The organism is Macrococcus bovicus (assembly GCF_030376725.1).
GTDB classification, from domain to species: Bacteria; Bacillota; Bacilli; order Staphylococcales; family Staphylococcaceae; genus Macrococcus; species Macrococcus bovicus.
The window spans coordinates 806,200-921,542 of sequence record NZ_CP128470.1; the positions used below are offsets into that span (position 1 = coordinate 806,200).

The window sequence follows — 115,343 nt, forward strand, 5'->3', positions numbered from 1 at the left end:
GTCATCAGGAGTGCCATGCAGTTCTGTGAGCGGGTTGACCAGACCTATGCACCTGTTCTTACCCCTTTTCTTGATCCACGTGAACAGTATATCTATTCAGTCGTTGCGAAGCAGGCAGGTGTCAATATCTCATGCTTCGGGGGCGATGAGCAGAGTGAACGTCAGCGTGCTCTATTAGCACCTGATTATTTTGAGGCCGCTGAAGAAGACTTCGAATGCCAGCTGATTGAAGTTCATTATCCGGATAAATTTGTCACATTATCCCATCGCAACCTGCTAGGGTCGATCATGCAGACCGGCATCAAGCGTGAGCAGCTCGGAGATATCAGAGTAAGCGCGCGGATTCAGTTCGTCGTCACGAATCAGATGGCGCTTTACCTGCAAAGAGAGCTGACAAAAATCAAAGGTGCTGCGGTCAAGTTAGAGCCCGTGCCTTTTACTGACATGATACAGTCAGAGGCGCATTATCAGACACAGTCGACGACGATTGCGAGTCTGAGGCTTGATGCGGTCATTCAGCAGCTGACGCGTAAATCTCGCGCAGTAGCTCAGAAGATGATAGAGGCAGAACATGTCAAAGTCAATCACAGTGTGATCACAAAGACGAGCTTTACGGTCGAAGAAAGTGATTTAATTTCAATTAAAGGCTATGGCCGTGCTAAAATAGCTTCGATAGGTGATCGTACTAAAAAAGATAAAATCAGAGTGACGTTTGAGACGTTGTTCAATTAGAGGTGAAAAAAAGTGGAATACATGCCAAGAGATATCGAGATGAAACAGTTTAATATCGTTCACAAAGGACTGAATGAGAATGAAGTCAGAGATTATTTACGTGAACTCAGTGATGAACTTGAGAAACTGCGCGAGGAAAAAGCAATGCTGCAGCGTATCATAGATGATAAAGATGAGAACATCAGCCGTTTCCGCGCTGTCGAGAATACGATAGGCGAGGCGCTGGTCGTGGCTCAGCGTGCAGGCGATGAGATCAAGGCTTCAGCAGGCATGCAGGCAGATGTCATCATCAAGGACGCCCAGAATCATGCTGATATGCTGGTCAACGATGCGATGCAGAAGGCACGGGAGATTGCATTCCAGACTGAGGATATGAAGCGGCAGTCAAAGATATTCCGCGCCCGTTTCCAGATGCTTGTGCAGGCTCAGCTTGATTTACTGCAGAACGAGGACTGGGATTATCTGCTCAACTACGATTTAGAGACTAAACCTATTGAACAAACACCTGATAATAAGGTAGAATAAGATTAATATTGATGAAGACGGTGCTCGTGTCCTCATATCTTCCAGCGAACTGACGATGGTGCAAGGTCAGTATATGAGACGAGTACGGATCACTTTGTCCTTAATTAAATATGTTAATGAGTGAACTCCAGGAGTTAAGCAGGGTGGTACCGCGGATTGATCCGTCCCTGCACTTCTGGTGTTTTTTATTACTAAAATGGAGATGATATGATGGATTATAAAGAGACATTACTGATGCCTAAGACCGACTTTCCGATGCGCGGCGGCTTACCGAACAAAGAACCACAGATTCAGGAAAAATGGAATGAACAGGATTTATATCATAAAATCCTGGAGAAGAATGCCGGCAAACCGACTTATATTCTGCATGACGGGCCTCCTTATGCGAACGGCCAGATTCATATGGGTCATGCGCTGAATAAAGTGATCAAAGACTTTATCACGCGCTATAAGGCAATGACAGGCTTCAACGCGCCGTATGTCCCGGGCTGGGATACACACGGTCTGCCGATTGAACAGGCACTCACTAAAAAAGGTGTGAACCGTAAAGAAATGTCTGTCGCAGAATTCCGTGAACTGTGTAAACAGTTTGCGCTGGAGCAGGTCGAGCTGCAAAAAGCAGACTTTAAGAGACTGGGTGTCAACGGGGACTGGGATAAGCCTTACATCACGCTGCAGGAGAAATTCGAAGCGGAACAGATTCGTCTTTTCGGTGATATGGTTAAAAAGGGCTATATCTACAAAGGGAAAAAACCCGTCTACTGGTCTCCTTCAAGTGAATCTTCTCTAGCAGAAGCAGAAATTGAATATCAGGATAAAGTATCGCCTTCTATCTATGTTGCTTTTGACACGAAGGATGGTCAAGGTAAAGTCGATGCGGGCGTTAAGTTCGTCATCTGGACAACAACACCGTGGACAATCCCGTCTAACGTTGCCATCGCTGTGAATCCAGCACTGAATTATGTGCAGGTCAAAGTAGATGAATCCTCTTATATCGTTGCTCAGGCGCTGCTTGACTCCGTATGTGAAAAAGTAGGCTGGGACAAAGATGCCGTTGTCATCGAGAAGGAATTCAAAGGGACAGATCTTGAATACATTACGACGCAGCATCCGTTCATCGACCGTGAGTCACTCGTCATTCTCGGCGACCATGTCACAACTGATGCCGGTACAGGATGTGTTCATACCGCACCAGGTCACGGGGAAGATGACTTTATTGTGGCACAGAAATATGACCTGCCTGTGATTTCTCCACTCGACGATAAAGGGGTCTTCACAGCAGAAGCAGGTGAATATGAAGGCATCTACTATGATAAGGCCAATAAACTGATCACTGAGAAGCTGACAGAAGTGGGTGCGCTCTTAAAACTTGAGTTCTTCACTCACTCCTATCCTCATGACTGGCGTACGAAGAAACCGGTTATTTTCCGTGCGACACCGCAGTGGTTTGCGTCTATCAATAAAGTGCGTCAGGATATCCTGGACGCCATCGAAGAGACAGAATTCAAAGTCGACTGGGGTAAAACCCGCATCTATAACATGATCCGTGACCGGGGTGACTGGGTGATCTCCCGTCAGCGTGCATGGGGCGTTCCGCTCCCTGTCTTCTATGCGGAGAATGGCGATATCATCATGGACGAGGCTGTCATTGAACACGTCGCGACACTGGTTGAAGAGCACGGTTCGAACGTCTGGTATGAACGAGAAGCAAAAGACTTGTTACCGGAAGGTTTCACTCATGCCGGCAGCCCGAATGGCGAGTTCACGAAAGAGACAGATATCATGGATGTCTGGTTTGACTCAGGTTCTTCACACCGCGGTGTATTAGAAGCGCGCGAAGAACTATCATTCCCGGCAGACCTCTACTTTGAAGGCTCTGACCAGTACCGCGGCTGGTTCAACTCTTCTATTACAACAGCGGTGGCGACACGCGGTCAGTCACCTTACAAGAAATTGCTGTCTCATGGTTTCGTCATGGATGGTCAAGGCCGTAAGATGAGTAAGTCTCTCGGCAACACGATCCTGCCTGAGAAAGTTGTTAAACAGATGGGTGCAGATATCATCCGCCTGTGGGTGATGTCAGTGGATTACCTGGCAGATGTACGTATTTCAGATGATATTCTGAAGCAGGTTTCTGAAGTTTATCGTAAAATCCGTAACACGTTCCGTTTCTTACTCGGTAACGTCAACGATTTCGATCCTAAAAATGCGGTTGCTTATGAAGATTTAGCTGAAGTTGACCGCTATATGCTGAACCGTCTGTATGATTTTGTCGGTCATGCACACAAGCATTACGAAAATAACGATTATCTCTTCATCTATCAGGAATTGCAGAACTTCATCAATGTTGAACTCAGCAATTTCTACCTGGACTACGGTAAGGACATTCTTTATATCGAAGCAGAGGATGCACCTATCCGCCGCAGCATGCAGACCGTCCTCTATGAAATCTTAGTCTCACTGACAAAAGTGCTGGCACCGGTTATCCCGCACACGGCTGAAGAGATCTGGGGACATACACCGCACGTTACTGAAGAAAGTGTTCATTTGACGGATATGCCGGAGACGCATGAAGTTGACAGTCAATTAGTCGAGAAATGGGAACGCTTCCTGACGATCCGTGATGATGTCCTGAAAGCGCTGGAAGAAGCACGTACAGAGAAAACAATCGGTAAGTCACTGGAAGCAAAAGTGACGGTCTACGTTGAAAATGCTGAAGACAGAGCTATTTTAGAGTCAATGGACAATCTTCATCAGCTGTTTATTACCTCACAAGCGGTCCTGACAGACAAGAAAGCCGGAACCGATTATGTATCAGCAAATGTCCTGGTAGAGAAGGCGGAAGGCGAAAAATGCGAACGCTGCTGGAACTACTCAACTGAACTGAACGATGAGCATCTCTGCCCACGCTGTGCAGCGGTGGTCGCTGAATAAGAGAAACGCCGCATCCTCGGGATGCGGCGTTTTTAATTGCTGTTCAGGCTGTATTAAGAGAGAAGCTGGTAGATGAAGAAGAGACAAACCAATATAAAACCTGCAGACATCAAGTAGCTTATCTTCCTCATAGCAACAGCCATGAAGAGACAACCGGTCAGTCCTATTAATTTAGAAGGAGTAGCAGGGAAACCGCTGAACAGCGCAATCAGCATAAGTTCAAATGACAGAGCGTGCATGATCACATCGAATAAGGAAACACGGTAAGTTCTATACATTATTGTCCTCCGACTCTTTTGTAATTATTTTACACTAAAAGACTTTTATTGTAAAATAAAATTATTACTTTAAATATATTATGTAAACTTTATAATTATAAGACGGTTTCATCAATCTATGGTAGAATAATTGAGATTGGAGTGAAAACATGAATAGAAAATATAATCTGCATCTGATGCTGCCGCTTGCTCTTTTTCTTATGGCAGCTGATCAGCTGACAAAATGGATTATTGTCAAGACGATGAATATTGGTGACTCCGTATCTGTCATCGGTGATATCTTAGAGATTACTTCCCATCGTAATTACGGTGCAGCGTGGGGCATGCTGCAGAATCAGATGGTCTTCTTCTACATCATCACGCTTGTCGTGCTGATGGCCATCATTTATTTCTACAGAACTGAGGCACCGTTCAAGCCCGTGATGCAGCTGGGGCTGACGCTTATTTTCGCGGGTGCTGTCGGCAACTTCATCGACCGCTTATTCAGAGGGAATGTCGTCGACTTTATTGATACGAAGATCATCAACTACGATTTCCCGATATTCAATGTCGCAGATGCCTGTCTGACTTTGGGCGTCATCGTACTGATTTATGAGATTTTAATGAATGATAGTAAGGAGAAAAAGCATGCAAACATTTAATTTTGAAGTACAGGAAGAAGAGGTCGGTCAGCGTATTGACAAATATCTGACAGACTCAAACAGTGACTGGTCACGTAATCAGATTCAGGACTGGATCAAGAATGGTTTAGTCGTCGTCAATAATAAGCCCGTCAAGGCGAACTATAAACTGCGGATGGACGATGAAATTGTGGTGACCGAAAAACCAGTTGAAGAAGTCGATCTTGTCGCTGAAGACCTTGGAATTGAGATCTACTATGAAGACAAAGATGTCGCGATTGTCTATAAGCCGAAAGGAATGGTGGTTCATCCGGCACCGGGTCATCCGAACGGCACGCTGGTCAATGGTCTGATGTATGCCATCAAGGACTTGTCCGGCATCAACGGCGAAATCCGTCCGGGCATCGTCCACCGTATCGACAAAGATACATCCGGATTACTGATGATTGCGAAGAATGATATTGCCCATCGCGGTTTAGTCGAGCAGCTGGTTGATAAAACAGTGACCCGTAAATATACAGCGCTCGTTCATGGCGTGATTCCTCATGAGTTCGGTACGATTGATGCGCCGATCGGCAGAAATCCGCGTGACCGCCAGGAGATGTCCGTGCAAGATGATGGTAAGCCAGCAGTGACCCATTTCAATGTACTGGAGACATTTGATAAATACTCATTGGTTGAATGTCAGCTTGAAACAGGCCGTACCCATCAGATCCGTGTGCATATGAAGCATATCGGCTATCCACTCGTCGGTGACCCGAAATATGGTCCGAAGAAGACATTGGATATAGGAGGCCAGGCGCTGCATGCTGGCGTCATCGGCTTCAATCATCCTGTAACGGATGAATACATTGAGCGTTCTGCAGAACTACCGGAGTATTTCGTCGAACTGATCCGTAAACTGCGCAAATAACAAACCGTTTTTGATGACGTCGCCTTTAAAGGGTAAAACTTGCATTTGACATCAATCTGCATTATGGTAAGATGAATATAACTTAATCACGTTGCTTTTAACTGAGTCCAGAGAGGCTCATAAGGCGTTGAGCAGGATAACCTCACGTCTATTTGACGTGAGGTTTTTTAGGAGGGTTATGATGAAACAGCGGATTGTACTTGACGACAAGGCGATTGACCGGACTCTGACGCGTATAGCGCATGAGATCCTGGAGAATAACAAGGGCACACAGAATCTGGTGCTGCTCGGTATCCGTACACGCGGCGTCTTCCTCGCTGAACGTATTCAGGCGAAGATTGAACGGATTGAAGGGATCACTGTGCCTACAGGTGTGCTTGATGTCACTAAATACCGGGACGATGTGACGGACCGGGTAGATACAGATGTCCAGGCCTTTGAGATTGATGCGGATCTGAATGGCAAACATGTGGTCATTGTGGATGATGTCCTTTATACAGGCCGCACAGTGCGTGCTTCCCTGGACGCCATCCTGGACCACGTGCGTCCGAACCGCATCAGTCTGGCGACGCTGGTCGACAGGGGACACCGTGAGCTGCCGATTCGTGCGGACTTCATCGGCAAGAACATTCCGACGGCGCTCAGTGAAGAAATCATCGTCATGCTTGATGAAGTGGACGAAAAAACACAAGTCTATATTAAATAACTCTTTTAAATCGGTACGAGAGACCGGCAAAGGGTGATTAAGTGAAAACTTAAGCCTCTTTGCGTACGCAAAGAGGCTTTTTTTAAAAGGAGAATATACATGCAGATGAATGAAGAGATTTACGACAGAACAGTGGAACCGATTTATGATGTTCATGAAAAACCGAAAAAAAGTGAATGGCTGCTGCTCAGTTCACAGCACTTATTCGCGATGTTCGGTGCGACAGTCCTCGTCCCTTATTTGACGGGCCTGCCTGTCTCAGCTGCCTTGATTGCATCAGGTCTCGGCACGCTGCTGTACATCTTGATCACGAAAGGCCAGATACCTGCTTACCTCGGCTCAAGTTTTGCTTTTATCACGCCGATCATTGTCGGCTTAAAGACGCATGAGCTCGGAGAAATGCTTGTCGCCCTCTTTATGTCAGGGCTGATGTATGTCATTATCGGCTTCCTGATTAAACTGAGCGGCACTGACTGGCTGCTGAAACTGCTGCCGCCGGTCGTCGTAGGTCCGGTCATTATGGTCATCGGACTTGGCCTGGCACCGGTTGCAGTCAATATGGCGATGTACACAGATAGTGGTGCAGCGACCGGCTACAACGGCAAGTATCTCATTATTGCAGGCGTCACTTTACTGACAGTGATTGCGTTCAATATATTTGCAAAAGGTTTCTTCTCCATCATTCCGATTCTGATGGGCATCATCACAGGTTATATGACAGCCGTGGTGCTCGGGGTGGTAGATTTTTCTGGCATTGCTAAAGCACACTGGCTGCAGCTGCCTGATATTTATATGCCTTACCGCGATTACACACCGACATTTGACTGGGTACTCATCATGGTCATGATACCGATTGTCTTTGTCACAGTGAGTGAGCACATTGGTCATCAAGTGGTCATCAATAAGATTGTCGGCCGCAACTTCTTCAGAAATCCCGGACTGCACCGCAGTTTGATGGGAGACGGCATCTCAACTATGGTCGCTGCATTGATCGGCGGTCCACCGAGCACGACGTACGGTGAGAATATCGGCGTGCTGGCCATCACCAGAATCTACAGTATCTGGGTCATCGGCGGGGCAGCTGTCCTTGCTCTTATTCTGGGCTTCGTCGGCAAGTTCACTGCGCTGGTCTCCAGCATTCCCACACCTGTCATGGGCGGTGTATCCATCCTGCTCTTCGGTATCATTGCAGCAAGCGGCTTACGGATGCTCGTTGAGTCAAAAGTCGATTTCGGTGATAAACGCAATCTGATCATCGCATCTGTTATTTTAGTACTCGGTATCGGTAAAGCACACATTGATTTCACGGTACAGAACATTCATCTGAACATTGAAGGTATGGCGCTTGCCGCGCTGGCAGGCATCCTGCTGAACCTGATCTTACCTGAAGCAAAAGTACACGAATAGGAGCGGATATAATGGATAACTTCTTATCAATCGCACATCTCTCTAATGAAGAAATCATGTCAATCATCACTCAGGCACAGCGTATCAAAGCAGGTGAAGTCGAACGTTTCGCGGGCTATGCCGCTAATCTTTTCTTTGAGAACTCGACCCGAACTAAATGTTCATTTGAGATGGCTGAGCGTAAACTCGGGCTGGATGTCATTCCGTTTGAGACGTCAACTTCATCTGTCACAAAAGGTGAAACACTTTATGATACAGCAAAGACACTGGAAAGTATCGGCGTCGATGTCCTGGTTATTCGCCATCCTGAGAACGAGTACTATAAAGAACTCGTCAATCTCGGTATACCAGTCGTCAATGGTGGGGATGGCAGCGGTCAGCATCCGAGTCAGTGTCTGCTGGACTTGATGACTATCTACGAAGAGTACGGTACTTTTGAAGGACTGAACGTACTGATCTGCGGTGATATCCTGAACTCACGTGTCGCACGCAGCAATCAGGAGGCACTGACAAGACTCGGTGCGAAAGTACGCTTTGCTGCTCCGGACTACTGGCAGGACAAAACGATTGATGCAGAGTACGTCAAGATTGATGACGTGATAGAAGAACTGGATGTCTGTATGCTCCTTCGTGTCCAGCACGAACGGCATAACGGCGGCAAGACGTTTGAGGAAGCCCATTATCACCATGAGTTCGGTCTGACTGGTGAGCGTTACAACAGAATGAAGGATACGGCAATTGTCATGCATCCGGCACCTGTCAACCGCGGAGTGGAGATTGAATCACAGTTAGTGGAAGCAAGTAAATCACGGATCTTCAGACAGATGGAAAATGGCGTCTATACAAGAATGAGTATTTTAAGTCATATTCTGAAAAAGGGAGAGAAATAGAATGAGTACATTACTGCGAGGCGGACAGATTTTAGAGAACGGCCAGCTTGTTGAAAGGGACATCAGAATAGAGGACGGTAAAATTTCAGAAATCGGCGAACACTTAAATGTTTATAATAGTGAAATCATTGACTTAAACGGCCAGTTTGTGTCAGCAGGATTCATCGATGTACACGTCCATTTACGTGAGCCCGGCGGTGAGCACAAGGAGACGATCGAGACAGGCACAAAAGCAGCAGCCCGCGGAGGATTCACGACGGTCTGCCCGATGCCGAATACACGTCCGGTTCCTGATACAGTGGAAAACCTAGACCGACTGAATAAAACGATTCAGGACAATGCAGTGGTGCGCGTGCTGCCCTATGCCTCTATCACAGAGCGTCAGCTGGGCGAGAAGCTGGTGGACTTTAAGGCACTGAAAGAGCACGGCGCATTTGCATTCACTGATGACGGCGTCGGTGTCCAGACTGCTTCTGTGATGTACGAGGCCATGCAGCAGGCAGCGAAGCTCGACATGGCGATTGTGGCCCACTGCGAGGATAACTCACTGATTTACGGCGGCGCTATGCATGAAGGTACAGTATCAGAGAAGCTCGGGATTCCTGGAATCCCTTCTATATGTGAGGCTGTCCAGATTGCGCGTGACGTTCTGCTCGCTGAAGCAGCAGGCTGCCACTATCATGTCTGTCATGTTTCAAGTAGAGAGAGCATCAGAGCGATTCGCGATGCAAAGAAAGCAGGCATCAACGTAACAGCTGAAGTCACACCGCATCATCTGCTGCTGAACGAGAATGCCATCACTGAAGATGATGCGATCCTCAAGATGAATCCACCGCTGCGTTCTAAAGAGGATCAGGAAGCATTGATTGAAGCACTATTAGACGGCACAATCGATTTCATCGCGACAGACCATGCACCACACGCGGCAGAAGAAAAAAATCAGCCGATGGTCAAAGCACCGTTCGGCATTGTCGGCAGCGAGACAGCTTTCCCGTTACTTTACACAAGATTTGTTAAAGACGGTGACTGGACGCTTGCACAGCTCGTTGAATATTTGACAACAAAACCGGCAGATGTCTTTAAACTGCCCTATGGTAGGCTCGCAGTTGGAGAACCGGCAGATATTGCTGTTATTAATTTAGATGAAGAGTATGAGATTAAAGCAGAAGACTTCTTATCAAAGAGTTCAAACACACCCTTTATCGGAGAAAAAGTCTTCGGTAATGTGACTTTGACACTGGCAGAAGGGAAAATCGCTTATCAGGAGGGGCAACATGCGTAAACAAAGATTTTTAGTACTGGAAGACGGCACGATTTTTAAAGGCTATCGTTTCGGCAGTGAGAAGGAGACAGAAGGGGAAATCGTTTTTAATACAGCGATGACAGGTTATCAGGAAACACTGTCTGATCCTTCCTATACAGGACAGATCATCACTTTCACCTATCCGTTAATCGGTAATTACGGTATCAACCGTGATGACTATGAGACGTTGAATCCTTCATTAAAAGGGATGGTCGTGCGTGAGGCGTGTGAACTGCCAAGCAACTTCCGTAATATGGCTTCACTTGATGAGACACTGAAAAATTATGATATTCCGGGGATTGATGGTGTTGATACACGTAAACTGACACGCATTATCCGCCAGCACGGTGTACTTAAAGCAGCATTTGTTAATGAGGAAGCGGATGTAGAAGCGACTATTGAAAGATTAAAAACAGCTGAATTTCCGACGGATGAAGTTGCGCAAGTTTCTACAAAGACCGCCTATGTCTCAACAGGTAACGACTTACGCGTTGTGCTGATTGACTTCGGCAAAAAAGAGAATATTGTCCGTGAGCTGAATTTACGCGGCTGTGATGTCACAGTCATGCCCTGGAATACAACAGCAGAAGAGATCCTGCGTTTACGTCCGGACGGCGTGATGCTGTCTAACGGACCAGGTAATCCGGAAGTCGTGCAGGAGGGCATCCAGATGATCAATAGCATTCTCGGTAAAATACCATTCTTCGGCATCTGCCTCGGTCATCAGCTCTTTGCCCTTGCATGCGGTGCCTCTACATTCAAGATGAAATTCGGTCACCGCGGTGCGAATCATCCGGTCAAGAACCTGGCGACCGGTAAAATTGAGATCACATCTCAGAACCATGGCTACTCAGTAGACCCTGAAACAGTGAAGGATACAGATCTAGTAATCACACACGTTGCACTGAACGACGGCACTGTCGAAGGTCTGCGCCATAAAGAACTGCCGGCATTCTCAGTGCAATATCACCCTGAAGCAAGTCCAGGGCCACACGATCCAAACTACTTATTCGATGATTTTATTCAGATGATGAACGAAAATAAAGGGAGTGTCATGAATGGCTAAACGTAATGATATTAAGACTATACTCGTAATCGGTTCAGGTCCGATTATTATCGGGCAGGCAGCAGAATTCGACTATGCAGGGACTCAAGCCTGTCTTGCGCTACGCGAAGAAGGCTATCGCGTGATCCTCGTCAACTCTAACCCGGCGACCATCATGACGGATACCGAGATAGCGGACAAAGTCTATATCGAGCCGTTGACCCTTGATTTTGTGGCGCGCATCATCCGTAAAGAGCAGCCGGACGCATTGCTGCCGACACTCGGTGGTCAGACTGGACTGAATATGGCGGTCCAGCTGCACGAGGCAGGTATCCTGGAAGAGAATAACGTGACGTTGCTCGGCACGAAACTGTCATCCATCGAACAGGCAGAAGACCGCGACCTATTCCGCAGCCTGATGAATGAACTCGGCGAACCGGTACCTGAAAGTGATATCGTCAACGATGTGCAAGGAGCCGTTGATTTTGCGAATGACATCGGCTATCCGGTGATTGTACGCCCTGCATTCACGATGGGGGGAACTGGCGGCGGTATCTGTCATGATGAACAGGAACTGATTGAAATCGTGACGAACGGTCTGAAATACTCACCGGTGACTCAGTGTCTGATTGAAAAATCTATCGCAGGGTTCAAGGAGATAGAATATGAGGTCATGCGTGACTCCAATGACAACGCAATCGTCGTCTGTAACATGGAGAACATCGATCCGGTCGGCATTCATACAGGGGACTCAATCGTTGTGGCACCGTCTCAGACATTATCAGACAGAGAATACCACATGCTGCGTGACGTTTCGCTGAAAATCATCCGTGCACTTGAGATTGAAGGCGGCTGTAACGTTCAGTTAGCGCTTGACCCGCATTCCTATAATTATTACATCATTGAGGTCAATCCACGGGTATCACGTTCTTCTGCGCTTGCTTCTAAGGCGACAGGCTATCCGATTGCTAAACTTGCTGCGAAGATTGCAGTCGGTCTGTCACTTGATGAGATGTTAAACCCTGTTACAGGGACAAGCTATGCAGCATTTGAACCGGCACTCGACTATGTCGTCTCTAAAATTCCGCGGTTCCCGTTCGATAAGTTTGAGAAAGGTGAGCGGGTCCTCGGCACACAGATGAAAGCGACAGGCGAAGTGATGGCAATCGGGCGCACATACGAAGAATCATTACTGAAAGCGATTCGCTCACTTGAATACGGAGTGCATCACCTCGGTCTACCTAATGGTGAAGAGTTTGAGCTGGATTTCATCGAGCAACGTATTCTGGAGCAGGATGATGAACGTCTGTTCTTCATTGGTGAAGCACTGCGTCGTGGCGTGACACCTGAACATATTCATGAGTTGACTAAAATCGATCTCTTCTTCCTGAATAAAATGCAGCACATCATCGATATTGAACATGATTTAAAGGAACATCCGGGAGATATTGATCACCTGATCTGGGCCAAAAAATATGGTTTCAGTGACCGCGTGATTGCTCACCGCTGGAATATGTCAGAACGGGAAGTCTATGACTTAAGACAACAGCATCAGATTCTACCGGTCTATAAGATGGTCGATACTTGTGCCTCTGAGTTTGAGTCAAACACACCTTACTTCTACGGCACTTATGAAACAGAAAACGAATCAGTCGTGTCTGATAAGAAGAAAGTCATTGTGCTCGGGTCCGGTCCGATCCGTATCGGTCAAGGGGTTGAGTTTGACTATGCTACGGTCCACGCGGTATGGGCGATTCGTGAGGCCGGTTACGAGGCCATCATCATCAATAACAACCCTGAAACCGTATCAACAGACTTCTCCATCTCGGATAAACTGTACTTCGAACCGCTGACGGAAGAAGAAGTGATGAACATCATCAATCTTGAGCAGCCGGAAGGGGTTGTCGTCCAGTTCGGCGGCCAGACCGCTATCAACCTGGCGGATAAGATTGAAAAGTACGGCGTTAAGATATTAGGGACTTCCCTGGAAAACCTGGACAGAGCGGAAGACCGCAAGGAATTTGAAGCGCTGATGCAGGAGATCGGGATCCCGCAGCCGCTCGGTAAAACAGCCACTTCAGTGGAGGAGGCTGTAGCCAACGCTAACTATATCGGTTATCCCGTACTGGTTCGCCCTTCATACGTTCTGGGTGGCCGCGCCATGGAAATCGTCTACGATGAGCAGGAACTGACCAGCTATATGACGCAGGCAGTGAAAGCAAGTCCTGAACATCCGGTGCTGATTGACCGTTATCTGACCGGGAAGGAAATCGAGGTTGATGCCATCTGTGACGGTGAAACGGTCGTCATTCCAGGTATTATGGAACATATTGAACGGGCGGGTGTTCACTCAGGGGACTCAATCGCTGTTTATCCGCCGCAGAGCTTATCACAGGAACATATTGCTACACTGGCAGACTACACAGAACGTCTGGCGCGCGGCTTAGAAATCATCGGTCTGCTCAATATCCAGTTCGTTATTGCGGACGACAAAGTCTATGTCCTGGAAGTGAACCCGCGTTCAAGCCGGACCGTACCTTTCTTAAGTAAGATCACAGAAGTTCCGATGGCGAACCTGGCAATGAAGGCCGTGTTAGGTGAGAAACTGACTGACAAAGGCTACTCAAATGGTCTCGTCCCTTTCAAAGAAGGGGTCTTCGTTAAAGCGCCGGTCTTCAGCTTCAGCAAACTTAAGAACGTCGATATTACGCTGGGTCCGGAGATGAAATCTACCGGGGAAGTCATGGGTAAAGATGTCACATTAGAGAAAGCCCTTTATAAAGGCCTGGTTGCCAGCGGACTGCAGGTCAAGGATCATGGTACAGCACTGGTGACAGTCGCAGATAAAGATAAGGCAGAAGTGACTGAACTTGTTAAACGTCTGCATAATGTCGGTTACCGCATCATGGCGACAAAAGGCACAGCGCAAGCTTTAACAGAAGCGGGTATTCCGGTTGTTGAAGTCAGCAAGATCGGTGATGAGCTGAACTTGCTGGATGTCATCAAGGATGGTCGTGTACAGCTCGTCATCAATACGATGACAAAAGGGAAGCAGTTTGAGCGGGATGGTTTCCAGATCAGACGTGAATCAGTGGATAACGGTGTTCCATGTCTGACATCTTTGGATACAGCACGTGCCTTAATCGATGTCATTGAAAGCATGACATTTAATATGAATCAGATGTAGGAGGATATCATGCAGGAAAAAATGACGGTTGTCAGTCACAATCTGATTGCACGAAATATTTATGAACTGGTGATGCAAGGTGAGATCACGCGTAACATGCAGACACCTGGACAGTTTGTTCACATCAGAGTCGGAGATTCTTCTGAGTTTATGCTCAGAAGACCGATCTCTATCTGTGAGGTGGACCGCGAGAAGGCAACACTGACCTGTCTTTACCGTGCAGATGGTAAAGGGACAAAAGCTCTGGCTAAAGCTAAAGCAGGTGACGCAATCGATATTCTAGCACCTCTCGGCAACGGTTTCCCGGTGGCAGCAGCGAAAGAGACAGCGCTATTGATCGGTGGAGGAATTGGTGTGCCACCTCTGTATGAACTCTCCAAACAGCTGAATAGCAGAGGCATCAGAACGATTCATGTGCTGGGCTTCAATTCTCAGGAAGATATCTTCTATGCGGACAAGTTTGAAGCACTCGGCGAGACACATATCGCGACAGCGGACGGCAGTTACGGCACACAGGGCTTTGTAACAGATGTGATACGCAATCTGCCGCAAACATATGATACGTTCTACACTTGTGGTCCCATCGTCATGATCAAGGCGATTCAGGCGGCACTGCCGGATACTGAAGGTTACGTATCACTTGAAGAACGGATGGGCTGCGGCATCGGGGCATGTTATGCCTGTGTCTGCAAGGCCGACAATGAACATGGCTACGTCAAGATCTGTACCGATGGACCGGTCTTTAAGAAAGGAGAACTGGAACTATGAGACTGAACGTAAAACTGCCTGGCCTCGACTTAAAGAATCCGGTGATGCCGGCATCCGGCTGTTTCGCCTTCGGTCAGGAATATGCCCGGTTCATGGATTTAAATAACTTAGGGGCTATCATGATCAAAGCGGCGACCAAAGAGCAGCGCTTCGGTAATCCGACACCGCGTGTAGCTGAGACATCGAGCGGTATGATCAATGCGATCGGCCTGCAGAATCCGGGGGTCCATCATATTATGGACCACGAACTCAAGTGGCTTGAACAATTCACGACACCGATCATCGCAAATGTAGCAGGTTCTACTGAGGAAGATTATGTCTATGTCGCAGAACATATCTCAAAGGCCCCGAATGTTCATGCGCTTGAACTGAACATCTCGTGTCCGAATGTCAAGGAAGGCGGCATTCAGTTCGGTACTGACCCCGTGACAGCTGCACGTCTGACACATCGAGTAAAAGAAGTGTCGAGCGTTCCGGTATACGTCAAACTATCACCGAATGTCACAAACATCGTCCAGATGGCTCAGGCTGTAGCGCCTCACTGCGACGGCTTGACGATGATCAATACGCTCGTAGGTCTGCAGCTGAACAGCAGAACAGGCGCACCGATTATCGCCAATACGATCGGCGGCTTAAGTGGTCCGGCTATTAAGCCGGTCGCTATGCGCATGGTCTACGAAGTCCGTCAGCATCTGGATATTCCTATCATCGCAATGGGCGGCGTGACTTCAGCGCAGGACGTGATTGACTATATTTCTGTCGGGGCAGATGCGGTGGCTGTCGGGACCGCGAACTTCCAGAATCCGACGGTCTGTCAGGAGATCATTGATGAACTGCCGAGCCTGCTGGACACACTTGGCGTCCAGCATATACATGAGCTTAAAGGACGAACACTCAATATTCTGGGGGTAAAAAAATGAACACGGATCCCATTATCGCATTAGACTTTAAAGATATGACAGAAGTACTGACTTTCCTGAAGCCCTTTGATGAACGGCTTTTTGTCAAGATTGGTATGGAACTCTATCTGCAGAACGGGCCCGCAATTGTCAAGGAAGTCCGTGACCTCGGGCATGATATCTTCCTCGACCTGAAGCTGCATGATATCCCGAACACGGTGGGCCAGGCGATGAGAGGCCTTGCCGGACTGGATATCCAGATGATCAACGTGCATGCGGCAGGTGGCAGTAAGATGATGAGAGCGGCACTGGACGGCCTGCAGCAAGGCGGCAGTCAGGCACAGCTTATCGCCGTCACTCAGCTGACAAGTACGTCAGAAGAGATGATGAATCAGGAGCAGGGTATTCCGGGAAGCATTAACGACAGTATTGTAAACTATGCACGCGTGACGCGCGATGCCGGACTTGCGGGAGTCGTCTGCTCAGCAAATGAAAGTGCTTTAATACGTGATGCGTTAGGTGAAGCGTTCCTGAAAGTGACGCCGGGTATTCGGACGCTGGAAGATGCACAAGGTGATCAAGTCAGAATCGCAACGCCTGAATTTGCCCGTCAGAATGGGTCGACCCATATTGTGGTCGGTCGCTCAATCACACAGGCGAGTGATCCGGTTGCGAAATATCATTCTATTAAGAAAGCGTGGGAACAAGGATGTTAAAGGAAGAGATTGCAAAACGTTTACTTGAAATTGAAGCAGTGTCACTGAGTCCGGACGAACCGTTCACATGGGCATCCGGTATCAAGAGTCCTATCTACTGTGACAACCGTCTGACGATGTCTTATCCGGAAGTGCGTGATGAAGTAGCTGAAGGACTCGTCACACTCATTAAAGAACATTTCTCTGATGTAGAAGTCATCGCAGGCACCGCTACTGCCGGGATTCCTCATGCGGCATTCGTGGCACAGAAAATGGCGCTGCCGATGAGCTATGTCCGTTCATCAAGCAAGAAGCATGGTAAAGGGAATCAGATTGAAGGACTTGTCAAACCGGGTCAGAAGGTGGTTGTCATCGAAGATCTGATTTCAACAGGGGGTTCTGCAATTGATGCAGCAGATGCACTTAAAGAACACGGCGCGGAAGTACTGGGTATTGTCGCGATTTTCAGCTATCAGCTTAACAAGGGGCAGGAGCGCCTGGCAGCAGCGGGTTATCCCTACTATACATTGAGCGATTTTGATTCACTGATCAAAGTTGCCGCTGATTTAAAAAGAATAAAAGAAGAGGATATCGCGACGTTAGTGGATTTCCGTGATAATCTTTAACCCTGAAACGACTCGTTTGTTGTATACTACAATAAACGAGTCGTTTTTTGGAGGTGACATATGAGCAAAAAATGGGATCACATCAATTCCTTTATTAAGGACACCACGCCCGCGAAAAGGGTAAGACAGTTTAATCAGCTGCCGGACAAGAAATCCAGCCTGAAGGCATTAGTGATCAGACCTGCAGCAGAGTTTGAGTATAAAATAGAGTCATTTCAGAGTTTTCTTAAATATACGTTGTCCAGACCCCAGATTGTCGCAGATGATCAGACGAGCGGCAGATATTTCCTCTGGGCCCTGCTGAATCTCCTGCTCTATATTGTCATCCTCTTTTTCGTCGGTGCGGTCGGTGAGCAGTTTGACTGGCAGGAAGGACTGCAGTATGCCTTATCCGGACTTGTCTTTACACTTGTACTCATTATTTTCACATTCTTCACTCAGCTGATTTCAATCAACGCCAATATTACCATCTATAAGGTTTTTGTAGATATATTGAGCTATTACACATTGGTCTGTGTCTTCGGTTTCATCCAGCTCGGCTTTAAGCTGTTGTCATTGCCTTATAATCACGCGTTAGAAATCCTGACATTTCTAGTGGTGCTCAGTATTCCGACGCGACTCTTCATCTCCTATCATCACGACCATAAATTTGAAGTGGATATCTTTAAGATGAACTTGTTACTACTCGTACTCATCGTCCTGTATATGATGTTCACACGCCATATCAGCTGGCTCAATTTCTTCAGCGGCATTTAAAAAGCACTTGACCCGATGGTCAAGTGCTTCTTTGCTCAGCTGAAAAACAGCTGGTTTATTTTTTCTGCAATGGTATCAATGTCATCAGTAATGAGCGAGACATATAGTTTGATTTTGGGCTCAGTACCTGAAGGTCTTAAAGCAATCCAGCCGTCCTCAAAGAAGAACTTAAGGACATCGGCCTGAGGAAGGTCAATAGTATGCACACCGTCCGCATCCACGCGCTCCTGCTTGAGATAATCTTCTGTTGCGATGACTTTTAGTCCGGCTATCTCGCTCGGGGCATTGTCCCGTGCTTCTGTCATGATGTTCTGGATCTTTTCTTTGCCGCTCTGTCCCTCAAGAGTATGGGCGAAGAGCTTCTCCTGATAGTGACCATAGTCACGGTAGAGGTCGTTCATCTGATCGACTAAGGTTCTGCCTTCATTTTTCAGTTCGCTGGCCAGCTTGATGATTAACGGCACAATCTGGACTGCGTCCTTGTCACGCACGAACGGACTGGCCATATAACCGTAACTTTCCTCGTATCCGAAGATGTAGTGGTAGCTGTTCTGCGCTTCAAATTCCGCGATTTTTTCTGCGATGAACTTGAAACCGGTCAGGACATCAAACATTCTGACGCCGTTGCGCTCTGCGATGACTTTTCCGAGCTCACTGGTCACAATCGATTTAACGGCAGCCCGGTCCGCCATCCCTTCTGTCTGGCCGATGCGGTAGTCAAGAAGCAGACTGCCGAGCTGATTGCCGTTGAAGTAATGGTAGTCGCCGTTATGCAGCGCTACGACCCCCATACGGTCAGCATCTGGATCCGTTGCAATCAGCAGATCGGCCTTTGTTGCTCTGCCGAGTTCGACTGCCATATCGAATGCATCATGGTCTTCAGGATTCGCCGATTTTACACTGGTGAAATCAGCGTCAGGCTGACATTGCGCTTCAACCAGCTCATAGTTCTTAAAACCGACCGCATCAAGAATTTCAGGTACAATCGGTACACTTGTGCCATGCAGGCTTGAGAAGATCACTTTCAGGTCGGACTTCGGCATGTCACCGATTAACTGGATGACCTCCTGTTTGTAATCCGTGACGACTGCCTCGGGAACAGACACAATCAGGCCCGCTTCTTGCAGCTCTTCTTTACTTTTCACTGCGATATTCAGTTCATCTGCTATCTGGCTGATATAATGGCTGACTTTCTGCGAACCTTCAAGCGCAAGCTGACCGCCGTCTGGTCCGTAAATCTTGATACCGTTATATTCCGGCGGGTTATGACTTGCTGTGATCATCACACCTGCATCTGTCTGAAGATGGCGGACAGAATAAGAGAGTTCCGGTGTTGTATGATAACGGTCATAGATATAAGCTTTAATCCCATTTGAAGCGAGTACGATAGCTATCTCATCACAAAATTCCGGTGAGAGGTGACGTGTATCGTAAGCGATAACGACAGTAGGGGCCTGGGAGATTTCGTTGAGATACTGACTGAGTCCGAGTGCCACTTTCTGCACAGTGAAACGGTTCAGACGATTAGGCCCGAGACCCAGTTTCCCTCTGATCCCAGCTGTACCAAATGCAAGTGCACCTTCAAACCCTTCAGCCTGCTGTTCAGAAGAGAGTACGTTGAACTGAGAGTCAGAGATTAAACTTTGTGATAATTTTTCTTCCCATTGCTGTCTTGTTGGCATAATGAACGCTCCTTAGTCTAATGTTTTTCTAAGTACCAGACATTCAAAAGGCTTTAACGCGATCGATCCGGCGACTTCACCTGTTGAATGTGCATTACTGAGTTCTATATTAAATACCCCTAGTCTCGGCAGTTCAATCGTATGATTGAGGGCAGTAGGATTGAAGAAAAGAATAAACTCATCATCCTTGTCAAAGAGAAGAATGCCGAGCACAGGGTCTGGTGCCTTGACTTCGATAATACGTGTCTGAATCGATAAGGCATCCTGAAGATGAAAGACTTCATAGGTTTTCTTCAGATGAATGGCTTTTCTGATGATGTCGATATCTTCATTGTATTTCATGCGGCGGTTCCAATCAATGCGATTGATGAAATCGCTTAAATTATAGGTGTTGCCATGCCCGTACTTCGTTCTGTAAAATTCCTGACCGGCATGGATAAATGGAATCCCCTGGCTGAGAATGGTGAAAATAGTGGTCATCTGATGGAGTTTCAGCACATTGTCGGCATGCTGTCTTGATGGATAGCTTAGGCGGTCAAACAATGTATGATTATCATGTACCTCTGTATAGTTGATGGTCTGACCGACCGGCAGCCCGTAGTCCCCTTGAAAGAGTTTAAAAACCCGTTCCCTGAAACGTCCGCCACCATTGATATAACCGGTGTCAGCGATATCAAAGTTATTCCCCTTTAATGTGTCCCTGAAGTAATCGTTGAAAAAATGAATGCGCGGCACGAGGTAGGCCTGGTCATGTGTGGTCTTCTGATCATCAGGGAGGGCGGTATTGAGATGCCAGCCTTCTCCGAGAATGAGCATATTCGGATTGATGGCCGTCAGCTGGTCCTCAACTTGCTGCATCGTCTTGACATCAATCACGCCCATAAGATCAAAGCGGAAACCATCCACCTGAAAATTTTCCGCATAATAGACCAATGTGTCGAGAATAAACTGGCGGGCCATCTGTCGTTCGCTCGCGAAGTCATTGCCGACTCCCGTCCCGTTACTGAGCGTTAAGTCAGGATAATAGCGGAAATAATAGCCCGGAACAAGACGTTCAAAAGAAGAAGAAGGCTGATGGAAGACATGATTAAAGACAACATCCAGGATGACGCCCATCTGCGCTGCGTGATAATGCTGAACAAGAGACTTCAGTTCAATTATTCTTCTGACCGGATCTGCAGGATCAACAGAAAAGCTGCCATCAGGTGTCTGAAAATACATCGGATCATAGCCCCAGTTATAGCTCGTCGTAAAATGGACGTCATCCACTTTGGCGAAATCATTGATAGGCAGCAGTTCGATATGGGTGATGCCGAGTGATTTCACATAATCAAAGCCGGTCGTATAGCCGTGTTTCGTCGTGGCTCCGGACAGCGTCATGGCCTCAAATTTCCCCTTTAGATCGTCAGGGATGCCGCTGTTCGGATGCATCGAGAAGTCGCGCACATGCACTTCGTAGATAATACTATCTGCAGGAGGCAGAATAGGTCTTGCATGAAGAGAGAATCCAGGCGGTGCGGCGTTCGGATCTACGACGACGCCGGCAGTGGAATTGACCGTCAGCCCTTTGGCGTATGGATCGACGACTTCATGATATTCGTGATTCACTTCAACGCCGTAGAAATAAACGGCACCGAGGTAATCGCCTGTCAGTGTCAGGGACCAGATGCCACCCTCATAGTTCATCGCATAGGGTTCATGGTTGACGAATAGTGTCATCTTGCTGGCGACAGGGGACCAGACCTTGAAGGTCGTATGTTGACTTGTGTAAAGGGCGCCGTAATCATCCGGGCGTGCATAAAGCTGGTCAAATTCAGCCGTTCGGACGACTTGACCTGAGACAACCGGCAGGCGGACGTCTAAAAACTCGAGCCACCATGTGCGGTTGAGTGCAATAGGACTTGCTGCCGTGAATAAATAGTGCTCAGCGGTGACGGTTTTGATTTCCAGGGGTAACAGCTCGACATCACTTCTCAGATAGGCGGGTCCTTCGACAGGGTCCGCGTATTTTAAAGAGATCGTCGTCAAAGTGTCGATATAACCACGCATAAATTTAACAACCTCCTGCTAGGAATAGTTTCATTATAAGGATTTCAGCTGTTTTTTTCTCCTGATATGCTGTCAAAAAGACGATATTGTCTTAATTTTTGTAACATTCATAATTAATTAAAGAATTTCGCATTTATTTTGCTGTTAAAAGAGGGTATGGACTATAATGGAAGTAAAGTGACAGAGGGGAAATGATAAAGTTGCAACCTATTTCAGACTTAGATCAATATCTTTTTCATCAAGGGACGCACTATGAATCCTATCAGTTCCTGGGTGCCCATTATGACCAGGCAAGCGCAATGACCACCTTTACAGTCTGGGCGCCTCACGCACGCCAGGTCAGCTTAGGGCTTGATGCGAACAGCTGGACCGGCGCTGACTACCCGCTCACCCGGGTGACGGAGGCAGGATTGTGGCGCGCGGCGTTCAAGGTAGCCCCGGGGACCACATATAAGTATGTCATTGATACGGATAAAGGCCGGCTGCTAAAAGCGGATCCTTATGCAAGATATGCGCAAAGAAGACCCCGTACCGCTTCCATCGTCGAAGCCCCTTCTACTTATCAGTGGCAGGATGCCGAGTGGATAGCAAGACGTGAGAGCAGTGATCATTTTAAATCACCTATTAATATATATGAGGTGCATTTAGGCACTTGGCGCAAACATGAAGTGGAGCAGGGCGACCTCAGTGTAGATGACTATACAGACAAGACCTATTATACCTATAGAGAGATGGCAGCGGAGATGGTCCCATACATCAAGGAGATGGGCTATAGTCACGTCGAGATATTACCGGTGACAGAGCATCCATTTGATCTATCATGGGGCTATCAGGTGACCGGTTATTACGCACCGACCTCACGGTACGGTACACCGGATGACTTCAAGTATTTAGTTGACACCTTTCATCAGGCAGGCATCGGTGTCATCATGGACTGGGTACCCGCGCATTTCTGCAAGGACGACCATGGTCTCAGACAGTTTGACGGCCGGCCGCTATATGAACATCAGGATACTAAAAGGGCCGACAAAAAAGGTTGGGGCACGCTGACGTTTGATTATGGCCGTCCGGAGATTCAGAGCTTCCTGATCTCCAATGCCAACTACTGGCTGACAGAATTCCATCTGGACGGCTTGCGTGTGGACGCTGTACACAGTATGACGGACCTGAATTTTGAAAATCATACGCCGGACTCAAAAATCTATAACGAAGATGGCACCAGTATTCATAAAGAAGGCGTCGCTTTTATCCAGAAATTAAACACGGTCGTTTTTAAATACCATCCGCATGCCCTTATGATGGCAGAAGATTCTTCTGATATGCCGATGATTACAGCGCCAGTCGACAGAGGCGGACTCGGCTTCAATTATAAATGGGATCTGGGCTTCATGCATGACACACTTGATTATTTCGAACTGCCGCAGGAAGCCCGTCGCTACCATCATCAGAACCTGACCTTCCCGATGATGTATCGCTATAACGAAAACTATATTCTGCCGTTTTCACATGATGAAGTCGTCCATGGCAAATTATCGATGCTTGATAAAATGCCTGGTGACCAGTGGCAGAAGTTTGCCAATTTACGCGCATTATACGGCTATCAGATGACGCAGCCGGGTAAGAAGCTGTTATTCATGGGGAGCGAGCTCGGTCTCTATTCTGAGTGGAAAGATAAAGAGCAGATTGACTGGTTTATTCTTAAATATCCTTATCATCATGGCATGCAGAAATATGTCCGCGCCCTTAATCATTTCTATCTCAGTCATCCGGCGTTATTCGCCGCTGATTTTGAGCCGGAGGGCTATCAATGGATAGACCCGGATAACAGTCAACAGTCTGTCATTACTTATATCCGTCGGAGTAAGGACGAAGAACTGATCATTGCCATCAATATGACTGGACAGGTGTACTATGATTTTGAAATTGGTGTGCCTGAAGATGCAGGATACAAAGAAATATTCAGCTCTGATGCAGAGGAATTCGGTGGCAGCAATCAGTTGGTATCAGATGAGCTTTTTGCAGTTAAGAGCGAGAAACAAGGGTATAAATATATTATCAGAACGAAATTGCCACCGTTTGGTCTATCAGTTTACCAGCAGACGGCGCAAATCAAAAAAATGGGGGAATCCAGATGAGTACAGAAGTAGTAGGCATGTTATTAGCAGGAGGGAAAGGCACACGACTGGGACAGCTGACTAAGAATATCGCTAAACCCGCTGTGCCTTTCGGAGGTAAGTACAGAATTATTGATTTTACACTGAGCAATCTTTCCAATTCAGAAATTTCGACAGTAGGTGTACTGGTTCAGTATGCACCGCTACTTCTCAATCGTCATATCGGCATGGGTAAGCCTTGGGGCCTTGACCGTCAAGAAGGCGGGATTTCAGTGCTGGCGCCCTTCGCCAACCAGGAAGGTGCCTCATGGTTTGAAGGGACAGCGGATGCCATCACGAAGAACATTCACTTCATTGACCAATATGATCCGGAATATCTGCTGATCCTGTCAGGTGACCATATCTATCAGATGGATTATCAGCGCATGCTCGACTTCCATAAGGAAAAGCATGCAGATGCTACCATCTCAGTTATTGAAGTTCCACTGGAAGAAGCCTCACGTTTCGGGATCCTGAATACAGAAGAGGACTACAAAATCTATGAATTCGATGAAAAACCGGCAGTACCAAAGAACAACCTTGCATCAATGGGGATTTATATCTTCAACTGGAAACTGCTTCGGGAGTACTTAGTGGAAGACGAAAAGAATCCGAATTCAGAGCATGACTTTGGTAATGACATCATCCCTAAAATGCTCGACAATGGCAAACAGCTCTACGCTTATCGATTTGATGGCTACTGGAAGGACGTAGGGACGATCCAGTCGTACTGGGAAGCGAACATGGACTTACTGGAAGAGGATCTCGCACAGCTATTGAACAGTAAGACGTGGCCGACCTATTCACACGAACTGAACCTGCCTCCTCAATATATCGGTGCGGAAGCAGAGCTGAAGGACTCACTTATCTGTCCGGGTTCATTTATTTTCGGTAAAGTGAATCATTCTGTACTGTTCAGTGAAGTTGCCATCGGACAAGGGAGCCTGATTCAGGATGCTATTATTCAGCCGAGAACTGAAGTCGGTGAAAACTGCGTCATCAAGAAAGCGATCATCATGCATGACCTGAAGATTCCGGATGGCGTCACAATTGACGGTTCAAATGAAGCGGAACCGATTGTAGTCGGTCCTGACAATATCGATGACTTTATCAATGGAGGTAAATAATGATGCGTTCTTTAATGGGCTTAATTAACTTGGAAAATGAACATGACTTTCTGGAGGAGCTGACTTACTTCCGTAACGGTGCGAGTGTGCCTTTCGCTGGTCGGTACCGCCTTATTGACTTCAGTATCTCCAATATGGTGAACTCCGGGGTGGATGAACTGGCATTGTTTGTCAACCAGAAGTACCGCTCACTGCTTGACCATCTGGAAAACGGAGAAAACTTCGGACTGAACGACAAACAGTCACGTCTTTTCGTGCTGCCGCCAGACTGGCATGACCCGACTGATATTTCTCGCGGGGATTTAAGACACTTCCATAACAATCGCGATTTCTTCAGCCGTTCTAAGGCAACAGATGTCATCATTTCCGGCTCCCAGTTTATAGCGAACGTCAACTATAAAGACGCTTTCAAATATCATGTGGAGACTGATGCTGATATCACATTGATCGGTGAGGTCGAAAACGAGCTGCAGGAGATGCATAGTCCGGTGCAGCGTATCAATGAAGAGAATGGCAGAGTGACTTTCCTGAATCATGACCAAAGTAATCCACATCTTTTTACGGGTGTCTACATCATTAAGAAAGAGAAGTTAATGGATATCCTGAATTTCTGTATCGGGAATTATAAAGATAACTTCTTTATTCAAGGTATTCAGGAGCGGTTAGGTGAACTGGACGTGAGAGTCTATGATATCGATACACGTTCGTTCTACATCAGTTCACTTAAGACGTTCTATCATAGCAACCTGGCTATCCTGAATCCGGTGATCTACAAAGATATATTTATGCAGGAGTGCCGTGTCCGTACTAAGATCTCCAACCAGCCGCCAACTAAATATAAAGAAGACTGTACAGTGAAGAACTCTATCGTAGCGAATGGCTGTGTGATAGACGGCACGATTGAGAACAGCATTCTGTACCGCGGCGCTACTGTGGGTAAAGGAGCTGTCATCAAGAACTCCATTATCATGACGAACAGTAAAATCGGTGAAAATGTCGTGCTTGAGAATGTTATACTGGATAAAGACGTCACAATCAATGATGGCCAACGCTTAGCAGGCTCGAATGATAAACCGTTTGTTGTGGCAAAACGTCAAACAATATAGAAGAGGTATAAAAATGAAAAAAGTATTGTTTGTAGCTTCTGAATGTACGCCATTTTTTAAATCGGGTGGACTTGCTGACGTGATCGGCAGTCTCCCGCAATATTTAAATGACACGGATGACTGTGAAGTCCGTGTCATTCTGCCGTTATACTCCTCCTTGAAATCTGAATACCGTGCACTACTGACTGAAGTGATGATATTTGAGACGGAAGTAGGCTGGCGAAGACAATATACAGGTATTTACGAGATGATCTATGAAGGGGTCCACTATTACTTCATCGACAATGAGCAGTATTTCAAGCGTGACAATCTGTATGGCTATGAAGATGACGGCGAACGATTCGTCTACTTCTCGAATGCGGTTATCGAGTTTATCTACCGGGGCGACTTTAAACCGGATGTGCTCCATGGTCATGACTGGCAGGCGGGTGCAGCGGTCGCAATAGCTAAAATCAAGCAGCCGGTGCCCGGCATCCGGACCATCTTCACCATTCATAATATTCTCTATCAAGGCTGGATGGAGCATGCAGCATTCGGTGACCTGTTCAACCTGGATATCAGTCATTTCTCAGGGTTCGAATGGGGCGGCATGCTGAATTTAATGAAGGCAGGCATCTTCCATGCTGACAAAGTGACGACAGTCTCTCCGACTTACGCTGAAGAGATCAAGACCGCTCATTACGGTGAAGGATTAGAACCGATGCTCAATATGCGCAGCGGCGATCTTCTGGGTATCATCAATGGGCTGGATATTGACGATTATAATTCCATGAAAGACTCAAATATAGATGTCCCGTTTAAAACATCTATCATCAAGAAACGCCAGAATAAGAAACGTCTGCAAAAAGAGTTTGGCCTGCCCGTTAAAGAGGTGCCGATGTATGCGATCATCACGCGGATGGTGGAACAGAAAGGCCTGCATTTGATCACGCATATTTTGGAGGAATTCATCCAGCAGGATGTGCAGGTGGTGATACTAGGTAACGGGCTGTACGAGTTCGAGTCCTACTTTAACTATTTAGCGGCTAAGTATCCGGATAAAGTCTATACTTACATCGGTTTTAGCGAAGCCTTATCGCGCCGGATCTATGCGGCAAGTGACTTCTTCATCATGCCATCACTCTTTGAGCCGTGCGGGCTGTCACAGCTGATCGCGCTCCAGTATAAAGCAATCCCGATTGTCCGTGAGACAGGGGGCCTCAAAGATACCGTGCTGCCTTTCAACATCTATACGGGTACGGGCACCGGTCTGACGTTTGCCAATTATAATGCCCATGAGCTGCTGGACCGTCTGAACTACTCTCTGACTATCTATCACGACACAGAACTTTACAAGAAGATATTCACTAATATTACGAAGGTCAACCATAGCTGGTCTCAATCTGCACACCAATATCTTGACATCTACTAAGGAGAATAAAAGTGAAGACATTTACTAAAGAGGAATTTCGTGAGCTGCTGGACAAGAAGGTTAGAGATAAAAGAACGAAGACACTGGAAGAGACGACAGATAAAGATCTATTCTATGCGATTGCCTCTATCATCAAGGATGCTATCAATGAGGCGAGCATTGACACTAAGCAGCGCTATATCCATGACAAGAAACGTCAGGTCTCCTATTTATCAATGGAATTTCTGATCGGCCGCTTAATTGAAAGCAACCTCATCAATACAGGCTTCAAGAAAGTCTGTGATGAAGTATTGATGGATTTAGGGCGTCAGCCGAGAGAGGTCTACGGAGAGGAGCAGGATGCTGGTCTCGGCAACGGCGGTCTTGGCCGCCTGGCTGCATGTTTTCTTGATTCCATTGCGAGTTTAGGATACGCGGGTCATGGCTTTGGCATCCGCTACCGCTATGGTCTGTTTGAACAGCGTATCGTGTCAGGCAGTCAGATCGAATTGCCGGATAACTGGCTCCGAGAAGTCTATCCGTGGGAGACACGGAAGACCGATGAGGCGATTGAAGTTAAGTTTGGCGGGGAAGTTGATTTTACGGTGGAAGATGATCAGTATATTTTCCATTACCGCGATCAGGAAGTCGTATTGGCTGTCCCTTATGATGTCGGGATTGTCGGCTATGAGAATGATGTGGTGAATACTCTCAGATTATGGAGTGCTGAAGTACCTGAGAATGCCATCAGCCCTGAGCAGTATAAGAATCAACTCGAGTATATGCAGAGCGTAGAGAAGATCTCCGGCTTCCTTTATCCGGATGATTCGACAGAAGAAGGGCGTTTCCTGCGACTGAAACAACAGTATTTCCTGGTTTCTTCTACTATTCAGACCTTAATTCGCCGTTTCAAAACACAATATGACATGCCGATTGAACACTTCCATGAGAAGAATGTGATTCAGATCAACGATACCCATCCGACTTTCGGGATTCCTGAATTGATGCGTATTCTGATGGATGAGGAAGGATTAAGCTGGGACGAGGCGTGGACCATCACCACTCACACATTTGCTTACACCAATCATACCATCATGCAGGAGGCACTTGAGAAATGGCCAGTTGACATGGTCAAACGTGTCAGTCCGAGGATTTACATGATTATTCACGAGATCAATGAACGCTTCTGTCAGGAGGTCTATCTGCATCACGAGGAGCAGCGTGACCGCATCAGTGAGCTCGCAGTCATCAGCAATGACGTCATTCATATGAGCAAGCTTGCGATTGTCGGCAGCTATAGCGTCAATGGTGTCGCAGCACTGCATTCTGATATCATCAAAAACTATACGTTCCATGATTTCTACCGCTTAACGCCGGAGAAATTCAATAATAAGACCAATGGTATCACGCACCGTCGCTGGCTGATGGGCGCTAACCCGGGTCTCACTGAGCTGATTACGGATGCCATCGGGGACCACTGGATCAAGTCGCCGGTAGAACTGAATCAGCTGCTTCGCTACCAGAATGATCAGGATTTCCTCGAGCGGTTAGCGGAAGTAAAACTGCAGAATAAGAAAGTCCTGCAGGATGTCATCTACAAGAAGACAGGTATAGAAGTGAATGAACATTCTATATTTGATGTTCAGGTCAAACGTCTGCATGAGTATAAGCGTCAGCTGCTTAATATTTTCCATGTGATTCATCTGTACAATGAAATCAAACGGAATCCTAAGCTGAAAATGGTGCCACAGACCTTCATTTTCGGGGCAAAGGCAGCGCCAAGCTACCATCTGGCGAAAGAAATTATTCGTCTGATTCATCTGGTGGGCAACTTAGTCAACGAGGACAAAGATGTAGCAGGTCGTATTAAAGTGGTCTTCCTTGAGAACTATAACGTCACATTAGCAGAATACATCATGCCAGCTGCTGAGATTTCTGAACAGATTTCGACAGCCTCTATGGAAGCTTCAGGTACCGGCAACATGAAGATGATGATGAACGGTGCGGTTACTTTAGGAACGATGGACGGGGCTAACGTAGAAATCGCGGAGCTGGTAGGTAAGGAGAACATTCTGATCTTCGGTCTGTCGAGTGAGGAAGTCATTCGCTATCAGAAAGAAGGCGGCTACCAGGCGAACGATCTCTACCGGACAGACGATCGTCTGAAGTCTATCTTGGACGGCTTAAAAGACGGCCGATACGCGAAAGGTGAGACATTCAGCGATATCTACTACCGTATCTTAAAGAATAACGATCCGTACTTTATCCTGAAGGATTTCACTTCATACCTAGAGACGCATATCAAAGCGGTGACACTGTATGAAGACAGTCAGACGTGGAATAAGATGAGTCTCGTGAATATTGCACAATCAGGCAAATTCTCAAGTGACCGGACGATAAATGAATACGCAACAGATATCTGGAAATTGATTTAATTAAGTGGAAGACAGTCTGCCGGCTGTCTTTTTTTGATAAGGAGGCAGATATGCGAATAGTTTTAATCTCAATGGGAATCGTGTCGACCCTGCTCGGTCTGATAGGTGTCATTCTGCCACTCTTGCCGACGACCCCGTTCCTGCTTCTCGCTGCCATCTGTTTTGCCAGAAGTTCAGACCGTTTTCATGACTGGCTGATCTCAACAAAAGTCTACCGCGCTTATGTGCTGGAGTTTCAGAGGAATAAAGGTTTCACTTTCAGACAGAAGCTGAAGATGCTACTGAGTCTCTACATCGTTGTCGGCTTTTCAATCTGGATGATAGAGCATCTGTATATCAGAATAGGCCTGATGATTATGGTCATTCTTCAGACCTTTGTTCTCTTTGCGTTTATCAGGACGCTGCCGGCAAGCAGAGACAATGGCTGACCGCAAGATGACTGAGTGATGAGCAGTGCCGGAAAGCTGGGTTATGAGCGACAAAGTGGATTTATCGCTCATAACCACTATGAGGAGTGCCGGAAAGCCGAGTTATGAGCGACAAAGTGGATTTATCGCTCATAACTGCCATGAGCAGTGCCGGAAAGCTGGGTTATGAGCAACAAAGTGGATTTATCGCTCATAACTGCCATGAGAAGTGCCGGAAAGCTGAGTTATGAGCGACAAACGGGATTTATCGCTCATAACTGCCATGTTAAAAAGACAAGACCGTGCAGCCCATGCACGGTCTTGTCTTATTTGACTCTCATCTGATCGACAATCTGTTTTTCAGGGTCGACGTATATGGTTGACTGATCCGTATATGTCACGAATCCGGGCTTTGCACCACTTGGCTTATGCACATGTCTGATTAATGTATAGTCTACAGGGACACTGGCCGATTGACCGGCTTTTGAATAGTAAGCGGCAAGCATAGCTGCATCCATCAGGTCACTGTCACTCGGGTCTTTTTTCATGATGACGACATGGGAACCAGGTATATCCTTCGTATGGAACCATGTATAATCCTTACGTGCGACTTTGTGGGTCAGATAATCATTCTGCAGATTATTTTTTCCTACTAATATCTCGGTCCCTTCAGATGACTGATATTTTTCCAGGACGACTTTGTCCTTGCCTTTCATTTTCTGTTTTTGGCGCTTTCTGAGCAGGCCCTGTTCCATCAGTTCTGCACGCATCCCCTCGATATCTTCATAGGTGATGTAGGAGAGCTGTCCTTCAAGGTTCTCAAGATAAGCGATCTCTTCTTCTGTCTCTTTGATCTGACTCGCTGCATGAACTTTACGTGTTTTCAGCTTGTTGTACTGCTTATAGTAGTATTGCGCATTTTCTGCAGGTGACTTGCGCGGATTCAGAGGAATCGTGATGTTCTCATTTGTATAATAGTTGAATGCCTCAAATTCAGACATGCCGTTTTTCAGCTGATACATATTGGCGGTGATTAGTTCGCCGAAGAGCTGGACATCCTCCATTGTTCGGGTTTCTTCCAGTTCATTGACGAGCTTCTCCAGTTTTTTTCTGTCCTTGTGCAGCAGCTGTGTGATGTGGCGGCTGAGATCGATGCTGCGGGACTTGATGCGTTCACGTTCACCGCGTTCGTTGAAATAGTAGTCGAGTAACTCTGATAACGTCTCAAAGGTCTGATCAGGTGTACCCAGGGTCTCAAGCGGCATGAAGTAGAAGAATTCCTTGGGCGCCCGGTTATAGTAGACAGGCTGTACCTTTTCTGACTTGGCCATAAACTTCCTGAAGGCAGTATCGACGTCATCGTCCAGTGCGAGCAGTTCATCTATGGCGAGCGGACTGAATCCCTCGATAACGTTCAGGAGCTGGCGGCGGACAGGAGCCGTATCAAGAAAATCAGAGACCCGTTCCAGCCTATAAGGGTTGTGTTTAGTTGCTGTCGGTGGCTCCTCGTACTTGAAGCCGGGCATGATCGTCCGCGCGGCATTGGTATTCGGCGTCAGATGCTTCATGCTTTCTAAGATCTTACCCGCGTCATCCGTTAATATCACATTGCTGTGCTTGCCCATCAGTTCGATGACAAGACGGCGTTTGACGGGATCACCGATCTCATCGGTATTGTCAATATCGATGAAGACAATGCGGTCATTCCCTTTTTGGCGGAAGCCTTTGATAATACCGCCTTCCAGATGTTTACGAAGTACGCGCAGAAACATCGGCGGTTCAAAAGGATTCGGCGCCTTATTATCCGTCAAGTGCAGTCGTGCAAAATTCGGATGCGCTGAAATCAGCAGCTGCTGATTTTTACGGTTCGCACGGACAGTCAGAATAATGGTCTGGTTGTCCGGCTGCGTTATTTTATTAATACGTCCTGAGACGAGGAAATGTAACTCTTCGAGCATCTTGCCCGTAAATAATCCATCAAATGCCATTTATTTCACCTCTATATGATATTTATTTAGTTTAACACTCGAAGCTAAGAATATAAAATGAAGCATGTATTTTTCAAAAAATATATGTTACTCTTATTAATAATCATTTAATTGTAGAAAGGTCGTAAAGATGGAAAACGAAAAAGGTTTATTAATTGTTCTATCGGGTCCTTCCGGCGTAGGAAAGGGCACTGTCAGGAAAGCAATATTTGATGACCCGGACACGGATTTCGAGTATTCTATATCTATGACAACACGGAATATGCGACCGGGGGAAGAAGACGGCCGTGATTACTTCTTTAAAAAACGAGAAGAATTTGAAGCGTTGATTGAGGCTGATGCATTCATCGAGTACGCTGAATATGTCGGTAACTACTACGGCACACCTGTGCAGTATGTCCGTGATACAATGGATGCGGGCAAAGATGTTTTCCTTGAGATCGAAGTGGAAGGTGCGAAACAAGTGCGCAAGAAGTTCCCTGAGGCACTCTTTATCTTCCTCGCGCCGCCATCACTTGCTCACCTTGAAGAAAGACTGATCGGCCGCGGCACGGAGTCCAAGGATGTGATTGCCTACCGCATCTCAGAAGCGCGTAAAGAAGTTGAGATGATGAATCTTTATGACTATGTCGTGGTCAACGATGAAATTGAGCAGGCGAAATCACAGATTCAGACCATCGTTGAAGCGGAACACTTAAAAAGAGAACGTATAGAAGCACGTTTCAGAAAAATGTTACTGGAGGTAAAAAAATAATGTTATATCCACCATTAGATAAAATCAAAGAAAATGTAAATTCAAAGTACCTGGTCGTGACACTCGCGGCAAAACGTGCACGTGAACTTCAGGACAATCCTGATTCAAACTTACTGGAACGATACGTTTCATATAAACCGGTCGGACAGGCTCTGGAAGAAGTAGCTGCCGGTCGTATCCATGTAGAAGAATAAGTCGGCGATCGCCGGCTTTTTTGTTTGCAGAAGATTCATGTATAATAGTAGTACTATCAATGAGGAGGCCGTCATGAAGATCTTATTAAGTGTAACAGGGGGCATCGCCGCTTATAAGGCGATTGACCTGACCAGTAAACTCGTACAGCGTAACCATGAAGTGAAAGTCATGATGACACCGTCTGCGAGAGAATTTATCACACCTCTGCCGTTTCAGGCACTTAGCCGTCACGAAGTCCATAGCGATATCTTTGACGAGACAGAGCCGGACGTCATCAAACATATCGATCTGGCAGACTGGGCGGATGTCAACATCATCGCACCGGCGACCGCTTCTACTATCGGTAAACTGGCACATGGCATCGCAGACAATATGGTGACGACTACGCTGATTGCATCGACCAAGCCGACATTCATCGCACCGGCGATGAACAGCAATATGTACAGCCACCCGGCTGTTCAGGAGAACATCCGGAAATTAAGTGCGATGGGATACCATTTTATCGATCCAGGCAGCGGATTCCTGGCATGCGGTTATATCGCGAAAGGACGTATGTCTGAGCCGCTCGATATCATCAGGGCGGTCGAGGCGTTTCAAGTCGCAAAGCAGTACCAGAATGACTTAAAAGGGAAGAAGATACTGGTGACAGCGGGTCCGACGATTGAACGGATTGACGCTGTTCGATATTTGACGAACAATTCAAGCGGCCGCATGGGCTATGCAATTGCTGAAGCGGCACAGCTGCGCGGTGCGGATGTCACACTCGTCAGTGGCCCTGTTCAGCTGGAGGTACCGAACAATGTCCGTTTCATACAGGTGGAAAGTGCAGCTGAGATGTTTGACGCGGTGACGAAGCGCATGGACCAGGATATCATTATCAAGGCAGCAGCAGTCGCAGATTATACGACCGAAAGACAGCACGGCAAGATAAAGAAAAAAGATGAGGATCTGACGCTGACCCTGCAACGTACACAGGATATTCTGAAATATTTAGGCGAACATAAGACGACTCAGTATCTGGCAGGATTCGCCGCAGAAACAGAGCAGGTGGAGATGTACGCGCGCGGTAAACTTGCCAAGAAAAATGCAGATGTCATCATCGCCAATAATGTCGGTGACTCGTCCATCGGCTTCAAATCAGACCAGAACGCGGTGGAGATGTTCTTCAGAAACGGCATGAGCCGTAAAATCGGGAAAATGCCGAAACGGGAGCTCGCCCATGAAATACTGACAGCTATTAAGCAGGATATTCATGTACGCTAGAATTGTCGTCGATGTCAATGCGAAACGAGTCGACAAGCTGTTTGACTATGAGGTGCCCGAGCAGCTGAAGTCTGTTGTGCAGATCGGCATGCGGGTAGTCGTTCCGTTCGGACCGAGAAAGATACAGGGCTATATCATCGAGCTGGTGGATGAGTCGCATGAAAAAGAGCTTAAATCTATTCTGCATATACAGGATATGACACCGGAGCTGAACAAGGAACTTATTGCCTTAAGTGAATGGATGCAGACGACGCATATCGCAAAAAGGATCGCCGTACTGGACATCATGCTGCCGCGTGCAGTGAAAGGCAAGTATCACAAAGTCTATCGTCTGGAGGAACCGGAGGAAATCAGTGATGAACTCTACACCCTGTTCAGAAAACAGCAGGTCCGTATCAGCTCGCTGTCTGCGGATGACATCCTCAAGCTGAAACCTTATGTTGAATCGGGTGTCATTACTGAAGATGTAGAGGTCAATCAGCAGCAGCGGGTCAAGACACTTAAAGCGGTTGAACTGTGTGATATCAATGTGGAGCAGGCACTCGCGACCTTGCGCAGCGACAAGCAGAAGGACTGCCTTCTGGCACTTGCAGATGAAGGCAGACTGACTCTGAAGGAATTGAAGGCGCGTGACTTCTCAGCTGCTGTAGTATCAGGTCTTGAGAAGAAGGGGCTCATCAGAAAGATAGAGATAGAAGCTGCACGTGACCCGTTTGCTCACCGCACGGTCCATCCGGACGCCAAAAAGGTGCTTCTGACTGAGCAGCAGGCCGCCTATAACCGCATCAGACAATCCATCGATGACGAAGAACATCGCGTCTTCCTGCTGCACGGTATAACTGGAAGCGGGAAGACGGAAGTCTATCTGCAGACGATTGCGGATGTGCTGGCTCAGAATAAGACCGCCCTCATGCTGGTACCTGAAATTGCGCTGACACCGCAGATGGTGGAGCGTTTTAAAGCCCGCTTCGGCGATGAAGTCGCAGTCATGCACTCCGGGCTCAGCATCGGCGAGCGCTATGATGAGTGGCGCAAGATCAGAAGCGGTCAGGCACGGGTGTCTGTCGGCGCACGCTCCAGTGTCTTTGCACCGTTTGAAAATTTAGGCATCATCATTATTGATGAAGAGCATGAGGCAAGCTATAAGCAGGAAGATTATCCGAGGTATCATGCACGTGACGTGGCATTCTGGCGCGGCAGTTACCATAACTGTCCGGTTGTGCTAGGCAGTGCTACGCCGTCGCTTGAAAGCTATGCACGGGCGGAAAAAGGGGTCTATGAACTCCTGACCATCCAGACGAGAGCCAATCAGTTTCCGGTGCCTACTGTCCAGGTCGTCAATATGCGTGATGAGCTTGCTGCGGGCAACCGTTCGATGTTTTCGGCGGAACTGACCCGGGCCATCAACGACCGGATCCAAAAAGGTGAGCAGATCGTCCTGTTCCTGAACAGAAGAGGGCATGCACAGTTTCTTCTCTGCCGCGACTGCGGACATGTGCCGAACTGTCCGAACTGTGATATCAGTCTGACTTATCATAAGGTGACAGACGAACTGAAATGTCATTACTGCGGACACAAGGAATATAAGCCGCTCACCTGTCCGAACTGTGAGAGTGAACACATCCGTGAGATGGGTGTCGGCACCCAGAAGGTGGAGGAACTCATCTATCAGCATTTTGAAGGGGCGAGGGTCATCCGGATGGATAATGATACGACCTCCCGTAAAGGCGCGCACGAGCAGCTGCTGACAAAATTCAAGAATCAGGAAGCGAATATTCTGCTCGGCACCCAGATGATAGCGAAGGGACTGGATTTCCCGAATATCACATTAGTCGGTGTGCTGAATGCTGATACCATGCTGAACCTCCCGGACTTCAGAAGCAGCGAGCGGACCTTCCAGCTGCTCACTCAAGTGGCCGGGCGCGCAGGCCGGGCTGATAAAGAGGGTCATGTCATCATTCAGACGTATAACCCTGAACATTACGCCGTGCAGTATGCTAAAAACAATGACTATGCGGGTTTCTACAAAGAAGAGATGACGTACCGGAAGATCGGCAAGTATCCGCCTTACTATTATTTGGTCAATCTGGTCTTCAGCCATGCAGAGATGAAGGAGGTGCTGCTTGAAAGTAAACACATTCACCAGACGTTGCTCCAGCACCTCTCGCCGTCCAGTTACGTGCTGGGGCCCGCCCCTTGCACCATCGCGCGCATCAATAATCAGTACCGCTTTCAAATCATCATTAAATTCAAAAGTGAGCCGGCACTGCTGGAGGCGCTCACCTACCTCGATGATCATTATTATGATAAGTTCGTTAAGAACAAGTTTTCCTTAAGCATCGATATCAATCCGCAGATGCTGATGTAAAGTTCCTTATTCCATGGAGTAAGGAACTTTTATTTGCTTACAGGGCAGTGATTCATTTATACTAATATGATGCATAAAAAAGAGTAGGAGGTCTCAAGATGACCGTAAAAAAACTGATTGACCAACATGATAGACTGCTGCACCGTGAAGTGAAGGATGTCACAAAGTTTGATGATTCACTGCGCCAGCTGATTCTGGATCTGGAAGATACGATGTATGAGTCAGATGGCGTGGGCATCGCCGCTCCTCAGATCGGGGTGGATCTGAAAGTGGCTGTCGTGGATATGGAGGAGGACGGTATTCTTCAGCTGATTAATCCTGTGATCACCCATTATTCAGCAGAGACAGCTGTGGATATAGAAGGCTGCCTCAGCCTGCCGGATGTATTTGGCGAAGTGCCGAGAAGTGTTAAAATAGAACTGACGGGTAACGATCTGAAAGGCAATACCGTTGAAATGACCGCTTTCGATGATATCGCCCGGGTCATTCAGCATGAGGTGGATCATTTATATGGTCATCTGTTCACAGAGAAGATGACACGGGAAGTCAGTCCTGAAGAACTGGAGGAGATGTATCATGACTAGCATTATTTTTATGGGGACGCCTGATTTCTCAGGCCCTATTTTAGAGGCAGTCGCAGCAGAGTACGAAGTCATCGCGGTTGTGACGCAGCCTGATAAACCTGTCGGCCGTAAAAAGGTGATGACGCCGCCGCCAGTCAAAGTGACTGCTGAAAAATTAGGCATCAAGGTCCTGCAGCCTGCGAGACTGACAGGTTCAGATGAACTGGCAGCAGTCATCGCCATGCAGCCCGACTTGATAGTGACAGCGGCATACGGTCAGCTGCTGCCGGAGGAACTGCTCGCGGCACCGCGGCTCGGCTGTATCAATGTGCACGCGAGCCTGCTGCCGAAGTATCGCGGCGGTGCGCCGATTCATTATGCCGTGATGAACGGTGAGAAGGAGACGGGGGTTTCAATCATGTATATGGTGAAGAAACTGGATGCAGGGGATGTCATCAGTCAGCGTGCCATTCCGATTGAAGAAGCAGATGATGTCGGCACTCAGCATGATAAGCTGTCGGCATTAGGTGTCGAGCTGTTGATGGAGACCCTCCCTGCGATTATCAGTGGCACCAATCAGCGGATGCCTCAGGACGAGAGTCTTGTTACATTTGCTTCTAACATCAGCCGTGAAGATGAACGGGTGACATTCGACCGTACGACGTCAGAAGTCCATAACCATATTCGCGGCCTGTCACCGTGGCCGGTCGGCTATGCACAGCTGGAAGGGCAGAATATGAAGCTCTGGTCAGCGCGCCGTGCAGCAGGTGACGGTCAACCAGGAGAGATCCTCGCAGCAGACAAAGAAGGCCTGCTGGTTGCGACATCTGACGGGGCCGTCCTGCTGACAGAGATACAGCCGGCGGGTAAGAAGCGGATGGCTGCAGGCGACTACGCTGCTGGCCGTAAAGACTTAATCGGGAAGGTGTTCAATGGATAAGAACGTCAGAATGGTCGCACTTGAAATTCTGGATGATGTCCTGACTGCAGGCGGCTACAGCAACTTGCTGATCAACGCTGCAATCAAGGAAGGAAAAGTAGAGGAGAAGGACCGTGCACTCCTGACTGAACTCGTCTACGGTACGCTGCAGCATAAGCTGACGCTTGAATATTATATAGAGCCTTTTATTAAGGCGAACCTTAAAGGATGGATGAAACGCCTGCTGCTTATGAGCGTCTATCAGGCCGTCTATTTAACGAAGATTCCCGACCATGCCATCATCAATGAGGCGGTCGAGATCACTAAACGGAGAGGCTCTTATTCAGGTGCAAAGACGATCAACGCCATACTCCGTCACTTTCAGCGCAGTGAGTTACGTTCATTTGCTGAAATCAAAGATGACCTGAAGCGTCTGAGCATCGAGACGAGTACACCGCTGTGGCTGGTCAAGCACTGGAAGACACATTTCGGTCATGAAGTCACGCGCAGAATCTGTCTGAACCTGCTTGAACGGCCGGATACAAGTGTCCGTGTCAATACGACAAGAATCACGGTTGAGGATGCCATCACTCGTCTTAGAGCTGAAGGTTTTACAGTAAGGCAGTCTGATGTCGTGCCGGAATGTCTCTTTATTGAGGGCCCACCGATTGTGCAGACCCGCCTGTTCAAGGATGGCCTTGTCTCTGTACAGGATGCCTCCAGCATGCTGGTGGCCCATATCATGAACCCGGAACCGGGCGATCATATTCTGGATACATGCAGTGCCCCGGGCGGCAAGACCTGTCATATGGCAGAGAAACTGAATCAGACAGGCCATATCGATGCACATGATATACATGAGCACAAACTTGATCTGATTGAGTTCAATTTACGTAAGCTGCGTCTGACGAATGTCGCTGTTTCACTTCACGATGCACGCGCACCGTTTGACAGACAATATGATAAGGTGCTGGTTGATGCACCGTGCAGCGGTCTAGGGGTTGCAAAGCGTAAGCCGGAGATTAAATATGAGAAGACTGCTAAAGATATCGACAACTTATGGCCGCTGCAGCTTGATATTCTGCGCAATGCCGCAGATGCTGTCAAGCCGGGCGGACTGATGATATACTCTACATGTACAATTGAACAGATGGAAAACGAAAATGTCGTCTATTCATTTATCAAAGAAAATAGAGATTTCGAAATAGAACCGATTGAACTTGCGGGTGAAACCCATCAGACCTTGCAGATTCTGCCGCATGATTTTAATGCCGATGGTTTCTTTATTGCGAAACTGAGAAGAAAGGATGTGTCTTAATGGCACTGCTCGAGAAAAAGAAAAATAAATTCATGCCTCAATTTGAGAAGCCGTCTATCTATTCACTGCAATTAGATGAATTGAAGGACTGGCTCGCTGACCACGGTCAGCAAAGCTTTCGCGCGAAGCAGATCTTTGACTGGCTTTACGTCAAACGCGTCACGTCATTCGAGGAGATGACGAACCTATCCAAGGATCTGCGTGACCAGCTCGAAGCGAATTTTGTGATGACCACACTTAAAACGGTTGTCAAACAGGAGAGTAAGGACGGCACGATCAAGTTCCTTTTTGAACTGCAGGATGGTTATACGATTGAAACGGTGCTGATGCGGCATGATTACGGCAATTCCGTCTGTGTCACCACGCAGGTCGGCTGCCGTATCGGTTGTACTTTCTGCGCCAGCACACTGGGCGGCTTAAAACGAAATCTAGAAGCAGGTGAGATCGTCGCGCAGGTGCTGAATGTGCAGATGGCACTGGATGCAACAGAGGAACGGGTCAGCCATGTCGTGATCATGGGTATCGGAGAACCGTTTGAGAACTACGATGAAATGATGGACTTCCTTAAAATCATCAATCATGACAACGGGCTGAATATCGGTGCGCGTCATATCACAGTCTCAACTTCAGGTGTAGTCCCGCGTATTTATGACTTTGCAGATGAAGAGCTGCAGATCAACTTCGCGCTAAGTCTTCACGCAGCAGACAATGATGTCAGATCCCGTCTGATGCCGATTAACCGTGCCTATAATCTCGACAAACTGATGCCGGCCATTGAATACTATACCGAGAAAACGGGCCGTCGTATCACATTTGAGTATGGCTTGTTCGGCGGGGTCAATGACCAGGTCCAGCATGCAAGGGAACTGGCTAAGCTCATCAAACATCTGAACTGTCATGTCAACCTGATACCTGTCAATCACGTGCCTGAAAGAGACTATGTCCGTACGTCCAAGGAGGACATCTTCAAGTTCGAGAAGGAACTGAAACGTAATGGCATCAACGCGACAATCAGACGTGAACATGGCTCTGATATTGACGCGGCATGTGGTCAGTTAAGAGCGAAAGAACGACAAGAAGAAACGAGGTAAAGAGGATGGAAGCACGCTTTTTCACAGATGTAGGGCATACCCGTGACCATAATGAGGATGCAGGAGGCATCCTGACCAATCATACTGGCCAGCAGCTGCTGATTGTCTGTGATGGCATGGGGGGGCATAACAGCGGGGAAGTGGCGAGTCATTTTGTGGCTACTCGTCTGAAAGAAATCTTTGAACAGGAAAATCTGATTGAATTCAATCAGGCGGAAGAGTGGCTGAAAAATAGAATCGCTGAGATTAATCGTGAATTATATGATAAGGGTCAGCATGAAATAGCCAATCAGGGCATGGGCACCACCCTTGTCGCAGCCCTGCTGTTTGACAAGAAAGTGGTCGTTGCGAATGTCGGAGATTCCCGCAGCTACCTCATCAATGACCGCGAGATGCGTCAGCTGACGATTGATCACACGTTTGTTCAGCATCTGGTGATGGCGGGGGAGCTGACGAAAGAAGAAGCAGCTACCCATCCTCAGCGTAACATCATTACTAAAGTGATCGGCACAGACCGGACAGTGATTCCTGATATCTTTACATTTCCGCTGACGCGTTATGACTATCTGCTGCTGACATCAGATGGTCTGACAGATTATGTGCCGGAAAATCAGGTGCATGACATCATCATGCAGGAAGAGCCATTAGCAGAGAAAGGTGAACGGCTGATCAACCTGGCACTTGAGAGTGAAGTCAGGGACAATGTCTCATTTGTGCTTTGTAAGCTCGGGGGTGTGTTTTAATGCTTGACCATATCATCAGTGAGCGTTATCATCTGACCAAGCTGATCGGCGGCGGTGGTGCAAGCCAGGTTTATCTGGCAGATGACCTTATTTTGGAGCAGCAGGTGGCGGTCAAAGTCATCACTATCCCCGCACATGATAAAGAGCGTGCAGTTCAACGTTTTGAGCGCGAGGTCGAAAATGCGACGACGTTAAGCCATCCCAATATTGTCAAAGTGCTCGATGTGGATGAGGACGACTATCATTATTACTTAGTCATGGAATATATTGACGGTCCGACACTGTCTGATTACATTCAGGAGAAGGGCCGGCTGTCTGTTGAAGAAGCGGTCTACTTCACGAAGCAGATTCTGCGGGGCATCGGTCATGCGCACCAGCATATGATCATTCACCGTGACATTAAGCCGCAGAATATCCTGATGACCCATGATCAGATTCTGAAAATCACGGATTTCGGTATCGCACGTGTACTGAGTGAGACGGCGATGACACAGACGAATCACATCATGGGCTCCGTCCATTATTTATCGCCGGAACAAGCGAAAGGTAAAGCGATCGATGAATCTTCTGATATTTATGCGATAGGCGTGGTTCTCTATGAAATGCTGACAGGTAAACCGCCTTTTGAAGGTGAATCGGCCGTAAGTATTGCCATCAAGCAGATTCAGGAAGCGTTGCCCCTTGTCACTGCGGTGCGGGATGATGTGCCGCAAAGCCTGGAAAACGTCATCATCAAAGCGACGATGAAGGAGAAATATAGCCGTTACCGTACAACCGATGAGATGTACAGCGACCTCGCGACTGTGCTGGATGAAAAGCGCAGGGAAGAAGCGCGGTACACCGTAATAGAGGACAAGACGATGGTCATGCCGGCTGTGCAGACAGACAGTGGAAGTGAACGTGTGGAACCGAAGAAGAAAAACCGTTTTCTGCTGCTGTTTCTGCCTCTGCTGCTGCTACTCCTGATTTTAGGAGGGATGGCCGTGTATCTGTTCATGCCTAAAACAAGTTTTGTCCCTGACATCACCGGCCGGCAGCTGAGTGATGGCGTGAAGTTGCTGGAAAAGGAGCATCTACGCAAAGGTCGTGTCATCAATGAGTTCTCTGAACAGTACGAAGACGGCATGATTATTTCGGCAAATCCGTCTGTCGGAGAGAAGGTCAAGGAATTCACTAAAATCAACCTCGTGGTCTCTAAAGGCAGGGAGACGTTCCGCATCAGGAACTACGTAGGTCAGAATATTGAAACCGTCAAAGAAAAACTCTATAAGGCAGGTTTCAATAAAGTGAAGGTCCAGGAAATGGAGAGCGACAAGGCTGTCGGTGACATTCTCAGTCAGAATCTTGCTGAAGGAGAAGAGGTGGAACCGGCGAAGGCGACGATGGAGCTGAAAGTCTCTAAAGGCCATGATGATATCTATATGAGTGACTACCGAGGACAGGATTATCAGTCGGTCAAGGAACAGCTGGAAGCGCAGGGCTTTAATGTGAAAATCAGTGGTGAGAGCTATGATGCCGAGGTTGAGGCAGGCCATATCCTCAGTCAGAGTGCTCTGAATTTAGCGCTGCCGTATGGTTCAACGGTTAGTTTTGAGCTGTCTAAAGGTAAAAAGCCGGAAAGTGAAGAGCCGACGACAGAAGAACCGACGACAGAAGAGCCGACGACAGAAGATGCGACGACAGAAGATCAGTCAGACGACTCTGCAGCCATGGTTAAAAACTATACCTCAACGGTCATCGTTCCATACGGCGGTAGTTTCGAAGGTCCGACAAGCGGCAAGGCCCAGCGCATAGAAATCTATGTCGAGGATAAAGATCATCAGCTGACCGATGTTTACCAGACCATTTCAACGAGCAACAACCAGACCGTGACGATTCCGATGATCATAGAAGAAGGCAAGGCCGGTCGTTATGTCATCAAGATTAACGGCAAGACTTTTGAAAAAGAAACCATCGACTATGATGACATTTAAAAGAGCTTGATCAAGCCATGCTTTTAGCTTCCGCAGCTAATCGCATGGTTTTTTTGTATTTTTAATCAATGTCATGCGTTAAAAGGTCCGTTTAAGGGTAGTAAATGATTGTGAGAAGATGGGGGGACAGCCATGTATGAATACGTAACAATATTTAAGAAAGTGAGATCCATTCTTGAAGAACTTGGATTGAAAGACGATATGGTGAGTGAGAACTATCAGTCCGTCTTTAACAAGCTCAATCCAAATCCTTTCACTTTTCAGCAGGTAATGGTTGATTACCTCGCGGAATTCAATCTGAAGTCGCTGGATTTTGTCGATCAGCGGGACTGGTCGAGCGGCATTCGCGTCAGAAGAAAGGGCGATGTGCTGGTCGTGACAGCAGTCACGGCAGACAGAAGATTTGTAGTCGGCGACTGTATCACTCATTTATCAGGCGATGCGATTCCGCTGCTTGGAGAACGCTATCAGAAGCTATTGTTCAATGAGAGAGCAGACAGGCAGGACTGGCATCCTATTCTGAAGAAGCAGCATGAAGCAACGGTGCTGCGCGGTGACCAGATTTATACGTTCGATCTGAAGGCGTTTGAAGAAGACGGGACGGCAGAAGTTTTTGCACGTGAAGGTTATACGGAGATCATCGTGCATCACATCAGACACCTGTATCAGCTGGAAGCTGGTAAAGAGCCGCTGCTGATTGATCTGCGGGATGCTTACGGGGTGATACCTGAAGAACGCATCAATGTTCTGGCTGAGCGATTCTCAGAAGCCGTGTTCATCGTTGACGCGATGACTAAAGGCAGTGCTGAACGTCTGGTCTCTCAGATAAATAAGCGTCAGCTGGTCGGTCAGGAGACTTACGGCCAGGCTGGACGGCTCTACAGGCAGTCTTTAGGGGAACAGTTCTTCATTTACTCTGAAGGTAAAGATATGACGGTAATCCCGGAGACTGTGGTAGAATTGAACTATGAGACAGATATTGGCAGGGATACTGCCATTCATTTACTAACACAACATAGAGGGGGCAATATTTATGGCTAAACGTATGCCGAAAGTTAAAGGGCTTGATCAAACACTCACTGTATTAAAAGAAGGTTATGAATTTATACCGAACCGCACAAGAAAACTGAATACAAATGTCTTTGAAATGCGTATTCTAGGCGGTAAGAAAGCGGTTGTCATCAGCGGTAAAGAAGCGGCTGAATTATTCTATGACAATGACAAGACTGAGCGGGCGGGGACACTGCCGAAACGACTGGTCAAAACATTGTTCGGTAAAGGTGCGATCCATACCACGACAGGCGATAAACATAAAAACAGAAAATCCTTATTCATGTCCCTTATGACAGACAACAACCTTGAGTATCTGCGCAAACTGACGCGCAACTACTGGTTTGAAGATACTGCACGTCTTCAGGCGATGGACCAGACGAATGTCTATCAGGAGGCTACGCTTGTATTGCTGAAAATAGGTTTCCGTTTTGCGGATGTCCCATTCGATACGCCGGAGCGGATGGAGCAGTATGCGAAGGATATGAATGCGATGGTTGATTCCTTCGGCTCTATCGGCACGGCATATACAGGTTACCGCCGTGCACTGAATGCGCGTGACCGTGTCGAGGATTACCTGGAGAAGCAGATCATCGCGACACGTAAAGGTAAACTTTTCCCTGAGGAAGGGTCAGGTCTATATGAATTCAGTCACTGGAAAGATATGAACGGCAAGCACATGGATTCACGTCTTGCGGCAGTGGATCTGATGAATACGATTCGTCCGCTTGTAGCGATCAACCGCTTCATCTCCTTCGGTGTACTGGCGATGCACGAATATCCGGGTGAACGTGCACGCGTCGCTCAGAATGATAACAGCTATGCTTACAAATTTGCACAGGAAGTCCGTCGTTATTATCCATTCGTGCCGTTCCTGCCAGGTAAAGCGAAGCAGAACATCACCTTCGAAGGCTATAAGATTGACAAAGATACCATGCTGATCCTGGATATCTTCGGCACACTTCACAGTGAATCATTATGGGAGAATGCGGAACAGTTCTATCCGGAACGTTTCGAGAACTGGGACGGCAGTCCATTCGATCTCATTCCTCAAGGCGGAGGCGATTACTATACCAACCACCGCTGTGCGGGTGAGTGGATGACCATCATCATTATGGAAGAAACGATGAAATACTTTGCCCGGGACATCCAGTATGATGTACCGCCGCAGGACTTCACTGTAGATCGCACTAAATTACCGGGCCAGATCAACAGCGGCATGATTATTGAGAATATCCGCAATAATTTTGACCGTCGTCGTTAATACAGAAAAATCCGCAAACTTCTGTTTGCGGATTTTTTTTATTGCTCTATTTCACCTTGCCAGCTGTCCATGCCGCCTTCAACATTCGTGACATCATATCCTAGATCATGCAGATAATGTGCAGCTTTCTCTGAACGCATTCCGCGCTGACAGATGACATAATAGTTTGTGTCTTTCTTCAGTGAGTCTGCGCGTTCTGAAAGTTCCGATAAAGGATAGTTAAATGATTCTTTGATATGCCCGGCAGCATATTCCTCTTTCTCCCGGACATCTAAGACCACATCGTCTGTCCCGACTTGCAGCGCTTCTTGCAATGCAGCTGCTGTAACTGATTTTAATGTCAACTTGATCACCTCTTTAAAATATTGTGTTGCTATAATATTATACCCTGATGGGTTTAGCATTATCCAAAAAAGGGGATTGAACATTGTTTGTGCTAGGCGTATGATATGGAAGTCATTTAAATTATATAAACGAGGTCTACTATGAAAACAGAAAATACAGGCAACCGTTTTAAACTGGCGATGATGCTTGTCGCTATAGGAATTGTTTATGGTGATATCGGTACATCACCACTTTACGTTATGAAGGCAGTGGTTGAGACGAACGGCGGCATGGAGGCGATGACAGAACGATATATTATCGGCTGTCTCTCACTCATCATCTGGACGATCACCCTGCTGACGACCATTAAATATGTGCTGATTGCCATGCGTGCAGATAACCACGGCGAAGGAGGAATCTTCAGTCTCTACACGCTCGTGCGACAAAGACGGAGCTGGCTGATAGTGCCTGCTGTCATTGGAGGAGCAGCATTACTTGCTGATGGTATTTTGACACCCGCTGTGACGGTGACATCTGCCATCGAAGGGATTCAGGAGATACCAGGTCTTAAAGACTCTGTTCTGTCTGAGCAGCGGTATATACTGGCGATTGTCATTGCGATCATCACACTGGTTTTCTTTGCCCAGCGATTTGGTACGGGCAGTATCGGTAAGATCTTCGGACCCTTTATGTTCATCTGGTTCAGTATGCTGGGTGTCTTCGGTATTATGAATATGACAGCTGACCTGTCTGTTCTAAGAGCGCTTAACCCGCTCTATGGTATTGAGATTCTATTCGATGACAGCAATAAGATGGGGCTGATGATCCTCGGCACTGTCTTCTTGGCGACAACGGGAGCAGAAGCCCTCTACTCGGATATGGGGCACGTCGGCAAAGGCGCCATCTACCGGACATGGCCATTTGTCAAACTGATGCTGTTGCTCAACTATTTCGGGCAGTGTGCCTGGATAATCGGACGCATTAAGACGCACGATTTTAAAGCTGGGCAAGTCATCAACCCATTCTTCCAGATCATGCCTGAATCATTTATCTTTATCGGGGTTATGATTGCAACAGGCGCAGCCATCATCGCTTCTCAGGCGCTGATTTCGGGTTCATTCACTTTAGTATCGGAAGCGATCCACTTACGTCTGATGCCGAAGGTGGATATTAAATATCCTTCTACGATCAAAGGACAGATGTATATTCCGTCTGTGACCTTCTTTGTCTGGCTGCTCTGTATCATGGTGGTGCTTTATTTCAAGACTTCTGTCCATATGGAGGCAGCATATGGTTTAAGTATCACGGTGACAATGATGATGTCGACTATCCTGCTCTGGCACTACTTGATCCAGAGAAAGCATCATGCAGCACTTGTGACGCTCGTAATCGGCTTCTTTCTCGTGCTTGAAGCGGCATTTTTCATCTCCAGTCTCGCGAAGTTTATGCATGGGGGTTATATCGCCGTTCTGATCTCTCTGGCCATCGCACTCCTGATGGTGGTCTGGTACAAAGGTTATCAAATCAAGGACCGCAGAACATATGATATCAATATCGATCTCTTTAAAGGACAGCTTGAACAGCTGTCACATGATAAGCGGTTCCCGAAATATGCAACCAATCTCGTCTATCTCTCGACAACAGATGATATGAAAATGGCGGAAAAACAGATCTTTAAATCTGTTCTGGACGGCATTCCGAAACGTGCCGATATCTACTGGATTGTCAACGTCAAGGTTTCTGACCAGCCCTTCCAGGTCAATTATCAGATAGAGGACTTCGGAACGAACAACGTCTTTAAAGTCCAGCTGATACTCGGTTTCAGGATGCATCAGAATGTCAATCTCTACATCAAGCAGATTGCAGCCAGAATGCTGAAGAATGGCTGTATACCGGAACAGCACCGTACTTACGGAACCAATCCGGCGCTCAGACTGGCTGATTTCACTTACATTATCTTGCAGGATGACCTGCCGATTGATGCGAAGATAGCATGGCGCGACCGCTTGATCATTGAGACGAAAATCTTTATCAAGAAGTTCACCGCATCACCGATACGCTGGTTTGAACTGCCGTCCAATGAAGTCCACTATGAGACCATTCCTATTTCTATGCCGATCAATAAAGTACCGATGATCAAGCAGATTAAAAAGATGAAGAAATAAATAAGCACAGCACCTGAGGGTGCTGTGCTTATTTTAATTGAAGCTTGCAATCTGGGAAGTCTGGTCGACTAATATACCATCATCCAGCATCAAGAGACGGTCTGCCTTAGAGAAGAGGCGCTGATCGTGGGTGATCATGATGCAGACGGTATTCGATGATTTGACACGTTGTTTCAGCATATCCACCACTTCCAGTGCCCGCTCCTTGTCAAGGCTCGCTGTCGGTTCATCAGCTAAAATCATCTTAGGCGCATTCATGAACGCCCGGGCAATCGCTGTCCGCTGTTTCTCTCCGCCTGACAGCCGGTTCGGATAGGCTGTCGCGCGGTGCGTCAGACCGAAGTCCTGCAGCAGGGTAGCGGCTCTTTCTGATGCTGCCTGAGCCGACATCCCGTTTTCCTTTGCGACTGCAGTCAGCTGATCTTTGACGTTCAAGTAGGGCAGTAGGTGAGAAGACTGGAAGATGAAGCCGATATCGCTGAGCCGCATGGCCGTCATCTGCTGGTCGCTTAATGACTGCCATGAACGGCCGTCCAGCACGATTTCTCCGGAAGTAGGGGTCAAGAGCCCGCCGATAATGGTGAGTAGCGTGCTTTTTCCTGAACCGGATGGGCCGTAGAGGATGACAATTTCACCGTCCTGCACATTGAGATTGATACCTTTCAGCACTTCTGTAGCTTGCTCGCCTGTGCCGTAAGTTTTAGTGATTTCTTTGATTTCGAGCATCTTATTCGCCTCCTAAAGCAAGTTGCGGGTCGATACGAATGACCTTGATGAGTGACAGTAATGCGCCGACAAGACCGACGACGAAGAATAACGCAGCAAGTAGAGCGATGAGCTGATTATTTAAGAAGAACGGCATGGTAACAGGTAGCTGGCTGGCAATAACAAAAGTCAGACCGATCGCCACAGCGACACCAATAGTCGTAATGATCAGGATTTCCAGCAGTATCATACCAGCAATCTTAGCATTTCTGAAACCAATCGCCTTCAAGATGCCATACTCAGTTGTTTTCTGGATGGTGATGACATAGAAGAAGGCGGCGATGACTATCGCGGAGATCACGAACAGAAAGATGACCATCAAGTTCAGTGGCAGCTGTTCCGCCTCGTAACTTGCGATGCCTTTCTTCAGATCATCAGCTGAAATGACCTTTGCGTCCTTCAGGTTACTGACAGCATCCTGATTGACAAGACCGATATTCGGCTTGATAGCAGGGTTGATTCTTTTGATACCGTCTTCTGTCATGTAGCCGACAGCCGTATGCGCATACATATTGTCTTGAACATAACCGGTGACTTTATAGTGAATATCTTTATTTTTGACCTTGATCGTATCGCCGATTTTGATGTCCTTCTGCAGATAATCATCGATAGCAACCTCATTTTTATTCGCGGGCATTCTTCCTTCGGCGATTTCAGGTTTGGCATCTTTCATATAGACAGCTGCAAGCCCGGTATTGTTCTCAAATGTGGCAAGCTGCATGGACAGAAGGGGGATATCCTGATTCTTCAGTTCTTTGATGTCCTGGTCGGATAACTGGGAAGCGGTCAGTGAGTGATTGGCGTCATCACTGATAACGTAGTGGCTGCTGTTCAGCTCTTCAATCAGTGAGATATTATCTTTTCCGAGTCCTTGTGCTAAACTTGAGACAAAGAGAACAAGAAAAGCGAGTAGGAATAAAATAGCGGTAATCATGGCATATTTAAATTTATAGTATTTAAGTTCCTGCAGTGCGAGTTTCATGGGTCAACATCCTTTCATTGTTTGAATATACACTGATTATAGAAGGGTTATATGAACGGAATATGAACGGGAGGTAAAAAATGAAAAAAATATTGGTAGTGGATGACGAACGTGCCATCCGTGAGATGGTAGCACGCGGATTGCAGCAGTACGAAGTGCTGCTTGCGGCAGACGGTGACGCCGCGATCCAGCTACTTGATCATGAGAAAGTGGATCTCTGTATAGTGGATGTCATGATGCCCGGTATGGATGGTTTTGAGTTATGTGACCATATTAAGAGGTACTACGAGAAGCCGGTCATCATGCTGACAGCGAGAAGTGAGCTAAGTGATAAACGCTCTGCCTTTGAAGCAGGAACAGATGACTATGTGACGAAGCCGTTTTTAGTGGAGGAACTGGCGTTCAGAGTGAATGCGATACTTAATCGCTATCAGGCGCAGTCTGTGCTGACGTTCGGTCGTATGCAGCTTGATGTCGATAGCTATGAAGTGACTGTCGGAGAGGATACGCTCTATCTGCCGCGAAAAGAGTTTGAGCTGCTGGCGGAACTCGTCAGATTAGCGCCGAAAGTCGGCAGCCGTGAACAGCTGATTGAACATGTCTGGGGATTTGATTTTGACGGTGATGAACGCACGATTGACGTCCATATCAAGCGGCTGCGCAAAAGGCTTGCCGCCTATCCTGACTTTGAGATACTGACTGTCAGAGGGGTCGGCTATAAGGTGCAGCATGTTTAAGAGGCTGTCGACCCATTTTGTTGTGTCCACCCTCTTCACCTTCTGTCTGAGTGCGCTTCTCAGCTTTATCATCGCCAACGTCTACTATCATCTGTTCCTTAAACCGGCGAATGATGAGCGCATCACTCAGATCGTCAGAGAACAGAAACATTTTATCGAATCACATCCTGAGATTGAAGCGACGACTTTCTTCTCACAGATGGCGTCGCTGAATTTTCAGGTGATGACAGTGCAGGACCATACAGTGCGTTACTACGGCACACCATTTCGGGTCAGGAATCTGGAGGACAGTCACAAGGGTATCTATCACGGGATTAAAGACCGGCCGTTCAACTTATTCATCACAGGCTTTTTTGACAATGAGACGCGCAACACAGTCGGGATGGATATGAGAGTCGCGGGTGAGGACTACCGCGTATATATCAGGCCGGACGTCGGTCAGAGCATGGGCGAGTTCCGCATATTTCTTGCCATCTTGCTGGTCTATATCTTCATTTTCACGGTGTTTTTCATTATACTGAGCGCAGGTTATTTCGTGAATCCGGTGAAGAAACTGCAGCTCTATGCGAAACGGATACGGTCGGGTGATTATAGTGACCAGTCGTCTATTACTAGACGCGATGAGATCGGGGAACTGGCCCGGGAGATGGAGGAGATGTCCATCGCCATTCGTCATCATCAGGCGGTCAACGAACGGTTTGTGGCCAATGTCAGTCATGAAATACAGTCCCCCATCACTAATCTGATCGGCCTCACTGATCAGCTGGCAGAGCGTTACAACAGCGAGACCATAGCAGCGATCCAGCATCAGTCGAGACGCCTCAGCGGGCTGACGAAACAGCTGCTGACCCTGGCGGCCATTGAGAATGAAGGCAATGAACTGCAGCTGGAAACATTTAGCGGCAGAGAGATGATGAAAGAAGTCATCAACACCTTCATGTTTCAGCTGGACGAAAAAGAGCTGCTGCTGACGACACATTTTGATGACAGCGAGCTGACCGCACATAGAGCGCTCTTTATGCAGCTGGTGACGAATCTTTTGTCCAATGCGATTAAATATTCGAAGCAGGAAGGTGCGATACTGATCACCTTGAAGGAACGGGTCATCACGATTACAGATGAAGGTGAAGGCATGGATGATAAGACGCAGCAACACTTGTTCGAACGTTTCTTCAAAGCGAAAAGTAACGAGGATCATGTACCGTCGAATGGACTCGGCATGGCTATCGTCAAAGAGATTGCTGATCTGCATGGTTTCAGAATAGAGGTTCAAAGTTCAGTGAATCAGGGGACGACCATAACGGTTATATGTTAAAATAGGACTAATTTAATGAAGAGGTGACTTAGTGAGAGAAGGATTAATCTATAAAGCGTTAAGTGGATTTTATTATGTCGAAAGCGAAGGAGAAAGCTTCCAGTGCCGGGCGAGAGGCGTCTTCAGGAAGAAAGGTCTTTCCCCGCTGGTCGGAGATAGAGTGAAATTTCAGATTGAAAATGAAGTGGAAGGCTATATCACAGAACTTCTGCCGCGACAAAATGAGCTTGTCCGGCCACCGGTAGCAAATATCGACCAGGTCCTGGTTGTCATGAGCGCAAAGGAACCGGCATTCAGTCTTAATCTGATTGATAAATTTCTGGTCATCGTTGAAAGTTACGATATTACACCGAGCCTGATAGTGACGAAGCAAGATCTGCTGTCACCAGCCGAGGAAGCCTTTATTCAGAGCAGGCTGGATTACTATCAGTCTATCGGCTATAAGACCTATCTGATTTCGAACCTGGAGGATCAGTCAGCGATGCTTCACATGCTGGTGCCGGGTATCAATGTGCTGAGTGGTCAGTCAGGCGTCGGTAAATCATCTCTGATCAATGCGGTGCGGCCGGAATCCAATCTGGAGACGGGTGTGATCTCGAACGCGCTGAACCGCGGTAAGCATACGACGCGTCATGTCGAGCTCATCAAGACCAGTCAGGGCTATATTGCGGATACACCGGGCTTCAGCTCCCTTGATTATGCCCATATCGACAAGTATATGCTCAAGAACTGCTTTCCTGAGTTTGTGGCTGCGGCTGACGACTGCAAGTACCGCGAATGTCTGCATGTCAATGAACCTAAATGTGCGGTGAAGGCCCAAGTAGGTGAGTCTATCCTTCAGTCCCGCTATGACCATTATCTGCAGATGATGAATGAAATTGAAACGAGAAAGGTGAGATACTGATGAAAATAGCACCTAGTTTACTGTCCTGTGACTTCACTGAACTGAAAGAGGAAGTCAGACGGCTGGAAGAAGCAGGTGTCGACTACCTGCATTTTGATGTCATGGATGGCCGTTTTGTCCCTAATATCTCCTTCGGTCTGCCTATTTTAGCGCAGCTGAGGGAAATAACGGAGCTGACGATTGACAGCCACCTGATGATAGAAGAGCCGGAACGCTATATAGAGGCTTTTGCTGAAGCGGGCAGTGATATCATCACGGTTCATATTGAAGCGACTCGTCATATCCACCGGGCGATTCAGCAGATTAAACAGACGGGTAAAAAAGCGGGGGTTACGCTGAATCCAGGTACGAGTGTCGAGCAGCTGCTGCCGGTGCTGCAGGAGGTCGACCTTGTGCTGGTGATGACGGTCAACCCGGGATTCGGCGGCCAGTCATTTATCAGCAGTATGGCCGATAAAATCCAGTTTCTCGCAGACTACCGGATGCAGCATCGGCTGGACTTTGAAATAGAAGTGGATGGCGGGGTCAATGAACAGACGGCAGCAGTCTGCCGGCAGGCTGGGGCGGATGTGCTGGTAGCCGGCTCGTATTTCTTCGGCCATGAAGATTATCAGACACCGACATCTATTTTAAGAGGTGAATAATATTGGACTTACATCTATTATGTACAGCACACAACTTCAACAGGCGCACATTGGAGGAGCTGAAAAATGAAGACTGGATCGGCATTGATTACGGTGCACTGATGCTGGTTCAAGCAGGCATCAGACCGATCGCGGCATTCGGGGATTTCGATTCACTGACAGACGATGAGCTCAGCACTTTGCAGGCCGAGCTGGATATAGATGTGCTGCCGTCTGAAAAGAATGAGACCGATCTTGAGGTGGGGATTCAGTATACGCTTACGCTCGACTATGACCGCGTCTTTATCCACGGCGCGACAGGCGGCAGAATGGATCATTTTCTCGGCAACCTGCAGACACTGTTGAACAAGGAAGTGATGTTATCTGCCAGCGAATTCTTTATGGTCGATGATGTCAATGTGATTCAGGTGCTGCCGACAGGGACTCATATTATCCAGCGTTACCAGGATATGACCTATATCTCCTTTATTCCGGTTGAAGCAGGTGTCTTTCTGACGATTGAGGATCTGAAGTACACTTTACCGCGTACACAGCTGGAAATGGGGACCACTCGGACGGTGTCCAATGAATTTGTGACGGACCGGGCGCAAGTGATAGTGGAGAATGGCATGGTTTATATGATTCAGAGTAAAGATGCATAAAAAAAAGACCTTCCACACAAAGGTCTTTTTTTGTATCTATATATGCATTAAACGCGAGTGACTTTACCTGATTTAAGTGCACGAGCTGAGACCCATACACGTTTAGGTTTACCATCGACAAGGATTCTAACTTTTTGTAAGTTAGCGTTCCAGCGACGTTTGTTCGCATTCATAGCGTGTGAACGGTTATTACCCGTCACAGCTTTACGACCTGTAACGTGACATACTTTAGCCATGTTATTTCCTCCTTTAATGACATATAGAGATACACTTATCTTTCCACACCATAGTAATTTAACACAATATTTATTGCATTGCAATGATTTTAACGTCAGTTTTCTCCGTTACGTGTTCATTTTTGCCACAATACTTGTATATGAAGCCGTTTATTGCTTATAATAACATGATGAATCAATTAAATGAGGAGGTTCCTTATGACTTTAGAAATCAACAATGAATACGGCAGTATTGATATTTCAAATGATGTCATCGCAACGATTGCTGGTGGCGCTGCTGTTGAATGTTACGGAATCATCGGGATGGCCAGTAAGCATCAAGTAAGAGATAATATCGCTGACATCCTAAGACGGGATAATTATTCTAAAGGCGTCATCGTCACGCAGCATGAAGGTACACTCGCTGTAGATATGTACATTATTGTCGCATATGGTACGAAGATCTCTGAGATTGCCAATAATGTACAATCAGTCGTCAAATATACGCTAGAAAAAACACTCAATCTCAAAGTGAACTCAGTGAACATATATATCCAGGGCGTACGTGTCATTCAACTGGATGAGGAAGAATAGGGAGGATCTTATTAATGAACAAAATCGATGGCAAGCTATTTGCTGAAATGATTGCTGCAGGGGCAAATAACTTATCACAAAATGCAGAGTATGTGGATTCTCTGAATGTTTTTCCGGTACCGGATGGTGACACAGGAACCAATATGAATCTGTCAATGTCTTCAGGTGCAAAAGAGACAAAAGAACATATCGAGGCCCATATCGGCAATGTAGGGAAAGCCTTCTCTAAAGGATTACTGATGGGTGCACGCGGTAATTCAGGCGTTATTTTATCTCAACTGTTCCGCGGCTTCTCAAAATCAATCGAATCATGTGAGGATATCGATGCGAAAAAGTTTGCGAAGGCCTTCGATTCCGGTGTTAAGACAGCATATAAGGCAGTGATGAAGCCGGTTGAAGGGACGATTCTGACAGTCGCGAGAGAGGCAAGTGAACACGCCACTGAAATCGCTAAATCGACAGACGACGTCATCGTGGTGATGGAGGCGATTGTGGAAGCGGGGAATGCCTCACTCAAACGGACACCTGACCTGTTACCTGTCCTGAAGGAAGTAGGCGTTGTCGATAGCGGCGGACAGGGTCTTGTTTATGTTTACGAAGGGTTCTTAGCAGTCATGAAAGGTGAAAAAATCGCTGAACCCGTCAACGTGAAAATGGATGAGAATTTCATCAATGACGATCACGATTTCGGTGATGTGGTTAAAACTGAAGATATCGTTCCTGGCTTCTGTACGGAATTCATGGTGCGTTTTAAGTCAGGTATGAAGCCATTTGACGAAGATGAGTTCAGAAATGATATGGCGCAGTTCGGCGATTCACTACTCGTTATCTCTGATGATGAGATCGTTAAGACACACGTCCACTCTGAAACACCGGGTGAAGCGCTGACTTATGGTAGTCAGTACGGCGAGATCATTAAGATCAAAGTTGAAAATATGCGTGAACAGCATCGTGAAGTACTGCGTAAACGCGGCATCAAGCAGCAGGCGAAGGTCGTAGACAAGGCCGTGATCACGATCTCCATGGGTGAGGGGATCACGCAGCTCTTTGAATCGATCGGTGCGACACATGTCATCAGTGGCGGCCAGACGATGAATCCTTCAACAGAGGATATTGTCAAAGTCATTGAATCATCTCAATGTAAAGAAGCGATTATTCTGCCGAACAATAAAAACATCATTATGGCGGCTGAACAGGCTGCGAGTGTCGTGGATATTCCGGTGGTCGTGATTCCGACTAAAACCATCCCGCAAGGTCTGTCCGCATTGCTCAGCTATACACCGGAAGCTGAACTGGAAGAGAACAAGGCAGCGATGGTAGAGGCGATCAGTCATGTGAAATCAGGTTCAGTCACATATGCTGTCCGTGACACTTCAATCGAAGGCGTGGATATCGCAAAAGGTGCCTATATGGGTCTCTTTGAAAGTAAGATAACAGTGTCGGACTTTGACCAGACCAAAGTCTGCGAGGAGCTCCTCAAGACGATGATTGATGAGGACAGTGAAATTGTCACCATTATCGCCGGAGAAGAAACAGACGAAACACAGGTCAATGCCTTAACTGATTACATTGAAGCGCAGTATGAAGATGTGGAAGTAGAAGTTCATCAAGGTCAGCAACCTATCTATAGTTTTATCTTTGCTGTTGAGTAATGAAATATCGAAAAGCTGTTTCCTCGGAAACGGCTTTTTACTTTTTTTGCAAAAAATATATGTTACCATTTAATTATACATTAAATGGGAGGTTCATCATGCAGGAGGATAAGAGTACTTACTATGCTTTGATTGCGGCCACTCTTACCACTATCATCGTACTTTTCATCATCAGCCAGAACTGGCTAGGCTGAACCATCAGTGGATCCCTTTAGACTGTTCACGCTGATTATGTCATAATGGACTTAATATAAAGACTATGTTAAGGATTAGGTTGTATAAAGAGGGATGGCATGACTAAACAACATCTGATTGAAACAGAACGACCGCTGACAGATCTTAAAGGAATCGGTCCGCAGACAGTCCTAAAGCTCAATGACTTAGGACTTTTTACGATGAGCGATATTATTATGCATCTGCCTTACCGCTATGAAGATGAAACGGTTATCAATATCAATGAGGCAGCAGACGGAGAAAAAATCACGGTGACAGGTGAAATCTATAGTACGCCGCGTGTCAGCTATTTTGGGCGCAGTAAGTCTAAAATCATGTTTCATATGCTGGTGGACGGGGTGGCGATCCGAGTAGAATATTTTAATCAGCCGTATATTAAACATCAGATCAATATAGGGGACACTGCGACAGTCACAGGGAAATGGCAGCGAACGAAGCAGATAATCCAAGGGACGAAGTTCAGCAAGGCAGCCGCATCAAGTGAGAACGCACTTGTCCCGCAGTACAGCCTGAAAGGGCTGGTGAAACCTAAGCAGTTTCAGAAGTTTGTCGGCCAGGCTTTTCAGGCGACGGATATCACACCGATGATACCGGCCTATCTGATGGAGAAGTATAAGCTCTGGGACTTGAAAGAATCTCTTCTGACCCTGCATTTTCCTGAGGATTATCAGGCGCTGAAGCAGGCGAAGCGGACATTTGCGTTCTGTGAGCTGTTCCTCTTTCAGCTGAAAATGCGTATGCTGAATCAGACAGAACATGCGGCGGGGCTAGCTGTCAGCATTGATTATGATATTCAGGCAGTCAGAGCTTTTATTGAAACGCTGCCCTTTGAATTGACAGAGGCCCAGAAAAAAGTGGTCAATGAAATTTTTCGCGATATTAAACTGCCGATGCGTATGAACCGCCTTCTGCAGGGAGATGTGGGCTCGGGTAAGACGGTTGTCGCAGCCATCGCCATGTATGCACTGCTGACAGCTGGTTATCAGAGTGCGCTCATGGTACCGACTGAGATTCTGGCGGAACAGCATGCAGAAAGTCTCGCTGGTCTTTACGGTGACCGGGCACGCGTGGCGCTTCTGACGAGTTCCGTCAAAGGGAAAAGACGACGGATCCTGCTCGAACAGTTGGCAGCGGGTGAAATAGATGTCATTGTCGGGACCCACGCCTTAATACAGGACGAAGTCATTTTCCATCGTCTGGGGCTGGTCATTACGGATGAGCAGCATCGCTTCGGGGTCAATCAGCGTAAGCGGCTGCGGGAGAAAGGCGATGACGCCAACGTCCTTTTCATGACAGCGACACCTATCCCGCGGACGCTTGCTATCTCTGTATTCGGGGAGATGGATGTCTCAACGATCAAGGAGCTGCCGAAAGGCCGGAAACCGATTGAGACATCCTGGGCCCGTCATGAGGAGATGGAGACTGTCCTTGCCCAAACGAAACAGGAGATTGCCAAGGGACGTCAGGCGTATGTCATCTGTCCGTTGATTGAAGCGTCTGAGAAACTGGACGTGCAGAATGCGGTTGAAATTTATGAGACCTTCAAAGGACATTTCGGCGAGCGCGTCGGCCTCCTTCATGGTCGGATGTCTTCAGAAGAAAAAGATGCTGTCATGGCTCAGTTCAGCCGTCATGAACTGGATGTCCTGGTGTCAACGACCGTCGTTGAAGTAGGGGTGAACGTCCCCAATGCGACGATGATGATCATAATAGATGCAGAAAGGTTCGGCCTGTCAACGCTGCATCAGTTGCGCGGACGTGTCGGACGGAGCTCGCACCAGAGTTACTGCATCTTGATCAGTAACCCCTCTACTGAAACAGGCATAGAGCGGATGCAGATCATGTGTCAGACAACAGATGGTTTCCTGTTGTCAGAGAAAGACCTCGAAATGCGGGGTCCAGGCGACTTCTTCGGTGTAAAACAAAGTGGTCTGCCGGACTTCAAAGTCGCGAATATTGTGGAAGATTATCGGATGCTCGAAGTGGCTCGTGACGAGGCAAGTGAAATAATATTAAGTGGTAAGATTGATGACCCAGAGAATGTCTGGCTGAAGAAAAGAATGCTGCTCGAAGTCACTACACTTGAAATGGACTAGGAGATGAATGATGAGAATTTTTTACAGGATTTTAGGATTGCTGTTGATTGCGGCAGCTGTTGTCATGTTTTTCTGGCAGGATATACGTGCGCTGGTCACGGACCAGGTGAACGACAAGATCATCCAGGCCTATGAAAAGAATGAAGCCTCTCCGGAAGTCAATGACCTGGAGAAATGGATCACAAAAACAGAGCCGGAGAAACTGAAGCTGACAGAAGATATGCTCGGCTATCTGAAGATCCCGGCTGCAGATATCAATGAGCCCTTATTAAAAGGGCCGGCCACACAAGTGAATTTGAAAAACGGTGTCACGCTCGTCGAGAAGGGCGAGCAGCTCAGTGAGCAGAATGTCGCGATTGCAGGTCACCGCGTTGAGGGTGCCGGTATCCGTTTCAACTATCTGGATCGAGCGAAGAAAGGGGATATCGTGACGATTCTGACTCGTGACGGTGAGAAGAACTATAAGATCTATGATATTTTTGATGTTAATCCTTCGCAAGTCGACGTGCTGAAAGAGCATAAAGGCAAACCGCAGGAGCTCACGCTCATCACCTGCGACAGCTATAATCCGGATACATTACTATTTGAAAAGCGCATGATCGTGAAAGCACGCATCGTGACATCAGCTTAAGCTCCTTTTCAGGAGCTTTTTTCAGTTATTGTTTAACAAAATAGCGTAAGTTATGATAGACTAATTAAGACCAACTACTAAAAGGATGTCCTAGTATGAAAAGAATGACTAAAATAGAGCGTCAGAATCAGCTTGTGTCAAAACTTCGAGACAATCCATTTTTGACAGATGAAGATTTAAGTGAAGCATTTGGAGTCAGTATTCAGACGATTCGCCTGGACAGGCTCGAACAGAACATTCCGGAACTGCGTGAACGAATCAGAGGTGTCGCAGTGCAGCATCATGATGAAGTCAAGGCACTGCCACTGGATGAAGTCATCGGTGAGATTATTGAGCTGCAGCTGGATAAAGTAGCGATTTCAATCCTTGATATTCAGGAGGAACACGTCTTCCACCGTAATCAGATCGCCAGAGGACATATTCTTTTTGCCCAGGCCAATTCACTGTGTGTGGCATTAATTGATGATGAACTGGCATTGACCGCCTCAAGTGAGGTCAAGTTCATCAAGCCGGTTAAACTCGGTGACCGTGTTGTCACCAAAGCGGTAGTGAAGGAAAAACGTAAAAAACGTGCAACCATTGAAGTGGAGAGCTCGGTGCAGCAGCAGCGGGTATTCACAGGCAAGTTTGTCATGTATTACTTTGGTAAAGGAGAAGAGTGATGATTAAAATAGCGGTAGACTTGATGGGCGGCGACAATGCCCCTGATATAGTAATAGAAGGCGTCAAGCAGATGCTTGACAAAGAACCGGATGTAGAAATTCTGTTGTTCGGTGATGAGAAATATGCATTTCAACATGAGCGTGTGACTTTTCAGCACTGCACAGAAGTGATTACGATGGAGGATGAACCGGTTCGCTCCATCCGCCGCAAGAAAGATGCTTCGATGGTCCGTATGGCTGAAGCCGTGAAATACGGTGAGGCTGATGCCTGTGTGTCGGCGGGTAACACCGGCGCACTGATGTCTGCCGGACTCTTTATCGTCGGCCGATTGCCAGGCGTGGAACGGCCGGCACTTGCGCTGACGCTGCCCACTATCGATGATAAGGGATTTATTCTGCTGGATATGGGCGCAAATGCTGATGCGAAACCCGAACATCTGTCGCAATATGCGCAGATGGGCTCCATCTATGCCAAGTCGATTCGTAAAATTGCGAAGCCGACTGTCGGCCTGCTGAATATCGGAACGGAAGATAAGAAAGGAAACGCACTGACACGCGAGACCTTTAAATTGCTATCAGAGCAGGACACCATCAACTTCACAGGGAATGTGGAGTCTAAGACGCTTCTTCTCTCTGCCGCTGATGTGGTGGTGACAGATGGCTTTACCGGCAATATGGTCCTGAAGACACTGGAGGGGACAGCGACCGGTATCTTCAAGATGCTGAAGCAGGAGCTGACGAAGAACGTGAAGAATAAGCTGGCTGCAGGCGTCCTGAATAAAGACCTGCAAAACCTTAAGGGCAAGATGGATTATGCAGAGTACGGCGGCGCTGTCCTGTTCGGACTGAATGGTATCGTGATCAAGGCACATGGTTCTTCAGACGGCCGTGCATTTTATAACGCACTGCGTCAGGCAAAAGATTCTGTGCAAGAAGGCGTTGTCGAGGCGATGAGAAAAGAGGTCTCACATGACTAAACGTGTACTGATGTTTCCTGGGCAGGGTTCACAGAAGTTAGGGATGGCGAGCGACCTGAAAGATGCCGTGACCGCATTGACAGGACAGCTGGATTTCGACATGGTGGCTATCATGGCCCGCGATGAAGAGAAGCTTGGTTTAACCGAGTATACTCAGCCGGCCATCGTCAGTCATAGTGCTGCCCTGCTTGAACGTTTTAACGCTGATTTCGATTATACGATCGGTCATAGTCTCGGTGAATATGCTGCCCTTGTAGCAAGCGGCGTCATCCGTGCAGAGGATGCAGTCCGGATTGTGGCCAAACGCGGTCAGTTGATGGCATCGGCATTTCCGAAAGGGGTCGGCGCAATGGCGGCTGTTCTCGGCCTGCAGATCGCAGAGGTTGAAGCACTCTGTCAGAAGCTGTCGACAGAAGAGGCCGTCATCGAGCCTGCGAACATCAATTGCCCAGGACAGATCGTGGTTTCCGGCCATCAGTCTAAAATTGATGAACTCGTCAAGAACGGGAAGGCACTCGGCGCAAAAAGAGTGTTGCCGCTTAACGTCTCAGGCCCCTTTCATTCCTCTATGATGAAAGTCATCGCAGCGGAGTTCAGTGAATTTATTGAAGGATTTGAATTCCGGGATGCTGAAGTGCCTGTCGTCCAGAATGTGTCTGCTGCGCCTGAGACAGATGCAGCGACCATTAAACGTCAGCTGATAGAGCAGCTCTATTCACCTGTCCGCTTTGAACAGTCGGTGCAGAATCTCATCGAATTAGGGGTCACTGAATTCGTTGAGATAGGGCCGGGCAAAGTATTAGGCGGCCTCGTGAAGAAAATCAGCCGTGATGTCACGATCACATCGATTGAAACTTTAGAAGATTTAGAAGGGTGGAATGATGAATGGCAACAGCACTCGTAACAGGCGCATCTCGCGGTATCGGCCGTGCGATTGCCTTGCAGCTGGCCGAAGACGGTTTTGACATTGTGGTCAACTATGCCGGCAGTCAGGATAAGGCAGAAGAAGTAGTGAAAGAAATTGAGCGGCGCGGACAGAAAGCGGTGGCCATACAGGCCAATGTCGCGCAGAAATCAGAAGTACAGGACATGATCAAGTCCGCCATCGAGACATTCGGTTCTATTGATGTCATCGTCAATAATGCCGGGATTACGCGTGACAATCTGATGATGCGTATGAAAGAAGAGGAGTGGCAGGATGTCATAGATACGAACCTGACAGGTGTCTTCAACGTGGTGCAGAGTGTAACACGTCAACTGCTGAAGCAGCGCACAGGCACGATCATCAATGTCTCGAGCATTGTCGGTTCAATCGGTAATGCCGGACAGGCCAATTATGTCGCAGCTAAAGCCGGTGTCGAAGGGCTGACCAAGACATTCGCCAGAGAACTCGCCTCACGCAATATCACGGTCAACGCGATTGCGCCAGGCTTTATCGTCTCTGATATGACCGATCAGCTGAGTGAGGAACTGCAGAACGGTATGAAAGCACAGATTCCCCTCGGCAGATTCGGTGACGTGGCAGATGTTGCGCACGCAGCTAGCTTTTTGGCGTCTGATAAGGCAAAATATATTACAGGCCAGACCATTCACGTCAATGGCGGCATGTTCATGAATTAACATTTCAAGGAGGTGAAAACAATGGCAAATTTCGACAAAGTAAAAGATATCATCGTCGACCGTTTAGGCGTAGACGCTGACAAAGTGACACCGGAAGCATCTTTTAAAGATGATTTAGGTGCTGACTCTTTAGACATCGCTGAACTCGTGATGGAACTTGAAGATGAATTCGGTATGGAGATTCCTGATGAAGAAGCTGAAAAAATCAACACAGTTGGTGACGCAGTGAACTACATCGAATCTTTAGAAAAATAAGAGAAGTGGTCTCAGATGAGGCCACTTTTCCTTTTTTTTCGTCCATATATAACGTAAAATAGGAGAGATAACGTTAAGGAGGCAATCAATGAACCGCAAACAGACAATCTTAAATCAGTTTCATCAGAAATTAGATCGTAAAATGGAAGAGCTTTCTATTCAGCCTGTCAACAGACAGCTTTATGAACAGGCTTTCTCACATTCAAGTTTTATCAATGACTTCAAGCTTAACAAAATCATGGATAATGAGCGCCTGGAGTTTCTAGGGGACGCGGTGTTAGAATTGGTGGTTTCTCAGTATCTCTACCGAGAACATAGCGACATGTCTGAAGGACAGCTGACTAAATTACGGGCGGCCATCGTCTGTGAACCATCACTTGTGACATTTGCCTCGCACCAGCAGTTTGCCGACTTGATTCTGCTTGGTAAAGGTGAAGAGAAGACAGGCGGCAGAACACGCCCTTCACTGATCGCGGATGTATTTGAAGCCTTTATCGGGGCGCTGTATCTTGACCTTGGATTTGATGCGGCTGTCCTCTTCGCTGAAAAAGCCATCTTCCCTTATATCGTGGACGAACTGCTGACAGGCACCATCGACTTCAAGACGTATCTGCAGGAGTATATGCACAAAAGAGGCCGGGGACAGATCACCTACCGTCTTGTCAATGAGACAGGGCCTGCACATTTCAAGGAATTCACGTCCGAAGTGCTGTCAGATACCGATGTCATCGGTGTCGGTACAGGGCGTACGAAGAAAGAATCAGAGCAGCAGGCGGCGAGAATCGCGCTGGAGTCCGTGCAGTTAGGAGAATAGAATGGTTTATTTAAAGGCAGTCGAAGCATATGGTTTTAAATCATTTGCCGATAAGACGAAAGTAGAGTTTGATCAGGGCCTGACCGCTATTATCGGTCCGAACGGCTCAGGGAAGAGCAATATCACAGACGCTATCCGCTGGGTGCTCGGTGAACAGTCGGCGAAGAGTCTGCGCGGGGCCCGGATGGAGGATGTCATCTTCTCCGGCACAGAGAAACGTCAGGCGCTGAACTATGCAGAGGTGACACTTAAGCTGGACAATAGCGAGCACATGATCGATGCAGCTGACCAGCTGAACATCACAAGAAGACTCTATCGTTCCGGTGAGAGTGAGTATTTCATCAATCAGACCAAAAGCAGGCTGAAAGATATTACCGAACTCTTTCTTGACACCGGCCTCGGGAAGGAATCCTTCAGTATGATATCCCAGGGGAAAGTCGATGAGATATTGAATGCGAAACCAGAAGAGAGACGCCATATGATAGAAGAAGCGGCGGGTGTCCTCAAATATAAGAAACGTAAGAAAGAGACAGCTTCTAAGCTCGATGAGACGATGCTCAATCTGTCACGTGTCAGCGATATCATCTTCGACCTCGAGGCGCGGGTAGAACCACTGGCCATTGAGTCAGCTGTGGCAGAGGAACACCAGGCACTGACACAGGAGATGACTGAAGCGGATATTCAGGTGACCGTGACTGATATCAAGGCGCTGAAATCAGACTATGCCCGTCTGGAAACCGAGATCAAAGAATTCAAGGATATGATTCTGATCAAAAAAGAGCGGGCTGACAAGCTTGAGATAGCACTCGGCCATCTGAGTGAGAGACAGGCTGCACTCGCTGATAATCAGGAGCGCCTTAATCGGGAGCGGCTGGAACTGTCCACCCGACTGGAACGTCAGCAGGGCCGGCTCTCTGTCCTGTACGAAAAACAGGACAACCAGTCACAAGCAGAGGCCAGACAGCAGAAAGAGCTGCAGAAGCTGGAGGCAGAACTGAAAACCCTGCAGCAGCTGGCAGAAGAACAAGCTGACGTGACAGCTACCCTGAAAGAAGAGCTGGCAGAAGTGCGGCAGGAAGAACGGCTCGCTGAGAAGAAGCTGTCTGAACTGGACGGTGATATTGCCGCGCTGATTGAATCAGCCCGCGACCAGTATTATCAGGTGCTGAGTGACCAGACAGCTGCGAGAAATGAGTTGAAGTATATTGAAAAGGAACTGGCAGCTTTAGAGCGCTATTTCACTGAGAATCAAGCAGATCATCAGGACTATCAGCACATAGTGAAAGAGCAGGCAGCTTTTGAAGATAAACTCGGCAAGCTGGAAACAGAACTGACAGCCAAGCGGACCGCTTATAAGGAATGTCTGGCTGATATCCAGAGGAAGCAGACGCGTTACCGTGAACTGGATGAGCAGCTGCGTCAGGGTCATCGTTACCTCGACCAGCTGAAGTCCAAACAGCAGAGTCTGACAGCGATGCAGTCTGAATACCAGGGCTACTACCACGGTGTAAGAGTGGTGCTGCGAGAAAAGCTCGACGGCATCCACGGGGCGGTCGCTGAACTGATTGATATCGACTCAAAATATCAGACCGCACTGGATATCGCGCTCGGCGGCCAGCTTCAGAGTATTGTGGCTGAAGACGAAAAAAGCGCACGCGCAGCTATCCAGTTCCTGAAGAAGCGAAAAGGCGGGCGTGCGACTTTTCTGCCCCTGACAACCATTCAGGCGAAAGTAATGGCAGAGAGTATACGTCTCAGCATGCAGCAGATAGACGGCTACATCGGTCAGCTTGCTGATCTGATTACCGCTGCACCGCAATATACCTCGATCGTGCGTAATCTGACGGGACTGGTGGCTGTGGCTGAGAATCTTGATGCGGCCAACACGATCGCCAGACAGACGAACTATAAGTTCCGTATCGTGACGCTGGACGGTGATATCGTCAATCCAGGCGGCTCGATGACAGGCGGAAGTGTGAATCAGCCGTCAGTTCTTCTCAGACAGAAAGAAGAACTGGAGCAGGTGACTGCCCAGCTCACCACTTACCAGCAGCAGCTGTCAGCACTTGAGGATGAGTATAACGGCCTGAAAACAGAGATCACTGACGCTGACTTTGAAGCTCAGAAGCTGCAGCGTGCAGGTGAAGACCTGGCAGAAGAGGAACGTACGCTTAAGATGCAGCGCGATGAACTTCAATCGCGTCTCTATACCTTAAAAGCCATCCATCAGCAGCATGATGAACGGCTCAGACAGAAGAACGAATACGACCAAAATTATGAGCGTCTAAACGCCTCGATGGCAGAAAGTGATGATCAGTTGAAAAGAATAGAGCAGCAGATTGCTGATTATCAGCTGCTGCAGACAGACGCACGTTCCATCGAAAAAGAGGTCAGTCAAGCACTCGGTGATATCCGGCAAAGAAAAGTCATGCTGGAAGAGCGGCTGAAGTATCAGCAGGATAAGCAGCTGACGAATGATGAGCGGCTGCAGCAGGTGAAATCTGCCCTGTCAGACTTAGAAGCAGTAGAAGAGATTGAGAATATCGAGGAGCAAATAGCTGCGCTCAAGTCAGACATCAAGCAGAGTGAAGAAAGATTGTCAGCAGTGACACAGCAGTTTGAGCAGGATAAGGCAGTCGCGGAAGAAGTGACAGCCGATATGAAAGAACAGCAGGAGAACTATCATGAACTGATGCGTCAGCTGAATAATCTGGAGAATGGCATCGGTGAGATGAAAGGACAGTATTCACGGATTGATGTCCAGCTGGAATCGCTGATCTATCACCTGATGGAAGACTATCATATGACCTTTGAAGCAGCAGAGAGCCTCTATGCTGAGCCGGCAGATATCGATGCTGCGCGGAAGCGGGTCAAACTGACGAAACTGGCCATTGAGGAGCTTGGACCTGTCAATCCGCATGCCATCCAGCAGTACAAGGATGTCAAGGCACGTTATGACTTCCTGTCCGAACAGCAGACAGACCTGCTGTCAGCGAAAGCGACGCTGGAGACGATTATGACAGAGATGGATGAGGAAGTGACGGCCAGATTCAATGACACCTTCACCCAGGTTCAGTCAAATTTTGCCCAAGTTTTCAGTGAACTGTTTGGCGGTGGAAACGGTGAAATTAAACTGAATTCCGCTGATGTCCTGACAGCGGGGCTGGACATCATAGTGGAGCCGCCGGGTAAGAAACGTCAGCATCTGACTCTCTTATCTGGCGGTGAGCGTGCGCTGACTGCCGTCGCACTGCTCTTTGCCATACTGAAGGTCAGAACAGCACCGTTTGTGATACTGGACGAAGTCGAAGCGGCACTGGACGAGGCGAATGTCCTGCGCTTCGGCCGTTACGTGAAATCGCTGAGCCGCGATACACAATTCATTGTGATTACGCACAGAAAAGGTACAATGGAAGCAGCAGACAGACTTTACGGTGTGACCATGCAGAATTCAGGCATTACGCAGATGGTCAGTGTAGATTTAAATGAATTAAACCATAATGAGATAAAGGAGCTTACAAAATGAGTTTTTTCAAACGACTAAGAGATAGATTTGCGCCGACAGAAGAACCGCGCGAGGAACTGCCGTTAGAACCGCTGGAAGATGAACAGGCGCCTCCTCTTACTGAAAGACAAGTGGAGCCACCGGTAAAGAAAAACAACGACTGGACATTCGACTTTGATGATGATGACCTGATGTCCATCGAAGAGTTTGAGGAACTTGAAGCACAGCAGATTGGTGCGAAGTTCCGTCAGGGGCTCGAGAAATCGCGTGAAAACTTCCAGAACAGACTGAATGATCTGCTCGCACATTACCGTACAGTTGACGAGGATTTCTTCGAAGCATTGGAAGAGATGCTGATTCAGGCCGATGTCGGCTTCAATACGGTGATGGAGCTGGTTGAATCTTTAAGATTCGAAGCGAAGCGTCGCAATATCACTGAGACTGCCGACCTGAGAGAAGTGATTGTCGAGAAAATCGTCGAAATCTATGAGCAGGAAGACGATGAACTGCAGGCGATGAACATTCAGGAAGGTGAACTGACGGTCATCCTGATGGTCGGTGTCAACGGGGTCGGCAAAACGACCACAATCGGTAAACTCGCGCATCGCTACCGCCAGCAAGGCAAGACAGTGATGCTCGCTGCCGGGGATACATTCCGTGCAGGGGCGATTGAACAGCTGCAGATCTGGGGAGACCGTGTCGGTGTGGAAGTGGTCAAGCAATCTGAAGGCTCAGATCCTGCTGCCGTCATGTATGATGCCATCAATGCGGCCAAGAACAAAGGCGTCGACATCCTGATCTGTGATACAGCCGGCCGTCTGCAGAATAAAGCAAATCTGATGAATGAGCTTGAGAAAGTGAAGAAAGTATTGTCAAAAGCAGTAGCAGGTGCGCCGCATGAAGTGCTCCTGGCACTCGATGCGACAACAGGACAGAACGCACTCGTCCAGGCCAAAGCCTTCAAAGAAGTGACAGATGTCACAGGTATCGTCCTGACCAAACTGGATGGTACAGCTAAAGGGGGCATCGTTCTCGCCATCCGTAATGAACTGCATATCCCGGTTAAATTCGTCGGACTCGGTGAGAAGCTGGATGACCTGCAGCCGTTTGATGCGGAAAGCTATGTCTACGGTCTTTTTGCAGATATGATTGAGAACAGTGAGGTCGAAACAACGGAAGATCATCATGCAGGCTAATATAGATAAAACAATGCGTATGAATTATCTCTTTGATTTCTATCAGGGCCTCCTGACAGATAAACAGCGCAATTATCTGGAACGCTATTATCTGGATGACGAGTCACTATCTGAAATCGCAGAGACTTTTGAGGTGTCGAGACAGGCAGTTTATGATAATATTAAACGGACTGACGAACTGCTGGAGGATTATGAGGTGAAGCTCGGGCTTTACCGGAAATTTGAGAAAAGACAGCAGCTGATAACAGAGATGAAGGCAATGACTGAAGATAAAGCCTTGATAGCTAAATTAGAACAGTTAGAAATGATTGAATAGGGGGTCATCGCATGGCATTTGAAGGATTATCAGACAGACTCCAGGCGACCATGCAAAAAATTAGAGGTAAAGGGAAGGTAACAGAAGCAGACATCAAAGTGATGATGCGAGAAGTGCGTCTGGCACTTCTTGAAGCCGATGTTAACTTCAAAGTTGTCAAACAATTCGTAGCGACAGTATCAGAACGCGCGCTCGGCAGTGATGTCATGACTTCACTGACACCAGGACAGCAGGTCATCAAGATTGTACAGGATGAACTGACGCAGCTGATGGGCGGTGAGAATACACAGATCAACATGAGCAAGAAGCCACCGACAGTTGTCATGATGGTCGGTCTGCAGGGGGCAGGTAAAACAACGACTGCCGGCAAACTGGCACTCTTGATGCGCAAGAAATACAACAAGAAGCCCTTACTGGTTGCGTGTGATATTTATCGTCCCGCTGCGATTCAGCAGCTGCAGACAGTCGGCAAGCAGATTGATATTCCTGTCTTCACATTAGGGGACCAGGTCAAGCCTGAGGAAATCACCCGCCAGGCGCTGCAATATGCCAAGGAAGAGCATCTGGACTTTGTCATTATCGATACAGCCGGCCGACTTCATATCGATGAAGCGCTGATGAACGAACTGGTCGACGTTAAAGAAGTGTCCAAGCCGGATGAAATCATGCTCGTCGTTGATGCGATGACCGGTCAGGATGCTGTCAACGTCGCAGAAAGCTTTGATCAGCAGCTGGATGTCACAGGGGTGACACTGACAAAATTAGATGGTGACACACGTGGTGGTGCAGCGCTGTCTATTCGAAGCGTGACGCAGAAACCGATCAAATTTGTCGGTATGAGTGAGAAGATGGACGGCCTTGAGCCTTTCCATCCGGAACGAATGGCGTCCCGTATCCTTGGTATGGGTGACGTCCTGAGTCTGATCGAAAAAGCCCAGGCATCTGTCGATGAGACAAAAGCGAAGGAACTTGAACAGAAGATGAAGACCTCATCCTTCACGTTCGATGACTTCCTGGAACAGCTGGATCAGGTCCGGAACTTAGGACCGCTGGATGATTTACTGAAGATGATTCCAGGTGCAAGCAAAATGAAGAATGTACAGTCACTGAACATGAATCCGAAACAGATTGACCACGTTGAAGCGATCATTCGTTCCATGACGGCTAAAGAAAGAAAAGATCCGTCAGTCATCAATGTATCGCGTAAAAAACGGATAGCAGCAGGATCAGGACGCAGCATGGCGGAAGTCAACAGACTGATCAAGCAGTTTGAGGAAATGAAGAAAATGATGAAACAGTTCTCTGGCATGAAAAAAGGCAAAAAAGGCCGCAATCCATTCCAGGGCATGAACTTACCGTTTTAAATTTTAAACCGGCTACTGATGTAGCCGGTTTTTTGTTTTTATTAAATGACGAGTATCAGCTTCTACACGAGATATATTGACAGAATATTCAAGCATTTTATTTGCTATTATTTTCCTTGATTCATTATAATTAACTTATATCTAAATTGAGGAGGCAATATGAATGACTAATGAAGTGATCAAAGAGACATATGGGTTATTTATCAACGGTGAGTTTGTAGCGGCAGAAGGTAATGAGACACTTGAAGTGTCCAATCCGGCAACAAGCGAAGTGTTAGGCCGAGTTGCTAAGGCATCTGAAAGTGATGTGGATAAAGCGGTCCAGGCAGCGAAAGAAGCATTCAAGACTTGGCGTTACACATCTCCTGTGGAACGTGCTGACTATTTAACTCAGATTGCGGATGCTATTATGGCACATAAAGATGAAATCGCTCAGATCGAATCTCTGAATACGGGGAAGGCCATCCGTGAATCTTCTATGATTGATATCCCGACAGCAGCAGATCACTACCGCTACTTCGCAAGTGTGATTCGTCTGGATGAGGGTTCTGTCCAGGATATGGATGCTAAGACCATGAGCATCATTCGCCATGAGCCGATCGGTGTCGTCGGTGCAGTTGTAGCATGGAACTTCCCGTTTCTGCTTGCGGCATGGAAATTAGCGCCCGCACTGGCAGCGGGGAATACCATTGTGATACAGCCTTCATCTTCAACGCCTTACAGTGTTCTGAAATTAGCAGAAATCATTAAAGATATCCTGCCTGCAGGTGTCGTCAATATCCTTACAGGTAAAGGTTCAGAATCCGGTAATGCTATCTTCAACCACAAAGATGTAGCGAAACTGTCATTTACAGGTTCCACTGAAGTGGGTTATACTGTCGCGCAGGCGGGTGCGGAACGGTTAGTGCCTGCCACACTTGAACTGGGCGGTAAGAGTGCCAATATTATTTTCAGTGATGCCAATATTGAGCAGGCGGTTGAAGGGGTGCAGTTAGGGATCCTGTTCAATCAAGGGGAAGTATGTAGTGCAGGCTCAAGGCTCTTTGTTGAAGACAAGTTTTATGATGAGTTTATCGGCAGACTGAAGACTGCCTTTGAAAATGTTAAAGTCGGTGATCCTATGGATATGGAGACTCAGATGGGTTCGCAGACAGGTCAGGCACAGATTGATAAGATTGAAAGCTATATTCAGATCGCCAAAGAAGAAGGACAGCATATCGTGACAGGCGGCGCTCGGATCACAGACAATGGACTGGATAAAGGACACTTCTTCCAGCCGACTATCATTGAGATCAATTCTAATGACAGCCGTCTTGCCCAGGAAGAGATCTTCGGGCCCGTACTCGTTGTTCAGAAGTTCAGCGATGTAGAAGAAGTGATTGAACTTGCCAATGATTCGGAATACGGTCTTGGTGGAGGTATCTTCACGAAAGATATTAATCGTGCGCTTAATATCGCGAACCGTATTGATACAGGACGTGTCTGGATCAACACTTATAACCAGATTCCAGCTGGTTCGCCGTTCGGTGGCTACAAAAAGTCGGGTATCGGTCGTGAGACATACCGTGAGACCATCCGTAACTATCAGCAGGTCAAAGGTATCTATATTGATCTGACAGATGAACCTAAAGGCTTATATTAAATGAAAGGCCCTGCTTCGGCAGGGTTTTTTCAGTTGAAGCAACATACAGGACGTGATTGTTCTCTCACTGCTCAAAATTTCCGGGTAAGGCTGTGGCGCTAGAAATATTGTCTGAAATAGATTAAGATGACAGAAGATAGAGAAAAGCGGATGAGGAGCTAAGGGCATGATAAGTCATAAAAAAAGGATTTTAGTGGCCGGCGGGATTGAGGGTATGGGACGACAGGTTGCTCTGGATCTTGCTGCACATCCGATTGAGCTTATTATTGTGGGAGATAACGAACAACAAGGACAGGCGCTCTGCCAGGAAATAATTGCGAACAGTTCATTGACGCATGATGATTTATTTTACTATCCGGCTGATTTATCTTCTGAAGCAAATGTCAGGGAACTGGCCCGCGAGCTGAAAAGGGATTTCAGTCATATCGACGCAATGATTATTACAGAAGGCCATATTTATCCGAAGAAGACGGTGACCGAGGCAGGGCTTGACAGGAACATGGTGGCTAATTATTTCTCTCATTACTGGCTTATTCAGCAGTGCCGGCCGCTGCTTGAAGGAGGGAGGATCCTGCTCCCTGCCAGTCATCCGCGTATCGTCAACCGTTCAAAGGTCAATCTGCCGACCGAACAGAAAAAAAGGACGCTATCGTGCTATGGATATGGCGAGACAGGCGCTTGTTGCCCGAGTTCTGCTGATGCGTTACTTGAATCAACCTCTCAAGAAGCAGAACATTACCATCAACGTTTTTAATCCGAGGATGAGCAACCGCTTGAGTCTCTTTTTGACCAGTCAGGCGGGAGAGCATATCAATACAGCCTCCCATCTAGCGCTGGGCGATGACGTTGAAGGTCTGTCCGGCCAGTTCTTTGATGAAATGAAGACAGTCAAGCTCTCAAAAAATTATTCATTATTAAAGGCAGATGAATTTTATCAATGGTCTAAAGAGCAAAACCGCAGAAGATGACTCTGTGGTTTTTTTCGTGAGGCAGGACACTAGATTTAAATATGATTTATGATATAATTAGTATATCGAATATAATAATTATAGTAGGAGGTTCTCTTATGAAAGTGGAACTGGGATTAACTTCATTTGGCGACAATTCAGAAATATATACTGAGGACGGTGTTCTACCGAAAATTCCGGCGGCTGAGCGTATACGCAATATAGTCGAGGAGATTAAGCTGGCTGATGAAGTCGGTCTTGATGTCTACGGTCTAGGTGAGCATCATCGTCCGGATTATGCTGTGTCTGACCCCGTCACGGTACTGGCAGCTGCGGCTATGGAGACGAAAAATATTCGTCTGTCATCTGCTGTAACAGTGCTATCGTCAGATGATCCGGTGCGTGTCTATCAGCGCTTTGCGACACTTGATGCGCTGACGAACGGACGTGCGGAAATTATGGCCGGTCGCGGCTCATTCATTGAGTCTTTTCCACTCTTTGGTTATGACCTGAATGACTACGATCTGTTATATGAAGAAAAACTTGAGCTGCTGATGCAGATTAATCAGCATGAAAAAGTGACCTGGCAAGGGCAGACACGTGAAGCGATTCATGACCGCGGTGTTTATCCACGTGCCGTCCAGAAAGAACTGCCGATTTATCTGGCAACAGGGGGCACACCGGAATCATCTGCTCGAGCGGGACATCTTGGACTGCCGATCACCTATGCTATCATCGGAGGGAATCCCGGTCGCTTCCGTTATAATGTGGAAGTGTATAAAGCAGCTGCAAGAGAAGCGGGACATGATTTAAGTCAGCTGTCCATCGCTAACCATTCATGGGGCTATATTGCAGATACAGATGAGCAGGCCTTCAGAGAGTATTATCCTTCAACGCTGGCGCACCATAACGTTATCGCGAAAGAACGGAACTGGGGTTCTTATGATGAGAGGACCTATATGACTGAAATCGAGCATGGTGCCTTATTTGTCGGAGGTCCGGAAAGAGTAGCAGAGAAAATCATCAAGACTGTCGAGACACTCGGACTTGACCGCTTCCTGATCCATCTGCCGGTAGGATCAATGCCCCACGAAAAAATCATGCATGCCATTCGTTTATACGGCGAGAAGGTCAAACCGATAGTTGATGATTACTTTAAGGATAAATAAGAGTAAGGCGTCCGTCATTTTAAAGATGACGGACTTTTTTGTATGACCATATATTTAATGCGGGGAAGAGTCCGCTAAACACTGAATAGCAGACACAACACTGAAAACAAGTCGCAAAATCAATAAGAAGAGTCCGCCATTACCCGAATGACGGACTCGTTCAGACTTACTCACTCACAGGAGATCAGTCTTCCATTGTACTTAGATCACCTGTCGGCAGATCCAGTTCCCATGCTTTCAGCACACGGCGCATAATCTTACCTGAGCGGGTTTTAGGCAGTTTATCTTTAAATTCAATTTCTCTAGGCGCCGCATGAGCTGCGAGTCCATTCTTGACAAAGACTCGTATCTCTTCTTTCAGCGCATCACTTGGTTCATATCCCTCACGCAGTGCGATGAAGGCTTTGATGATTTCTCCGCGAATTGGATCGGGCTTACCGATGACACCCGCTTCAGCAACCGCTGGATGTTCTACGAGCTTAGACTCCACTTCGAATGGACCGACACGTTCACCCGCAGTCATAATGACATCATCAACGCGTCCCTGGAACCAGAAATAGCCGTCTTCATCCATATAAGCAGAGTCACCGGAAATATACCAGCCGCCCGGCAGGAAATATGACTCATATTTTGCTTCATTGTTCCAGATGGTCCGCATCATAGAGGGCCAGCCTTTCTTCATCGCCAGGTTACCCATGCGGTTAGGCGGCAGGATATTACCCTCATTATCAACAATCGCTGCTTCTACACCGGGCAGGGGTTTACCCATAGAGCCCGATTTAATCGGCATACTCGGGAAGTTGACGATCATATGAGCGCCGGTTTCCGTCATCCACCACGTATCATGGATGCGTTTGCCGAATACTTTATAGCCCCATTTGATGACTTCTGGATTCAGCGGTTCTCCGACTGATAATATGTGACGCAGGTGTGAGAGGTCATAGTTTTTAATCATCTCATCACCGGCACCCATCAGCATACGGAATGCAGTCGGTGCAGAATACCAGATGGTCACTTTAAAATCCTCAAGAATCTGATACCAGCCTTCAGGCGAGAAGCGGCCGCCTGCAATCACGTTTGTTGCGCCGTTCAGCCATGGCGCGAAGATACCGTAGCTTGTGCCTGTCACCCAGCCCGGATCCGCTGTACACCAGTAGATATCGTCCTCTTTTAAGTCGAGCACGTAATGACCTGAAATATAGTGCTGGATCATCGCGTTCTGTACATGTAGGACCCCTTTAGGCTGACCCGTTGAGCCTGATGTATAGTGGAGAATCAGGCCGTCCTCGCGCTCCAGCCATGCTATGTCAAATGTCTTGTCCGCTTCCTGATACAGGGCATTGAAATCGATGTGATCTGTACTTACGTCTTCATCAACTATGAAGATATGCTTTAAGTGGGGCAGTTCATCGACTGGAATGCGGTCCACCAGACTGTTAGTGGTGACAATGACGCTTGCCTCGCTATTTTCCAGACGATCCTTCACAGCCTTTTCCATAAATGCCTCGAATAACGGTCCGACGATGGCACCTATTTTTAAGGCACCCAGCAACACAAAATACAGCTCAGGAGAGCGGGGCATAAAGATAAAGACCCGGTCACCCTTTTTAACATCAGCCGCATTTTTCAGGACATTCGCTGCTTTATTGGAGTTGACTTTCATATCACTGAATGTGTATTTTTCATTGCGGTCCTTATCCTTGTAATACAGTGCGACCTTGTCCCCTTTACCAAGATCAACATGACGGTCAATACATTCATAGGCCATATTCACACGGCCGGTCGTATGCCATGAAAATGCCTTCTCTACCTCTGACCAATCAAAGTCGGCATAGACCTGGTCATAGTCAGTCAGATGATAATGGCCCTGTTCTACCTCATAGATTTCACTTTTCATTATAACATCCCCTTTGTATGCGTTTTCATATGTACTATACTATTATATAATAAGTTTAAGCAAATTTTCAAAATAATTCGAATTTTATTGAGGAGGGTGACATGAATCATAGAAAGACTTATTACAGGCGCGATGTTCAAGGACATGACCGGCTGTTGACAGTAGAGGGACCCGTCTCAGGGAAGGGACTGTCTCAATATACATTTGATGACGGACTCAGCGCCTTCAGACAGCCTGCAGAACAGTTTGAAGCGATCAAGGAAATTGCGGACCTTCCGGAGGGGCGCATCATCATCTGCCGGGACCGTGCACATATCATTGCGTATGTGACCTTTCTCTATCCGGATCCACTGGAGCGCTGGAGCGAGGGGAATCTGCCCTTTCTGATGGAACTCGGGGCGATTGAGGTAGCCCTGCCGTACAGGAGCCTCGGCATCGGCAAAGAGCTGCTGCGACTTGCAATGCTGGATGACCAGATGGAGGACTACATCATCATCACGACTGAATACTACTGGCACTGGGACCTGAAAAACAGCGGGCTGAATGTCTATGAGTATAAGGACGTCATGAAGAAAATGATGGAAGCAGGAGGAATGGAAGTATTTGCGACGAATGATCCCGAAATCACCAGTCATCCGGCGAATAGTCTGATGGCAAGGATTGGCAGCAGAATCAGCAATGAACAGATTGAACAGTTTGATAAAATCCGGTTTATGAACCGATTCTTTCTTTAGGGGTGAAAAGATGTTAGTCGAACGAATTATGACAAGTCCATGTATCACTATCAATGAGCAGTGTACAATTGATGAAGCGATCCAGCTGATGCGGAACAAAGATATCAGACATTTACCGGTCGTCGATGAGTTAATGCGAGTAAAGGGTATCATCACTGACCGCGATGTAAATCTTGCGCTTCCTTCCATACTCGGGGAGACAGAAGTGAAATTAGATGCGCCGGTCGCAAATATGATGAACCGAGACGTCATGACGTGCCATCCGCTTGATTTTGTTGAGGATATCGCCATCGATTTCTATGAACTCTCCATCGGCTCCATACCAGTCGTCAAGAAGGGACGGTGTATTGGCATTGTGACGCAGAAAGATATGCTGAATACTTTCCTTGAGCTGACGGGGGTGATGACACCGGGATCAGCAATTGAGGTGGCAGTACCCGATGTGCCGGGCATTATGCATGAGGTCACCAAAGTATTTCATGCTCACCACACGAGCATCGAAAGCATTCTTGTCTACCGTGATAAAGAGAACCCGGGACAGAAGCTCGTCCTGATTCGTATGCAGTCCATGAATCCGCGGCCTATTATCGAGGCTTTGAATGAAGCGGGTTTTTCAGTGCGGACGCCGCTGGGTATGGGCCAATGAGTAAGTATGTCTATACAGAAGGATTGCTGCATTACCGGTTCTCAGATCAGCACCCTTTTAATCAGATGCGTCTCGTTGTGACAACAGATTTACTTAGAAAAATGGACGTCTTGTCAGATGAGGAAATGGTCGAGGGCAGAAAGGCGACTGATGAGGAACTTGCCCTTACTCATCATAAAGACTATATCGATGCCGTCAAACGCGCCTCTAAAGACCAGCTGGATGACCAGACATGTGAAAGCTATGGTCTTAATACTCAGGATACACCCAACTTCAGTGATATGCATGAGAGTGCTGCGTGGCTGGTGGGGAGCACACTGACCGCCTGTGATATCGTGATGCAGGGGATTGATCAGACTGCCTGCAGTTTAGGCGGCGGTCTGCATCATGGTTTCCAGGGTCGGGCATCCGGCTTCTGCATATATAATGACAGTGCTGTTGCCATCCAGTATATGAAAGAGAAGTACGGCGCACGTGTGCTGTACATCGACACAGATGCCCACCACGGGGATGGTGTCCAGTTTACGTTCTATCATACGCCTGATGTATTCACATATTCCATTCATGAGACAGGCCGTTATTTGTTCCCGGGGACCGGCAATTATAATGAGAGAGGTGAAGGGGAGGGCTATCTATATAGTATGAATCTGCCCATCGATGCCTATACGGAGGATGAGTCTTTTCTGAGCTGTTTTAAGGAAAGTGTGCAGGCCGCCTGCGCCTTCTTCAAGCCTGACGTCATCTTAAGTCAGAACGGTGCCGATGCACATTTTCTCGACCCGCTGACCCATCTGCATTGTACGCTGCGTATCTTTGAAGAGATACCACGCTTCGTCAAGCAGCTGGCAGATACTTATTGCGGCGGCAGATGGATTGCGGTCGGGGGTGGCGGTTATAATCTCTTTCAGGTGGCACCGCTGGCCTGGAGTCAGATCTGGCTGGCGATGAAAGGACTGCCGGCACCTGGCGGGCATCTACCGGCAGCATGGCTCGCTAAGTGGCAGCCCGAAACTGAAATGGTGCTGCCGAAGACATGGCATGATGAACTGCAGGCCTACCAGGAGATTCCGCGTCGTGGGGAGATAAGTGAGAAGAATCAGCTGATGCTTGAGCGTGTGCTTCAGCACTACCAGTAATGAACTGACACACAGCGTTAAGATAAATTTACAAATTTAATATTAGTTTTACACAAAGGCTTTTCTTTTTGCGAAATACTGTTATAATTAATTTATTGCTTGAGAGCGGTCGTGGCGGAATGGCAGACGCGCTAGCTTCAGGCGCTAGTGCCCGCAAGGGCGTGGAGGTTCAACTCCTCTCGGCCGCATATGAGAGCTTCTGAAATTTCAGAAGCTCTTTTTTTATTTGCTTAAATTCTGATTCTATAGTAGATTGTAACTAATATATGGAAGGAGGCGTCTGTATAGATGATGATTCGATAACATGACTGACGTGAAGAAGAGATCATGTGAGATGTTATCGGGATCAGACTGTCTATTTTTAAATGCCTTGACGGGTCTCTTTATGCCGATTGCTCTCACATGATAGGTGAGAGCTTTTTTAAGGAGGGATTCGATGAGAACGATCAACAAACAACTCATGATAGACGATAAAGTGCTCTGCAACCATGTTCATTTCACGGTTTCTGAAGGAGAGCATATCGCGCTTATCGGCCATAATGGAGTGGGTAAGTCCACACTTTTAAAGCTGCTGAGCGATGAATATGATGCGATTCTGCTGGAACAGGAGCTGGAGTCAGTGGATTTGGTGATGGATTACATTCTTAGCAGCCGACCTGACATTTATGCAGTGAAACAGAGGCTGGCAGATGACGTTGAGGCTATCAGTGATTATATAGAGCTGAACGGCTATGAACTGGAAAATAAGATTATGACCTATCTGAAAAAATTCGGTCTGAATGCCGTAGTAGCAGAGAGGTCAGTAAATACTTTATCAGGAGGGGAACAGACAAAGGTCTCTTTAATCCGGCTGCTGATCAGTTATAAAGACTGGTTTCTCTTCGATGAACCGACTAACCATATCGACCAGGAAACAAAAACCTGGCTCATGGAATGGATGCAGGCAGCCGGACAGACAATCCTTTTTGTATCGCATGACCGGGAATTCATTAATCAGACCGCAACGAAGATCATAGAGATGACAGCTGATGCAACGCATACGTATCAGATGAATTACGATGACTATGCCGCTGAAAAAGCTCGTCAGGAACGGGAGAACGCCGCACTGCTTCATAAGGAAAATAAGGAAAAACAGAAGATGCGGCGTATGATCCAGGAGATGAAAGAATGGCATCACGAGGCTAATGCCAAAGCGGGTGTCAGAGACCCGGGAGCGCAGAAGAAGGTGGCGAAACTAGCGAAGCGGTATAAAACAAAGGAACATCAGCTGGAACAGAAGATGTCAGGGTTCGCGGCACGACGTGATAAGCAGCAACGGACGGAATATGATTTAAAGCACAGCGACTTCAGAGGCAGATACTTGGTGAAAGCAGAAGGTCTTTCGCTCAGGTTTGATGACCGTCAGCTTTTTACATCAGCTTCCTTTCAGATCAGACCGGGAGACAAGATTGCGTTGACAGGCAGAAATGGCAGCGGTAAGACCAGCCTGCTAAAAGTGCTGATGAATGAACTGGAACCGAGTGCAGGTTCTTTCCGGCTGAATCCGAATGTTAAAGTGGGTTATTTCTCTCAGCAGCTCGATAATTTGAACGCTGGCCATACCGTGCTGGAGGAAGTGCAGTCATTGAATAGGGCGGCGGACAATGAACTGCGTACCATACTCGCTGCCTTCAGATTCGGGGCAGAGCGCATGGGCGATCAAGTGGCACAGCTGTCAATGGGTGAAAAATGTCGTCTGTCGTTCATCAAGCTGTATTTCTCTGAGGCAAATCTGCTGCTGCTGGATGAACCGACCAATTATTTCGACCTCGAGATGCAGCAGGTGATTGAAGCGATGCTGCAGAAATTTCAGGGTGCCATGCTGTTTATCAGCCATGATTCTTATTTCTGTGAAGCGGTAAGTACGAGACAGTGGAAGATTGAAAATCAGACATTGATGGACCTTGATTTAGTGGGAGAAGAACAAGGTCGTGAAGAACTGCTGAACCATCTTCGGCAGTTATATGATATTTTAGAATAATAACATGAGTAATTTTGAACTGTTATATGAATTTTAAAATAAGTTTTATTCAACTAAAAACTATAGTGAGATAAAGTCGGGTGACGTGTTTTCTTGTCAATAAGACTTGAATAAAGTAAAATGTTAGAATCGAAAAAACGGGAGGACAACTATGAAAAAGGTTTTCAGCTTATTTATCAAGGATGTACAGCATGCGCTCAAGACGCCTATGGTACTCATCGTCATCCTTGGGCTCTGCATTCTTCCCTCTTTTTATGCATGGTTCAATTTAAAATCATCGTGGGACCCTTATTCCAATACGAAAGGGATCAAAGTAGCAGTAGTCAATTTTGATGAGGGGGCTACGGTTCAAGGCAAACATGTCAATGTCGGTAAGTCACTCGTCAGCGAACTGAAGACGAATGATCAGTTCGGCTGGGTCTTTGTCGATTCGCTGAAGGAGGCGAAGCAGGGTGTCCGACTGGGGAAATACTATGCCATGATTCATATCCCCGAACATTTTTCGGAGGATATGACAAGTATTTTCGACAAGAAACCTAGACGGGCCCATATTGATTATCAGGTCAACCAGAAAATCAATGCCATTGCACCGAAGATGACGACAGCAGGTGCAACAGCCATCACCAAGACACTGAACGACAAGTTCGTTGAAGTAGCGACCCGGGCTTTCCTGAAGGAGAGTAATTCGCTCGGTATCGATTTAGAGAAAAAGCTGCCGCTTTATCACAAGATTGAAAATGCTGTATTTGAAGCAGAAGCGGCTATTCCGAAGATGGAGGAGTTCAGTGCTGCCGTACAGAAAATTGATGCCCATCAAGGGGATATCAACCGTTATGCCGATGAGTTTTATGCCCTTGAATCTTATAAGGATGAAATCAATAGTGGCGCTGCGAAGCTGATTAAAGCCAATCAGCATGCCGGAGAAATCAATGAAGCGGGTCAGATGATAGTAGGGCTGAACAGTAAGATGAGTAATATAGAAGCAGCACTCAACAAGGCCCAGCAGTTCGAGGAACGTTTTCCGGAGATTAATGCGGCGGTCGCGAAGGGCATAGATGCGACGAACAAAGCAAGTGCAGTCCTTGCCACTGCGCAGAGCAGAATGCCCGAAGTCCATGCGCGGCTTAATCAGGCACAGGACGTGACCGATAAGGCGGATACTAAAGTTGAGTCAGCAGAAGAAAAAGTGTCATCTGAGGATAAGGTGACCACAGAAGGCGAGGCATCAGAAGGAGACGGGACGACTTCTTCTGAAGAGAAGGTGACGATTCCAGCAACGACTGAAGCCGCAACGACTGAAGCCGCAACCACTGAAACAGCGTCAACTGAAGCGCCAAGTGCCGAAGCTAAACAGACAGCCACGATGCAGACGGTTGCTGAAGTTAAAAATGAACCGTTGACCAAAACGGACCTTGAACCTGCCAAGCAGGCATTAGGGGAGGCGCTTCAAGCCTTGGCTGATTTAGTGAAGGACAATGCAGCGGCGCAGAAGGATACCCTGTCTGCACTGAAAGACCACCAGCCGTCAAGTGATAATATGAAAGTGATCGCACAGAATATCGGACAGACGATTCAGCTGCAGAATGAAATCATTGACGTGCTAAGTCGTTCTTCCATTGACACTAGTCAGATAGTGAATGCGCTAAAGGAAAGTAACAATACTTTAGCAGTTGTGCAGAAACAGCTGGAAAATGGCAAAGCAGATGCAGCAAGCATCAGCCGTGCTGTAGAAGCGCTCAGTGTCATTCAGAACATGGATATGCAGTCTATCTTACTGCAAGGACTTGAAACAATAGATGCAGGTCTTGATACCGCAGCACTCAAGCTTGCAGATGCAGAACAATTTGCGAATAAAGTTGACGGTATCCTGACAGAAGCCCAGCAAGTCACTTCCGCCGCAAACGAGAGACTGGTGGCGATTAACAATGAACTGCCCGCCCTTGAAGAGCGCTTCAAGGAAGTCAATGCGAATGTGCAGTCCAACTTCCCCGCATTCAAAGCGCGGGTCGCAGAAGCGAGTCGGTTTGTACAGAATGACCTGCCGGGTGTTCTGAATGATTTAAATCGGATCAGTCGTTTTGCCCAGAATGACCTGCCGGGTGTCATGTCCAAATACGATCAGACAGCTGATTTGCTGCGTAACAATCTGCCGGGTGCGGAAAAAGGCATCCATGAACTGGCGGAATTTACGCGCAATGACTTACCGGGTATCGAAAGAGATATCAAGAAAGCAGCGGATAAGTTCAGGGAACTGGATGAAAAAGATGTGATGAACAAGCTGATCAAGTTATTACGCAACGATCTGCAAGGGGAAGCGGATTATTTCTCTGACCCGATACAGCTAGACGAGAAACAGATGTTCCCGATACCGAACTACGGTTCTGCCAGTGCACCGTTCTATACTGCACTTGCACTCTGGGTGGGCGCGTTATTATCAAGCAACCTGTTGACGACCGAACTGAAGGATCAGTCACTTAAAGGTGTCTATTCGCTGAGGGAGCTCTTTGCAGGCAGGCTGCTCCTGTTCTTAAGTATCGGTATCATCCAGTCGATTATCGTTGTCCTCGGTAATTTCTTTATCCTGGATGCCTATGCCAAGCATCCTGTCATGAATCTCTTGTTTGCAGTACTGGTCTCTATAGTCTTTACCTCAATTGTCTATACGATGGTGAGTTTACTCGGTAACGTCGGTAAAGCACTGGCTATCATACTGATGGTGCTCCAGATTTCTGGTGGAGGCGGCACGTTCCCTGTGCAGGTGACACCGCATTTCTTCCAGATGATCCATCCGTTTCTGCCGTTCACTTATGCAGTAGACCTTCTGAGGGAGGCGGTAGGCGGAATAGTACCCGAACTGGTTCAAATGAACATCAGCCGTCTGTTGATATTCTGCCTCGGCATTCTAGGCCTGGGCTACGGCTTTAAGCCGAAATTCGAACCTATCAAAAATCGGATGATTAAAACCTCACAGGAAAGCACCATTGTCGAATAGAGCATCGTGCGGGAATGTTTCCCTGATATAAACTATTAGAAAGATGTCATGTGTAAGAGTGCCTCATGCATCAAGTCGATCCTAGGAGACATCTCATCACACGTGCAGCATATAATGCCGGCGTTGACATGTATACTGAAGAAAAAGTAAAACGCCTGAATTAAAAGACATTCCAGAGAAAAGAATCTCTGGAATGTCTTATTTTAATTAAAATGATGGATATGCCCCTTTTTAATAGTCATTAAGACATTGCAATCCGGACTGAGAACAACTAGGTCTGCATCCTTACCCGGTTTAATGCTGCCTTTCGTATCATCTATTCCAAGTGCTTTTGCTTGATTTAAACTCGTCACTCTCCATAACTCATCAATATCCCGCTTCGTGTAGGCCATCAGATTCTTAAGACCGTCATTCATCTTCAGGATACTGCCTGCGAGCGTCCCGTCAGCAAGACGAGCGGAGTTATTTTTTACGATGACATCCTGGCCGCCGAGATCATATGTGCCGTCTATCATGCCCTTAGCACGCATCGCATCCGTAATGAGCAAGAACTGCTCCGGACCCTTGAGCCGATAGGCAATATTTACTGCCGCCGGGTGCGAATGAATGCCATCCACGATGACTTCAGTCGACAGCCTATCATTCGTCCAGGCAGCACCGAATGCGCCCGGCTGGCGATGTGCGAACGGGGTAGAGGCATTATAGAGATGAGTGATATGTCTTGCGCCATTTGAAGCTGCTTGATTGATGTCGTCGAAACCTGCAACGGTATGGCCCATTGAGAAAATAACCTTGTCATGGAACTCTGCAAGCACTTCAGCAGCACCCTCGACCTCTGGCGCGAATGTGATGATTTTGATTAATTGGTCGGCAGCAGTCTGCAGATCATGGATGCTGTCGATAGAAGGTCTCTGCACAAACTGAGGATTCTGTGCACCCACTTTAAACTCAGAGATATAGGGTCCCTCGAGATGAATACCGAGCATCTCAGCTTCTTCCTCCGACTGCTGCTTATGATATTCCTTTAGTGTGGTGAGGGCCGTTTTGATGGCTTCTTCAGACTGTGTCATCGTAGTCGCGAGATAACTGGTCGTGCCTTCACGGAGCAATGATTGTGAGAGATGGTGCAGACCCATCAAATCAGCATCCATGAAATCCTCACCGTATCCGCCGTGTATATGGATATCAATAAAACCCGGCAAGACATGATGACCGGAGAGATCGTGACATTCGAGAGGACCCGTATACTCGCCAGGGTTAATCCCTGCGATTTGTTTTTCTTCTATAATGATATGTCCATTAACTGGGCCTTCTTCTGTATGGAAGATACCATTTGTAAGTACATAATTCATGCCATCACTCCTTTATTAGATAGTCTGATTATATCATAGACAGGTTATTGCAATAATAATTGAAAACGTTTAAAGTAATTAAGTGAAAAGTTTAACAATTTATTAGATGGAGGTCATATTATGTTAAATTTCTTTCAGCGGCTTGGCCGTTCATTGATGCTGCCGGTAGCCATTCTACCTGCGGCCGCTATTATTGTAGGTATTGCCAATGCGCTTGAGGCTCTTATGGGGGAAAAGACAATCGTCAGCCAGTTCTTCTTCACAGCCGGAATGGGTATTCTGTCTCTGATGGGATTATTATTTGCCATAGGAACAGCTCTCGGTATGTCGAAGAAAAATGACGGTGCAGCAGCACTTTCGGCAGTAGTCGGATTCTTTATGGTTACTGCAATATTAAAACCTGAGAATGTCGCTGTATTTCTTGACATGCCTGTTAAAGAGGTAAATGCAGGATTTGCCAAAATCGATAATTCTAACGTCTTTATCGGTATTATTGTCGGATTGATCGCTGCTTATTTATTCAATCGTTTTTCTGACAAGGAGTTACCGATGGCGCTCTCTTTCTTCAGCGGTAAACGATTGGTGCCGATTCTGACTGCTTTTGCAGCCATGCTTCTCGCTCTTATTCTACTATTTATATGGCCGGTTATTTATTCAGGACTCGTATCGTTCGGTGAATGGATCCTGGGCATGGGACCGGTTGGAGCAGGTCTGTACGGCTTTTTCAACAGATTGCTGATTCCATTAGGTCTTCATCATGCTTTAAATTCAGTGTTCTGGTTTGACGTGGCCAATGTGAACGACGTCGTTAACTTCCAGAAGGGAGTAGGGACTCCAGGTGTTACAGGCCGTTATATGGCCGGTTTCTTCCCCGTCATGATGTTTGGTATGCCTGCAGCAGCGCTTGCGATATATCATACAGCTCAAACAGAGCAGAAGAAACGTGTAGCCGGTCTGATGCTTGCAGGGGCAGTATCAGCATTTTTCGTCGGTATCACGGAACCGATTGAATTTGCATTTATGTTCGTAGCACCAGGTCTTTTCGTCATTCATGCGGTTCTGACAGGTCTCTCTCTTTTCATTGCGGCATTCTTTCAATGGACGGCAGGCTTTGCATTCAGTGCCGGTCTGATAGACTTCTCATTATCGTTACTGAATCCGATGGCCCATCATCCGATGATGCTGATGGTCCAAGGATTAGTCTTCTTTGTTCTTTATTATGTCATCTTCCGAGCAGCGATCAAGATGTTCGATATGAAGACACCGGGTCGCGGAGAAGAGGTCATGCCGGAGGTAGAAGAGAACACGATTGAGCACGGGACAGGCAAGTACAGCACTATGGCACATAAGATTATTGATGGGCTGGGTGGTTCTGATAATATCATCAACTTAACCAACTGTGCCACTCGTCTTCGTCTTGAAGTGAAGGACAATGCACTGATTGATGATCATCAGCTTAAACAGGCAGGTGCTGTTGGTGTCACGAAGAGCGGACGCACGCAGGCGCAGGTGATTATCGGCACTCATGTCCAGCAGGTTGCTGATGAGGTTGAACGACAGCTAGAACATTAATAAGGTAAGAACTCCATCCACTAAAGTGCTGGATGGAGTTTTCTTTTGGAGATTCAAAGAGGTAAATGATGCTTGAGAAAAGAGATTGATCGTCTATGATTCCATCTGCTCAAGCGTCGAAAATATTTTTAAAACTGTAAAGAAAAAATACTTTACAGTGATTTTGTTATCTGTTATAGTAAGTACTTGAGAAAAGAACTAAAGGAGAGAATTAAATTATGGCAGTTAAAATTCGTTTAACACGTATGGGTTCTAAAAGAAACCCTTTCTACCGTATCGTTGTAGCTGACGCTCGTGCGCCACGTGACGGTCGTATCATCGAAGCAATCGGAACTTACAATCCAGTTGCTAAACCAGCAGCAGAAATCAAGGTTGACGAAGCGTTAGCTTTAAAATGGTTAGCTGATGGAGCGAAACCAACTGATACAGTACGTAATATCTTGTCTTCACAAGGTATCATGGAGAAATTCCATAACCAAAAAATCGCGAAGTAATTGCGATGGAACAATTATTACAAACGATTATTGAGCCACTCGTTGATTTTCCGGAAGATATTCAGATATCAAAAGAAGACCATCATTCAAGTGTCACTTATCATATAAGCGTCAACAAAGAAGATACTGGCAAAGTCATCGGTAAGCAGGGTCGTCTGATTAAGGCGATCCGTACACTGACGATGGCAGGTCAGCACGAGTCAGGTAAAAAAGTGTTTGTAGAAATTGATTAAGGGGTGCCTGTTGGTGCCCCTTTTTTTATAGGAGGCGATCACATGTCAGTCAATGTAGGTAAGATTGTGAATATGCACGGTATTAAAGGAGAGGTGCGTGTGCTGTCTGCTTCAGACTTTACACAGGAACGCTTCAAGCCGGGCAATGAAATCATCATCAGGCAGAATAATGAGGAGACACCTGTTAAGATTAAAAGTTACCGCACACACAAGAACTTTCATCTGCTGCAGTTCGAAGGCATGGAGAACATTAATGTTGTCGAGAAGTTTAAAGGTGCTGATATCTTTCAGGATATTGACGAGATTGATATCCCGCTGGCAGAAAATGAGTTCTATTATCATGATATCATCGGCTGCACGGTCTTTAATGCAGGTGAGGCGGTCGGTCGGGTGATTGATATCTTTGAAACGGGCGCAAATGATGTCTGGGTCGTCAAAGGTGACAAGGAGTATTTGATCCCTTATATCGAGGACGTCGTTAAAGAAGTGGATGTCGCGAATAAGACCATTGTAATAGAAGCGATGGACGGTCTGTTATCGTGAGAATTGACTATCTGACGCTCTTCCCCGAGATGTTTGAGACGCTCAATCATTCTATTATGAAGCGGTCACAGGATAAGGGCATCGTCACACTTAACCCGGTGAATTTCCGTGCGTTTTCGAATAATAAGCATCAGCAGGTCGATGACTATCCTTACGGCGGGGGTCAGGGAATGGTGCTGAAGCCTGAACCGGTCTTCAGTGCGGTCCAGTCACTTGAAGTCACTGAGGAGACCCGGATCATTCTGATGTGCCCGCAAGGTGAACGTTTTGATCAGGCGAAAGCTGAAGAACTGGCACATGCTGAGCATCTGATTTTTATCTGCGGTCATTACGAAGGATATGATGAACGTATCCGTACCGAACTTGTGACTGATGAAATATCACTTGGGGATTTCGTCCTGACAGGCGGTGAGCTCGCAGCTATGACAATGACAGATGCGATTGTGCGACTGATTCCCGATGTGCTCGGCAACGAAGTCTCACATGAAGATGATTCCTTTTCATCCGGATTGCTGGAACACCCGCAGTATACGCGTCCTGCCGATTATAACGGCTTGCAGGTGCCTGCTGTCCTGCTCAGCGGCAATCATAAGCTGATAGAAGAATGGCGTCATCACGAAAGTCTGAAACGGACCTATGAAAGACGGCCTGATCTCCTGGAAAGCTATCCGCTGACAGCAGCGGATATCCAGTATTTACAGACCTTGGGCTATCAGGAATAAATTATTTTCAAACTGTCAAGATTTTTTCTTGTCAGAAGCGCTCAATTGTGATAATATTCTATGAGTGTGAAAACACATAATCACTATGGTCCGCTGAAATCCTTATTTTAAGAACATAGGAAGAAGGAGAAGGAAAAATGAACAACAAATTAATCGATGCTATTACTAAAGAACAACTCCGTACTGACATCCCGGCTTTCCGTCCTGGTGATACTTTAAAAGTACACGTACGTATCGTTGAGGGAACTCGCGAACGTATCCAGGTCTTTGAAGGTGTGGTAATCAAACGTCGTGGTGGCGGTATCTCTGAGACTTTCACGGTTCGTAAGATTTCTTACGGTGTGGGTGTAGAACGTACTTTCCCGTTACACACGCCAAAAATCGAGAAAATCGAAGTATTACGTCGTGGTAAAGTACGTCGTGCGAAACTTTACTACTTACGTAGCTTACGTGGTAAAGCTGCGCGTATTAAAGAAATTCGCTAATAAAAGCGTGAAGCATCCTGAGTATTCAGGATGCTTTTTTTGTTATCCAACATTTCCGGCAGGATTGTTCATTGACTCAACCAGACGTACACTATATGATTTACCAAGTAATGAAAAAGAAATGAAAAGGAGTGAAAAAATGCTATATATTTTCAGATATTTAAAGGCCTTCATGCTTCCGCTCTTACTAGCCGTCGTCTTTCTATTTGTACAGGCATTCAGTGATCTGAGTCTGCCGAACTATATGTCAGACATTGTTGATAACGGTATACAGCAGCATGGTGTGACGGATGAGGCACCAGAAGCCATCAGTCAGGACGGCATGAAACTGATGCAGACCTTTATGACAGATAGTCAGAAAGAAAAGGTCAAAGCTTCGTACAAACTCGTCGACGCTGATCAGTACAAAGATACATACAAAAAAGCAGAAGGGCAGTTTTATCTCAGACAGGATGTATCAAGTAGTAAGCTGAAAGATTTAAATAGCACATTCCACAAATCAAGTCTTGGACTGTTCAATGCTCTCAGCGATGCTCCAAAATCCCAGAAACAATCTTCGCAACCGGCTGAGAAGAAGCTGGATGTGACTCAGCTCTACAAGATTCAGCCAGTTCTTGATCAATTGCCTGAAACGAAAAAAGAAGCATATCGCAACCAGCAAGCAGATAATGATATCATGACGAAACAGCTAGGTGTCAGTCTGACGCAGTCTTTTTATCATGAACTGGGTCTTGATCTTACCAAAATACAGACCGCTTACATCATTAAAATGGGTCTTGCAATGCTCGGGGTTGCGCTGATCGGGGGTCTCGCAACGATCCTTGTGAGCTTACTCTCGTCGCGAATTGCGGCCGGTCTTACGCGTGACTTGCGCCGTGACGTCTTCAGAAAAATCGAAAGTTTTTCATTCAAAGAGATTGATAACTTCTCAACGGCTTCGTTGATCACACGTTCTACAAATGATATGACGCAGATTCAGCAGTTCTTTATGATAGGCATCCGTATGATCTGTTATGCACCGATCATGGGGGCAGGCGGTGTCATTATGGCGATCAACAAATCAAACTCTATGAGCTGGATTATCGTGATTGCTGTTGTCATTTTGCTGGCCTTTATCGGCATTATCATGGCGCTTGCCATTCCAAAGTTTAAAATCATTCAGCAACTGGTGGATAAGGTCAACCTCGTATCCCGTGAATTTTTAAGTGGTTTAATGGTGGTCCGGGCGTTCGGGACAGGAGAGCACGAGAAAAAACGTTTTAATGTTGCCAACAAAGATCTGACAGACACTAACCTGTTTATCGGTAGAGTGATGTCACTTATGTCGCCTGTAATGACACTCATTATGAATGGTGTCTCGCTTGTTATTGTCTGGGTAGGTGCACACCGTATTGCCGATGCTTCTATGCAGGTCGGTGATATGATGGCTTTTATTCAGTATACGACACAGATCATCATGGCTTTTCTGATGTTATCATTTACCTTTATCCTGATTCCGCGTGCTGCTGTCTCAGCTGGGCGTATCAAGGAAATACTGGAGACAGATTTATCAATAGCAGACCACCAGAACACGAAAGAATTTATCAATCACTCCGGTCTGGTTGAATTCAGAAACGTCAGCTTTAAGCATGACGGCGCGAAGGAATATGCGCTGAAAGATATCGATATAGTGGCAAGACCAGGAGAGATGACTGCGGTCATCGGTTCAACAGGCGCTGGAAAATCGACCCTGATTAATCTGCTGCTCAGATTCTATGATACGACGCACGGGGAATTGCTGTTAGACGGCGTCAATGTCAGGGAGGTTAAGCTGCAGAGCCTGCGAGATCGTATTGCACTTGTTCCGCAGAAAGCTGCACTCCTGAAAGGCACTGTTCGTTCTAATCTGCGGGTCGGTAAAGAAGACGCCACTGATGAAGAGATGCTTGAAGCGCTTGAGATCGCTCAGGCGACAGAATTTATTGCACAGATGGACGGACTTGATACAGAAATCTCACAGAACGGCAGTAACTTATCCGGTGGTCAGAAGCAGCGTCTCGCCATCGCACGTGCCGTACTCCGTGATGCTGAAGTTCTGATCTTTGATGACAGTTTCAGCGCACTGGATGCAAGAACAGAGAAACAGCTCAGACTGGCCCTTTTTAATCAGCAGAAAAGGAAGACGATTATTGTGATCGGCCAGCGTGTCACGTCCATCATGGGGGCTGAACAGATCATTGTTCTGGATAAAGGCGAAGTGGTTGGCAGAGGGACACACGATGAACTGCTGAGAACAAACGAGGAATATTTTGAGATTGCATCATCACAATTATCTGAGGAGGAGCTGGCATGAAACAGGACAAACCGACTAATATGAAGCAAGCGCTTATGCGACTCTTCAGCTATATCGCCACCTATCGTCTAATGATTCTGCTGGTGATTGTTTTAGCGATGGTCTCAACAGTCTTTATGATTTTTGGACCGAAGATTCTCGGTGACGGAATTGATGTCCTCTTTAAAGGCGTCATCGCTCAGACAAACGGCACCGGCAGGATTGATTTCGGTGAGATAGAGCGCGTCTTACTTTTACTGACAGTATTTTATCTGGTCAGTGCACTCTTCAATTATCTGCAAGGATATGTCATGTCTGGTATCACCGCTAAAATAACCTATTCTTTAAGAGAGGATATCAATAAGAAACTCCATAAGCTGCCGCTGAGATTCTATGATAAAACTTCACAAGGTGATGTCTTGAGTCGTATTACCAATGACATCGATATCATCAGCCAGACGTTAAATCAAAGTCTAGCGCAGATTATTACGTCCATCACGATGCTGGTCGGCATCTCTATTATGATGTTCACCATCAGCTGGCAGCTGACTCTGGTTGCCCTGTTGACACTGCCGCTGTCGATGATTGCAGTTGTCATGATTATGAAGAATTCACAGATTCATTTTAAGAATCAGCAGGAGTCACTCGGACTGGTCAATGGGCATGTTGAGGAAATGCTTGGCAATCATACCGTGATTAAAGCATTCAACCGCGAGACAGAATCAGGCAGCACATTTGAGGCATACAATGATACGCTTTACAAATCAGCCTGGAAAGCGAACTTCCTGTCCAGTCTGATCATGCCGATTACGATGTTTATCGGAAATATCACTTATGTCGTCATCTGTATACTCGGCGGCTACTTTGCGGTCAAAGGGACGATGACTGTCGGCGGTATCCAGGCCTTTATCCAGTATATCCGTCAGTTCAATCAGCCGATCTCTCAGATTGCGAGTATCAGTAATACGCTGCAGCTGACTGCAGCTGCGACAGAACGGGTCTTTGCGATTATCGATGAGCCAGAAGAAGTGAAAGATGATGAACATGCATTATCAGTCGTTGATAGCCGGACAGATGTAGACAGAGATTATGTCTATATCGAAGGGGCAGTGGACTTTGAAGGCGTGAACTTCGGTTATAACGCAGATAAAACAATCATCAATGATTTTTCAACACACGTGAAACCGGGGCAGAAAGTCGCCATTGTCGGGCCGACAGGCGCCGGAAAATCAACCATCGTCAAGCTCTTGATGCGTTTTTATGATGTGAACAGCGGTGCGATTAAGATAGATGGCATCAATATACATGACTTTAAACGAGATGAGCTGCGTAAACTGTTCGGCATCGTCCTGCAGGATACATGGCTATTCAACGGCACGATTCGTGAAAACATCCGCTACGGGAAACTGGACGCCACAGATTTAGAAGTAGAGCAGGCAGCACGTGACGCGCAGGTCGATCACTTCATCAGGACATGGCCGCATGCATACGACATGGTTTTAAATGAGGAGACGAGCAATGTCTCACAAGGTCAGAAACAATTATTGACCATTGCCCGAGCGATTCTCTCGGACCCTAAGATTCTGATTCTCGACGAGGCAACAAGTAACGTCGACACTCGGACGGAAGTCCTGATCCAGAAAGCGATGGATAAGCTGATGGAAGGACGGACCAGCTTTGTCATCGCGCACCGTCTCTCAACTATCCGGAATGCGGACCTGATTCTCGTCATGAAGAACGGGGACATCATCGAGCAGGGTACACACGATGAACTGCTGAAGCAGGACGGCTTCTATAAAGGCTTATATGACAGCCAGTTTGACGAGGCAGTTTAAAAAATCCCGTTATATCTTTTGAGATATAACGGGATTTTTCTATTCAGCAAGCGGAGCAATGGTGTCGATTTCTTCTTGATTAGTGACGGTACTGCGTTTTCCGCGGCTCACTTTTTGTATATACCAGATAGCGGTGGCTAAACCGATAAGGCTGATGAGCTGCATCAGATGGAAGTAGGGCGGTGTGTAAGTGAGTTCTATTTTTCTGGCATTTTTGTCTACTTTGACAGCGGTCATTAAGTAGTTGCCTTCAGAAACTTCAGCTTTCTTGCCGTCCACTTTAGCAGACATCCCGTTTAAATAAGGCGTCGGGATTACAGCGTAACCTGTATCATGCGGACTCAGTGTCGCGACGAGTTTACCACCTGCCTGAGTCAGCTGATGCTTCTGCTGCTGTGTAGCTGATTCCAGTGTCGTATAATCTTCACCGTAGATGCCGTTGATGTGATACGTATAAGTACCCGACATAAGCTTCAGCTGAATCAAATCACTCGCTTTGATCCGCAACGTGATAGTCGGATTGAAACGGCGGTAGTCATCATCGAGCGGTTTCCGGGACTGATAGATCTCATTAATCCAGACGTAATGATAGCGGCTCGGCGTTTTCAGCTCGATACTTAAGTCCACATATAAATCTTTATAGCGGTCAGCCAGACGTTTAGGGAGACGATAGGTGATGCCGCCTTGATCCTGACTGACGATGAGCTGTTGACCGTCATATGTCGCATTATTCAGTGACATCGTAGTCTGAGACAGGAGATTTTCAGCTGGCGTCACTTTTGAGTTGGACGGACTGTCCAGCACAACACCCTCAAGCATCGCGTGCTCGCGGTCAATCGGTGTTTTCAGCTCTTGTGGATTGAACACTTTATCCGTGACTCTGACCAGCGGCAGTTCATGGGTATTGCGGTAGACAGAGTAGCGTTTCTCCTTGCCCTGTCTCTGATCGGTCAGTTCAAAACCATAGGGCAGTGTCGCGATATTATCGGTCCGGATGGAATGGTTGACATTAAAGAGACTATAGAGATTCGCCCGTTCACCCAGCCGGTAGTAGATGCTGTTGCTGTCTGTGTCCATCGTGATATTCAGTTCCTTATCATAGAACTGATAGATATCTTTGTCAAAGATACTTGAGTAAAGCTTGATGCCGTTGAAATGCTGATAAAGCGGTGTGTTATGTGTGGCCGAAGTCTGCCAGTCAATCCGGGCTGCAGGTGATTCTGTTGTAATATTCTTGATGATTGACCGCTGCGTCTCACTGTTATATTTATCCGACTGGACAAATGCCAGGTCATGTTCATAAAAAGGATGGAGTGTATCCATCTGTTCACGGATGTAGTCATAAACAAAATAGAGATTCATGATGACAACCGTCACAGTGAGGAACTGAAAAGTGATCACTTGTGGTCTGTATACATAAAGCATGATGATAACAGCTACAACCGGAATGAAGATCAGCCAGGTGAGCGATTTGCCACTGCCGATAACCGACAGGCTATAGATGATTGAGACAGGTAGCAAGGAAATGATGATATCCTTCAAGGTCAGGTTCTTCAGATGATGCAGGTAGACCGCGATCAGACCGGCCGCAGAGAATGCGAGCATATAGACCCAGCGTCTCTGGTCAATTGAAAAGCCGTTGAAGAAACTATCAAATAAGGGGGACAATGAACCCGCCATGAAGAGCCAGGTAATGACGGCGAACAGTCTGAAGGTATAGTTTCTGTATAGCTTGAACGTAAAAAGTGCCATCACCGCAACAAATGGTATAACGATATAGTAGCCGTCATAGAAGAGGTTATAATGGCTGATAAAATCAATGAATGGCTTCAGCTTGATCGGCGGGAGTGTCCGGTCATTCAGCAGATAGCTCGTGACGCCAGTTGAGAAGCCGACAGCACTTATCATGAGCGCGATAAGTGACGAGATAACAATCGTGATGAGCTTCGTCCGTCTCGATACGCTATCGCTCGCCTTCCTGTAGAGTGTCCGGTAGATGAAATAAAAGAGCACAAAGATAAACTGATAGTAACTGAAATAAAAATTGGAATGGAGCGTCAGTGCGATCCCTAAAAGATAGAGGCCGATTTTACGCTCGGCAAAGTACCGTTCCATACCGAGTATCGTCAGCGGCAGATAGAACATCACATCGCTGAAGAAACTCCAGGTAAAAGTGAAGAAGAAATAGACGGTCGAATAGCCGTAGAGAAATGCACTGGCCATGCTCGCATATTGATTGATACCGAGATACTTAAAAAGGCGGTAAGTGACATAGAGAATCGCTGTCAGCTTAACGATGGAGACGATGATCTGATTGACAAACCAGAAGTCAGGGCTGCCGGTGTTCAGCGGCAGAAAGAGATCCAGCAGATAGACGGCTCCGAAATTGAGATAGGCGATCGGTGAAGTCGAATAATAATAGGCAAGACTGCGGAAGAAATCGCCGCCTATGCCGAAGCCCATATCATAGAAAAAATTAAACTTTGAGAACTGTTCGTATAAATAGAGCTGAAAAGGAATCATCTGCGCGATACTGTCGCCTTTACCTGAGAACAGGATACCCTCAGTGACAAATCTGTAAATGATGACACTATGAGCCAGAAGCGACAGGATGAGACAAGTGACTAACGTTTTGAATTTCATGGTTTACGCTTCCTTTGTACCGGTTTTAGATAAAACAGGGCAGCGATGAGTGACAGCATGGAAATAAGGACAGTCAGATAGAAATAAGGCGGGATATATTTGAACTCGACCACTCGAGCATCAGCGGGCACTTTGACGACTGCCTGCAGATAATTGCCGCGTTCAACAGGTGCCTTCTTGCCATCAATGCGAGCGGTCAGACCGTCACGGTAAATAATCGGTGTGACGAGGTAGCCTGCACGATGCTCTTTGAGGACAGCCTGCATATGATGACCGTCTTCAGTGAACGCGATTTCATTCGTCCGCTCAGCCTTTTCAAGAGCCTGATAGTCTTCACCGTAGATTCCCTGGATGTTAAAGCGGTAGGTCCCTTGCGTCATCCCGATTAAAATCTTGCCGTTCTTCGGCTTGACCCGGTACAGCAGATCGTCCTGATGGGTGCGGTATTTACTGGATTTGAAGAGACGGTTATTCGCATAGCCGTTGACATTGATCTGGATATTGCTTTCAGCAGAAGTCAGTTCGGCATGAAGTTCCACATAGAAATCCTTATACTTTTTCAGTGCGTCCTTCGGCAGTGTGATGATCACACCCCCGTTCGGCGGATTGACGCTCAATGTTTGATTGTACGTCTGCCACGTAGCACCTGATGCCTGAATAGTACTTGAGCTGAGCAGATTTTCTGCTGGTGATATCGAAGCGGTGGATTCTCCGTTGAGTACCACACCTTTTAGCATCGCATGTTCACGGTCGATCGGTGTCTTTAAAGTATCAGCGTCAAAGAGAGTATCGGTTACTTTAGCGACAGGCAGCGGCAGGATGTTCTCATAAATATTATACTTGCCTTTTGTCTCGATCAGCTTGAAGTTCTCAGGGATATCGGTCTGGTAATCTTTTCTGACGAGATAGCGCACATTAAAGAGCGACTCCAGATTGCTGCGTGACTGGAAAGTGGAGTAGCGGCTGATAGATTCTTCCTTCAGGTTGATTTTCAGCTGATGGTAATAGAAGTCTATCAGTGAACCGTCAAAGATGCTGGAATATAGACTGACCCCCGGGAAACGCTGATAGAGCGGGGTATTATCCTGTTCAAGCACTCGCCAGTCGATACGTTCGCCTGGCTTCAGTCTGGCCTTTAAGTCATTGATGATCTCCTGCTGCAGTCCCGAGTTGTAGACGCTCGATTCAATGTAAGACATCTTCGCCCTGCTGTCGATGCCCGGATTATAGTTGTCATACACGTTATGTTCTTTCACGACATGCCAGTTGAAGAGCATCAGGGCAGCGATCTGTGCGACATAAAGCACTTGCTGGGCACGTTTATTTTTAACCAGCAGGATGCATAGGCCGATCAACGCGATGCCCGGCAGATACCAGACCCATTCCACTTTCTTGTCGATATAAATGTAGCTCAGACCCACAATGATGAAGCCGGGCAGCAGTGAATAGAGATAATTCTGGACCGAAATATGACGGAACCGGGCGATATACATGGCGATCAGCCCGCTGGAGAAGAAGGTCAGTAAATAGTGCCACCGCTTCTGTGGTGCTGAGAAACCGTTGAAGACGGAATCGATAAAGGGCATGAAACTCAAATAAATCAGGGCGATGGTCATCAGCGCAAAGAAACGATAGAAATAAGAGCGGTAGAACTTAAAAGTGAAGAGTGCCTGCAAGGTAATGTAGAGCACGATGACCAAATAATTATCATAGAAGATATTAGCGTGCTGATCGAATGTATTGAAGAGTGTCATCGGGTCTGTATACGGTGCGCGGTCATTCTGCAGAAAGCCTTTGACCCCGTAGAAAAAGCTGAACATCGAGATGCCCGTTCCCAGTAAAGTCATCGTCAGGAAGGCTTTCCACTGGTCGAGTCGCGTGGCACGGTCTCTTTCAGAGCGGAAAATCATGCGGATGATAAAGTAGATCACCCCGAAAAGCATCTGATAATAGGCGAAATAGAAATTATTGATAAGAGACAAGGCGACAGCAGTGATGAACCAGCTCTTTTTCTTGTCCTGAATATACTTCTCTATGCCGAGCAGAAGCAGCGGCAGAAAAATAAAGACATCTGAAAAGAATGACCAGTAAAGCGTAAAGCGGAAATAAATCGCTGACGTCAGAAAGAGAAAAGCACCGAGCAGCGCACTTATACGGTCCACCTTCAGATAGGTGAAATAAAGATAGGTGAAGTACATGGCAACAGCAGACTTGAAGATGGAAATATAGAATGCATTGACCGCCCAGAACTGAATGCTCTCCGTCTTAAAATGAAAGAACAGGTTCAGCCACCAGACGGCGACCATATTCACATAAAAGACAACAGAAGTCGAATAATAGTAGGCAAGATCAGTATAATAGTCGCCGCCGAGACCGAAATCCATATCATAGAAAAACTGACCATGCGACCATTTATCATAGAGAAACAGCTGGAAAGGCAGCATCTGCTCTAGCCCGTCGTTAGGCCCCGTGAAGATGGTACCGTCCTTCAGGAACCGGTAGATATAGAAACTGTGTCCGAAAACTGCGAGCAGCAGAAAAAGAAAAGGGAATAGATACTTTTTATTTTTCATGATTACCCTCAACGAAAATATATTTTGCGATCACATAAGTGACGGGTACTGTGATGATGAGCGCCGGGAACGGTGCGAGTCGTTCATCGAGTCCCATCTTAACGAAAAGCATGAGCAGCAACGTCTGTAATCCCATATTGATGACCTGCGTCAGCGGGAACTTCAGGAAGGTCGACCATTTCGGTCTGACATGATAGACGATATAACAGTTCAAGTAGTAGGAACAAATAAACGACCAGAGAAACGCGGTGATGTGACTGACCATATAAGGTGCGATATGGAGCAGCAGTAAGTACATCACATAATAATTGACGGTATTGATGACACCGACAGCTACAAAACGAATGAATGCAGAGCTGAATAGTCTAGTCATGTTTCAACTCCTCAGCGTTCGTGCGCTCAACAATAAAATGAGGCCGTCTTTTGCTCTCTGAATAAATACGGCCGATATATTCACCGATGACACCCAGACTGAACAGCTGGACACCCCCTAGAAAGAGGATGGCTGAAATGATGGTGAAGTAGCCCGGTTCATCTATGCCAGTGAAGATAATCTGGATCAGCGTAGTCAGAATATAAAGCAGACAGATGATCAAGGTTACTGAGCCGAAATAAAAGCACACTCTGAGTGGTTTGTTGTTATAGCTGAGCACGCCGTCTATCGCGTAATCCAGAAGGGACAGGAAATTGAAAGAGGACTGACCTGCTTCCCGTCTGACATTTTTAAAAGGAATGGTTTTCTTGCTGAAACCGACCCACTCAAATATGCCTTTTGAGAAGCGGTTGTACTCATCAAGTGACAGAATAGAGTCAATGACGACCCGGGAGATCAGTCTGAAGTCCCCTTCACCGTCCACGAGATCAACATCAACATTGAAGTTGATCAGTTTATAGAACAGCTGACTCGGAATCTTTCGCAGGATATGTTCACCGTCCCGGTCACGCCGTGCGACCACCTGATCGTATCCTTCCTGGTAGGCGGCGACAAACTGCGGAATCAGTTCCGGTGGATGCTGGAGGTCAGCATCCAGTATGATGGCAGCGTCTCCGGTCGAACATTTTAAACCGGCCAGCATCGCAGACTCCTTGCCGAAGTTGCGTGAGAATGAGACATATTTGATATGAGCGTCCTGCTGACTGAGGGCTTCAATCATTTCAATCGAACGGTCGCTTGAACCGTCGTTGATCATAATCAGCTCATAATTATATTCATTTGCTGTCATGGTTTGTGTGATAGAATGATGAAGTCGACTGATATTTTTTTCTTCATTATAGATAGGGATGATTAATGATAATTTCATGATGACTCCTTTGTTAATGCTGATTATTAATATCAGACTATATCATAACATGAATTAACTTAAAGACTCATGAAAGAAGGTAATGACATTGACAATACAATGGTTTCCCGGCCATATGGCCAAAGCACGACGTGAAGTAACGGAACAGCTGAAGATGGTGGACTGTGTCTTTGAACTGCTGGATGCCCGCATTCCGTACGCTTCCAGCAACCCGATGATCAGTGAAATCATCAAGGATAAACCGCGCGTAGTCCTGCTGAACAAAATGGATATGGCAGATCCGAGAGAAACTGCGAAATGGATGAAACATTTTGAAGCACAGGGGGTCTATCCTGTCGCCCTGGATGCGAAGAACGGCAAGAACTTGAATATGGTCATAAAGGCGGCAGAAGCGGTGACGAAAGAGAAGTTTGACAGACTGGCGGCTAAAGGACTACGTCCACGTGCCATCCGTGCCATGATTGTCGGTATCCCGAATGTAGGGAAATCCACGCTTATCAACCGTCTCGCCAAAAAATCACTGGCAAAGACCGGCAATATGCCGGGTGTCACCAAGAAGCAGCAATGGATCAAGGTCGGTAAAACACTCGAACTGCTGGACACGCCGGGTATTCTGTGGCCGAAATTCGAAGACCAGATAGTCGGTAAAAAACTCAGTCTGACAGGCGCGATTAAAGATAGTATCGTCCATCTTGATGAAGTCGCGATCTATGGCCTCGAATACATGCAGTCACACGACCTGGAGACGCTTAATCACCACTACCATATTACTATAGAAGAAAATGATCCATATCTGGAAATCTTCGATCAGATCGGCAGAAGCCGGGGCATGAAGAACAAGGGGAACGAAATTGACTACGAGTCTGTCATCGAGCTTGTGGTCCGCGATATTCGTAATGCGAAGGTCGGGCGTTACACTTTTGACCGAGTAGAGGACTTAGGACATTCAGATGAAGCTGAGTGAACTGAAGACAGCACTGCAGAGCTACCATACAGCTGCAGAGATACACAATGATTTCGGCCAGGATACGCGTGCCGGCGCCAGAAAGCTGGTGGCCCAGAGGCTGAAACAGCTGGAGCAGGCAGAGCAGGTCAGAAAAAATTATAGGCAGGCGATGGAGTTTGAAAACCGCTATCCAGGTGAAATCATCTGCGGTATAGATGAAGTGGGCCGTGGACCGCTGGCCGGTCCTGTTGTGGCATGTGCAGTGATACTGGAAGAGAATCATTTCTATCCGGGGATGACCGATTCGAAGAAACTGTCTGCAAAGAAAAGGCGAAGTATTGAGGCCCGTCTTCTCAGCCAGGTGCGCGACTATGCGATAGGGATAGCGACGGTTGAAGAGATTGACGCCATCAATATATACGAGGCCTCTAAGCTTGCGATGCGGCGAGCTGTTGAAAGCCTCGAGGTTAAACCGACTGTCCTGCTGATAGATGCCATGACGCTGAACACCGGCTTGATTGAAGAAGCGATCATTAAAGGGGATATGCGCAGTGTCTCGATCAGTGCGGCCAGTATACTGGCGAAAGAGTATCGTGACCGGCTGATGGCAGAATACGACAAACTATACCCGGGCTATGATTTCAGTCAGAATGCAGGTTACGGAACAGCGAGGCATTTAGCGGGTATTCAGGAGCGCGGCATCACACCGATCCACCGGCGGACATTCGAACCGATCAAGTCGATTATCAGCACCGACTGACAATTATCGTTTACAATAACGCTTACATTTCCTATAATTGAACCGTAAGCTGAATTTAACCCGTATTTAGGAGGATGGAAGATGAATATCCATGAGTATCAAGGGAAAGAAATTTTTCGCTCAATGGGTGTAGCTGTACCGAACGGTTCAGTTGCTTATACACCTGACGAAGCAGTTGAAGTAGCAAAAGGATTAAAAGAGGGCGTTTACGTCGTTAAAGCTCAAATCCACGCAGGGGGCCGCGGTAAAGCGGGTGGCGTTAAAATTGCGAAAAGCTTGGATGAAGTGAAAGATTATGCTGAAGAACTGTTAGGGAAAGTACTGGTCACTCACCAGACAGGTCCTGAAGGTAAAGAAGTTAAACGTTTACTGATTGAAGAAGGCTGCGATATCCAGAAAGAATATTACCTCGGTTTCGTCTTAGACCGCGCGACTGACTCTGTTGTATTGATGGGTTCAGAAGAAGGCGGCACGGAAATCGAAGAAGTAGCTGAGTCAAATCCTGAGAAAATCTTCAAGGAAGTCATCGATCCTGTTACCGGTTTAATGCCGTTTCAGGCACGTCGTTTAGCTTTTAACATTAATATCCCTAAAGAATCTGTCAATAAAGCAGTGAAGATCATGATGGGACTCTATGATGTCTTCATTCAGAAAGATGCGTCAATCATCGAAATCAATCCGCTCGTCACAACAGGTTCCGGTGATGTGCTTGCGCTCGATGCTAAGATCAACTTCGACTCTAACGCTCTGTTCCGCCATAAAGATATCGTCGAACTCCGCGACCTGGAAGAAGAGGATCCAAAAGAGATCGAAGCGTCTAAATATGATCTGGCCTATATCGCACTGGATGGCAACATCGGCTGTATGGTCAATGGTGCGGGACTTGCGATGGCAACGATGGACACCATCAACCATTTCGGCGGCAATCCGGCGAACTTCCTTGATGTAGGGGGCGGTGCAACGAAGGAGAAGGTAACAGAAGCATTCAAGATCATCTTAGGTGATGACAAAGTAGAAGGTATTTTTGTCAATATCTTCGGTGGTATCATGAAATGTGATGTTATCGCTGAAGGTGTCGTTGCGGCAGCTAAAGAACTTGAACTGACGATTCCTCTTGTCGTGCGCTTAGAAGGGACCAATGTTGACCAGGGTAAAGAAATTCTGGAGAACTCTGGACTTGCGATCACACCTGCCGGCACAATGGCAGAAGGGGCACAGAAAATCGTTGAATTAGTTAAACAAGCTAAATAGGAAGCGGGGAGAAATTCGTGGGAGTATTTATTGATAAAAATACGAAAGTATTAGTACAAGGGATTACAGGAGCAACAGCTCTTTTCCATACTAAACAAATGATTGAATATGGGACACAGATTGTAGCCGGCGTCACACCTGGTAAAGGCGGCATGGAAGTTGAAGGCGTACCGGTCTTCAATACAGTAGAAGAAGCGGTGAAAGCAACAGGCGCTACAGTTTCTGTTATCTATGTGCCGGCACCATTTGCAGCCGATGCGATTGTAGAATGTGTCGATGCAGAACTTGAGCTGGCTATCTGTATCACTGAACATATTCCGGTTCTTGACATGGTCAAAGTCAAGCGTTATATGAAGGGCAAGAAAACACGTCTCGTCGGTCCGAACTGTCCAGGTGTGATCACAGCTGATGAATGTAAGATCGGTATTATGCCGGGCTACATCCACAAAAAAGGGCATGTCGGCGTCGTATCACGTTCTGGGACTCTTACTTACGAAGCAGTTCATCAGCTGACACAGCTCGGTATCGGTCAGACAACAGCTGTCGGTATCGGCGGCGACCCTGTTAACGGTACCAACTTCATCGATGTTCTGGAAGCGTTCAACAATGATCCAGAAACATATGCAGTGGTCATGATCGGTGAGATCGGTGGAACGGCTGAGGAAGAAGCAGCTGAATGGGTCAAAGCGAACATGACGAAGCCGGTTGTCGGCTTCATCGGTGGTCAGACAGCACCTCCAGGTAAACGTATGGGTCACGCCGGCGCGATCATTTCAGGCGGTAAAGGGACAGCGGCTGAAAAAATCAAAGCGATGAACGCAGCAGGCATTAAAACAGCGGCTACACCTTCAGATATCGGTTCTACTTTAGTGGAACGGATTAAAGAAGAAGACGGCCTGTACGAGAAATGTCTGACAGTAAAATAATGCATTGAGAGGCAGACTGAAGTCTGCCTTTTTCTGTTATTTCGATCTGCAATCGATGCTTTTTTCTCGTGAAATTTTACATAATCCATATAGAACATACATGTCTCTGACACTGAATCTTTAAGAAGAAGTCCTAAGATGAAGAGGAGGTGAAGAGATGAATGATCTGATACTGAAATTAATCTATGCCGGTTTTACCACGAAGCAGCTCCACCAGTATTATCGCCAGTTCGGTTGTTTTGACTTCGTTTCTGAGAAATACGAGATGCTGCTGAGAGAAGGGAAGGATGAGCGCCTGTCAAGCAAGCTGCGTGCTCTGCGGACGCTTGATAGCGGGCAGATCAGACAGAAGCTGAGTCGTGATCGTATTCAGACTGTGTTCTATAATGAGCCTGATTATCCCGCTCTACTGAAAGAGATCTACGACTTTCCTTTTGTTCTTTTTTACAGAGGCGATATTAAACTTGCCCAGCAGCAGGCCCTTGCTATTGTCGGCGGGCGTGAACGGACAGATTATACCAAGCAGGTCCTTAAGCGTATGATGCCGGAACTAAAGCCCCTGACCATTGTCAGCGGCCTGGCAAAGGGGACTGACGCTGACGCCCATCTTTCAGCTCTGGAACATGGCGGCCGGACAATCGGTGTCCTCGGATTCGGTCATCTGCATCATTATCCGAGCGAAACTGCCCTGCTCAGACGGCATATGGAAGAGCATCAGCTGGTCGTCAGTGAGTATCCGCCTTTTGCGGGACCGAAGACCTGGCAGTTTCCAGAACGCAACCGGCTGATCAGCGGGCTTGCTGACGGGGTATTGGTCATTGAAAGTAAAAAACGCTCAGGTAGTCTCATCACACTTGATCAGGCGCTGGATCAGAACCGGAATGTCTACTGTATACCGGGACCGGTCACAAGTCCGTATTCAGAAGGCAGCAATCTGAGAATCTGTGAAGGGGCCAAGATGTGTCTTGAAGCACGTGATATACTTGAAGATTTTATCGTCTGAAAATTTAATAATTGACAGTACTATCCTTGACCGTTATCATTTACACTTGAAAACGAGTTAAGAAGGGGAGATACAATTGGCAGAGAATCTTGTCATTGTTGAATCGCCTGCAAAAGCAAAAACCATTGAAAAGTATTTAGGAAAAAAATTTAAAGTCATTGCTTCTATGGGCCACGTCAGAGATTTACCACGTAGTCAGATGGGCATTGATGTTGATAACAATTTTGAACCTCGATATATCACAATCCGCGGTAAAGGTCCTGTCGTGCAGGACTTGAAGAAACATGCGAAAAAAGCGAAACATGTCTATCTCGCAAGTGACCCGGACCGTGAAGGTGAAGCGATTGCCTGGCATTTGGCACATATACTGGATATCGATCAGAAGGCAAAATCACGTGTGGTCTTCAACGAGATAACGAAGGACGCCGTGAAGGAGAGTTTTAAATCTCCGCGAGAAATCAAACATGAACTTGTGGATGCACAGCAGGCACGTCGGGCACTCGATCGTCTTGTCGGCTATAACATCTCACCTGTATTATGGAAGAAAGTCAAAAAAGGTCTGTCGGCGGGACGCGTGCAGTCTGTAGCGCTCAAGCTGATTATAGACCGTGAGGAAGAGATCAATGCGTTCAAGCCTGAAGAATACTGGACCATTGATGGCACATTCAAACATAAAGGCATCACGTTCAAAGCGAAATTCCTGCATGAGAATGGCAAGCCGAAGAAACTGAAGACCAGTCAAGACGTCAAAGCGATTGTCAGTCAGCTCTCAGGCGACCAGTTTGATGTCACAGACGTAGCTAAGAAAGAAAAATTACGTTATCCGGCTCATCCATTTACAACATCCTCTCTTCAGCAGGAAGCGGCAAGAAAACTGAACTTTAAAGCGCGTAAGACAATGATGCTTGCTCAACAGCTGTATGAAGGGATCGATCTTAAGAAACAAGGGACAGTCGGTTTGATCACTTATATGAGAACAGACTCCACACGTATTTCTGAGACAGCAAAAAGTGAAGCAGCCGGTTACATTAAAGAGCAGTATGGTGACAACTATCTGGCACAGCGTAAAGCAGGAAAACTGAAGGAAGGTGCACAGGATGCGCATGAAGCGATCCGCCCGACTTCTGCCCTGCGGACGCCGAATGCGATGAAAGATTATTTATCACGTGATCAGCTCCGGCTGTATAAACTGATCTGGGAACGTTTTATGGCGAGCCAGATGGCACCTGCTGTCATCGATACGGTAGCCGTTGATTTAACACAAGGTGCTATCAAGTTCCGTGCCAATGGCCAGACGATTAAATTCAAAGGATTTATGAGCGTCTATATTGAAGGTCAGGACGATGTGGAAGAAGAAGGAGAGAACCGTCTGCCGGAACTTGTGGTCGGTGACAGTGTGCAGGCGACAGCTATCGCTGAGAACCAGCACTTTACTCAGCCGCCGCCGCGCTATACTGAAGCGCGTCTTGTCAAGACACTGGAAGAGAAAGGTATCGGCCGCCCATCGACCTATGCGCCGACACTTGATACAATCCAGAAACGTAACTATGTGAAAGTGGACCAGAAGAAGTTCTATCCGACTGAACTCGGGATCATTGTCAATGACAGTGTCAAAGAATACTTTCCGGAGATTGTTGAAGTTGATTTCACCGCTAACATGGAATCCCTGCTGGACCGCGTTGCGAACGGTGAAGTGGAATGGAAGAAAGTCATTTCTACTTTCTATGACAATTTTAAGATAGATTTAGAACGCGCAGAAGCAGAGATGGAGAAGATTGAGATCAAGGATGAGCCTGCAGGTGAAGACTGTGAGAAATGTGGCTCTCCGATGGTGATCAAGATGGGACGCTACGGCAAATTCATGGCCTGCTCTAATTTCCCGGACTGCCGCAATACGAAAGCCATCGTCAAGACAATCGGCGTTCCTTGCCCGCAATGTGAGAGTGGTGAGGTTGTCGAACGTAAATCCAAGAAGAACCGGATTTTCTACGGCTGTACCAACTATCCTGAATGTGAGTATATCTCATGGGATAAGCCGGTTCCGAGAAAATGCCCGAAATGTGAAGCGCAGCTTGTTGAACGCAAAAAAGGCAAGAACATTCAGGTGGTCTGTACGAACTGTGAATATGAAGAAAAACCGCAATAATCCGACGATGTGCATCAGCACATCGTTCTTTTAGTTTATTTAATTATCAGAATATATTACAATCATTAAGGATTAAGGAGGAGTAATAATGACAACAGTAAATGTAATCGGGGCTGGACTTGCCGGCTCAGAAGCGGCTTATCAGCTTGCAGAACGTGATGTGAAAGTAAATCTATATGAAATGCGGCCGGTGAAACAGACACCTGCTCACCATACCGATAAATTTGCCGAGCTCGTCTGCTCAAATTCATTGAGAGGAAACGCACTGACAAATGGTGTCGGTGTCCTGAAGGAAGAGATGCGCAGACTGAACTCGCTTATCATGAAAGCAGCAGACGCAGCCAGTGTTCCTGCAGGGGGCGCTTTAGCTGTAGACCGTCATGAGTTCAGCGGCTATATCACAGAGACACTGAAAAATCATCCGAACATTACCGTATATAATGAGGAAATCCATTCGATTCCTGAAGGACCTACTATCGTGGCCACGGGTCCTCTGACGACTGAAACGCTCTCTAAAAGCATTCAGGCGCTGACGGGTCAGGATCATCTCTATTTTTATGATGCAGCAGCGCCGATTATCGAGAAAGATTCTATTGACATGACTAAAGTCTATCTGAAATCCCGTTATGATAAAGGAGAAGCCGCTTACCTCAACTGTCCGATGACAGAAGAGGAATTCGACCGCTTCTATCAAGCTATTCTTGATGCAGAAGTCGTACCGCTTAAGGAATTTGAGAAAGAGATTTATTTCGAAGGCTGCATGCCGTTTGAAGAAATGGCGAAACGCGGACGTAAAACATTATTGTTCGGACCGATGAAGCCGGTCGGCCTGGAAGACCCGAAAACAGGCAAGCGTCCTTTTGCTGTCGTACAGCTCCGTCAAGATGATGCAGCTGGCACTTTATACAATATTGTCGGTTTCCAGACGCATCTTAAATGGGGGGCGCAAAAAGAGATTCTGCAGTTGATCCCAGGTCTTGAGAATGTGGAGATTGTCCGCTACGGTGTGATGCACCGTAACACCTTCATCAATTCACCGACTAATCTTGAGCCGACTTATCAGTTCAAAGGAAAAGACGATTTATTCCTGGCAGGTCAGATGACGGGTGTAGAAGGCTACGTCGAGAGTGCTGCAAGCGGCCTGATTGCCGGCATCAACGCTGCGAAGATAGCGGCGGGTCTAAAGCCTGTTGTCTTCCCGCAGTCGACGATGATCGGTGCCATGGCCCATTACATCACCCATACGAACGCCAAGAACTTCCAGCCGATGAATGCGAACTTCGGTCTCTTGCCAAGTCTTGACAAGCGTATCAAAGATAAGAAAGAACGCTACGAGACACTGGCGCATAAAGCACTTGACAGCCTCGATCAATTTAAAGTCACATTATAAAGCTATAAATTGATTATAATTTCTGAATTGTGATACAATTCGGATAAATGAGGTGCTATAATGGACAAGGCTATCGAAGATTTCAGCCGTTATCTGCTTTATGAAAAAGGATTCTCGCCTCATACACAGACGGCATATATACAGGATGTGCTGCAGTTTGAACAGTATCTTAAAGCACAGCATCTGCAAATAGATACCTTTCAGTATCGTGATGCAAGAGGGTATCTGGTACATTTATATAATCAGCAGCTGACCCGTTCAACTGTTTCCAGGAAGATTTCCAGTCTGAAGACGTTTTATCGCTTTCTCAGACTGGACCAGGAAGAGACGAATCCTTTTGACAGTCTGATTCATCCGAAACAGGATAAATACCTGCCTCAGTTTTTCTACGAAGAGGAGATGGCGCGCTTGTTTGCTGAAGTCGATCAAGGCAAGCCGTTTCATAAAAGAGACCGCCTGATTCTTGAGCTGCTGTATGCGACCGGACTGCGCGTATCTGAACTGGTCAGTCTGAAGCTGACGGATATTGATGAAGAGATGATGGTGCTGAAAGTACTGGGTAAAGGGAATAAAGAGCGCATTGTACCTTTCGGTCAGTTTGCGCTTGAAAGTCTGAGGGATTACCTGCCACTTAGACGTCAATACGCCAAGGACCATGACGGACTGCTGATCAATCAGCAAGGCGGCATACTGACAGTTCGCGGGGTCCGCTACATTCTGACTGACATCATCAAGCGCACCGGCCAGGTGTCACATATCCATCCGCATATGCTCCGCCATACGTTTGCGACGCATCTGCTGAATGAAGGCGCCGACCTCAGAACAGTGCAGGATTTACTCGGTCATGTCAATTTATCAACGACAGGCCGCTATACCCATGTCACGAAAGAACATCTGAGACAAACCTATTTAAGTGCACATCCCCGTGCCTAAAGGAGAGAAACGAATTGACTACGATATTTGCAATCAGACACGATGGCCACACTGCGATGGCAGGTGATGGTCAGGTCACACTCGGTGAACAGGTCATCATGAAAGCGACCGCTAAAAAGGTCCGCCGATTATATGACGATAAAGTTGTGGCGGGCTTCGCCGGCAGTGTGGCAGATGCTTTCACTTTATTTGAGAAATTTGAAGCTAAACTTTATGAATATAACGGCAACTTATCACGTGCTGCTGTCGAACTGGCAAAAGAATGGCGTGGTGACAAGATGCTGCGCCAGCTTGAGGCCATGCTTATCGTGATGGACGAGAAGGAGCTGCTCCTGGTCAGCGGGACCGGTGAAGTCATTCAGCCTGATGATGATATCATTGCTATCGGTTCAGGCGGCAATTATGCACTGAGTGCCGGCCGCGCACTGAAAAAACATGCGCCGCATCTGTCTGCCCGTGCCATCGCACAGGCCAGTCTTGAGACGGCGGCTGATATTTGTGTATTTACCAATCATAATATTATTCTTGAGGAACTTTAGGGGGAGACCATGAATCAAAAACTGAAATTGACACCTAAGGAAATCGTGGCTGAACTGAATGCGCATATAGTGGGCCAGGAAGAGGCGAAGCGGAAAGTAGCTATCAGCCTGCGGAACCGTTATCGTCGCTCTCAGCTGGACGATCAGCTGCAGCAGGAGATCATTCCGAAAAACATACTGATGATAGGACCGACCGGTGTCGGTAAAACTGAGATTGCTCGGCGTATTGCCCGCCTGGTCGGTGCACCTTTCGTCAAAGTTGAGGCGACGAAGTACACCGAAGTGGGATACGTCGGCCGTGACGTTGAAAGCATGATCAGAGATTTAGTGGAAAACGGCATTCGTCTCGTCAAAGAGGAGAAAAAGAAAGAAGTGCTCGCTGAAGCATCTAAGCAAGCTGATGAACGGCTGGTTCAGTTACTGGTGCCCGCTATCAAGAAGAAGAAACAGAATGGTTCGAATCCTTTTGAGGCGCTGTTCGGTGGTCATATGCCGATGATGGATCTGCCTGAAGAAGAAGAGGTAACACCTGAAGTTTCGACGAAGCGCCAGGATATCAGACGGCGTCTGTTAGCCGGGGAACTTGAAGATGAAGTCATCAAGATCAAGGTCGAACAGGAACAGAATCTGCCTTTCGGTATGGAGATGCCCGGTAATCCGATGCAGGACATGCTCAGTCAGATGATGCCGAAGAAGAAAGTGGAACGCACACTTACCGTCGCGAAGGCACGCCCTATTCTGATTGATGAAGAAGCGGGCAAGCTGATCGACCAGGAGTCAGTCAATCAGGAAGCTGTACAGCTGACAGAACAGCTCGGTATCGTCTTTATTGATGAGATTGACAAGATCGCCGGCAGTTCTGAAAGAGGCCAGGATATTTCACGTCAAGGTGTGCAGCGGGACATCCTGCCGATTGTAGAGGGCAGTGTCGTGCAGACGAAATATGGTGCGGTCAATACAGAGCATATCCTCTTCATCGGTGCGGGTGCTTTCCATGTGTCAAAACCAAGCGACCTGATTCCGGAACTGCAGGGCCGTTTCCCGATCAGAGTCGAACTGAACAAATTATCAGTGGAAGACTTTGAAAAGATTCTTAGAGAACCTAAACTGTCGCTCTTACGTCAGTACGAAAGTCTTCTTGCCACTGAAGATGTAACGATATCGTTTACGGATGAGGCGATTACACGTCTTGCGGAGATTGCATTTGAAGTGAACCAGGAGACTGATAACATAGGTGCGAGAAGATTGCACACCATCATGGAAAAAATGCTTGAGGACTTATCATTCGAAGCACCGGACATGCCGAATGCCCATGTTGAAATAACGAAGCAGTATGTGGATTCGAAACTGGGTTCGATTGCCAAAAATAAAAATCTCAGCGAATTTATACTCTAAAGGAGAGCATAAAATGTCTTTATTAAAGAAAACACGCGATATCAATAAATTATTACAGGAACACGAAGGATTAGCAGTCGATTTCAAGGAAATGGCTGACCATCTGGGCAGCGTGATGCAGTCGAATGTGTTTATCATCTCGCGTCGGGGCAGAATCCTTGGCTTCGGTGTCAATGAGCTGCTGAAAAATGAGCGTATCATCAGAATGCTTGAGGAACGTCAGATTCCAAAAGAATATACCGACTATCTACTCAAAGTGGATGAGACGGAATCCAATATCCCGCTCACGAATAAACTGACGGTCTTCCCGCCGGAAAATGAAGAACTCTTCAAGGAGAGCATGACGACCATCATTCCGATTAAAGGGGGCGGCACTCGGCTGGGTACCCTTGTCCTCGGTCGCGTAGACAAGGACTTTGTCGAGAATGATCTCGTCTTAGGGGAATATGCAGCGACGGTGGTCGGCATGGAAATTCTGCGTGAGAAACATACAGAAATCGAACAGAAGGCACGTGACAAAGCGGCTATCACAATGGCCATCAATTCGCTTTCCTATTCAGAAAAAGAAGCGATTGAGCATATCTTTGAAGAACTGAATGCGAACGAAGGTCTATTAGTCGCATCAAAAGTCGCGGATAGAGTCGGGATCACCCGTTCCGTAATCGTCAATGCCCTGCGTAAACTTGAAAGTGCCGGTGTCATCGAATCCCGTTCACTCGGGATGAAAGGCACGTTCATCAAAATCAAGAAAGAGCAGTTTCTGAAAGAACTCGAAAACAGCCAGTAATATGGTTGTTTTTTTCTGTGCAATATGCTATATTAATAGACGGCTTTTGAAAAAGCTAATTCACACACTAGAGCTAAGTATTTCAGTGGTGCAGCATCAAGCTGTTCTGAAATTGCCTTTAGTGGCGGAATAAACCAATAGGAGGAAAATAAAATGGCAGTTATCTCAATGAAACAATTGTTAGAAGCTGGTGTACATTTCGGACACCAAACTCGTCGCTGGAACCCAAAAATGAAGAAATACATCTTCACAGAAAGAAACGGTATCTACATCATCGACCTTCAAAAAACAGTGAAGAAAGTTGAAGAAGCATACAACTTCATGAAATCTGTTGCTGAAGAAGGCGGTACTGTATTATTCGTAGGTACTAAAAAACAAGCACAAGAAGCGATCAAAGAAGAAGCTGAGCGTGCAGGTCAGTTCTACATCAACCAACGTTGGTTAGGTGGGACTTTAACAAACTACAAAACGATCAACAAACGTGTAAAACGTATTGCTGAAATCGAAAAAATGGAAGAAGACGGTACATTCGATGTTCTTCCTAAAAAAGAAGTTGTAGAACTTAAAAAAGAATACGATCGTCTGATCAAATTCTTAGGCGGTATCCGCGACATGAAATCAATGCCATCAGCGATCTTCGTTGTAGACCCTCGTAAAGAGCGTAACGCAATTGCTGAAGCGAAGAAATTACACATTCCAATCGTCGGTATCGTTGATACAAACTGTGACCCAGACGAAATCGATTACGTTATCCCTGCAAACGACGATGCGATCCGTGCCGTTAAACTTTTAACAGGTAAAATGGCAGATGCGATCCTTGAAGCGAAACAAGGCGTATCAGATGAGGAAGTTGCAGCTGAGCAGAACATCGATTTAACTGAAGCAGAAGCGCCGGCGACATCTGAAGAAACGACTGAAGCATAATAAACAAAGGTGATAAGTTTACTTATCACCTTTTTTAAAGAAATCATGTAAATATTTCGCCTTTTGGCTGACAATTTAGTATGATGAATGAGTGAAGAACATTACTTTTATCTGGAGGAATTATTCATGGCAATTACAGCACAATTAGTAAAACAACTACGTGAAAGAACCGGCGCAGGTATGATGGACTGCAAAAAAGCATTGACTGAAACAAACGGTGACATTGATGCAGCAGTAGACTACTTACGTGAAAAAGGGATTGCTAAAGCAGCTAAAAAAGCGGATCGTATCGCAGCTGAAGGGACAACTTATGTCGCTTCTAAAGGTAACGACGCAGTTCTTTTAGAATTGAACTCTGAGACTGACTTCGTTGCACGTAATGAAGGTTTCCAAACATTAGTAAAAGAAATGGCAGATCACATCTTAACGGCTAAACCAGCAGACGTTGAAGCGTTAATGGCTTCAGAAATGTCAGATGGTAACACAGTTGAAAATAAAATGAATGAAGCAATCTCTACAATCGGTGAGAAATTAACGCTTCGTCGTTTCGTCTTAGCGACTAAAACAGATGCGGATACTTTCGGTGAGTACTTACACATGGGCGGCCGTATCGGCGTGCTTGCTGTAGTGGAAAACTCAACTGATGCTGAAGCAGCGAAAGACGTGGCAATGCATATCGCAGCCCTTAACCCTAAATTCGTTTCTCGTGAGCAAGTTTCACCAGAAGAACTTGAGCACGAAAAAGAAATCTTAAAGCAGCAGGCTTTAAACGAAGGTAAACCAGAAAATATCGTTGAGAAAATGGTTGAAGGTCGTCTTCGTAAATACCTTGAGGAGATCTGTGCAGTGGATCAGCCGTTCGTCAAGAACCCTGACCAGACTGTTGCTGAGTTCCTTAAATCAAAAGGTGGCTCTTTAAAATCATTCGTTCGTTATGAAGTGGGTGAAGGTATCGAGAAACGTCAAGATAACTTCGCTGATGAAGTAATGGGTCAAATCAATAAATAATAGAAGATAGACACGATGATTCATTAAGATGATTCGTGTCTTTTTTCAAGCATTAACAGATCAGTCATTAACTGATATAATACATATAGTTTGTGCGCTTCTTTCAAGAAAGAAGAGATAAAAATAAACGAGCGAAAGGGCGGAGTAACAATGGATACATCTAAATATAAACGAGTCGTACTGAAATTAAGTGGTGAAGCATTAGCAGGAGAGACGGGATTCGGTATCAACCCTGTCATCATCAAAAATATTGCGAAGCAAGTCGCTGAAGTGGCATCGATGGATTGTGAAGTCGCTGTTATTGTGGGTGGCGGTAACATCTGGCGAGGCAAGACGGGTAGTGACCTCGGTATGGACCGCGGGACTGCCGACTACATGGGGATGCTGGCGACAGTGATGAATTCGCTCGCACTGCAGGATAGTCTGGAGCAGCTTGACTGTGACACGCGTGTCCTCACTTCAATTGCTATGCAGCAAGTAGCGGAACCTTATATCAGACGTCGTGCCATCCGTCACCTGGAAAAAGGACGTGTCGTTATTTTTGCGGCTGGCATCGGAAATCCTTACTTCTCAACTGATACTACTGCCGCTCTTCGCGCAGCAGAAATGGAAGCTGATGTCATTCTGATGGGTAAAAACAACGTGGACGGTGTCTACTCAGCAGATCCAAAACTGGATCCGACAGCGAAAAAATACGATAAGCTGACCTATATCCAGATGCTGCAGGAAGGTCTGCAGGTCATGGATTCTACAGCAAGCTCGTTCTGTATGGACAACGACATCCCGCTCGTGGTATTCTCAATTATGGAGGATGGCAATATTAAACGGGCCATCATGGGAGAAGAAATCGGTACAACGATTACTAAATAAGTGAGGAGTTATTTCTTATGACGAAAGAGATCATCAACGAAACAAAAGACAAAATGCAGAAGAGCATTGACAGCCTGACACGTGAGTTTGCAGGGATCCGTGCAGGCCATGCCAGCGCGAACTTACTTGACCGTGTGTCTGTTAACTACTACGGTGCAGACACTCCTGTCCAGCAGCTTGCAGGTATTTCAGTGCCTGAAGCAAGAATGCTTGTTGTGACACCTTATGATAAATCTTCTATTGATGACATCCTGAAGGCAATCAATATGGCTAATCTGGGTGTCAATCCGACGTCAGACGGTACGGTTATCCGTATTACGGTGCCGGCACTGACAGAAGAACGTCGTAAAGAGTTTGTGAAAGAAGCGAAGAAAGAAGCTGAAAATGCAAAAGTGGCTATCCGCAATATTCGCCGCGATGCCAACGATGACCTGAAAAAAGCTGAAAAATCTGGTGAACTGACTGAAGATGATCTTCGCAGCTACACT

General features: G+C 47.0%; 99 protein-coding genes, 1 tRNA gene and 1 pseudogene (2 of these 101 only partly in view). 87 read left to right on the plus strand and 14 right to left on the minus strand.

All coding sequences use genetic code 11. The features are described 5' to 3' along the window. The 3 genes from QSV55_RS04580 to ileS all read left to right on the plus strand — a co-directional run. Nucleotides 1-732, plus strand: partial view of a YlmH family RNA-binding protein gene (locus QSV55_RS04580; protein WP_133451226.1) — the 3' portion only. The gene continues 39 nt to the left of window position 1, outside the view; only the last 732 of its 771 coding nucleotides appear in the window; its start codon lies off the left edge, out of view; its stop codon occupies nt 730-732. 21 nt (nt 733-753) lie between these two features. Beyond that, nucleotides 754-1,257, plus strand: a complete 504-nt coding sequence (locus tag QSV55_RS04585; RefSeq protein WP_279512550.1) for a DivIVA domain-containing protein — start codon at nt 754-756, stop codon at nt 1,255-1,257. Nucleotides 1,258-1,467: 210 nt separating this feature from the next. Continuing rightward, a complete protein-coding gene (gene ileS / locus QSV55_RS04590; protein ID WP_289650875.1) occupies nt 1,468-4,191 on the plus strand; it encodes an isoleucine--tRNA ligase in 2,724 nt (907 codons plus the stop codon). A gap of 53 nt (nt 4,192-4,244) precedes the next feature. Here the strand turns inward: ileS and QSV55_RS04595 are convergent, their stop codons facing one another. Further along, complete coding sequence (locus tag QSV55_RS04595) at nt 4,245-4,469, minus strand: hypothetical protein (RefSeq protein WP_289650876.1); 225 nt, start codon at nt 4,467-4,469, stop codon at nt 4,245-4,247. A 149-nt stretch (nt 4,470-4,618) separates the two neighbouring features. Between QSV55_RS04595 and lspA the strand changes: the two genes are divergently transcribed. The 13 genes from lspA to QSV55_RS04660 all read left to right on the plus strand — a co-directional run bounded on the left by lspA (nt 4,619) and on the right by QSV55_RS04660 (nt 18,284). After that, on the plus strand, nt 4,619-5,110 hold the full coding sequence (gene lspA / locus QSV55_RS04600) for a signal peptidase II (protein WP_133451229.1): 492 nt from the start codon (nt 4,619-4,621) through the stop codon (nt 5,108-5,110). Then, entirely contained in the window at nt 5,097-6,002 is a 906-nt protein-coding gene (locus QSV55_RS04605; RefSeq protein ID WP_289650877.1) for an RluA family pseudouridine synthase, read from the plus strand. The genes lspA and QSV55_RS04605 overlap by 14 nt, the downstream gene beginning before the upstream one ends. A 181-nt stretch (nt 6,003-6,183) precedes the next feature. Next, entirely contained in the window at nt 6,184-6,708 is a 525-nt protein-coding gene (pyrR, locus tag QSV55_RS04610; RefSeq protein WP_133451231.1) for a bifunctional pyr operon transcriptional regulator/uracil phosphoribosyltransferase PyrR, read from the plus strand. Between the two features lie 99 nt (nt 6,709-6,807). Next, the gene (locus QSV55_RS04615; RefSeq protein ID WP_289650878.1) at nt 6,808-8,115 is read left to right on the plus strand and encodes a uracil-xanthine permease family protein; all 1,308 of its coding nucleotides are present in this window, start codon (nt 6,808-6,810) and stop codon (nt 8,113-8,115) included. Between the two features lie 11 nt (nt 8,116-8,126). Beyond that, complete coding sequence (locus QSV55_RS04620; protein ID WP_289650879.1) at nt 8,127-9,005, plus strand: aspartate carbamoyltransferase catalytic subunit; 879 nt, start codon at nt 8,127-8,129, stop codon at nt 9,003-9,005. 1 nt (nt 9,006) lies between these two features. After that, nucleotides 9,007-10,287: a dihydroorotase gene (locus tag QSV55_RS04625; RefSeq protein WP_289650880.1), complete on the plus strand. Its 1,281-nt coding sequence runs from the start codon at nt 9,007-9,009 to the stop codon at nt 10,285-10,287. Then, entirely contained in the window at nt 10,280-11,374 is a 1,095-nt protein-coding gene (gene carA / locus QSV55_RS04630; protein ID WP_289650881.1) for a glutamine-hydrolyzing carbamoyl-phosphate synthase small subunit, read from the plus strand. The genes QSV55_RS04625 and carA overlap by 8 nt, the downstream gene beginning before the upstream one ends. Then, on the plus strand, nt 11,367-14,540 hold the full coding sequence (gene carB, locus QSV55_RS04635; RefSeq protein WP_289650882.1) for a carbamoyl-phosphate synthase large subunit: 3,174 nt from the start codon (nt 11,367-11,369) through the stop codon (nt 14,538-14,540). The genes carA and carB overlap by 8 nt, the downstream gene beginning before the upstream one ends. A gap of 9 nt (nt 14,541-14,549) precedes the next feature. Further along, nucleotides 14,550-15,308: a dihydroorotate dehydrogenase electron transfer subunit gene (locus tag QSV55_RS04640; protein ID WP_289650883.1), complete on the plus strand. Its 759-nt coding sequence runs from the start codon at nt 14,550-14,552 to the stop codon at nt 15,306-15,308. After that, nucleotides 15,305-16,228, plus strand: a complete 924-nt coding sequence (locus tag QSV55_RS04645) for a dihydroorotate dehydrogenase (protein WP_289650884.1) — start codon at nt 15,305-15,307, stop codon at nt 16,226-16,228. Before QSV55_RS04640 ends, QSV55_RS04645 begins: the two co-directional genes overlap by 4 nt. Continuing rightward, on the plus strand, nt 16,225-16,923 hold the full coding sequence (gene pyrF / locus QSV55_RS04650; RefSeq protein ID WP_289650885.1) for an orotidine-5'-phosphate decarboxylase: 699 nt from the start codon (nt 16,225-16,227) through the stop codon (nt 16,921-16,923). Before QSV55_RS04645 ends, pyrF begins: the two co-directional genes overlap by 4 nt. Then, a complete protein-coding gene (gene pyrE, locus QSV55_RS04655) occupies nt 16,917-17,528 on the plus strand; it encodes an orotate phosphoribosyltransferase (RefSeq protein WP_133451240.1) in 612 nt (203 codons plus the stop codon). Before pyrF ends, pyrE begins: the two co-directional genes overlap by 7 nt. A 60-nt stretch (nt 17,529-17,588) precedes the next feature. Next, a complete protein-coding gene (locus QSV55_RS04660; protein ID WP_289650886.1) occupies nt 17,589-18,284 on the plus strand; it encodes a hypothetical protein in 696 nt (231 codons plus the stop codon). Between the two features lie 35 nt (nt 18,285-18,319). On the opposite strand, the gene QSV55_RS04665 is transcribed toward QSV55_RS04660, so the two are convergent. Together QSV55_RS04665 and pulA are read right to left on the minus strand one after the other, a co-directional pair. Next, nucleotides 18,320-19,966: a phospho-sugar mutase gene (locus QSV55_RS04665; protein ID WP_289650887.1), complete on the minus strand. Its 1,647-nt coding sequence runs from the start codon at nt 19,964-19,966 to the stop codon at nt 18,320-18,322. Between the two features lie 12 nt (nt 19,967-19,978). Beyond that, nucleotides 19,979-22,015: a type I pullulanase gene (gene pulA / locus QSV55_RS04670; RefSeq protein WP_289650888.1), complete on the minus strand. Its 2,037-nt coding sequence runs from the start codon at nt 22,013-22,015 to the stop codon at nt 19,979-19,981. Between the two features lie 191 nt (nt 22,016-22,206). On the opposite strand from pulA, the gene glgB reads away from it, so the two are divergent. The 6 genes from glgB to QSV55_RS04700 are packed head-to-tail and all read left to right on the plus strand — an operon-like array spanning nt 22,207 to nt 30,654. After that, entirely contained in the window at nt 22,207-24,150 is a 1,944-nt protein-coding gene (glgB, locus tag QSV55_RS04675) for a 1,4-alpha-glucan branching protein GlgB (RefSeq protein ID WP_289650889.1), read from the plus strand. Next, nucleotides 24,147-25,295 carry a glucose-1-phosphate adenylyltransferase gene (locus tag QSV55_RS04680; RefSeq protein ID WP_289650890.1) on the plus strand — a complete coding sequence of 383 codons (1,149 nt, stop codon included), beginning with the start codon at nt 24,147-24,149 and terminating at the stop codon, nt 25,293-25,295. The genes glgB and QSV55_RS04680 overlap by 4 nt, the downstream gene beginning before the upstream one ends. After that, nucleotides 25,295-26,401 carry a glucose-1-phosphate adenylyltransferase subunit GlgD gene (glgD, locus tag QSV55_RS04685; RefSeq protein WP_289650891.1) on the plus strand — a complete coding sequence of 369 codons (1,107 nt, stop codon included), beginning with the start codon at nt 25,295-25,297 and terminating at the stop codon, nt 26,399-26,401. The genes QSV55_RS04680 and glgD overlap by 1 nt, the downstream gene beginning before the upstream one ends. A gap of 13 nt (nt 26,402-26,414) precedes the next feature. After that, nucleotides 26,415-27,812: a glycogen synthase gene (locus QSV55_RS04690; protein WP_289650892.1), complete on the plus strand. Its 1,398-nt coding sequence runs from the start codon at nt 26,415-26,417 to the stop codon at nt 27,810-27,812. Nucleotides 27,813-27,823: 11 nt separating this feature from the next. After that, nucleotides 27,824-30,226, plus strand: coding sequence for a glycogen/starch/alpha-glucan phosphorylase (locus QSV55_RS04695; protein ID WP_289650893.1), 2,403 nt, complete (start codon nt 27,824-27,826; stop codon nt 30,224-30,226). Between the two features lie 50 nt (nt 30,227-30,276). Beyond that, the gene (locus QSV55_RS04700) at nt 30,277-30,654 is read left to right on the plus strand and encodes a YbaN family protein (RefSeq protein ID WP_289650894.1); all 378 of its coding nucleotides are present in this window, start codon (nt 30,277-30,279) and stop codon (nt 30,652-30,654) included. 305 nt (nt 30,655-30,959) lie between these two features. Here QSV55_RS04700 and QSV55_RS04705 read toward each other — a convergent pair whose 3' ends face one another. Continuing rightward, nucleotides 30,960-32,621, minus strand: coding sequence for an Rqc2 family fibronectin-binding protein (locus QSV55_RS04705; protein WP_289650895.1), 1,662 nt, complete (start codon nt 32,619-32,621; stop codon nt 30,960-30,962). Nucleotides 32,622-32,751: 130 nt separating this feature from the next. Here QSV55_RS04705 and gmk point away from each other — a divergent pair, with 130 nt between their 5' ends. The 12 genes from gmk (at nt 32,752) to QSV55_RS04765 (ending at nt 46,122) form a co-directional block, all read left to right on the plus strand. Further along, on the plus strand, nt 32,752-33,375 hold the full coding sequence (gene gmk / locus QSV55_RS04710) for a guanylate kinase (RefSeq protein WP_133451250.1): 624 nt from the start codon (nt 32,752-32,754) through the stop codon (nt 33,373-33,375). Next, entirely contained in the window at nt 33,375-33,569 is a 195-nt protein-coding gene (gene rpoZ, locus QSV55_RS04715; RefSeq protein ID WP_133451251.1) for a DNA-directed RNA polymerase subunit omega, read from the plus strand. The genes gmk and rpoZ overlap by 1 nt, the downstream gene beginning before the upstream one ends. 73 nt (nt 33,570-33,642) lie before the next feature. After that, entirely contained in the window at nt 33,643-34,833 is a 1,191-nt protein-coding gene (coaBC, locus tag QSV55_RS04720) for a bifunctional phosphopantothenoylcysteine decarboxylase/phosphopantothenate--cysteine ligase CoaBC (protein ID WP_289650896.1), read from the plus strand. Then, nucleotides 34,823-37,201, plus strand: a complete 2,379-nt coding sequence (priA, locus tag QSV55_RS04725) for a primosomal protein N' (protein WP_289650897.1) — start codon at nt 34,823-34,825, stop codon at nt 37,199-37,201. The genes coaBC and priA overlap by 11 nt, the downstream gene beginning before the upstream one ends. A 98-nt stretch (nt 37,202-37,299) precedes the next feature. Further along, complete coding sequence (gene def / locus QSV55_RS04730) at nt 37,300-37,785, plus strand: peptide deformylase (RefSeq protein ID WP_133451254.1); 486 nt, start codon at nt 37,300-37,302, stop codon at nt 37,783-37,785. Next, nucleotides 37,778-38,704, plus strand: coding sequence for a methionyl-tRNA formyltransferase (gene fmt / locus QSV55_RS04735; protein ID WP_289650898.1), 927 nt, complete (start codon nt 37,778-37,780; stop codon nt 38,702-38,704). The genes def and fmt overlap by 8 nt, the downstream gene beginning before the upstream one ends. Continuing rightward, on the plus strand, nt 38,697-40,001 hold the full coding sequence (gene rsmB, locus QSV55_RS04740; protein WP_289650899.1) for a 16S rRNA (cytosine(967)-C(5))-methyltransferase RsmB: 1,305 nt from the start codon (nt 38,697-38,699) through the stop codon (nt 39,999-40,001). The genes fmt and rsmB overlap by 8 nt, the downstream gene beginning before the upstream one ends. Next, on the plus strand, nt 40,001-41,092 hold the full coding sequence (rlmN, locus tag QSV55_RS04745) for a dual-specificity RNA methyltransferase RlmN (protein WP_133451257.1): 1,092 nt from the start codon (nt 40,001-40,003) through the stop codon (nt 41,090-41,092). Before rsmB ends, rlmN begins: the two co-directional genes overlap by 1 nt. Nucleotides 41,093-41,097: 5 nt before the next feature. Next, nucleotides 41,098-41,835 carry a Stp1/IreP family PP2C-type Ser/Thr phosphatase gene (locus tag QSV55_RS04750; protein WP_289650900.1) on the plus strand — a complete coding sequence of 246 codons (738 nt, stop codon included), beginning with the start codon at nt 41,098-41,100 and terminating at the stop codon, nt 41,833-41,835. Next, entirely contained in the window at nt 41,835-43,808 is a 1,974-nt protein-coding gene (gene pknB / locus QSV55_RS04755) for a Stk1 family PASTA domain-containing Ser/Thr kinase (protein WP_289650901.1), read from the plus strand. Before QSV55_RS04750 ends, pknB begins: the two co-directional genes overlap by 1 nt. Before the next feature lie 132 nt (nt 43,809-43,940). Then, entirely contained in the window at nt 43,941-44,849 is a 909-nt protein-coding gene (locus tag QSV55_RS04760) for a hypothetical protein (protein ID WP_289650902.1), read from the plus strand. Further along, a complete protein-coding gene (locus QSV55_RS04765) occupies nt 44,842-46,122 on the plus strand; it encodes a cytochrome P450 (RefSeq protein WP_289650903.1) in 1,281 nt (426 codons plus the stop codon). The genes QSV55_RS04760 and QSV55_RS04765 overlap by 8 nt, the downstream gene beginning before the upstream one ends. 38 nt (nt 46,123-46,160) lie before the next feature. Here the strand turns inward: QSV55_RS04765 and QSV55_RS04770 are convergent, their stop codons facing one another. Next, nucleotides 46,161-46,466: a rhodanese-like domain-containing protein gene (locus tag QSV55_RS04770; RefSeq protein ID WP_289650904.1), complete on the minus strand. Its 306-nt coding sequence runs from the start codon at nt 46,464-46,466 to the stop codon at nt 46,161-46,163. Nucleotides 46,467-46,607: 141 nt separating this feature from the next. Here QSV55_RS04770 and QSV55_RS04775 point away from each other — a divergent pair, with 141 nt between their 5' ends. Further along, nucleotides 46,608-48,611, plus strand: coding sequence for a KUP/HAK/KT family potassium transporter (locus QSV55_RS04775; protein WP_289650905.1), 2,004 nt, complete (start codon nt 46,608-46,610; stop codon nt 48,609-48,611). Nucleotides 48,612-48,644: 33 nt separating this feature from the next. On the opposite strand, the gene QSV55_RS04780 is transcribed toward QSV55_RS04775, so the two are convergent. Next, nucleotides 48,645-49,337, minus strand: coding sequence for an ABC transporter ATP-binding protein (locus tag QSV55_RS04780; RefSeq protein ID WP_289650906.1), 693 nt, complete (start codon nt 49,335-49,337; stop codon nt 48,645-48,647). A 1-nt stretch (nt 49,338) separates the two neighbouring features. Continuing rightward, nucleotides 49,339-50,358, minus strand: a complete 1,020-nt coding sequence (locus tag QSV55_RS04785; RefSeq protein ID WP_289650907.1) for an ABC transporter permease — start codon at nt 50,356-50,358, stop codon at nt 49,339-49,341. An 80-nt stretch (nt 50,359-50,438) separates the two neighbouring features. Between QSV55_RS04785 and QSV55_RS04790 the strand changes: the two genes are divergently transcribed. The 5 genes from QSV55_RS04790 to QSV55_RS04810 are packed head-to-tail and all read left to right on the plus strand — an operon-like array spanning nt 50,439 to nt 54,599. Next, nucleotides 50,439-51,095, plus strand: coding sequence for a response regulator transcription factor (locus QSV55_RS04790; protein WP_133451982.1), 657 nt, complete (start codon nt 50,439-50,441; stop codon nt 51,093-51,095). Continuing rightward, nucleotides 51,088-52,410: a sensor histidine kinase gene (locus QSV55_RS04795; protein ID WP_133451981.1), complete on the plus strand. Its 1,323-nt coding sequence runs from the start codon at nt 51,088-51,090 to the stop codon at nt 52,408-52,410. The genes QSV55_RS04790 and QSV55_RS04795 overlap by 8 nt, the downstream gene beginning before the upstream one ends. A gap of 31 nt (nt 52,411-52,441) precedes the next feature. Beyond that, nucleotides 52,442-53,314 carry a ribosome small subunit-dependent GTPase A gene (gene rsgA / locus QSV55_RS04800; RefSeq protein WP_289650908.1) on the plus strand — a complete coding sequence of 291 codons (873 nt, stop codon included), beginning with the start codon at nt 52,442-52,444 and terminating at the stop codon, nt 53,312-53,314. Then, nucleotides 53,311-53,958, plus strand: coding sequence for a ribulose-phosphate 3-epimerase (rpe, locus tag QSV55_RS04805; protein WP_289651050.1), 648 nt, complete (start codon nt 53,311-53,313; stop codon nt 53,956-53,958). Before rsgA ends, rpe begins: the two co-directional genes overlap by 4 nt. Nucleotides 53,959-53,960: 2 nt before the next feature. Beyond that, on the plus strand, nt 53,961-54,599 hold the full coding sequence (locus QSV55_RS04810; RefSeq protein WP_289650909.1) for a thiamine diphosphokinase: 639 nt from the start codon (nt 53,961-53,963) through the stop codon (nt 54,597-54,599). A 47-nt stretch (nt 54,600-54,646) separates the two neighbouring features. Here the strand turns inward: QSV55_RS04810 and rpmB are convergent, their stop codons facing one another. Then, nucleotides 54,647-54,835: a 50S ribosomal protein L28 gene (rpmB, locus tag QSV55_RS04815; protein WP_133451977.1), complete on the minus strand. Its 189-nt coding sequence runs from the start codon at nt 54,833-54,835 to the stop codon at nt 54,647-54,649. Between the two features lie 198 nt (nt 54,836-55,033). Between rpmB and QSV55_RS04820 the strand changes: the two genes are divergently transcribed. The 18 genes from QSV55_RS04820 (at nt 55,034) to QSV55_RS04905 (ending at nt 74,488) form a co-directional block, all read left to right on the plus strand. After that, nucleotides 55,034-55,408, plus strand: a complete 375-nt coding sequence (locus tag QSV55_RS04820) for an Asp23/Gls24 family envelope stress response protein (RefSeq protein ID WP_133451976.1) — start codon at nt 55,034-55,036, stop codon at nt 55,406-55,408. A gap of 14 nt (nt 55,409-55,422) precedes the next feature. After that, nucleotides 55,423-57,060 (plus strand): DAK2 domain-containing protein, encoded by a 1,638-nt coding sequence (locus tag QSV55_RS04825; RefSeq protein ID WP_289650910.1) that lies wholly within the window; start codon nt 55,423-55,425, stop codon nt 57,058-57,060. Between the two features lie 293 nt (nt 57,061-57,353). Then, nucleotides 57,354-59,390, plus strand: coding sequence for an ATP-dependent DNA helicase RecG (gene recG, locus QSV55_RS04830; protein ID WP_289650911.1), 2,037 nt, complete (start codon nt 57,354-57,356; stop codon nt 59,388-59,390). Between the two features lie 10 nt (nt 59,391-59,400). After that, a complete protein-coding gene (locus QSV55_RS04835) occupies nt 59,401-60,021 on the plus strand; it encodes a class A sortase (RefSeq protein ID WP_289650912.1) in 621 nt (206 codons plus the stop codon). 95 nt (nt 60,022-60,116) lie between these two features. Beyond that, nucleotides 60,117-60,683 carry a transcription factor FapR gene (gene fapR, locus QSV55_RS04840; protein WP_289650913.1) on the plus strand — a complete coding sequence of 189 codons (567 nt, stop codon included), beginning with the start codon at nt 60,117-60,119 and terminating at the stop codon, nt 60,681-60,683. Then, complete coding sequence (plsX, locus tag QSV55_RS04845; RefSeq protein ID WP_289650914.1) at nt 60,683-61,660, plus strand: phosphate acyltransferase PlsX; 978 nt, start codon at nt 60,683-60,685, stop codon at nt 61,658-61,660. Before fapR ends, plsX begins: the two co-directional genes overlap by 1 nt. Continuing rightward, a complete protein-coding gene (gene fabD / locus QSV55_RS04850) occupies nt 61,653-62,564 on the plus strand; it encodes an ACP S-malonyltransferase (protein ID WP_289650915.1) in 912 nt (303 codons plus the stop codon). Before plsX ends, fabD begins: the two co-directional genes overlap by 8 nt. Next, the gene (gene fabG / locus QSV55_RS04855; protein ID WP_289650916.1) at nt 62,546-63,280 is read left to right on the plus strand and encodes a 3-oxoacyl-[acyl-carrier-protein] reductase; all 735 of its coding nucleotides are present in this window, start codon (nt 62,546-62,548) and stop codon (nt 63,278-63,280) included. The genes fabD and fabG overlap by 19 nt, the downstream gene beginning before the upstream one ends. Before the next feature lie 21 nt (nt 63,281-63,301). Continuing rightward, on the plus strand, nt 63,302-63,535 hold the full coding sequence (locus QSV55_RS04860; RefSeq protein ID WP_133430970.1) for an acyl carrier protein: 234 nt from the start codon (nt 63,302-63,304) through the stop codon (nt 63,533-63,535). An 88-nt stretch (nt 63,536-63,623) separates the two neighbouring features. Next, the gene (gene rnc, locus QSV55_RS04865; RefSeq protein ID WP_289650917.1) at nt 63,624-64,349 is read left to right on the plus strand and encodes a ribonuclease III; all 726 of its coding nucleotides are present in this window, start codon (nt 63,624-63,626) and stop codon (nt 64,347-64,349) included. A gap of 1 nt (nt 64,350) precedes the next feature. Further along, entirely contained in the window at nt 64,351-67,875 is a 3,525-nt protein-coding gene (gene smc, locus QSV55_RS04870) for a chromosome segregation protein SMC (RefSeq protein WP_289650918.1), read from the plus strand. Beyond that, the gene (ftsY, locus tag QSV55_RS04875) at nt 67,872-69,050 is read left to right on the plus strand and encodes a signal recognition particle-docking protein FtsY (protein WP_289650919.1); all 1,179 of its coding nucleotides are present in this window, start codon (nt 67,872-67,874) and stop codon (nt 69,048-69,050) included. The genes smc and ftsY overlap by 4 nt, the downstream gene beginning before the upstream one ends. Further along, nucleotides 69,040-69,366 (plus strand): putative DNA-binding protein, encoded by a 327-nt coding sequence (locus QSV55_RS04880; RefSeq protein ID WP_434784205.1) that lies wholly within the window; start codon nt 69,040-69,042, stop codon nt 69,364-69,366. Before ftsY ends, QSV55_RS04880 begins: the two co-directional genes overlap by 11 nt. 11 nt (nt 69,367-69,377) lie before the next feature. Further along, entirely contained in the window at nt 69,378-70,730 is a 1,353-nt protein-coding gene (ffh, locus tag QSV55_RS04885; protein WP_289650920.1) for a signal recognition particle protein, read from the plus strand. A 163-nt stretch (nt 70,731-70,893) separates the two neighbouring features. After that, on the plus strand, nt 70,894-72,372 hold the full coding sequence (locus QSV55_RS04890; protein WP_289650921.1) for an aldehyde dehydrogenase family protein: 1,479 nt from the start codon (nt 70,894-70,896) through the stop codon (nt 72,370-72,372). 166 nt (nt 72,373-72,538) lie between these two features. Continuing rightward, nucleotides 72,539-73,126 (plus strand): SDR family NAD(P)-dependent oxidoreductase, encoded by a 588-nt coding sequence (locus QSV55_RS04895; RefSeq protein WP_289650922.1) that lies wholly within the window; start codon nt 72,539-72,541, stop codon nt 73,124-73,126. Between the two features lie 19 nt (nt 73,127-73,145). Then, a complete protein-coding gene (locus tag QSV55_RS04900) occupies nt 73,146-73,340 on the plus strand; it encodes a hypothetical protein (protein ID WP_289650923.1) in 195 nt (64 codons plus the stop codon). A 98-nt stretch (nt 73,341-73,438) separates the two neighbouring features. After that, nucleotides 73,439-74,488, plus strand: coding sequence for an LLM class flavin-dependent oxidoreductase (locus QSV55_RS04905; protein WP_289650924.1), 1,050 nt, complete (start codon nt 73,439-73,441; stop codon nt 74,486-74,488). 184 nt (nt 74,489-74,672) lie between these two features. On the opposite strand, the gene acsA is transcribed toward QSV55_RS04905, so the two are convergent. Beyond that, nucleotides 74,673-76,385 (minus strand): acetate--CoA ligase, encoded by a 1,713-nt coding sequence (gene acsA, locus QSV55_RS04910; RefSeq protein ID WP_289650925.1) that lies wholly within the window; start codon nt 76,383-76,385, stop codon nt 74,673-74,675. Between the two features lie 101 nt (nt 76,386-76,486). Between acsA and QSV55_RS04915 the strand changes: the two genes are divergently transcribed. From QSV55_RS04915 to QSV55_RS04940, 6 genes are all read left to right on the plus strand, one after another. Then, on the plus strand, nt 76,487-77,119 hold the full coding sequence (locus QSV55_RS04915; protein WP_133451960.1) for a GNAT family N-acetyltransferase: 633 nt from the start codon (nt 76,487-76,489) through the stop codon (nt 77,117-77,119). Nucleotides 77,120-77,129: 10 nt separating this feature from the next. Next, a complete protein-coding gene (locus tag QSV55_RS04920; RefSeq protein WP_289650926.1) occupies nt 77,130-77,765 on the plus strand; it encodes a CBS and ACT domain-containing protein in 636 nt (211 codons plus the stop codon). Next, nucleotides 77,762-78,901: an acetoin utilization protein AcuC gene (locus QSV55_RS04925; protein WP_289650927.1), complete on the plus strand. Its 1,140-nt coding sequence runs from the start codon at nt 77,762-77,764 to the stop codon at nt 78,899-78,901. Before QSV55_RS04920 ends, QSV55_RS04925 begins: the two co-directional genes overlap by 4 nt. Nucleotides 78,902-79,006: 105 nt before the next feature. Continuing rightward, nucleotides 79,007-79,089 (plus strand) — tRNA-Leu (locus QSV55_RS04930). Nucleotides 79,090-79,337: 248 nt separating this feature from the next. Next, nucleotides 79,338-80,921, plus strand: coding sequence for a ribosomal protection-like ABC-F family protein (gene abc-f, locus QSV55_RS04935; RefSeq protein WP_289650928.1), 1,584 nt, complete (start codon nt 79,338-79,340; stop codon nt 80,919-80,921). A 151-nt stretch (nt 80,922-81,072) separates the two neighbouring features. After that, the gene (locus QSV55_RS04940) at nt 81,073-83,913 is read left to right on the plus strand and encodes a YhgE/Pip domain-containing protein (RefSeq protein ID WP_289650929.1); all 2,841 of its coding nucleotides are present in this window, start codon (nt 81,073-81,075) and stop codon (nt 83,911-83,913) included. Nucleotides 83,914-84,116: 203 nt separating this feature from the next. On the opposite strand, the gene nagA is transcribed toward QSV55_RS04940, so the two are convergent. Next, a complete protein-coding gene (gene nagA / locus QSV55_RS04945; RefSeq protein WP_289650930.1) occupies nt 84,117-85,265 on the minus strand; it encodes an N-acetylglucosamine-6-phosphate deacetylase in 1,149 nt (382 codons plus the stop codon). Between the two features lie 120 nt (nt 85,266-85,385). On the opposite strand from nagA, the gene nagE reads away from it, so the two are divergent. The 8 genes and pseudogenes from nagE to QSV55_RS04985 all read left to right on the plus strand — a co-directional run. Then, nucleotides 85,386-86,837, plus strand: coding sequence for an N-acetylglucosamine-specific PTS transporter subunit IIBC (gene nagE / locus QSV55_RS04950; RefSeq protein ID WP_289650931.1), 1,452 nt, complete (start codon nt 85,386-85,388; stop codon nt 86,835-86,837). Between the two features lie 218 nt (nt 86,838-87,055). After that, nucleotides 87,056-87,331: a 30S ribosomal protein S16 gene (gene rpsP / locus QSV55_RS04955; protein ID WP_133451945.1), complete on the plus strand. Its 276-nt coding sequence runs from the start codon at nt 87,056-87,058 to the stop codon at nt 87,329-87,331. Between the two features lie 5 nt (nt 87,332-87,336). Continuing rightward, nucleotides 87,337-87,564 carry a KH domain-containing protein gene (locus QSV55_RS04960; RefSeq protein ID WP_133451944.1) on the plus strand — a complete coding sequence of 76 codons (228 nt, stop codon included), beginning with the start codon at nt 87,337-87,339 and terminating at the stop codon, nt 87,562-87,564. A 42-nt stretch (nt 87,565-87,606) separates the two neighbouring features. Continuing rightward, nucleotides 87,607-88,107 carry a ribosome maturation factor RimM gene (gene rimM / locus QSV55_RS04965; RefSeq protein ID WP_133451943.1) on the plus strand — a complete coding sequence of 167 codons (501 nt, stop codon included), beginning with the start codon at nt 87,607-87,609 and terminating at the stop codon, nt 88,105-88,107. Next, nucleotides 88,104-88,829, plus strand: a complete 726-nt coding sequence (gene trmD / locus QSV55_RS04970; protein ID WP_289650932.1) for a tRNA (guanosine(37)-N1)-methyltransferase TrmD — start codon at nt 88,104-88,106, stop codon at nt 88,827-88,829. Before rimM ends, trmD begins: the two co-directional genes overlap by 4 nt. Before the next feature lie 137 nt (nt 88,830-88,966). Beyond that, a complete protein-coding gene (gene rplS / locus QSV55_RS04975; RefSeq protein ID WP_133451941.1) occupies nt 88,967-89,314 on the plus strand; it encodes a 50S ribosomal protein L19 in 348 nt (115 codons plus the stop codon). A 676-nt stretch (nt 89,315-89,990) separates the two neighbouring features. Beyond that, nucleotides 89,991-91,646 carry an ABC transporter ATP-binding protein gene (locus QSV55_RS04980; protein ID WP_434784211.1) on the plus strand — a complete coding sequence of 552 codons (1,656 nt, stop codon included), beginning with the start codon at nt 89,991-89,993 and terminating at the stop codon, nt 91,644-91,646. Further along, a pseudogene (locus QSV55_RS04985) lies at nt 91,631-93,460 on the plus strand (ABC transporter ATP-binding protein); the annotation flags it as partial. The gene QSV55_RS04980 and the pseudogene QSV55_RS04985, both read left to right, overlap by 16 nt. 39 nt (nt 93,461-93,499) lie before the next feature. Here QSV55_RS04985 and QSV55_RS04990 read toward each other — a convergent pair. The 4 genes from QSV55_RS04990 to QSV55_RS05005 are packed head-to-tail and all read right to left on the minus strand — an operon-like array spanning nt 93,500 to nt 99,977. Then, nucleotides 93,500-96,103 carry a YfhO family protein gene (locus QSV55_RS04990; RefSeq protein WP_289650935.1) on the minus strand — a complete coding sequence of 868 codons (2,604 nt, stop codon included), beginning with the start codon at nt 96,101-96,103 and terminating at the stop codon, nt 93,500-93,502. Next, nucleotides 96,100-98,676: a YfhO family protein gene (locus tag QSV55_RS04995; protein WP_289650936.1), complete on the minus strand. Its 2,577-nt coding sequence runs from the start codon at nt 98,674-98,676 to the stop codon at nt 96,100-96,102. Before QSV55_RS04995 ends, QSV55_RS04990 begins: the two co-directional genes overlap by 4 nt. After that, complete coding sequence (locus QSV55_RS05000; protein WP_289650937.1) at nt 98,666-99,049, minus strand: GtrA family protein; 384 nt, start codon at nt 99,047-99,049, stop codon at nt 98,666-98,668. Before QSV55_RS05000 ends, QSV55_RS04995 begins: the two co-directional genes overlap by 11 nt. Continuing rightward, complete coding sequence (locus QSV55_RS05005; RefSeq protein ID WP_289650938.1) at nt 99,042-99,977, minus strand: glycosyltransferase family 2 protein; 936 nt, start codon at nt 99,975-99,977, stop codon at nt 99,042-99,044. Before QSV55_RS05005 ends, QSV55_RS05000 begins: the two co-directional genes overlap by 8 nt. 88 nt (nt 99,978-100,065) lie before the next feature. Here QSV55_RS05005 and ylqF point away from each other — a divergent pair, with 88 nt between their 5' ends. The 15 genes from ylqF to frr form a co-directional block, all read left to right on the plus strand. Beyond that, entirely contained in the window at nt 100,066-100,941 is an 876-nt protein-coding gene (gene ylqF / locus QSV55_RS05010) for a ribosome biogenesis GTPase YlqF (RefSeq protein WP_289650939.1), read from the plus strand. Continuing rightward, complete coding sequence (locus tag QSV55_RS05015) at nt 100,922-101,683, plus strand: ribonuclease HII (protein WP_434784212.1); 762 nt, start codon at nt 100,922-100,924, stop codon at nt 101,681-101,683. The genes ylqF and QSV55_RS05015 overlap by 20 nt, the downstream gene beginning before the upstream one ends. A gap of 81 nt (nt 101,684-101,764) precedes the next feature. Then, on the plus strand, nt 101,765-102,934 hold the full coding sequence (gene sucC / locus QSV55_RS05020; RefSeq protein ID WP_289650941.1) for an ADP-forming succinate--CoA ligase subunit beta: 1,170 nt from the start codon (nt 101,765-101,767) through the stop codon (nt 102,932-102,934). A gap of 17 nt (nt 102,935-102,951) precedes the next feature. Beyond that, on the plus strand, nt 102,952-103,860 hold the full coding sequence (gene sucD / locus QSV55_RS05025) for a succinate--CoA ligase subunit alpha (RefSeq protein WP_133451931.1): 909 nt from the start codon (nt 102,952-102,954) through the stop codon (nt 103,858-103,860). Nucleotides 103,861-104,017: 157 nt separating this feature from the next. After that, a complete protein-coding gene (gene dprA / locus QSV55_RS05030; RefSeq protein WP_289650942.1) occupies nt 104,018-104,863 on the plus strand; it encodes a DNA-processing protein DprA in 846 nt (281 codons plus the stop codon). Nucleotides 104,864-104,939: 76 nt separating this feature from the next. Next, nucleotides 104,940-107,009 carry a type I DNA topoisomerase gene (gene topA / locus QSV55_RS05035; RefSeq protein WP_289650943.1) on the plus strand — a complete coding sequence of 690 codons (2,070 nt, stop codon included), beginning with the start codon at nt 104,940-104,942 and terminating at the stop codon, nt 107,007-107,009. 85 nt (nt 107,010-107,094) lie between these two features. Continuing rightward, complete coding sequence (gene trmFO, locus QSV55_RS05040; RefSeq protein WP_289651052.1) at nt 107,095-108,399, plus strand: FADH(2)-oxidizing methylenetetrahydrofolate--tRNA-(uracil(54)-C(5))-methyltransferase TrmFO; 1,305 nt, start codon at nt 107,095-107,097, stop codon at nt 108,397-108,399. A gap of 60 nt (nt 108,400-108,459) precedes the next feature. After that, entirely contained in the window at nt 108,460-109,332 is an 873-nt protein-coding gene (gene xerA / locus QSV55_RS05045) for a site-specific tyrosine recombinase/integron integrase (protein ID WP_289650944.1), read from the plus strand. Between the two features lie 14 nt (nt 109,333-109,346). Beyond that, nucleotides 109,347-109,871, plus strand: coding sequence for an HslVU peptidase proteolytic subunit (gene hslV, locus QSV55_RS05050; RefSeq protein WP_289650945.1), 525 nt, complete (start codon nt 109,347-109,349; stop codon nt 109,869-109,871). Nucleotides 109,872-109,880: 9 nt separating this feature from the next. Then, nucleotides 109,881-111,266 carry an ATP-dependent protease ATPase subunit HslU gene (gene hslU / locus QSV55_RS05055; protein WP_289650946.1) on the plus strand — a complete coding sequence of 462 codons (1,386 nt, stop codon included), beginning with the start codon at nt 109,881-109,883 and terminating at the stop codon, nt 111,264-111,266. A 13-nt stretch (nt 111,267-111,279) separates the two neighbouring features. Then, nucleotides 111,280-112,053, plus strand: a complete 774-nt coding sequence (gene codY / locus QSV55_RS05060) for a GTP-sensing pleiotropic transcriptional regulator CodY (RefSeq protein WP_133451924.1) — start codon at nt 111,280-111,282, stop codon at nt 112,051-112,053. A gap of 153 nt (nt 112,054-112,206) precedes the next feature. Further along, entirely contained in the window at nt 112,207-112,977 is a 771-nt protein-coding gene (gene rpsB / locus QSV55_RS05065) for a 30S ribosomal protein S2 (RefSeq protein WP_133451923.1), read from the plus strand. A 126-nt stretch (nt 112,978-113,103) separates the two neighbouring features. After that, on the plus strand, nt 113,104-113,985 hold the full coding sequence (gene tsf / locus QSV55_RS05070; protein ID WP_133451922.1) for a translation elongation factor Ts: 882 nt from the start codon (nt 113,104-113,106) through the stop codon (nt 113,983-113,985). A gap of 150 nt (nt 113,986-114,135) precedes the next feature. After that, on the plus strand, nt 114,136-114,855 hold the full coding sequence (gene pyrH, locus QSV55_RS05075) for a UMP kinase (protein ID WP_133451921.1): 720 nt from the start codon (nt 114,136-114,138) through the stop codon (nt 114,853-114,855). A 17-nt stretch (nt 114,856-114,872) separates the two neighbouring features. Further along, nucleotides 114,873-115,343: the 5' portion of a ribosome recycling factor gene (gene frr, locus QSV55_RS05080; RefSeq protein WP_133451920.1), read on the plus strand. It continues 87 nt past the right edge of the window; the window shows 471 of its 558 coding nt (coding positions 1-471); it begins with the start codon at nt 114,873-114,875; its stop codon lies beyond the right edge, outside the window.

Excerpts from the sequence above, each read along its gene's own strand:
- QSV55_RS04585 (WP_279512550.1), top strand. The coding sequence starts at position 754 with ATGCCAAGAGATATCGAGATGAAACAGTTTAATATCGTTCACAAAGGA.
- ileS (WP_289650875.1), top strand. The coding sequence starts at position 1,468 with ATGGATTATAAAGAGACATTACTGATGCCTAAGACCGACTTTCCGATG.
- QSV55_RS04595 (WP_289650876.1), bottom strand. The coding sequence starts at position 4,469 with ATGTATAGAACTTACCGTGTTTCCTTATTCGATGTGATCATGCACGCT.
- lspA (WP_133451229.1), top strand. The coding sequence starts at position 4,619 with ATGAATAGAAAATATAATCTGCATCTGATGCTGCCGCTTGCTCTTTTT.
- QSV55_RS04605 (WP_289650877.1), top strand. The coding sequence starts at position 5,097 with ATGCAAACATTTAATTTTGAAGTACAGGAAGAAGAGGTCGGTCAGCGT.
- pyrR (WP_133451231.1), top strand. The coding sequence starts at position 6,184 with ATGAAACAGCGGATTGTACTTGACGACAAGGCGATTGACCGGACTCTG.
- QSV55_RS04615 (WP_289650878.1), top strand. The coding sequence starts at position 6,808 with ATGCAGATGAATGAAGAGATTTACGACAGAACAGTGGAACCGATTTAT.
- QSV55_RS04620 (WP_289650879.1), top strand. The coding sequence starts at position 8,127 with ATGGATAACTTCTTATCAATCGCACATCTCTCTAATGAAGAAATCATG.
- QSV55_RS04625 (WP_289650880.1), top strand. The coding sequence starts at position 9,007 with ATGAGTACATTACTGCGAGGCGGACAGATTTTAGAGAACGGCCAGCTT.
- carA (WP_289650881.1), top strand. The coding sequence starts at position 10,280 with ATGCGTAAACAAAGATTTTTAGTACTGGAAGACGGCACGATTTTTAAA.
- carB (WP_289650882.1), top strand. The coding sequence starts at position 11,367 with ATGGCTAAACGTAATGATATTAAGACTATACTCGTAATCGGTTCAGGT.
- QSV55_RS04640 (WP_289650883.1), top strand. The coding sequence starts at position 14,550 with ATGCAGGAAAAAATGACGGTTGTCAGTCACAATCTGATTGCACGAAAT.
- QSV55_RS04645 (WP_289650884.1), top strand. The coding sequence starts at position 15,305 with ATGAGACTGAACGTAAAACTGCCTGGCCTCGACTTAAAGAATCCGGTG.
- pyrF (WP_289650885.1), top strand. The coding sequence starts at position 16,225 with ATGAACACGGATCCCATTATCGCATTAGACTTTAAAGATATGACAGAA.
- pyrE (WP_133451240.1), top strand. The coding sequence starts at position 16,917 with ATGTTAAAGGAAGAGATTGCAAAACGTTTACTTGAAATTGAAGCAGTG.
- QSV55_RS04660 (WP_289650886.1), top strand. The coding sequence starts at position 17,589 with ATGAGCAAAAAATGGGATCACATCAATTCCTTTATTAAGGACACCACG.
- QSV55_RS04665 (WP_289650887.1), bottom strand. The coding sequence starts at position 19,966 with ATGCCAACAAGACAGCAATGGGAAGAAAAATTATCACAAAGTTTAATC.
- pulA (WP_289650888.1), bottom strand. The coding sequence starts at position 22,015 with ATGCGTGGTTATATCGACACTTTGACGACGATCTCTTTAAAATACGCG.
- glgB (WP_289650889.1), top strand. The coding sequence starts at position 22,207 with ATGATAAAGTTGCAACCTATTTCAGACTTAGATCAATATCTTTTTCAT.
- QSV55_RS04680 (WP_289650890.1), top strand. The coding sequence starts at position 24,147 with ATGAGTACAGAAGTAGTAGGCATGTTATTAGCAGGAGGGAAAGGCACA.
- glgD (WP_289650891.1), top strand. The coding sequence starts at position 25,295 with ATGATGCGTTCTTTAATGGGCTTAATTAACTTGGAAAATGAACATGAC.
- QSV55_RS04690 (WP_289650892.1), top strand. The coding sequence starts at position 26,415 with ATGAAAAAAGTATTGTTTGTAGCTTCTGAATGTACGCCATTTTTTAAA.
- QSV55_RS04700 (WP_289650894.1), top strand. The coding sequence starts at position 30,277 with ATGCGAATAGTTTTAATCTCAATGGGAATCGTGTCGACCCTGCTCGGT.
- QSV55_RS04705 (WP_289650895.1), bottom strand. The coding sequence starts at position 32,621 with ATGGCATTTGATGGATTATTTACGGGCAAGATGCTCGAAGAGTTACAT.
- gmk (WP_133451250.1), top strand. The coding sequence starts at position 32,752 with ATGGAAAACGAAAAAGGTTTATTAATTGTTCTATCGGGTCCTTCCGGC.
- rpoZ (WP_133451251.1), top strand. The coding sequence starts at position 33,375 with ATGTTATATCCACCATTAGATAAAATCAAAGAAAATGTAAATTCAAAG.
- coaBC (WP_289650896.1), top strand. The coding sequence starts at position 33,643 with ATGAAGATCTTATTAAGTGTAACAGGGGGCATCGCCGCTTATAAGGCG.
- priA (WP_289650897.1), top strand. The coding sequence starts at position 34,823 with ATGTACGCTAGAATTGTCGTCGATGTCAATGCGAAACGAGTCGACAAG.
- def (WP_133451254.1), top strand. The coding sequence starts at position 37,300 with ATGACCGTAAAAAAACTGATTGACCAACATGATAGACTGCTGCACCGT.
- fmt (WP_289650898.1), top strand. The coding sequence starts at position 37,778 with ATGACTAGCATTATTTTTATGGGGACGCCTGATTTCTCAGGCCCTATT.
- rsmB (WP_289650899.1), top strand. The coding sequence starts at position 38,697 with ATGGATAAGAACGTCAGAATGGTCGCACTTGAAATTCTGGATGATGTC.
- rlmN (WP_133451257.1), top strand. The coding sequence starts at position 40,001 with ATGGCACTGCTCGAGAAAAAGAAAAATAAATTCATGCCTCAATTTGAG.
- QSV55_RS04750 (WP_289650900.1), top strand. The coding sequence starts at position 41,098 with ATGGAAGCACGCTTTTTCACAGATGTAGGGCATACCCGTGACCATAAT.
- pknB (WP_289650901.1), top strand. The coding sequence starts at position 41,835 with ATGCTTGACCATATCATCAGTGAGCGTTATCATCTGACCAAGCTGATC.
- QSV55_RS04760 (WP_289650902.1), top strand. The coding sequence starts at position 43,941 with ATGTATGAATACGTAACAATATTTAAGAAAGTGAGATCCATTCTTGAA.
- QSV55_RS04765 (WP_289650903.1), top strand. The coding sequence starts at position 44,842 with ATGGCTAAACGTATGCCGAAAGTTAAAGGGCTTGATCAAACACTCACT.
- QSV55_RS04775 (WP_289650905.1), top strand. The coding sequence starts at position 46,608 with ATGAAAACAGAAAATACAGGCAACCGTTTTAAACTGGCGATGATGCTT.
- QSV55_RS04780 (WP_289650906.1), bottom strand. The coding sequence starts at position 49,337 with ATGCTCGAAATCAAAGAAATCACTAAAACTTACGGCACAGGCGAGCAA.
- QSV55_RS04785 (WP_289650907.1), bottom strand. The coding sequence starts at position 50,358 with ATGAAACTCGCACTGCAGGAACTTAAATACTATAAATTTAAATATGCC.
- QSV55_RS04790 (WP_133451982.1), top strand. The coding sequence starts at position 50,439 with ATGAAAAAAATATTGGTAGTGGATGACGAACGTGCCATCCGTGAGATG.
- QSV55_RS04795 (WP_133451981.1), top strand. The coding sequence starts at position 51,088 with ATGTTTAAGAGGCTGTCGACCCATTTTGTTGTGTCCACCCTCTTCACC.
- rpmB (WP_133451977.1), bottom strand. The coding sequence starts at position 54,835 with ATGGCTAAAGTATGTCACGTTACAGGTCGTAAAGCTGTGACGGGTAAT.
- QSV55_RS04820 (WP_133451976.1), top strand. The coding sequence starts at position 55,034 with ATGACTTTAGAAATCAACAATGAATACGGCAGTATTGATATTTCAAAT.
- QSV55_RS04825 (WP_289650910.1), top strand. The coding sequence starts at position 55,423 with ATGAACAAAATCGATGGCAAGCTATTTGCTGAAATGATTGCTGCAGGG.
- recG (WP_289650911.1), top strand. The coding sequence starts at position 57,354 with ATGACTAAACAACATCTGATTGAAACAGAACGACCGCTGACAGATCTT.
- QSV55_RS04835 (WP_289650912.1), top strand. The coding sequence starts at position 59,401 with ATGAGAATTTTTTACAGGATTTTAGGATTGCTGTTGATTGCGGCAGCT.
- fapR (WP_289650913.1), top strand. The coding sequence starts at position 60,117 with ATGAAAAGAATGACTAAAATAGAGCGTCAGAATCAGCTTGTGTCAAAA.
- plsX (WP_289650914.1), top strand. The coding sequence starts at position 60,683 with ATGATTAAAATAGCGGTAGACTTGATGGGCGGCGACAATGCCCCTGAT.
- fabD (WP_289650915.1), top strand. The coding sequence starts at position 61,653 with ATGACTAAACGTGTACTGATGTTTCCTGGGCAGGGTTCACAGAAGTTA.
- fabG (WP_289650916.1), top strand. The coding sequence starts at position 62,546 with ATGGCAACAGCACTCGTAACAGGCGCATCTCGCGGTATCGGCCGTGCG.
- QSV55_RS04860 (WP_133430970.1), top strand. The coding sequence starts at position 63,302 with ATGGCAAATTTCGACAAAGTAAAAGATATCATCGTCGACCGTTTAGGC.
- rnc (WP_289650917.1), top strand. The coding sequence starts at position 63,624 with ATGAACCGCAAACAGACAATCTTAAATCAGTTTCATCAGAAATTAGAT.
- smc (WP_289650918.1), top strand. The coding sequence starts at position 64,351 with ATGGTTTATTTAAAGGCAGTCGAAGCATATGGTTTTAAATCATTTGCC.
- ftsY (WP_289650919.1), top strand. The coding sequence starts at position 67,872 with ATGAGTTTTTTCAAACGACTAAGAGATAGATTTGCGCCGACAGAAGAA.
- QSV55_RS04880 (WP_434784205.1), top strand. The coding sequence starts at position 69,040 with ATGCAGGCTAATATAGATAAAACAATGCGTATGAATTATCTCTTTGAT.
- ffh (WP_289650920.1), top strand. The coding sequence starts at position 69,378 with ATGGCATTTGAAGGATTATCAGACAGACTCCAGGCGACCATGCAAAAA.
- QSV55_RS04890 (WP_289650921.1), top strand. The coding sequence starts at position 70,894 with ATGACTAATGAAGTGATCAAAGAGACATATGGGTTATTTATCAACGGT.
- QSV55_RS04895 (WP_289650922.1), top strand. The coding sequence starts at position 72,539 with ATGATAAGTCATAAAAAAAGGATTTTAGTGGCCGGCGGGATTGAGGGT.
- QSV55_RS04905 (WP_289650924.1), top strand. The coding sequence starts at position 73,439 with ATGAAAGTGGAACTGGGATTAACTTCATTTGGCGACAATTCAGAAATA.
- acsA (WP_289650925.1), bottom strand. The coding sequence starts at position 76,385 with ATGAAAAGTGAAATCTATGAGGTAGAACAGGGCCATTATCATCTGACT.
- QSV55_RS04915 (WP_133451960.1), top strand. The coding sequence starts at position 76,487 with ATGAATCATAGAAAGACTTATTACAGGCGCGATGTTCAAGGACATGAC.
- QSV55_RS04920 (WP_289650926.1), top strand. The coding sequence starts at position 77,130 with ATGTTAGTCGAACGAATTATGACAAGTCCATGTATCACTATCAATGAG.
- QSV55_RS04925 (WP_289650927.1), top strand. The coding sequence starts at position 77,762 with ATGAGTAAGTATGTCTATACAGAAGGATTGCTGCATTACCGGTTCTCA.
- abc-f (WP_289650928.1), top strand. The coding sequence starts at position 79,338 with ATGAGAACGATCAACAAACAACTCATGATAGACGATAAAGTGCTCTGC.
- QSV55_RS04940 (WP_289650929.1), top strand. The coding sequence starts at position 81,073 with ATGAAAAAGGTTTTCAGCTTATTTATCAAGGATGTACAGCATGCGCTC.
- nagA (WP_289650930.1), bottom strand. The coding sequence starts at position 85,265 with ATGAATTATGTACTTACAAATGGTATCTTCCATACAGAAGAAGGCCCA.
- nagE (WP_289650931.1), top strand. The coding sequence starts at position 85,386 with ATGTTAAATTTCTTTCAGCGGCTTGGCCGTTCATTGATGCTGCCGGTA.
- rpsP (WP_133451945.1), top strand. The coding sequence starts at position 87,056 with ATGGCAGTTAAAATTCGTTTAACACGTATGGGTTCTAAAAGAAACCCT.
- QSV55_RS04960 (WP_133451944.1), top strand. The coding sequence starts at position 87,337 with ATGGAACAATTATTACAAACGATTATTGAGCCACTCGTTGATTTTCCG.
- rimM (WP_133451943.1), top strand. The coding sequence starts at position 87,607 with ATGTCAGTCAATGTAGGTAAGATTGTGAATATGCACGGTATTAAAGGA.
- rplS (WP_133451941.1), top strand. The coding sequence starts at position 88,967 with ATGAACAACAAATTAATCGATGCTATTACTAAAGAACAACTCCGTACT.
- QSV55_RS04980 (WP_434784211.1), top strand. The coding sequence starts at position 89,991 with ATGACGAAACAGCTAGGTGTCAGTCTGACGCAGTCTTTTTATCATGAA.
- QSV55_RS04990 (WP_289650935.1), bottom strand. The coding sequence starts at position 96,103 with ATGAAATTCAAAACGTTAGTCACTTGTCTCATCCTGTCGCTTCTGGCT.
- QSV55_RS04995 (WP_289650936.1), bottom strand. The coding sequence starts at position 98,676 with ATGAAAAATAAAAAGTATCTATTCCCTTTTCTTTTTCTGCTGCTCGCA.
- QSV55_RS05000 (WP_289650937.1), bottom strand. The coding sequence starts at position 99,049 with ATGACTAGACTATTCAGCTCTGCATTCATTCGTTTTGTAGCTGTCGGT.
- QSV55_RS05005 (WP_289650938.1), bottom strand. The coding sequence starts at position 99,977 with ATGAAATTATCATTAATCATCCCTATCTATAATGAAGAAAAAAATATC.
- sucC (WP_289650941.1), top strand. The coding sequence starts at position 101,765 with ATGAATATCCATGAGTATCAAGGGAAAGAAATTTTTCGCTCAATGGGT.
- dprA (WP_289650942.1), top strand. The coding sequence starts at position 104,018 with ATGAATGATCTGATACTGAAATTAATCTATGCCGGTTTTACCACGAAG.
- xerA (WP_289650944.1), top strand. The coding sequence starts at position 108,460 with ATGGACAAGGCTATCGAAGATTTCAGCCGTTATCTGCTTTATGAAAAA.
- hslU (WP_289650946.1), top strand. The coding sequence starts at position 109,881 with ATGAATCAAAAACTGAAATTGACACCTAAGGAAATCGTGGCTGAACTG.
- codY (WP_133451924.1), top strand. The coding sequence starts at position 111,280 with ATGTCTTTATTAAAGAAAACACGCGATATCAATAAATTATTACAGGAA.
- rpsB (WP_133451923.1), top strand. The coding sequence starts at position 112,207 with ATGGCAGTTATCTCAATGAAACAATTGTTAGAAGCTGGTGTACATTTC.
- tsf (WP_133451922.1), top strand. The coding sequence starts at position 113,104 with ATGGCAATTACAGCACAATTAGTAAAACAACTACGTGAAAGAACCGGC.
- pyrH (WP_133451921.1), top strand. The coding sequence starts at position 114,136 with ATGGATACATCTAAATATAAACGAGTCGTACTGAAATTAAGTGGTGAA.